Below are 112,956 nucleotides of genomic sequence, written 5' to 3'. Positions count from 1 at the left end.
CGGAACAGTTCGACTATCGCACGATCAATCCCCCCGTGGCATAACATCTTCGACGCCCGCAGATAGCGAATGCACATCCCCGCCACCCACCGCTGAATTCAGCGAACCTCAGCCGCACACCACTGATCACCCAAGTGGCCCATTCCACCCAGCCGCAAGTCCCCCAGCAAAGACGAGCCCACACAGCGCACTAGAACAAGCGCCGCCAAGCACAAGAAACCAGGCCCCAAGGACCCAAGACCCAAGGACCTCTCAGGCAGAGCCCACCCAGGAAGCAGGGAAGCAGGCCCACCCCCGCCGCCAAGCGAAGCAAGCCCTAGACAACGCCAAACGCAGCAACCCCAAGCACCGGCGAGCGAAGCGAAGCCCTCCCTCGGCAATGGCGAGCGCCAGCAAGCCGAGCCCCCACAGGCGAGCGAAGCAAAGCCGCCCCTCGGCAATGGCGAGCGCAGCGAGCCGAGCCGCCAGTCGGGGCGACGGCGAAGCCGAGCCCCGACGGGGGGTGCAGGGGGGCGAAGCCCGCCCTGCCTTGGGGTCTGGGGCGAGAGCCCCAGTGTGAAACGCCGAGACCCCCAGGTCTGCTGCGAAGCACAGACATGGGGGTCCCAGGGTCGAGCCGCCTGTCGGAATCGAACCGACGACCTGCTCATTACGAGTGAGCTGCTCTGGCCGACTGAGCTAAGGCGGCGTGGTGCGTGACCACTATAGCGGGCGGGGTGGGGTGGGTGCGCTGGGGTTGGGGGGCGGGTGGGGTGATGGGGGTCTCATCCGGGCGGGTTCGCTCGTTCGCGGTAACAGCGGGGGCGTTACCTGCGGTTACGTGTGTCGTTAGGTCCTACGTGATGCCGGTCTCAGGGGCCGGGGCATGAGGAGGGTGCTGCTGATGCGAGGTCGACCGCCGCTCGCCTTGGCTTTGCCGGCTGCTGTCGCCTTGCTGGCGGTGGGTGCTGGCCCGGCGTTTGGGGTGCCGACGACGACGCCGGTGCCGGGTCCGGTGGATCCGGGCCAGCCGCCGGCGTCGGCGGCGAACGGGCCGCAGCCGCTGGGGCACGCGGTGGGGGATGCGGGTGGGGGCTTGGCGGTGGTTCGGCTGTTGCCGAATTCGACGCCGACGACTTCGATCTTGCCGGGGTTGCAGGACGAGTTGCCGAAGCAGCCGGCGGCGGAGGCGGGGTTTGGCCTGTCGAGCGCGCAGGCGAACTCGGAGGCGTATCTGTCGTATGAGCGGGCGATCGCGCAGGCGTCGCCGTTGGGGTTCGCGGTCGGGGGCAACGCCCCGCAGACGCCGGGGTCGTTGGCGCAGACGGCGTTGCCGGACAATCCGCAGCCGTCGACGGGTGGTTTGACGCCGCCGGCGACGCCGTTGGATTCGCTGTTGAAGGTGGGTCTGCTCAACGGCAGCGTGCATGCCCGCTGGAGCGAGACGACGGGCCCGTGTGTGGACACGATCGCGGACGCGCAGACGTCGTTGGCGGATCTGTCGGTGTTGAACGCGATTCCGAATCTGCCGAACGTGACGGACCTGACGGGCTTGATCAATCCGAGCGGCCAGCTGGATCAGGCCACGGCGAACCAGGTCGTGGATTCGCTGAAGACGATGACGGCTCCGTTGAGCCAGCTGGGCGGCTTGTTGTCGGGCAAGGCGACCTCGGACGGCCTGGGGTCGTTGGTGAGCCTGCCGAACACGTTGAGCTCTCGTTCCGTGGTGAAGCTGGTGGACATCCCGGGCTCGCCGAACAAGGCCGTGCAGTCGACGTCGACGATGCAGGTGGCCAGCGTGCGGATTCTCGCGGGCACGCCGATGGAGTTGGACGTCAACGTGGTGAGCCAGCCGACGTTGCAGGTGACGTCGACGGGGGACGCGAAGACCTCGACGGTGGCCTACACGGCCCCGGTGTTGCAGGTGGTGCAGGGCGGCAGGTCGCTGGGCACGCTGGACGCGGCGAATCCGAAGCTGGATGTGCCGGTGGGGGTGCCGCTGCCGGGCGCGGACCAGTTGGGCAAGCTGCCGATCATCGGTGATCTGCTGCCGAACGGCAGTGCGCTGCCGGCGGGCCTGAAGAAGATCGACATCGGCGTGCTGCGGTTGCAGATCGCCGAGTTGGACCAGAAGACGCAGGAGATCAAGGGCCAGCCGTTCGACGGTTTCCAGCTGGGCGCGACGGCTCGGCTGCTGGATCTTCAGGTGCTGCCCACGGACGCGCTGGGCCTGCCGAACCTGCCGTCGGCGTTGGCGCAGGTGACGTTGGGCGAGCAGGTGGCTCGGGCGGTGGCGCCGACCGGCGGCGTGGTGTGCGGGTCGACGACGCCGGGCGCGCCGACGACGAACCCGGCCCCGCAGGGCTCGCCGCCGCTGGCTTACACGAACGCGGCGTACGCGGCGATCCCGTTGTTCTGGACGGGCACGGCGTTGCTGCTGACCGGGGTGGTGGTGGTCGCGGCGCTGCCGTATCGCCGGCAGCGCCGCAACCACAACGGCTGACTCAGATGTCGAGGGCGAGCTTGATCCGGTCGGGTCGCAGGACCCGCAGGATCGCCTCCATCAGGTAGTAGTCGGCGTACGGGAGCCCGATCTCGATGCCGTCCTCGGCCGGCCGGTTCCGGGTGCCGCGGGCCAGGATGGCGTCGGCCCGCGTGGACTTGGTGGTCAGGCTCGACCGGCCGAGCGCGTCGAGGAACCGCAGCGCGGCGGCCTCGTAGCGCGGGTTGCCGGTCAGCTTGGCCAGGTCGAGCAGGCCCGCCGCGTTGACGGTGGCGGCCGACGAGTCCTTGATGTCGTTGGGCGCCAACGGCGACCGGTAGTCCCACACCGGGATGTAGTCGTCGGTGATGTGCTGGATGGTCCAGTCGGCCAGCCGCCGGGACACGTCGAGGAAGGCCCGGTCGCCGGTGCGGTGGTACATCCGCGCGAAGCCGTACACGCCCCACGACTGGCCGCGCGACCAGCACGAGGTGGCGCTGTAGCCCTGCACGGTGTTCTGCCCGATGGGCACGCCGGTGTCGGGGTCGAAGTCGAACACGTGGCACGTGGTGTTGTCCGGCCGCACCATGTGCTTGGCCGCGGTCTTGGCGTGCGCGACGGCGATGTCCTGGTATTTGCTGTCCCCGGTGACCTTGGTGGCCCAGCACAGCAGGTCCAGGTTCATCATGGTGTCGATGATCATCCGGCCGGCGTTGTCGGGCGTGCCCAGCGCGCCCCAGGCCCGGATGAACTGGCCCTTGTCGTTGAACCGCTTGATCAGTTCGCCCGCCGCGACCAGCGCGCCGTCCCGCCAGGACGTGTCGCCGGTGAGGTGGAAAGCGGTTACCCACGACGGCTGGAACAGGAAGCCGAGGTCGTGGTCGGTGTTCTTGGTCTGGCGCGGGGCCAGCTTCAGCGCCCACGACTCGGCCAGCTGCCGGAAGAAGTCGTCGTTGGTGTCGAGGTAGGCCATCCACAGCTGGCCGGGCCAGAAGCCTCCGACCCAGCTGCCGTCGGCGGCGGTCGTGTACTTCTCGAACCTGGTTCCGGTCGGGAAGGCCGTCACCGTGGGCGCGACCGCGCGCAGCTTGGCGACGGCGTAGTCCATGGTGCGGCGCAGGTTGCCGATGCCGGCGGTGTCGGCGGTGGCGACGGCGGGTGTGGCGACCAAGGCTCCTCCAGCGGCGACAGCAGCTCCGGCGATCAGGGATCTACGCGACAGAGACATCAGGGCACCATCCATCCGAGCACGGGGGTGGACTGCAGGTAGACGAGCACGCACAGGACCAGCAGGAGGCCGATGCTCCAGCCGAAGACGCGACGGAACAGCTCGCCTTCCTTGCCGACAAGGCCGACCGCGGCGGTGCCGATGGCGAGGTTCTGCGGCGAGATCATCTTGGCCATCACGCCGCCGGAGCTGTTGGCCGCGCCGAACAGGATCGGGGAGGCGCCCAGCTGGTGCGCGGCGGCGAACTGGGAGCCGCCGAGCAGGGTGTTGGAGCCGACGTCGGTGCCGGTGATGGTGACGCCGAACCAGCCGACGACCGGCGAGAGGAAGGCGAAGAAGGCGCCGGCGCCGGCCAGCCAGAAGCCGAGCGTGGTGATCTGCCCGGACAGGTTCATCACGTACGACAGCGCGAACACGGCGAGGATGGCCAGGATCGCCCAGCCGAACTGCCGCACGGTCCGGCCGTAGATGCGGACCGCGTCCCCGATGCCGACCTTGAGCACGATCAGCGAGAGCAGGCCGGAGACGAGCAGCAGGGTGCCGGTGGCGCCGAAGAAGTTGAGGGTGTAGTTGGTGTCGACCTTCTTGCCGGCGGCGTTCTGGATGCTCAGGCCGGGCCAGGCGAACTTCCAGACGATGGTGTTGAGGGCGGCCTTGATCGGCGCGATCTGGGCCAGCGAGAAGACCACCACGATGATCGCGTACGGGCTGAACGCCTTGATCACGTCGGCCCGGCTGTCGCGCACCTCGTCGCCGCCGGTCACGGTGGCCACGCCACCGCCGCCTCCCCCGCCGCCGCCGGCGGTCACCGACGCGGTGGCCGGCTGCCAGACCCGCACCAGCAGCAACAGGGCGCCGGCCGAGACGACCGCGGCCAGGATGTCGCACAGCTGGTAGGACAGGTAGCTGGAGACCAGGAACTGGGTGATGCCGAAGCTCAGGCCGGCGACCAGCGCGGCCGGCCAGCACTCGCGCACGCCCTTGCGGCCGTCGGCGATGTAGAGCAGCACGAACGGCACGATCGCGGCCAGGAAGCACACCTGCCGGCCGGCCATGGCGCCGAACTGGTCCACCGGCAGGCCGCTGATCGGGCCGAGAGCGGTGATGGGGTTGCCCAGGCCGCCGAACGCGACCGGCGCGGTGTCGGCGACCAGGGTCAGCGCGGCCGCCTTGAGCGGGTTGACGCCCAGCGCGATCAGCATGACCGAGCAGATCGCGACCGGGCTGCCGCCGCCGGCCAGGGCCTCCAGCAGCGCGCCGAACGAGAACGCGATCACGATGGCCTGCACCCGCGAGTCCTCGCTGACCGAGCTGAAGGCCCGGCGCAGCACCTCGAAGTGCCCGCTGTGCACGGTCAGGTTGTAGACCCAGATCGCGTTGAACGTGATCCACAGGACCAGCAGCACGCTGTTGGCCATGCCGAACAGGCCCGCGTCCAGGGTCTGTCCGATCGGCATGCCGAAGCCGGCCACGGCGATCACGATGGAGATGGCCAATGCCGCGATGCCGGCCCAGTGGGCCTTCCACTTCAGCCCGCCGAGCAGCACGAGCACCGCGAACAGGGGGATCAGCGCCAACAACGCGGACAGCGTGAGCGAGCCGGCCGGGTCGAGGGTCTGTCTGAACACTTCTCACCGCCTTTTTCCCAGGTTGGAGCCCGAATGGAGACCGGACCCCGTAACCGGCGGCGGTGGCCACGGGGGCTCTTGTTCCGTGGGACGGAACGTAGTTCCATAAGTGGCGACATCGTGTCATCTGCTCGCAACATCCGCCAGGGGTCAACCGCCGCTGCCCCCGCTAGCCCAGCAGGAGCACCACATGGAGGTCAGGCACCACACCAACCCTTCCCAGCTGCGTGGTTTCGACACCACCCAGCTGCGGGAGAACTACCTGGTGGAGGACCTGTTCCGGACCGGAGAGGTGCGCACGGTCCTCACCCACGCGGACCGGGTCGTGCTCGGCGGCGCGGCGCCGGCGCCCGGCCAGCCGCTGACGCTGCCCAATCCGGAGCAGCTGCGGTCGACGTCGTTCCTGGAGCGCCGCGAGATGGCCGTGGTCGTGGTCAGCGGCGCCGGCAGCGTCGTGGTCGACGGCGACAAGCACGAACTGGGCCACCGCGACTGCCTCTACATCGGCCGGGGCGCGGTGGACGTGCAGTTCCACGCCGGCGACTCCGAGACCCACTTCTACCTGTTCTCGGCCACCTCGCACGCCAGCTACCCGACCGCGGTGGCCCGGTTCGACGAGGTGGAGTTCGCCCAGCTCGGCGAGCAGTCCACGGCCAACGTCCGCGAGCTGCGCAAGTACATCCACGCCGACGGCATCCGCTCCAGCCAGATCGTGGTGGGTGTGACCAAGCTGGCCGACGGCAGCGTGTGGAACACCATGCCGCCGCACACCCACGACCGCCGCACCGAGTGCTACCTGTACTTCGACCTGCCGGAGAACGACCGCATCGTGCACCTGTGCGGCGAGCCGCAGGAGACGCGCAACATCATCGTGGCCAACGAGCAGGCCGTGGTGTCGCCGAGCTGGTCCATCCACAGCGGCGCCGGCACGCACTCGTACGCCTTCGTGTGGGCCATGGCCGGCGAGAACCAGGCGTTCACCGACATGGACCAGGTCGCCGTGACGGAGCTGCGCTGATGTTCTCGCTCAAGGGAAAGACCGCCCTGGTCACCGGGGCCCGGACCGGCATCGGCAAGGCGATCGCGGTCGGCCTGGCCCAGGCCGGGGCCGACCTGGTGCTGCTCGGGCACAGCCCGGACTTCGCCGAGGTCACGGCCGAGGCGCGGGCCGCCGGCGCCGGCGTGGAGACGATGGTCGTCGACCTGGCCGAGCCGGACGCGGTGGAGCCGGCGCTGGCCGAGCTGCTGGCCCGGCGGGAGGTGGACGTGCTGGTCAACAACGCCGGCATCATCCACCGGCAGCCGGCCGCCGACGTGTCGCTGGCCGACTGGCGGCGGGTGCAGGCGGTGAACCTGGACTCGGTGTTCGCGCTGAGCCAGGCCGTCGGCCGGCAGATGATCGCCCGTGGCTCCGGCAAGATCGTCACGATCGCCTCGCTGCTGAGCTTCCAGGGCGGCATCAACGTCAGCGGCTACACCACCAGCAAGCACGCCGTAGCCGGCCTGACCAAGGCGCTGGCCAACGAGTGGGCCCCGCACGGCGTGCAGGTCAACGCCATCGCGCCCGGCTACATCGAGACCAACAACACCGAGGCGCTGCGGGCCGACCCGGGCCGTGAGCCGGCGATCCGCGGCCGCATCCCGGCCGGTCGCTGGGGCCGGCCCGAGGACCTGGTGGGCGCGGCGGTGTTCCTGGCCTCGCCGGCCTCGGACTACGTCAACGGTCACGTGCTGGTCGTCGACGGCGGGTGGATGTCGCGTTGACCGAGGGCGCGGTCGAGAAGGCCCTGGCCGTGCTGGCGGCGCTCGCCCAGCACTCGCGGATCAGCGAGCTGACCCGGGTCACCGGCTTTCCCAAGTCGACCGTGCACCGGGTGCTGCGCACGCTGGTCGACACCGGTTTCGCGGTGGCCACCGCCGACGGCGACTACCGGATCGGCCCGAAGGTGCTGGTGCTGGCCGGAAATGTGCTGCAACCGGTGGATTCCGTCGAGCGGGCGCGCCCGGTGCTGGAGGCGTTGCAGGCCAGCACCGGGTGCGCCGTGCACTTCGCCATGCTGCTGGGCGACGAGCTCGTCTACGTGGACAAGGTCGAGGGCGGCAAGCCGTATCGGATGGCTTCGCGCATCGGCGGCCGGTTGTTGTTGCACTGCACGGCGATCGGCAAGGCAGTTCTGTCCACAAGGGACATGAACGGGCTGGAGCTGACCGCCCGCACGCCGGGCACGATCACCGACCCGCTGCGGTTGCGCGCGCAGCTGAACCGGGTCCGCAGCTGCGGTTTCGCCTTGGACGAGCAGGAGAACGAGCCGGGGGTGCGCTGTGTGGGGGCGGCCGTGCGCAACCACAACGGGACCGTGGTCGGCGGCTTGAGCGTGTCCACGCTGGCGCTGGAGCACACGCTGCCGGAGCTGATCGCGCTGGGGCCGCGCGTCGTGGCCGCTGCCCGTGATGTCTCCCGCGCGCTGGGGCACACGCATTAGCCTCGACCGATGGCGGTCCACGAGCTGTCCAGAACCGACGCGCGGCGCATCGCCGTGCGGGCTCAACTGCTGGGCAAGTCCCGGCCGGCCGATCTGCACGACGTGGTGCGCGGCCTGACGCTCTTGCAGGTCGACAACACCGCCGCCGTCGCGCCCAGCGCCGACCTGGTGGCCTGGAGCCGGCTCGGCTCCGGCTATTCACCGTCCGAGCTGGCCGGGGCGCTGGCCTCGCGGTCCCTTGTGGACCTGCGGCTGATGATCCGGCCGGCCGAGGACATCGCCCTGTACCGGGCCGAGATGGCCGCCTGGCCCGGCGATGGCCCCGGTTGGCGTCAGCAACAGCACAAGTGGTTGCGGGCCAACGAGATCTGCCGGCAGAACATCCTCAGCCGGCTCGACGTGGAAGGGCCGCTCCCGGCCCGCGCGTTCGAGGACACCTGCGTGGTGCCGTGGAAGTCCAGCGGCTGGACCAACAACCGCAACGTCACGCAGATGCTGGAGTTCATGGTCCTGGCCGGCGATGTCGCCGTGTCTGGCAGCGATGGCGGCCGCCTGTGGGATCTCGCCGAACGCGTCTACCCCGATCAACCCGCCGTGCCGCTGGCCGAGTCGCTGCGCCTGCGCGCCGAGAAACGCCTGCGCTCCCTGGGCATAGCCCGCGCCAAGGGCCCCGAGTGCCCCGTCGAGCCCAACGACGTCGGCGAGGTCGGCGAACCGGCGGTGATCGAGGGCGTGCGCGGGCAATGGCGGGTCGACCCCGCCCAGCTCGGGCAGCCCTTCTCCGGCCGCACCGCCCTCCTGTCGCCGCTCGACCGCCTGGTCTACGACCGCAAGCGCATGACCGAGCTCTTCCAGTTCGACTACCAGCTGGAGATGTACAAACCGGCCGCCAAGCGCCGCTGGGGCTACTACGCCCTGCCGATCCTGTGGGGCGACGAGCTCATCGGCAAGGTCGACGCCGCCGCCGACCGCAAGGCCGGCGTGCTGCGGATCAACGCCGTCCACGAGGACGAGCCCTTCACCAAGGCCATGACCGCCGCCGTGCAGCGGGAGATCAAGGACCTGGCCAAGTGGCTGCAGCTGGAGCTGGCCTGACCTGCCCGAAACCCGCATTCGGTATGTCCCAGAGCTCGCGGAGGTACAGCACTGCCAGCAATCCCCACTACTCTGGGATATCGGGGGTGCCCGAAAACGGCTGGGAGCAAAGCAGCTGGTCAGGGCAGTAGGTCAGCCAGTTCGTCGAGCAATTGCATCACCCGTTCGGCCCGGTCGGGACCGACGGCCTCGGCGATGGTGGCGTCGGCGGGACGGCCGGCTCGGCGCATGATGGCCTGGTTGGCGATCTCGGCCAGGGTGAGGCGGGTGCGGCGGCGGTCCTGGGGGTCAGGGGTGGCGACGATGAGGCCGCGCTCGCGCAGCCGGGCGACCGAGGCGGACACGTGGCTCTGGGCGAAGCCGGTGCGGGCCTGGATCTCGGTGACGGCGCTGCCGGGGTGTTTGAGCACGTCCTCCAGCACGGCGACCTCGCCGGGGGTGAGTTCGGTGTCGCCGGCGTCGGTGGTGACCTGCCGGGCCAGGTCGATGAGTCGTTTGCCCAGCCGGTGCAGCCGCACGCCGTCCATGCCGGCACCTTACATCGTTGGCGATTCATCGGTAGCGATGTAATCTCCACGGCCATGGACGAGGTGAGCACGACGGCGCTGGGCATGGCCCGGGTGCGGGCGGCCGAGAGCGAGCGGCCGGACGGCCTGTTCGACGACCCCTGGGCGGCGAGGTTCTGCGCGGCGGCCCCGGATCAGGTGCCCGGCGGCGAGCGGACGCCGCTGTCGATGTCGTTCGCGTTCCACGCGATCATCCGCACCCGGTTCTACGACGACTACCTGCTCACGGCCGGCTGCCGGCAGGTGGTGCTGCTGGCCGCCGGCCTGGACAGCCGGGCCTACCGACTGGACTGGCCGGCCGGCGTGAGCCTGTACGAACTGGATCTGCCGAAGGTGTTGGCGTTCAAGGAATCCGTGCTGGCCGACGCCGAACCCCGTTGCACGCGAGCGGTGGTGCCGGCGGATTTCCGCACGGACTGGGCGAAGGCACTACAGGACAACGGTTTCCGGCCGCAGGAGCCGACGGCCTGGCTGGCCGAGGGGCTGCTGATCTACCTCACGCCGCAGGACGCCGACCGCCTCCTCACGACCGTCACGACCCTGTCGGCCCAGAGCAGCCGGATCGCGTTCGAACGCGGCGACCGGTCCTACCAGGACCAGGCCACGAATTCCCCGTCCATGCAACGGTATTCGGCGCTCTGGAAGGGCGGCCTTGACCGGCCGGCGAGCCAGTGGCTGACCGACCACGGCTGGCGGCCGACCGAACACGACCTCGGCCCGGTGGCCGCGAGCTACGGGCGACCACTGCGCAAGGAGGCCAGCAGCGGCTTCGTGACCGCTAGCCGCGGTGCATCGAGGTGATCATCGCCTCGACCGCGAACCGCGGCTTCACGTTCTGCTGCAACGCGTCCCGGCAGGCCAGCACCGCCTCCAGCCGGCGCAGCGCCGACTCCGAGGTCCACATCGACGCGGCGTTGGCGATGTCGTTGGCCCGGTCGGGATGGTTCAGCGGCACCTCGGCCCGCGCCTTGGTCACCAGCACGTCCCGGTAGAAGCCCATCAGGTCGACCAGGGCCAGGTCCAGCGAGTCGCGCTGGGTCCGGGTGGCTCGGGACTTCTGCCGCTTCTCCAGCTCCTTCAACGCGCCCGCCGCGCCGCGGGTGGCCGACGCGGTGCCCTTGCCGGTGCCGCCGGCCCCCATCGCGGTCTTCAACGCCTCGGTCTCAGCGGCGTTGCGGTCCTCGTTGGCCGCGACGGCGTCGGCCTCGGCCGCCTTCACGAGGGCGTCGGCGCAGGTGAAGATGTCGCCGAACCGCCGCAGCCCCAACGGAATCGCCAGCACCGACTCGCGTCGTTGCCGCGCCTGCGGGTCGGTGGCCAGCCGGCGGGCCCGGCCGATGTGGCCGCCGCAGACCGACGCTGCCCACTGCGCCGTGGCCGGCTCGATGCCGTCACGCTGCTCCAGCACCTCGGCGATGGCCGCGGTGGCCGGCGTGCGCAGGCCGATCGCACGGCACCGGGACCGGATCGTCACCGAGATGTCGTCCGGGTGGTCGGACGGCGCGCAGAGCAGGAACACGGTCCGGTCCGGCGGCTCCTCCACCGCCTTGAGCAGCGCGTTGGCCGCGCCCTCGGTCAACCGGTCGGCGTCCTCGATGATCACGACCTGCCAGCGCCCGGTGGTCGGCCGCTTGGCCGAGACCTGGACCAGCGCCCGCATCTCGGCCACCGAGATCGACAGCCCCTCCGGCACCACCAGCCGCACGTCGGCGTGGGTGCCGTGCATGGTCGTACGGCAGGCCTGGCACTGACCGCAGCCGCGCGGGCCACCCGGGGCCTCGCACTGCAAGGCGGCGGCGAACGCTCGGGCGGCGGTGGACCGGCCAGAGCCGGGCGGGCCGGTGAACAGCCACGCGTGGGTCATCGCGCCCGGCGTGGTCGGGCGGCCCGCGACCAGATCGGCCGCGGCCTCGGCGGCGGTGCTGAGCACCTCGACCGCGTGGGGCTGGCCGACGACTTCGGCCCACACCGTCATGCCTGCACCTGCTCGGTCACCCTGACATGATGCCGCGCGGCCAACTGCCGGTGCGCGAAGGCCCCGGCCACCGCGGCCACCGCGGCCGCGACCAGCAGCGCCGACCGCACGCCGACCACGTCCACCAGCACCGGCGCCGTGGTCGTCGCGGCGAACAGCACCACCTTGACCAGGGCCTGCACGAAGGCGTTGACCCGGCCGCGGACCTCGTCCGGCACCTGCGCGCCGATCATCGTCAGCCCGGTCACGAAGGCGACCCCCGCGCACGTGCCGACCAGAGCGACGGCCACCAGCGCGAACCACAGGTGCGGGGCGACCGCCACGGCCACCAGCAGCGCGCCGGCGGCGACGATCGCCGCCCCGAACGGCAGCCGCAGCCGGGAGGTGCCGACCACGCCGATCACCAGGCCGATGAACATGGCGATCACCAGCGTGCCGAACGCCGCCTCGCCGCCGTGCAGCTCGGTGGCGTACGGGCGGGCGATGGCGATCACCGTGCCGCCGGCGGTCAGCGCCCCGACGATGCCGATCACCAGACCCCGCACCAGCCGGCTGCCGCGCACGTAGCGCAGGCCGTCGCGGGCCATGCCCGGCTCGCCGGTCGGCGGCGCGGTCCACCGGCCGGAGGCCTCGGGCAGCCGGGTGGCGATCACCAGGGCCGAGCTCAGGTAGAGCAGACCGTTGATCACCACGATGACGTGCACGTCCGACTGCGGCGCGATCGCCGTGATCACCGAGTAGAGGCCGGCGCCGGTCAGTAAGGCCAGCCCGTAGGTGGTGACGAGGGTCAGCTGGCTGGCCGTCTGCACCTGCTCGGGACGGCGCAGCAGGGTCGGCAGGGCCGAGTCCTTGGCCGGGATCCACAGCATCGAGCAGCAGCCGACCAGGAAGTTGGCCGCCAAGAGCCACCAGGTCGTGCCGATGACGGCGATGGACAGGAACAGGGCACAGCGGGCCAGGTCGGTGGCGATCATGACCTTGCGGCGGTCGAACCGGTCGGCCAGGTGCCCGGCCAGCGGGGCCAGCAGCAGCCCCGGCAGCAGCTGGGTGGCGACGACCCCGCTCAGCGCGAACTCACTTGATCCGGTGAGGGTCGCCAGCAGCGAGGACAGGCCCAGCAGCGACAGCCAGTCGCCGACGCAGCACAGGTACGCGGACGTCCAGAGCCGGCGGAACGCCGGGATGCCCATCACCTCGGCGATACGCCTCACGGCTGCGAGCCCACCGCGACGACCACGACCACCAGCACGATGAACACGAACACCAGCACCACCGCGCAGCCGATGCAGCCGGCCGCGGCGTTCTTGCGCTGGGTCTGCTGCACCGCGGACGGGGCGGGCGGCAGGCCACCGGCCGCTTGCAACCCGATCGTCGGCGCCGACCTCGTGTACGGGAGGCCGGCCGCGGGCGGCAGCGGCGTCGGCTGATACGGCGGCGGGGCGGGGCGGCGGGCCCGATCCCGCGCCAGCTCACGCTGGGCAGCGGCGCGCACCTGCTGCTGGTTGGTCGGCACCAGCGGAACCGGCGGCGGCACCACGGTGTCCGGCACCTCGTCGAAGGACGCCGACCACGTCGCGGGGTCGGTGAAGGACGCTGCCGCGAGCCCGCTCAGCGCGTCCGGATACACCGGCAGCGGCGGCAACGCCTGGGTGCCGTCCGGCCCGAACTCGCCTGCCATGACACCAGCGTAAACCGACAACGCCGGCCACCAGTGCCACATGCGCGCTCTTCGCGTGGCCCGAGATGCCACATGCGCTTCCTATGTGGCATTGGACGCCATACAGGAAGCGCATGTGGCAATCGGGGCGGCTAGCTAGCCCTTGGTCTTGGCCGGGGCCTTCTTGGCGGCGGGCTTCTTGGCCGCGGTGGCCTTGGTGGCCGTCTTCTTCTCGGCGGCCGGCTTCTTCTCCGCCGCCGGCTTGCGGGTGGTGGTCCGCTTCGGGGCCGGGCCCTTGGCCCGCTTCTCCGCCAGCAGCTCGGCCGCCCGTTCGTCGGTCAGCTCCTCCACGCTGTCGCTCTTGCGCAGCGAGGCGTTGTACTCGCCGTCGGTGACGTACGGGCCGAACCGGCCGTCCTTGACCACCATCGGCTTGCCGGAGACCGGGTCGTTGCCCATCTCCTTGAGCGGCGGCGCCGACGCGGCCGACTGGCGGCCGCGCTTCTTGGGCTCCGAGTAGATCTTCAGCGCCTCGTCCAGCGTGACCGTGAACAGCTGGTCCTCGGTGGCCAGCGACCGGGAGTCCGTGCCCTTCTTCAGGTACGGGCCGTAGCGGCCGTTCTGCGCGGTGATCTCCGCCCCGGACTCGGGGTCCTTGCCCACGATCCGCGGCAGCGACAGCAGCTTGAGCGCGTCCTCCAGGGTCACCGTGTCCAGCGACATGGCCTTGAACAGCGAGCCGGTCCGCGGCTTGGGGGCGGTGGCCTTCTTGCCGTTGGCGGCCGCGGCCGGCTCCGGCAGGATCTCGGTGACGTACGGGCCGAAGCGGCCGTCCTTGGCCACGATCTCGTGCCCGGTCACCGGGTCGGTGCCCAGCGTGCGGCCCTCGATCGGGGTGGCGAACAGCTTCTCGGCCACCTCGGGCGTCAGCTCGTCCGGCGGCATGCCCTCGGGCAGGTTGGCCCGCTGCGACTCCCCGTCGACCTCGCGCTCCAGGTACGGCCCGAACCGGCCGACCCGGACGACCACGGTGTGCCCGTTGTCGTCGGTGAACATCGGGATCGAGTTGATCTGGCGCGGGTCGATGCCCTCGACGCTGGCGTCGATCAGCTTCTTCAGGCCGCCGCCGCGGCCGACCGAGCCGTCCGGCCCGATGTCGCCGCCGAAGTAGAAGCCGTTGAGCCAGTTGGTGCGCTGCTGGTCGCCGGCGGCGATCCGCTCCAGCTCGTCCTCCATGGCGGCGGTGAAGTCGTAGTCCACCAGCCGCTCGAAGTGCTGCTCGAGCAGGCCGATCACGGCGAACGCGACCCAGGACGGGATCAGCGCCGAGCCGCGCTTCCACACGTAGCCGCGGTCCTGGATGGTCTTGATGATCGTCGCGTAGGTCGACGGCCGGCCGATGCCCAGCTCTTCCATGGTCTTGATCAGGCTGGCGTCGGTGTAGCGCGGCGGCGGGCTGGTGGTGTGCCCGTCGGCGGTCAGCTCGACCGCGGTCACCGCCTGGTCCTTGACCAGCTGCGGCAGCCGGCGCTCGGCGTCGTCGGCCTCGCCGCCGGCCTCGGAGTCGATCGACTCGACGTAGGCCTTGAGGAAGCCGGCGAAGGTGATGGTGCGGCCGGAGGCGGCGAAGGTGCACACCTCGCCGGTGGTCGAGGTGCCGGCGATGCGCACGCTCATGGTGGTGCCGCGGGCGTCGTTCATCTGCGACGCGATGGTCCGCTGCCAGATCAGCTCGTAGAGGCGGAACTCGTCGGCGGCCAGCTCGTTGGCGACCTCGCCGGGGGTGCGGAACACCTCGCCGGCGGGGCGGATCGCCTCGTGCGCCTCCTGGGCGTTCTTGACCTTGCGGGTGTACTGGCGCGGCTTGTCCGAGACGTACTGGGCCCCGTAGAGCTGGGTGGCCTGGGCCCGGGCGGCCGCGACCGCCGACTCCGACAGCGTGGTCGAGTCGGTACGCATGTAGGTGATGTAGCCGTTTTCGTACAGCCGCTGCGCGGTGCTCATCGTGCGGTCCGCGGAGAAGCGCAGCTTGCGGCTGGCCTCCTGCTGCAACGTGGACGTCATGAACGGTGCGTAGGGTCGCCGCGTGTACGGCTTCTCCTCGACCGAGGTGACCTTGAGGGTGGCGTTGGCCAGCCCGCCGGCCAGGGCACGGGCCTCGGTCTCGGTCAGCACCCGGACGTCGCCGGAGCCCTTGAGCTTGCCGTCGGCGCCGAAGTCACGGCCGGTGGCCAGCCGCACGCCGTCCACCTGCACCATGCGGGCGGCGAACTGGCGGGGGTCGGCGTCCGCGCCGGCGTCCAGCTGCGCGCCGATGTCCCAGTAGGAGGCCGTGACGAAGCGCATCCGCTCGCGCTCGCGCTGGACCACGATGCGGGTCGCCACCGACTGCACCCGGCCCGCCGAGAGCTTCGGCATGACCTTCTTCCACAGCACGGGTGAGACCTCGTAGCCGTAGAGACGGTCCAGGATGCGGCGGGTCTCGTAGGCCTCGACCAGGTCGGTGTCCAGGTCGCGGGGGTTGGCCGCGGCGGCCAGGATGGCCGGCTCGGTGATCTCGTGGAAGACCATCCGGCGCACCGGCACCTTGGGCTTGAGCGTCTCCAGCAGGTGCCAGGCGATGGCCTCGCCCTCGCGGTCGCCGTCTGTCGCCAGGTAGAGCTCGTCGACGTCCTTGAGCTTCTCCTTGAGCTCGGTGACCGTCGACTTCTTGTCCGGCGTGACGATGTAGACCGGCTCGAAGCCGTGCTCGATGTCCACGGCGAGGTTGGCCCAGGGCTCGCCCTTGTACTTGGCCGGGATCTCCGCCGCCTTGCGCGGCAGGTCCCGGATGTGGCCCTTCGACGACTCGACGACGAAGTTGCGGCCCAGGTAGGAGGCGATCTTGCGGGCCTTGGCGGGCGACTCGACGATCACCAACCTGCGGTGGCCGGACCCGTTCTCCCCGGCACCGCTCTTGTTCGCCTTTGTCGATCCAGCCACGCCGTCCCGCTCTCTTGTCTACCTGTGTCCCCAGCCCGCCACTATGCACCGTCGGGGCCCGATGGCACGCAATGCCGTGACCGACAGAGTGACATAACACAGCGCCGGCACCCATCGGGAGTAGTCCCCGACACCTTGTTGGAGGACAAACCCTGCCGAAACGGCCCGTTCCGGAGGATACCCTCCGAAACGGGCCGTGCCAGTTCAGTAAATCAGCCCACGCCGTTGCTCACGGCCTCGGCCGGGGCGTCCGCGATCGTCGTGCTGCGACGCTTGGACACCACCACCGCGGCCACGATGACGATGACCGCGACCACCGCGATGGAGATGCGGATGGCCGGCGACTGGTCGGCCGCGCTCAGGGCCACGATGGCCGGCGCGATCAGCACCGAGACCAGGTTCATGACCTTCATCAGCGGGTTGATGGCCGGGCCCGCGGTGTCCTTGAACGGGTCGCCCACGGTGTCGCCGATGACCGTCGCGGCGTGCGCGTCGGACCCCTTGCCGCCGTGGTTGCCGTCCTCGACCAGCTTCTTGGCGTTGTCCCAGGCGCCACCGGAGTTGGCCAGGAACACCGCCATCAGCGTGCCGGTGGCGATGGCGCCGGCCAGGTAGCCGGCCAGCGGGCCGACACCGAGGCCGAAGCCGACCGCGATCGGGGCCAGGATGGCCAGCAGACCCGGGGTGGCCAGCTCACGCAGCGAGTCGCGGGTGCAGATGTCCACGACCTTGCCGTACTCCGGACGCACGGTGCCGTCCATGATGCCCGGGTTGTCCTTGAACTGGCGGCGCACCTCGAACACGATCGCGCCGGCCGCCCGGGTCACCGCGTTGACGGCGAGGCCGGAGAACATGAACACCACGGCCGCGCCGACGATCAGGCCGACCAGGGTGCTCGGCGTGAACACCGCGAACGCCGCGCTCACGTTCTGCGAGACGACGTCCAGGCCGGCGCCGTTGACGTAGGAGCCGAACAGGGCGGTCGCCGCCAGCACGGCGGTCGCGATCGCGATGCCCTTGGTGATCGCCTTGGTGGTGTTGCCGACCGCGTCCAGCTCGGTGAGCAGCTTCGCGCCGTCCTCGCTGATCTCGCCGGACATCTCGGCGATGCCCTGCGCGTTGTCGGAGACCGGGCCGAAGGTGTCCATGGCGACGATGACGCCGACCGTGGTGAGCAGGCCGGTGCCGGCCAGGGCCACCGCGAACAGGGCGACCGCGACGCTGCCGGACAGCAGGAACGCGCCGTACACGGCCGCGCCGATGACCAGCGCGGTGTAGACGGCGGACTCGAAGCCGACCGAGATGCCGGACAGGATGACCGTGGCCGCGCCGGTCAGCGAGGTCTCGCCGACCGTCTTGACCGGCTTGTACTCGGTGCCGGTGAAGTAGCCGGTCAGCCACAGGATGATCGCCGCCAGCACGATGCCGATGATCACCGCGACCGCCGCGATCAGCGCCGGGTTGCCGCCGTCGGAGATGCCGTGGTTGAGCTTGGCGAAGGTGCTGGGCAGGTAGGCGAAGGCCGCGATGGTGCACAGCACCGCGGAGATCACCGCGGAGATGTAGAACGAGCGGTTGATGGCCGCCAGGCCGTTCTCGCCCGGGCGGGCCTTGGTGATGTAGACGCCGATCACCGCGGTGAGCACGCCGATGGCCGGCACGATCAGCGGGAACAGCAGGCCCTGCGAGCCGAACGCGACCGAGCCCAGGATCAGCGCGGCGACCAGGGTCACCGAGTAGGACTCGAACAGGTCGGCCGCCATGCCGGCGCAGTCACCCACGTTGTCGCCGACGTTGTCGGCGATGGTGGCGGCGTTGCGGGGGTCGTCCTCGGGGATGTTCTGCTCGACCTTGCCGACCAGGTCGGCGCCCACGTCCGCGGCCTTGGTGAAGATGCCGCCGCCGACACGCATGAACATCGCGAGCAGGGCGGCGCCGAAGCCGAAGCCTTCCAGCACCTTGGGGGCCTGGCCGGCGAAGGCCAGCACGACCAGGGACGCGCCCAGCAGGCCGAGCCCAACCGTGCTCATGCCGACCACACCGCCGGTGCGGAAAGCTACCCGCATCGCCTTCTCGCGACCGCCTTCGGACTCGTTCGCGGCCGCGGCCACGCGCAGGTTCGCGCGGGTCGACAGCCACATGCCGAGGTAACCGATCGCGGCCGAGAAGACGGCGCCGATGATGAAGAAGACAGAGCGGCCGATCCGTTCGGCAATGCTGTCCGCGGGAAGGAAGAACAGCAGCACGAAGACGATGACCACGAAGATGGCCAACGTGCGGAACTGCCGGTTGAGATAGGCCGCGGCGCCCTCTTGAACCGCCTTCGCGATGTCCTGCATCTTCGGAGTGCCCTGGCCGGCGGCCAGCACCTCCTTGCGCAGCACGAACGCGATGACGAGGGCGACGATGGCGACCACGGCGACCACACCGACGATGGTGTAGTCACCCCCGGACAGCGTGACAGCGCTGTCCGCGAGTACTTGCCGGGACATCCGTCCTCCTGGTGACGTCATGCGTGTTACAGCCGTCAGCGCCAGGAGCCGGTGTCGTGCGTCGGCTCCGACGCAGCGTGTGCACCCTCACACAAGGGTGCGATGCCGGCGGAGTCTATTGGTCGGTCAAGTCGGCCAGACGATCAGTCCCGATCCGTTCACAGTCCGTTATGTTCGACAGATGGTGTGAATCGATACAGAAGGCGTCTGCGCCGCCTGTCGCGATGCGCCGTCAGACACCGAACGTGAACGCCCGCTCGGCCGGTCGAGTGGTGTCGCACCTGTGTGCGAAGCTCGGGGCTGTGGGCGGAACCGAGCGTGGTCGTGAACTGCTGCGACGGGTGCTGGCCGGCGTGCCGGCGGGCGAGTCGCCGCTGACGCACGTCACCGACCAGCCCGAGCGGCCCGGCCGCCGGGTGGACTGGCCGGCCTGGGTTGATCACCAGCTGGTCAGCGCCCTGGGCGAGGCCGGCGTCGAGCGGCCCTGGGCGCACCAGGCCCGGGCCGCCGAACTCGCCTGGTCGGGCAAACATGTGGTGCTCGCCACAGGAACGGCGTCCGGGAAGTCGCTCGGGTACCAGCTGCCGGTGCTGAGCCGTCTGGCTGAAGATTCGCGGGCGACCGCCCTGTACCTGTCGCCGACCAAGGCGCTGGGGGCCGATCAGCTCCGGTCCGTCGTGGCGCTCGGGGTCGACGGCGCGCGCCCGGCGTCGTTCGACGGCGACACCCCCATGGTCGAGCGGGACTGGGTCCGCGCCCACTCCCGCTGGGTGTTCACCAACCCCGACATGCTGCACCGGGGCGTGCTGCCCAACCACGCCCGCTGGTCGTCGTTCTTCCGCCGACTCGCCTACGTCGTCGTCGACGAGTGCCACACCTACCGCGGCGTTTTCGGCTCCCACGTGGCGCTGCTGATGCGGCGGCTGCGGCGGGTCGCCGCCAAGTACGGGGCCTCGCCGGTGTTCGTGCTGGCCTCGGCCACCGTCGCCGACCCGGCCGGCTTCGCCGAGCGGCTGTGCGGTCTCACCTTCGAGGCCGTCGACGAGGACGCTTCGCCGCGGGGCGAGCGGACCGTCGCCCTGTGGGAGCCGCCGCTGCTGGAGGAGCTCGCCGGCGAGAACGGCGCCCCCATCCGCCGGGCCGCCGGCAGCGAGGCCGCCCGGATCCTGGCCGACCTCGTCATCGAGAAGGCCCGGACCCTGGCCTTCGTCCGGTCCCGACGCGGCGCCGAGCTGACCGCTCTGGCCGCTCGCCGGCTGCTGGCCGAGGTCGACGACGACCTTGTGGGCCGGGTCGCCGCCTACCGCGCCGGTTTTCTGCCCGAGGAACGCCGGGCGCTGGAACGCTCCCTGGCCGACGGCCGGCTGCTCGGCGTCGCCACCACCAACGCCCTCGAACTCGGCGTGGACATCGCCGGCCTCGACGCCGTCGTCGTCGCCGGCTATCCCGGCACCCTGGCCTCGTTCTGGCAGCAGGCCGGCCGTGCCGGCCGCACCGGCGACGGGTCGCTGGTCGTGTTCGTGGCCCGGGACGATCCGCTCGACACCTACCTCGTGCACCATCCCGCCGCCGTGCTCGACAAGCCGGTCGAAGCCACCGTGCTCGATCCCGTGAACCCGTACGTGCTGGCCCCGCAGCTGGCCTGCGCCGCCGCCGAGCTGCCGCTCACCCCCGACTGCCTGGAGACCTTCGGCGGCGCCAGCCGGGAGATCGTCGACGACCTCGTTCGCGACGGCCTGCTGCGCAAGCGCCCCACCGGCTGGTACTGGACCTCGCGCGAGCGGCCCCACGCCGGCGTCGACATCCGTGGCTCCGGCGGCGAGCAGATCGCCGTCGTCGAGGGCGATTCCGGCCGCATGCTCGGCACCGTCGACCCCGGCTCCGCCACCTGGCAGGTCCATCCCGGGGCCCTCTACCTGCACCAGGGCACCTCGTACGTGGTCGACGAGCTCGCCATCGAGGACGGCCTGGCCCTCGTGCACGCCGAGGACCCGGAGTGGACCACCCAGCCCCGCAACGTCGTCGACATCTCCGTCGTGCACACCGCCAAGCGGGAGTCCTTCGCCGGCGTCACCGTGTGCCTGGGCGAGGTCGACGTGACCTCGCAGGTCGTCGGCTACCTGCGCAAACTCCCCTCCGGCCGGGTCATCGACCAGGTCCCCCTCGACCTGCCCGAGCAGACCCTGCGCACCCGGGCCGTCTGGTACACCGTCAGCGAGGATCTGGTGGCGGCCGCCGGCATCGACCCACCCCGCGTCCCCGGCTCCCTGCACGCCGCCGAGCACGCCGCCATCGGCCTGCTCCCCTTGTTCGCCACCTGCGACCGCTGGGACATCGGCGGCGTCTCCACCGCCCTGCACGCCGACACCGGCTTCCCCACCGTGTTCGTGCACGACGGCCACCCCGGCGGCGCCGGCTTCGCCGACCGCGGCCACGCCGCCCTCATCCCCTGGCTCACTGCCACCCGCGAAGCCATCGCCTCCTGCGAGTGCCTGATGGGCTGCCCCTCCTGCGTCCAGTCCCCCAAGTGCGGCAACGGCAACGAGCCCCTGGACAAGGAAGGCGCGGTGGCGGTCCTGACCGCGGTCCTGACCGCCATCGAGGCGAAGTAACCGCCCCGGACATGATGGGGCGCCAGGGGGCACCTTGTGGTGCGCGCCCCTGGCGCTCTCCATCTTCCGCCGAACACCTGGCCATCGCCTCTACCGCGTTGTGTGAGCGACCGTCGAGGGTGGCGTCTCGACCGCGGGGCGCTCGCGGACACCAGGGAGGCGGTGGGTCCGGCGCGGCGGTCGCCCTCGGGGAGCCGGGTGGTTCCGGCCCCGTCCCGGTCGCTACCGGGAGGCGATTGTCGGTGCGGGTGTTCGGCTGTGCACCTGTCCCGTGTCCGCGTCGCCCACGAGCGGGAACGGCGAGCGGACGGACGGGCAGGGTTGGTGCGGTGGCTGCGTCGGGTCCCCGCGCTCGGGGTTGTCGCGGGAGGACGTCGCGGGGCCCGGCGCAGCCGGCAGGGCGATCAGAAGGAGTCGGCCGCCACGAGGCGCTGGGCGGAGGTACCCAGCAGCTCGCCAACGTGATCCGGTCGGGTGGCCTCGACGAGGGCCTCCTGCACGACCTGGGAATCCGGCAGCGACCAACCGCAGACTTCGGGCTTCACCCGCCAGTGCACGACACCGTGCTGGAAGGGGGTGGGGGGCAAGGGGATCCAGCTGTTCACGCCGTGCAGCACGACGTCGCCGCGTCCGGCGAGTTCGGCCGTCAGCTCCTGACCGGAGTTGACCAGGAACATCCACTTGCCGGCAGGGGTGGCGGCGATCGGCACCGGCACGCCGGTCGTGCGCAGCACACCGGCCACGCGACGGCCCAGCTCGGCGTCCACCTCGATGGCGTCCACCACGTATCCGGTGGCCACCAGCAGGCTGTACCGACGCCCGGTCCACCAGGCGGCGACCTGCTCCGGCTTGGTGCCGATCCGCTCGGCCCAGTCACGGTGCACCGGCACCGGGCCGGTCTGGTCGACGCCGTCCCTGCCCGCCCACTGCGAGCCCGTCGGATAGGTGCCCGGCAGGACCGGCCATCCGCGCCACGCGAGGCCCATAGCCTCTGCCCGCAGCTCGATGCGGAACGCGCCGCGCCAGCTATCCGACCAATCCATCTTCTGTCGCCTCCTTGACTGTCAGGCGCCGTGTCGGCGCCCACAACACACTCAACGGCATGGGACGCCGGCTTCGTAACCCCGCGTCGACCACTGGTAGCTGACGCACGGCGAGTGATGTGTCGAACAGCGATGGGCTGAACGGTGGACGGCAGCCCGTCCCGCGACGACGAACCACACCGAAGAGTGACGACACGCGGCCAACCGGGTGTGACACCACTCACCGCTGCTGAGCGACCGCTCGTCGTGTCATTGCCGGTCAACCGTCGCCCACCACTTCAGCCGGACCTGCACGGGCATGTGCATTGGCCGTGCCGGACAACGCCGCCCAGCCCGGTGGTCGGGCGGTCACCTCCACGTAGGCCTCCCACTCGACGATGCGACAAGCGGTCAGCGTGGCCCCCATCCCCTCGACCACCCACCTCGCCCGCTGGCAGGCGAGGTCCACCCCCGCCACCACCTGCCCCGCCGCCGCCAGCGCCGCCAAGTCGGCCGCCGCCGCCACCCGATGCCTAGTCACCATCGCCCCGCCGACCTGAAGCCCCAGCACGACCAGCACCATCAGCGCTGCCGCCACGCCGGCCATCACCACGGTCGCCGAGCCCCGGTCATCCCCACCCCGCGAGCCCCACCCATCCCTCGGCCGCCCAGCGGCCTTGGCCGGTGTGTCCGCCAGCGGTCGGTCATCGTGGCGTCGGGCCAGCCCTGCCTCAGGACATGGGCGGTCCGGAGGTCCCGGCGCGGGGTTGGGGTGGTCGGCGGTCGACCGGCCATCACCACATCCACGAGGGTGGCCGCTGACCGGCGTCGGGTTCATTCGGTCAGGGCTCCGGGTTCCAGGACGGCGTAGGCGGTGCCGGCAGGCCGGAGGCCGAGCAGCAGAGGGAGGGGTGGGGCGGTGACGGTCGTGGTGACCTCGTCACCGTCGATCTTGATCGACACTTCGGCGCCGTGAGGGGCGAGTTGTGTGGCAGCTTCGTCGGCCCGGGCCCGGTCACCGCGGGCGGCGAGGCGGGCGGCGGCCGCGGCGGCGTCGGTCGCCTGCATGGTGGCGATGACGGCGCCGATCGCGGACAGGCACAGCGCGAGCATGAAGACCACACCGCTGAGCGCGATGGCCATCTCGACGGTGACCGAACCGCGGTCACTGCCGAAACGAGAGGGCACGGTTGATCAGGCCGGTGATCGCGTCGTTCACCGACTGACCGGAGACGACTGCCCAGAGCACGAGCCCGAAGGCCGCGGCCCCGACCGCGACCATGGCGTACTCGACGGTGGCCGACCCGTCGTCGGCACATAGCCGAACCCAGATCCGGTGCATCAGCGTGCGCATTTCTTCTCCTTGTCCTCGGGTCACCAGGTGATGAGCAGTCGTCCGGCCAGTCCGACCACCACGGGCACCACGCCCAGGCAGATGAAGGCCGGCAGGAAACACAGTCCGAGCGGGCCGGTGATCAGCACCGCCGACCGCTGGGCACGCGCCTCGGCCGTGTCGACGGCCGCGGCCCTGATGTGTCGAGCCAGGCCGTCGGCGACCTCGGCCAGCGCGGTGCCGGACTGGGCGCTGCGGCGGGCGCCACGCGCCAACGCCTCGGTCTGCGGGTCGGCCAGGGCCGGGGCCCAAGCCCGCATCGGGTCCGCCCCCAGCGACAGCAGGTCCGCGGTGCGCCGTAACACCTCGGCGCAGCCCGGCGGCGCATCCGCCGCCACGGCCCTGATCGCGATGGGCACCGGCAGCCCCGCTCGCAGGCAGGCGGCGAGCAGATCCCAGGTTGCCGCCAGCCGCAGCGGATCCGGCGGCGGTGGCCCGCGATGGGTGGCTCGCCGGCACCAGACGAACACTGCGACGGCCACCACCAGCGCCGGAACCCAGCCGAACACCATCCCCGCCAGCACCGCACTGAACGCCGCCGTCAGCACCGACTGCCATTCAGGTGGCAGTCGGGGGCCGGGCCGACCGGCGGCTGCCGGCGGCCCGAACACCATCGCCAGGCGAACGCGAGCAGTGATCGGTCCGGGCAGCACCAGCAGGGCCAGAGAAAGAAGGAAGGCGGACACGGCGTATCCGGTCATCGACCCGACCGCCAACCGACCCTCACTCGGATCGTCGCCAGCACGTATACGGGATCCGCGAATACTGCATGCACCACGGCCCAGGCGCGGGACAGGCGATCGGCCATCACGGCAACCGCTACGACAGCGGCGCAGGCAAGTCGGAGGCTCACGGCATCACCGCGTGGTCGGTCAGCTTGGCGCTCCACAGCACGCCGCCGCAGATCAGGAAAGCCCCGATGGCGAGCAGGATCTGGCCGATGACCGTGTCGGCGAGGACGTGCAGCGGCCGGGCGTCGATCGCCTCGCCGAGCAGGACCCCGAGCTCCGGCAACGCGGCCAGCACCGCCGCGCTGGCCCGCGGACCGGCCATGCGGGCGTGGACCTGCCGGCTGAACTGGAGCCGCTGGTCGAGATCCCGCCGAACCGAGTCGAGCACGTCCGCGAGCGGCACTCCGTGCCGGGCCGCGAGCCGCCATGCTCGGCCGACCTGGCCGAGAACACCGGCCAGCGACGGCTCGACCGAGGCACTGCGCACCAACGCCCGGTCGACGTCGCCGCCGAGGCGGGCGGTGTGGGCCACCGTGCTCATCGCCTTGGCCGCCAACGGTTCGGCGTCAACCGCCGCCCGCTCGGCCGCGGTCGCGGGATGGGCGCCCACGCGAAGCTCCGACACGAGTGACCCGAGCGCACCCACCATGCCCTCGGCGATCTGCGTGCGCCGGCGCTGACTGCGTCGAGCGTGCCAGCGATGCCAACAAGTCATACACAGCACCGCATTGGCCATCGCACCACCCGGGCCCAGCACCGACCAGCCCACACAGGCCCCCACCGCCGCGAGCACCGCACTCGTCGGCCGCGGCAAACGCCTGCGCCGTCTGGCCTGCCGTTCCACCGGCACCAGCGCCCGCAGCCGATGCGACGCGTGCCGCACCGGCCAGACAAGAACGGCAACGGCAATCAGAGCGACGGACACGCTCAGCATGAAGTCCCCCATCCCGTCCGCGCGGAAAGCCCCCGCAACGCCAGATCAGCCACCAGGCAACGGAACCTTCGCGGCGAGGTGAAGGAATGGAGGGATGGTCGCGCCGATGGCGGCGGCGGTGACGCCAGCGGCGGCGGTGATGCCGAAGCCGGTGACAGGGAGGCCGGCAGACGCGGGGAGGGCAGTGGCAGTGGCGGCGGGGCGAGCGTGGTCAGCATGGGAAACCTCGTTCTGCCAACAGGGCGGTGAGCTGGGGCCAGGCGGGGCCGGGATGGCCGGACTGCCAGGCGGGGCGGACGACGATGTCGTCGCCGGTGCGGGTGAGCAGGCCGATCTCCACCAGGCGGCGGATGCCGTCGGGGCAGCGTTTGAGGTGGAGGACGACGCGGATGGCGGCGGCCAGCTGGCTGTGCAGGGCGGAGCGGGAGACGCCGCCGAGGGCGGCGAGGGCCTCCATGCGGGCGGGGACCTCGGAAGGGGAATTGGCATGCACGGTCCCGGCTCCGCCCTCATGACCGGTGTTGAGGGCGGCGAGGAGCTCACAGACCTCGGCGCCGCGGACCTCGCCGACGACGATGCGGTCGGGGCGCATGCGCAGGGCCTGGCGGACGAGCTCCCGGGTGGTGACCTCGCCGGCGCCCTCGACGTTGGGCGGGCGGGAAACCAGGCGAACCACCTGGGGATGGTCGGGGTGGAGCTCGCCGGCGTCCTCGATGCAGACGATGCGTTCGGCGGCGGGAACCTGGGCCAGGAGGGCGGCCAGCAGGGTGGTCTTGCCGGAGCCGGTGGCGCCGACGACGAGGAAGGCGAGGCGGGCTCGCACGATGCGGATGAGGAGCTGCTCGGTGTCGGCGTCGAACGAGCCGAGCTCCCGCAGCGCGGTCAGGTCATGGCCGGCGGGGCGGATCACCCGCAGGGACAAGGAGGTTCCGTCGGCGGCGATGGGCGGGAGCATGGCGTGCAGGCGCATGCCGTCGGGCAGCCAGGCGTCGACGAAGGGCTGGGCGTCGTCGAGTCGGCGGCCGGCCGCCAGCGCCAGGCGCTGGGCCAGGCGGCGCACGGAATCGTCGTCACGGAAGGAGACGGGGGTGCGGCGAAGGCCGTCGGGACCGTCGATCCAGACCCGCTCCGGGCCGGTGACCAGGACGTCGGTCACCTCGGGGTCGCGCAGCAGCGGGGCGAGCGGACCGGTGCCGGAGAACTCCTGACGCAGTTCGCGCACGGCCCCCAGGGTGTCCAGATCGCTGGCCACGCCGCCGGTTTCGGCCCGGAACGCGTCGGCGACGACGGCGTCGGTGACGTCGCTGCCGAGCGCGGCCAGCCGTTCCCGGACCCGTTCGACCAGGTCACGCCGCATCGGGCACCCCGCACAGGACCTCGACGGCCAGGTCGGCGGCCTCGGCCAGCGGACCGCGGGGCCGGGCCGGCGGCCGGCCGGCTTCCAGCGCCATCGCCAGGCCGGGCTCGGCGAGCATGCCGGTCAGCAGGTTCAGGCCGACGGTGCTGGCCACCTCCTCGGCCCGCAGCCCGCCGGGCGCGGGGCCGCGCACCACGAGCTGGGCCTCACGGCCCTCGTCGATGAACCGCTCGACCAGCCGGCGCGCGGCGGCACAGGCCCGCAGCTCGGCCGGGACGACCACGACGATCAGGTCGGCCCGGTCCAGCACCACCCGCGCGGGCTCGGTCGAATGTCGGGGCAGGTCGCAGATGACCAGTTCGCCGCCGCGCTTGGCCGAGCCGACCACGGTGGCCACGGCCTGGGGATCGAGCTCGGAGTTGGCCCGGTCGCAGGACAGGATGGTCAGCCGGGACTGGCCGCGTTCGTTGCCGGGCAGGGCGGAGTGCAGCGAGGAGGCGGCGACCCGGCCGGCGCTGAGCTTGAGCTCCGGCCAGCGCAGCCCGTCCAGCCGCTCGGCCCCGAGCACCAGGTCGAGCCCGCCGGCCATCGGGTCGCAGTCGACGAGCAGCACCCGGCGACCGCGTCTGAGCGCCGCATAGCCGGCCGCCGCGGCGAACACGGACGCGCCGGCGCCACCCCGGCCGCCGATCACCGCCATCACCCGGCCGGTGTCCTTGGCCGGCCCCTCGACCGCGTCCGCGATCGCGCCGGCCAGCCATGATTCCGCGTCCGGCAGGCCGAGCACACGTTCCGCGCCGACGGCGACCCCGTGCTCGAACAGCACCGGCGGCGGCGACCCGGAGGCGAGCAGCACCACGCCCGGCCGGCGGGGCAGCCCGGTCTCGGCGCAGCGTCGAGCGGCGTCCTCGTCGAGCACCACCATCGGCGCGTGGGCCCAGCCGGCGCGCACGGCGGCCAGGTCGGCCGCGCGTTCCACGTCGAAGCCGGCCGCCGCGGCGACTTTGAGCAGGTCGTCGAGCAGGTCGTCGTTGTCGACCATGGCCAGCGGCCGCGCTCGGTCCACGTTCTCCCCCGTCCTCGTCCGGCGGCGCGGAGGTGCGCCGCGGGACCAGACTCGCCCGGGCGGCCCGCGGCCGGACCCGGTCGGAGATCAACATGTGGACAACTCGGAGGCTGTGGACAACTCGGCCGTTGATGATCTCTGGGCCCGAAATTGTCGGACCTGGTCGCCATACTTGAGCCGGGCGATACCCGGGCGCCGACCGATAGATAGCCGACCGATAGATAGAGGACGACCCCCGTCAGGGGGGAGGGACGGGGGTCGCCTGAGGTTCAGTCCCGGGGGGTTGGACTGAACACGTCCGGATCTGTGGCCGGACCTCCCTACTGTATCCCCCCGAGGGCCTCTCGCGCTCCCCGTTCCCGCAACAGACACGCCATATTTTCGTGACGACACCTATGCTGGCGCCGTGGATCCCAGCACCGGCGCTCGTGTGGCGGCCTTCTTCGACCTGGACAAGACGGTCATCGCGAAGTCGAGTCTGCTGGCCTTCAGCCGGCCCTTCTTCCAGGAGGGTCTGATCAACCGGCGAGCAGTGCTCAAGAGCGCATACGCCCAGTTCGTGTTCATGCAGTCGGGCGCGGACGCCGACCAGATCGAGCGGATGCGCCAGCACATCACCGCGCTGTGCGCGGGCTGGGACGTGGGCCAGGTGCGGGCCATCGTCGAGGAGACCCTGCACGACATCGTGGACCCGTTGGTCTACAAGGAAGCCACCCAGCTGATCGCCGATCACCGTGCCGCGGGTCACGACGTGGTGGTGGTCTCAGCCTCCGGCCAGGAGATCGTCGGCCCGATCGCCGACATGCTCGGCGCCACCCAGAGCCTGGCCACCCGCATGGTGGTGGCCGACGGCCGCTACACCGGCGAGGTCGACTTCTACTGCTACGCCGAGAACAAGGCGGTGGCGATCAAGCAGCTGGCCGCGGCCAACGGCTACGACCTGGCCGACTGCCACGCCTACTCGGACTCCGCGACCGACGAGCCGATGCTGGCCGTGGTCGGGCATCCCACCGCCGTCAACCCGGACCGGGCGCTGCGCAAGGTCGCCGCGCAGCAGGGCTGGCCGGTGCTGACCTTCTCCGATCCGGTGTCGCTGCGGGCCCGTATCCCGACCCCGTCGGGCACCGCCGTCGCGGTCACCGCGGTGGGTCTGGGCGCCGTCGCCGCGGCCGGCGTGGCCTGGTACGGCATCCGCCGCCGACGCCGCGGCTGAACACCACTCGAAAAGGGCATCGGCGCAGGTCATGATCTGTGCGGGCCTGGCCGCCGGTCACACTGCGCCACTTGACCGGTGCACCCGACCGTGCCCTTGCTGTGGCGGCCGTCACCCACTACAAAGGAGATGCGGACATCGAGTCGGCCAGGGACGGAGCGGAGGAGAAGCCCCGTCCACCCCGGAAGATCTCCGTGCGCGAACGTCGGGCACCCACGCGCAGCACGCCGCGGGAGGCATGTCGTCTTGGGGGCTGCGTACCGGGACGCCGGACGCCGAGCACCCCACCTACACGACACTAGTTGCACGCTTGGTAACCCGATTTGTTCGCGCTGAGACTAGCGACTCCCCGGCCTCGTCGAGGCCGGGGAGTCGCTGTCTTGCGCGGGCACTGGTCCAATCCAGTTAGCACCGTTGACCGTCGACTGTGACGTCAGTAACTTGCCGGTTGATCTGCATAGTCGGTGAGAAGATTTCCAGTCACGGGAGGACGCCGTGCGCAGGACACTCGTCGCCCTACTGGCCGGGTTGGCCGCGATGGCCACCACCGTTCCCGGCGCCGCCGACGCCCAACCCGACCAGGTCGGCTCGCTGATGCGCGGCATGAGCCTGGCGGAGAAGGTCGGCCAGCTGTTCATGACCTACGGCTACGGCCCGAGCGCCGACACCGTGGACCCGCGCAACCAGACCGAGTTCGGCGTGGACACGCCGGCCCAGCTGGTGCAGAAGTACCACCTCGGCGGCGTCATCTACTTCGCGTGGTCGGACAACGTGCAGAACCCGACGCAGATCGCCGGCCTGTCCAACGGGTTGCAGAAGGCGGCGATCGGCTCCGGCGCGCACATCCCACTGCTGATCTCCACCGACCAGGAGGAGGGCCTGGTCACGCGGATCGGCGCGCCCGCCACCACCTTCCCCGGCAGCATGGCCCTGGGCGCGACCCGCAGCGCCGCCGACGCCCAGCAGGCGGCCGCCATCACCGGCCGCGAGCTGCGGGCGATGGGCGTGAACATGAACAACGCGCCGGACGCCGACGTGAACGTGAACCCGGCCAACCCGGTGATCGGCGTGCGCTCCTTCGGCGCCGACCCGACCCTGGTCTCCACCATGGTGTCCGCGCAGGTCAAGGGCTACCAGCAGAGCGTGGTCACGACGGCCAAGCACTTCCCCGGCCATGGCGACGCCGCCACCGACAGCCACACCGGCCTGCCGGTCATCGACCATGACAAGGCCACCTGGGAGAAGATCGACGCGCCGCCGTTCCGGGCCGCCATCACCGGCGGCGTGGACGTGATCATGAGCGCGCACATCGTGTTCCCCAAGATCGACCCGTCCGGCGACCCGTCCACGCTGTCGCCGACCGTGCTCACCGGCATGCTGCGCGACGAGCTGGGCTACCGCGGCGTGGTGATCACCGACTCGCTGCAGATGGCCGGCGTCCGGCAGAAGTACACCGACGCCGAGATCCCGGTGAAGGCGTTGCAGGCCGGCGCAGACATGCTGCTGATGCCGCAGAACGTGGGCACGGCCGTGACCGCGGTGATCGACGCCGTGCGGAGCGGGCAGCTCTCGGAGCGCCGCATCGACCAGAGCGTGGCGCGGATCCTGGCCGTGAAGCTGCGGCGGGGCGTCCTGTTCACCCCGTTCGTCGACGTCGACGCCGTGGCCAAGAAGGTCGGCACGGCGCAGAGTCTGGCCACCGCGCAGGCCATCACCGACAAGTCGATCACCGTGCTGAGCAACGACGGCACGCTGCCGTTGAAGGCGAAGTCCGTGCTGGTCACCGGCTGGGGCGTGACGACGACCCAGAACCTGGCCAATGCCCTGACCGCGCAAGGCATTCCGGCCAGCAAGACGGCCACCGACTACGACGCGATCGTGGTGACGACCAATGGCGCCGCGACGGATCCCGACCAGCAGCAACGGGTTCGTGACCTCGTCGCCACCGGCAAGCCGGTGATCGCGGTCGGCGTCGGCAATCCCTACGACCCAGGCGTGATACCGCAGGCCCACACCTGGATCGACACCTACTCCTACACCGCGGTGTCCATGCGGTCGCTGGCCAAGGTGATCGCCGGCGCGGTCGGCCCGAGCGGCAAGCTGCCGGTCGACATCCCGAACTCGTACCCGTTCGGCACGGGAATCACCTGGTGAGCCTGTCCCGCAGAGGTTTCCTCGCCGCGTCGGCGCTGACCGCGGCGGCACCGGCGCAGGCCGTGTCGGCGCAGCCGCAGTCACAGCGGCGCATGAACGGCGTGGATGTGTTGGCTGCTCAGGGATATCGCACGCTGCGGGGCCGCAAGGTCGGCGTGCTGACCAATCCGACCGGCGTGCTGGCCAACCTGACGCACCTGGTCGACGACATGATGTCGCACGATCTCCGTCCGACCGCTGTGTTCGGCCCCGAACACGGCTTTCGCGGCACCGCGCAGGCCGGCGGATCCGAGGGCGACTACACGGATCCCCGCACCGGGATCCCGGTGTACGACGCCTACAACGTCACCGTGGACGCGCTGGCGGCGATGTATCGCAAGGCCGGCGTGGACACCGTGGTGTTCGACATCGCCAACGTGGGCGCGCGGTTCTACACGTACACGTGGACGATGTTCATCGCCATGGAGGCGGCCGCCGCCACCGGGGCGTCGTTCGTGGTGCTGGACCGGCCGAACCCGATCGGCGGCCAGGCCCACGGTCCGCAGCTGGATCCGAAGTTCGCCACGCTCGTCGGGCTGAAGCCGGTCGTGCAGCAGCCGGGCATGACCGTCGGCGAGCTGGCTCGGCTGTTCGACGCCGAGTTCCTGACCAAACGCCTGTCCAGCCTGGAGATCGTCCAGTGCACGGGCTGGCGTCGCGACGACCTGTTCACCGGGCAGTGGGTGCCGCCCAGCCCGAACATGCCCACTCCCGACACGGCGCTGCTCTACCCCGGCACGTGCCTGTTCGAGGGCACGCTACTGTCCGAGGGCCGCGGCACCTGCCGTCCGTTCGAGACGATCGGCGCGCCGACCATGGACTGGCACTGGGCGGAGCGGCTGAACACGTTGGGGCTGCCCGGAGTCGAGTTCCGCGAGGCCTATTTCGTGCCGACGTTCAACAAGTTCGTCAACCAGACGTGCGGCGGCGTGCAGGTGCACCTGACCGACCGGTCGCGGGTCGACGCCATCCGGACCGCCGTCGCGATGATCGTGACGGCCCGGCAGCTCTACCCCAAGGTGTTCGGCTGGCGGCCGGACAACTGGGTCGACAACCTCAGCGGCTCGGCCCGCCTGCGCGGCATGGTGGACGCGGGCGCGGGCGTCGACGACATCGTGGGCGCGTGGGCGGCCGAGCTGGCCGCCTTCCGCCGTGACCGCATCCGGTATCTGCTGTACAGATGAGGTGGACATGCGGATTCGTGCCCTCGCCCTGCCGGCCGTGCTGGTGTTGGCTCTCGCGGTGACCAGCAGCGCGGACGCGGGGCCGAACTCGGCCCGTTTCGACCGGCCCTACCAGGGGTTCGCACCGGCCGGCACGGTGCTGCACGCCGGCTCGCCGGCCGCGGCCGGCCTGAATCCGGCGCCGATCGACGCGTTCAACGCCCAGCTCGCCGCCTGGGTCCCGTCGATCTATCCCGGGGCGACGGTGTTGTTGGCGCACAACGGGGTTGTCGTCGACCGGACCGCCACCGGCAAGGCCGTCAAATACCAGGACCTGACCACCCAGCTGCCGGCCGACCAGCAGGTGCCGGCCCGCACCGACACCATCTACGACCTGGCGTCGCTGTCCAAGCTGTTCACCTCGCTCGTGGCCGTGCAGCAGCTGGAGGCCGGCCGGATCGATCTGGACACGCCGGTCGCGCACTACCTGCCGGAGTTCGCCACCAACGGCAAGGGCACGATCACCATCGAGCAACTGCTCACCCACACCTCCGGCCTGCTGCCCGATCCGATTCCCTCGCTGTGGGCCGGATATTCGGACATCCCGTCGCGGGTGAAGGCGATCCTGGACACGACGCCGCAGGCCACCCCGGGCACCCGGTACGTGTACTCCGACCTGAACATGCTGACCATGCAGCTGGTGTTGCAGCAGGTCACCGGCAAGCCGCTGGACCAGCTGGTGCGCGAGGGCATCACCGACCCGCTGCGCATGGTCGACACCGGCTACAACCCGCCGGCGTCGAAGCTGAGCCGGATCGCCGCGACCGAGTACGAGACCGCGCCGCCGCGAGGCATGGTGCGTGGTTCCGTGCACGACGAGAACGCGTGGGCGATGGGCGGCGTGGCCGGGCATGCCGGCGTCTTCTCCACTGTTGACGACCTCGCCGTGCTGTCGCAGGCAATTCTCAACGGCGGCGTCTACAAGGGGCGCCGAATCCTCAGCGAGCACGGCGTGAAGCTGCTGGAGGAGAACTTCAACCAGAAGTTCCCGGACGACTCGCACGGGCTCGGTTTCGAGCTGGACCAGATCTGGTACATGGGCGGGCTGTCCGGCCCGAACACGTTGGGGCACACCGGGTTCACCGGGACGTCGCTGGTGATCGACCCGAGCTCGCGGTCGTTCGCGATCCTGCTGACCAACCGTGTGCACCCGACCCGGACCACGCCCTCGACCAACGGGGCGCGGCGCGCGGCGGCGCAGGCGTTGGCGCAGGCCATGAGCGTGCAGGCGCCCGGCGGCGGCCGGTCGTGGTTCTCGGGGCAGGGCGGCGGCTCGACCAGCACGCTGACCACGGGAACGCTGCACGGCACGGTGCGCGTCTCGTTCGACGCGTTCGTCAACACCGAGCCGACCGACCTGCTGACCCTGGAGTCCAGCACCGACGGCGGGACGACGTGGACCACCGTGCCGCTCACCGTGCGTGATCAGCAGCTGACTTCGTTGTCCGGGCAGGCCACCCGTTCCTGGCAGCGAGTTCGGGCCCAGGTGACCGGCGGATCGGACGGGGTCGTGCTGCGATGGCGTTACACAACCGACCCGGTTTACGAAGGACGTGGGGTGGACGTGGCCGACATCGCGCTCAGCTGCGGCCGCACCACGTTCACACCGCTCGGCTGGTCGCTGACGTAACCGCAGGTCAGGGGCCGTCATGTTGACCGAAACAGTTACTGTTAGTAAGTTTCCCACGTGGCACCCGCCAAGTCAGCCAATGAGATCAGCGAGGCGAGCCCGCTGGTCCGGATCCGTTCGCTGCTGCCCGGCCTGGCCCGCGCGGAGCAGCGCGTGGCCAAGGTCGTGCTGGACAACCCCCAGGTCGTCGCCCACCGCAGCATCACCGAGGTCGCGGAGGCGGCCGGCACCAGCGAGACCACGGTGACCCGGTTCTGCAAGGCGATCGGCGTGGGGGGCTATCCGGAACTGCGGATCGCCCTCGCCGCCGACACCGCGCGCACCGCCGCCCGGATCGACCGCGACCTGGGCAGCGACATCGCGCCCACCGACGACCTGTCGCAGGTCGTCGGCAAGGTCGCGTTCGCCGACGCGCGGGCCGTGGAGGAGACCGCCGACCAGCTCGACATCGCCACCCTGAGCGCGGTGGTGGATGCCGTCGCCGGCGCCGGGAGGGTCGACGTCTACGGGGTCGGCGCAAGCGCTTTCGTCGCCGCCGACCTGCAACAGAAGCTGCACCGCATAGGGCGCGTCAGCTTCGCGTGGAGCGACACCCACATCATGCTGACCTCCGCCGCCGTGCTCACCGGGGGCGACGTCGCCTTCGGCATCTCGCACACCGGCGCGACCGCGGACACCGTGGAGGCGCTGCGGGTGGCCCGGGAGCGCGGCGCGACGACCGTCGCGCTGACGAACTTCCCGCGCTCGCCCATCTCCGAGGTCGCCGACCACGTGCTGACCACTGCGGCGCGGGAGACAACGTTCCGGTCCGGCGCGATGGCCAGCCGGATCGCCCAGCTCACCGTCATCGACTGCTTGTTCATCGGCGTAGCGCAGAAGCACCTGGACAGTGCGCGTAACGCGCTGGAGTCCACCTACGAGGCCGTGGGTGGACACCGGCTCGGTCCGCGTCCCGACGGCCGCCGGAAGGCACGGGAGACTGGTAAATGACGTTGCCGCAGCCACGCGAGTCGATCGTGCGCGTCGATTCCCCCACCGAGCAGCGCAATCCCAGAACCGAGGGTATTGACCGACTGCCGACGGTGGACGTGCTGCGGATGATCAACGACGAGGACCGGCTGGTGCCCGCCGCCGTCGGCACCGTGCTGCCCGAGGTGGCGCGGGCCGTCGACATGGCCGTCGCCACCCTGCGGGCCGGCGGGCGGATCCACTACGCCGGCGCCGGCACCTCCGGGCGGCTGGCCACGCTGGACGCCGCCGAGCTCGTGCCGACGTTCAACACCCCCGCCGACTGGTTCGTCACCCACCACGCCGGCGGCGCCACCGCGCTGCGCAAGGCCGTCGAGAACGCCGAGGACGACTGGGAGGCCGGCGCCGCCGAGATCCGGGCCGAGGCGCATCCCGGCGACGTCGTCTTCGGGCTCACCGCGTCCGGGCGTACCCCGTACGTCATGGGCGCACTGGCCGCCGGCAACGAGATCGGCGCGCGGACCGTGCTCCTGTCGGCCAACCCCGCCGCCGCCCCGAGCGTGCCGGTCGACGTGCTCATCGCCGTCGACACCGGGCCCGAGGTGATCGCCGGCTCCACCCGGATGAAGGCCGGCACCGCCCAGAAGCTCGTGCTCAACGCCTTCTCCACAGCCGTGATGATCAAGCTGGGGCGGACCTACTCGAACTTGATGATCAGCATGCGGGCCACCAACGCCAAGCTCCGCGGCCGGACCCTGCGGATCCTGCGCGAGGCCACCGGTCTCGACGAGGCCGAGTGCACCGCCGCGCTGCTGGAGTCCGACGGGGACCTGAAGGTGGCACTGGTGCGACTGCTGGCCGGGATCGACTCCGCGCAGGCGGCGGAGGCTCTCACCGCGACCGGCGGCCACGTCAGAAATGCGCTGGCGGCACTCGGCGCCGCAGCCAGCTAAGACAACCCCCACCCATCCCGGGGGGCACCCCGAGGCCAGTCTACCAGCGAAAACGTGGAACGATCTTGGCGTGGGGATTGCTGTGGACAGCCGCGAAGTTGTCCACAGCAGCCGGATTCAGCCTTGACCGACGGCGTCGGCGATGCTGGCGGCTTCGCGGGCGCCGGCTTCCAGCGTGGAGCAGCTGAACTTCACCCACGCCCCGACGCCGTCGGGGGTGCCGGCGGAGAAGCCCTCGACCGCTGACCGGTACTCCGAGGCGCGGCGAAGACAGGCGACCTCGGGCACGGCCAGGCCCTTGGTGTCGAGGCCGGTGCCGATCATGGTGAGCCGGGCGGCGGCGCGGGCGATGACGCCGCTGACGGAGCCGAAGGGGGCCAGGGACAGGAGCTCGCCATGGACGACGGCGACGAGGACGGGGGCGGGGGCCTTGGTGCCGCCGGCGACGAGGGACGCCAGCAGTTCCAGGCGGGAGCCGCCGGCGGAGGGGCGGCCCAGGTCGTCAGAACCGAGCAGGTCAGCGGCGGCGAGGACGTGGAGGCGGGCGAGGGCCTGGAGGGGGGCCTTCTGCCAGGTGCCGAGCAGGGGCCCGATGGCCTCGGCGACTCGAAGGGAGCCGGCGAGCACGGGGTCGGTGACGGACCCAGATGGGGGAATTTCCACGGCCCCGCCGTCGAGGGCGGCGGAGGCCCGGGCGGCGCGGACGGAGGCCTCGGCGGCGGTGGTGGGCCAGCCACGGCGGTTGGCGGGGTGCCGGTGCACCTCGGCGACGGCGTCGCGAGCAGCCTCGACGGCCTCGGCGACACCGGGCAGCTCCAGCAGCGGCGCCAGCGGGTCGGTCACTGACCTTCCTCGCTGACGCTCGGCACACGAAGGTCCGCGACCGAAGTCGCAGTGCCGGATGGTTCCCTCGCAAGCTCGGTCACGATCGGCGACCCTACCCGCCGATATGGTCTAGACCTTACGGCACTGGTACGCGAAAGCCCGTAGCACTAGGTTCAGCAGCACACCGCAGGCGAGATCCAGGAGGCCAGGCACCATGACAGAGTCGTCCGCGTTGGACAACCTGCTCACCGAAAGCAGGTCGTTCCCGCCCAGCGAGGAGTTCGCCGCTCAGGCCAACGCGACCGCGGCGCTGCAGCAGGAGGCGGACGCCGACCGCGAGGCCTTCTGGGCCAAGCAGGCCGAGCGCCTGACCTGGGCGACCAAGTGGGACCAGGTGCTGGACTGGTCGGGCGCCCCGTTCGCCAAGTGGTTCGTGGGCGGCAAGCTCAACGTCGCCTACAACTGCGTGGACCGGCACGTCGAGTCGGGCCACGGCGAGCAGGTGGCGATCCACTGGGTCGGCGAGCCCGGCGACACCCGCACGATCACCTACAACGACCTCAAGCGCGAGGTCTCCAAGACGGCCAACGCGCTGCTGTCGTTGGGCCTGACCACGGGCGACCGGGTGGCCATCTACATGCCGATGGTGCCCGAGGCCGTCTTCTCCATGCTGGCCTGCGCCCGCCTGGGCCTGGTGCACAGCGTGGTCTTCGGCGGCTTCTCGGCGGAGGCGCTGCGTTCCCGCATCGACGACGCGCAGGCCAAGCTGGTGATCACCACCGACGGCCAGTACCGCCGCGGCACCCCGGTCTCGCTCAAGGCGGCGGTGGACGAGGCGGTGGCCAAGACCCCGACCATCACCAACGTCCTGGTGGTGCGCCGCACCGGCGGCGAGGTCGAGTGGACCGACGGCCGCGACCTGTGGTGGCACGACGTGGTGGACGGCCAGTCCGAGGAGCACACGCCGGAGGCGTTCGACTCCGAGCACCCGCTGTTCATCCTCTACACCTCGGGGACCACGGGTAAGCCCAAGGGCATCCTGCACACCTCGGGCGGCTACCTCACCCAGGCGTCCTACACCCACTACAACGTCTTCGACCTCAAGCCCGACACCGACGTCTACTGGTGCACGGCCGACATCGGCTGGGTCACCGGGCACAGCTACATCGTGTACGGCCCGCTGTCCAACCGCGTCACCCAGATCGTCTACGAGGGCACGCCGAACACCCCGCACGAGGGCCGGCACTGGGAGGTCGTGCAGCAGTACAAGGTCTCCATCTACTACACCGCCCCCACGCTGATCCGCACGTTCATGAAGTGGGGCGAGGACATCCCGGCCCGCTACGACCTGTCCTCGCTGCGGGTGCTGGGCAGCGTCGGCGAGCCGATCAACCCCGAGGCCTGGATCTGGTACCGCAAGCACATCGGCGCGGACAAGACGCCGGTGGTGGACACCTGGTGGCAGACCGAGACCGGCGCGATCATGGTCGCCCCGCTGCCCGGCGTCACGGTGGCCAAGCCGGGTTCGGCGATGGGCCCGCTGCCGGGCATCGGCGCGAAGGTCGTCGACGACGCCGGCAAGGAGGTCGGCCACGGTGGCGGCGGCTACCTGGTGCTGGACAAGCCGTGGCCCTCGATGCTGCGCGGCGTCTGGGGCGACGAGCAGCGCTACCGCGAGACCTACTGGGCCCGCTTCGCCGACCAGGGCTACTACTTCGCCGGTGACGGCGCGAAGTACGACGAGGACGGCGCGATCTGGCTGCTGGGCCGGGTCGACGACGTGATGCTGGTGTCGGGCCACAACATCTCCACCACCGAGGTGGAGTCGGCGCTGGTGTCGCACCCGCGGGTGGCCGAGGCGGCGGTGGTCGGCGCGACCGACCCGACCACGACCCAGGCGGTGGTGGCGTTCGTGATCCTGCGGGGCGTCAAGGAGGACGAGGACGCCAAGGCGCTGATCGCCGAGCTGCGCGAGCACGTGTCCAAGGAGATCGGCGCGATCGCCAAGCCGCGGCAGATCCTGGTCGTGCAGGAGCTGCCCAAGACCCGCTCGGGCAAGATCATGCGCCGGCTGCTGCGGGACGTGGCCGAGAACCGGCAGATCGGCGACGTGACAACGCTGGCCGACTCGACGGTGATGGACCTGATCTCCAGCGGCCTGCAGTCGGGCAAGTCGGAGGACTGAGCACCACTCACGCGACGGCCCGCGCGACGCGTTCGCGCGGGCCGCTTCGCTGTTGATCAGTTAACATAATGTGCGGGTGAGCCGGGAAGTCTGGTCGGCACGTGAACAGTCGACCGCTGGAGCCGCCCGTGACCCGATACCTGCGCACCGAGACTCGTTTCCTGCGCGCCGAGACTCGTTTCCTGCGCGCCGAGACCACGGGTGGCCTCATCCTGTTGATCGCCACCGCGATCGCCCTGCTGTGGGCCAATTCCCCGCTCGCCGAGAGCTATCACGCGCTGCGCGAGCTCCACCTGGGCCCGCTGACCGTGGACGAGTGGGCCAAGGACGGCCTGCTGGCGCTGTTCTTCTACGTCGCCGGCCTGGAGCTCAAGCGCGAGCTGGTCGTCGGCGAGCTGGCCGACCGCAAGGCGGCGGTGCTGCCGATCGCCGCGGCGGTCGGCGGCATGGTGGTGCCGGCGCTGCTCGCGCTGGCCATCAGCGGTGACGGCCAGGCGTGGGCGATCCCGGTGGCCACCGACATCGCGTTCGCGCTGGCGGTGCTGGCGATCACCGGCTCGGGGCTGCCGGCGACGGCGCGGATCTTCCTGCTCAGCCTGGCCGTGGTCGACGACCTCGGCGCCATCGCGGTGATCGCGATCGTCTTCAGCACGACGTTCGACCTGCTGGCCCTGGCCGCCGCGATCGCGCTGCTGGCCCTCTACTGGTTCCTCCAGCACAAGCGGATCCGCGCCTGGTGGCTGTACGTGCCGATCGCCGTGGCGACCTGGTTCGCCGTGCACGAAGCCGGTGTGCACGCCACGATCGCCGGCGTCGCCCTCGGCCTGCTCACGCGCGTGAAGGCCGATCCGGGCGAGGCGGAATCCCCGGCGGTCCGGTTGGAGCACCGGTTGCAGCCGTGGTCGGCCGGCGTCGCGGTGCCGGTGTTCGCCCTGTTCGCGGCGGGCGTGCCGATCGGCGCGGACGCGTTCCGGGCCCTGGTCACGGACGCGATCCCGATCGCCGTGGTGGTCGGGCTGATCCTCGGCAAGCTGGTCGGCATCCTGGGCGCGTCGGCGCTGGCGGTGACCACCGGGCTGGCGGCCAAGCCCCGCGGCCTGGGCTGGCGGGACATGGCGGCGGTGGCGATGCTCGGCGGCGTCGGCTTCACGGTCAGCCTGCTGATCTCCGAGTTGGCCCTGGCCGGAGAGGCCGCCGACCAGGCCAAGGCGGCGGTGTTGCTGGCCTCGGCGGCCGCGTCGCTGCTGGGCGCGGCGCTGGTTCTTCGGCGGAGTCGGGTGCACCGCACAGCGAACCCCCGAGGGTGCATGGCACGATGACCACCGTGACAGGCCCAGGACAGAACCCGAACGGCCACGGCGCTGGGCTGCCCCCGGTGCCCTCGATCCCGTTGACCGACGAGACTGCCCGCGACGTCGCCGGCGAGCAGTCGGTGGGCGGCCTGATCAAGGACGTGATGACCCAGGTCTCGGTCCTGCTGCGGGCCGAGATCGAGCTGGCCAAGCTCGAGGTCGGGGCGGAGGTCAAGAAGGCGCTGCGGGGCAGCGTGTTCTTCATCGGCGCGCTGACCATCGTGATGTTCAGCCTGTTCTTCCTGTTCTTCGCGATCGCCGAGCTGCTGGCCGACCTCGGCCTGTACCGGTCGGCCGCGTTCGGCATCGTCTGGTTCGCCATGCTGCTGGTCGCGGGCCTGCTGGGCTTCCTCGGCTACCGCAAGGTCAGGCGGCTGCGGGCGCCGGAACGCACCATCGAGACGATCAAGGACACGGCCGCGGCGCTGAGTCGCCCCGGCGAGCGCCCGTAGACCTGCGCCACCGGACCGTCTCGGCCAACGGCATTCGACTGCACGTCGCCGAGGCCGGCCGCGGTCCGCTCACGCTGATGCTGCACGGGTTCCCCGAGTTCTGGTGGACCTGGCGGCACCAGCTGCCCGCGCTCGCCGCGCACGGCCGCCACGCGGTCGCAGTCGATCTGCGCGGCTACGGCCAGTCGGACAAGACGCCCCGTGGCTACGACGGCTGGACGCTCGCCGGTGACGTCGCCGGGCTGATCAAGGCCCTGGGCGCTCGCCGCGCCCACCTGGTCGGCCACGGCTGGGGCGGGGTGCTGGCCTGGACGACGGCGGCGCTGCATCCGCGCCTGGTCGAGTCCGTCATGACGATCTCCGCGCCCCATCCGCTGGAGATCCCGCTGCGACCGCTGCTGCCGGCCCAGCCGCCGTTCTGGCCGGAGCGCCGCCTCGTCGCCGAGGACGCTGCCGTGGTCGAGCGCCTGCTGCGGACATGGACCGGCCCGAGTTGGACGCCCGATTCCGAGCTGCTGCGCCGGACCCGCGAGGCGATGCTGATCCGGGGCGTCCCGCATTGCAGCATGGAGTACTTCCGCTGGGCGTTCCGATCCCGGCTGCGAGGCGACGGCCGCGAGTTCGCCCGGGCGGTCAGCCGCCCGCTGGAGGCACCGGTGTTGCGGCTGCGCGGCGAGCACGACCTCCGGACGTCGCCGATCACCCGGCACGAGCCGTATCGCGTGATCGACGGCGCCGGGCACTTCCCGCAGTGGGAGGACCCGGACGCCGTGACCGCGCTGCTACTCGGCGCAGGAGCCGGTTGACACCGGCCGCACCAGCGACGGCGCCTGCTGCACCACCCGGCTGACCTCGGCCGTGGTCAGCGCGAAGCCGGTCTCCGGGTCGTCCACCGCCGCCCCGAACACGACCCCGATGACCTGGCCGTTCGGGTTGATCAGCGGGCCGCCGGAGTTGCCGCTCTTGACCGTGGACCGGATTGTGTAGACGTCCCGGGTGACCTTCTGGGTGCCGTAGATGTCCGGCCCGTTGAGCTGGATGCGCTGCCGTACCCGGGCCGCCCGCGCCGTGTACGGGCCGTCGAGCGGGTAGCCGAGCACGATCGCGTCCTGGCCCGAGGTGTAGTCCTGCTGGCTGAACGGCAGGACCCTGGCGTCGAGGCCGGGCACCGACAGCACCGCGACGTCGGCCTCCGGGTCGTAGTAGACGACGTGCGCGGTGAGCTGGCCGCCGCCGATCTCCACCGACTCGTCGTCGGTGCCGGCGACCACGTGCGCATTGGTCATCACCCGCTGCGGGGCGATCACGAAGCCGCTGCCCTCCAGCGCCCGCGAGCAGGACGGGGCCCGGCCCCGCACCTTGACCACGCTGGACTGCACGGCCTGCACGACCTGGCTGTTCTGCAGGGCCGTGTCCGGGGGGTCGACGTCGGTGATGGGGGTGCGGGTGAACGGCCCGGTCGCGGTGAGCAGGCCGGCGCTGAGCAGCCGGCTCACGTCGTTGGGCAGCTGCTCGGCCTCGGCCGGCATCAGGTTGTTGACGGTGCCCAGCACCACCGAGCCGCGGATGGCCGCGGCCAGCCCGGGCACCGGCACCGAGGTCAGTGGCAGGGCGAACACCCAGGCCACCACAAAAACCACGGCGCACTGCACCAGCGCGCCCAGCGTGTGGTCGACGCCGGTGAACGGGCCGAGCCGCACGTGCTGGCGGATGGACCGGCCCAGCCACACGCCTAACGTCTCGCCCAGGGCGACCAGCAGCACCAGCGCGCCCATCCAGACCGCGATCCGGGTGACGTTGCTGGCGAAGTTGGACATGATCAGCGGCGTCACGATGAGGCCGATCACGGTGCCGCCGAGCACGCCCACGGTGGCCGGCAGCGTGGTGATCAGGCCGTGCCGGGCCCCGGAGACCGCGGCGATCACCGCCAGCAGCACCACGACCAGGTCGACCCAGTTCACGCCTGCACCTCCGCGTTCGCCGCCCGCAGCGACTCGTCCAGATCACGCACGTCCGCCTGGTTCCACGGGCGTTCCCAGCCGGCCAGCCGCAGCAGCCCGGCCAGCAGGCCGGCGGTGAAGCCCCACACCAGCATGCCCGGCGCGGAGAAGGCCGGGCCGGTGAAACCGGAGGGATGCCGCACCCGGAACCGGTTGGCCGGATCGGTCAGGTGGGCGATCGGCACCCGGGCCACCGCCGCCGTCTCGGCCGGGTCGACCACGCGGACCGGCGACGGCCGCTCCCAGAGGGCCAGCACCGGCGTCACCATGAAGCCGGAGACCGGCACGAACAGCTCCGGCATCAGCGCGACCGCCCGCACCCCGTCGGCCCGCACGCCGGCCTCCTCCTCGGCCTCGCGCAGCGCCGTGGCGACCGGGCCGTCGTCGCCGTCGTCGGCGCTGCCGCCGGGGAAGGCGACCTGGCCGGGGTGGGAGTTGAGCGTGTCGGCGCGGCGGGTGAGCAGCACGTCCGGGCCGTCGACGCCGTCACCGAGCAGCATCAGCACCGCGGCCGGCCTGGTCGGCAGCCCGCCCGGCGGGCGCACCCTGGTCAGCTCGCCGGCGTCCAGGCCGGCGGTGGCCGCGACCAGGCCGGACAGCCACTCCGGCACGTCCGCCGGGTCCACCAGGGGGCCAGGACTCATCCGGTGACACTCCCGTCCGCATACTGCCGCACCGCCTGTTCCACCTGGTCCGCCGACTCGAACGGGGGCGAGGTGAGCTGCTTCGCCGTGCCGTCCGCTGCAACTACGTAGGTGACAGGAAAGACGTTCGGCTTGCCCAGCGCGTTGGCCACGGATGCGTTCGGATCCCAGACCGAGGGCAGCTTGACCTTCAGCGAGCCGAGCAGGTCCAGGCCGCTCTTCTCGTCACTCTGGGCCGGGATCTCGACAAGCAGCACCGGTATCGCCCCAGGTCGGGCCGCATATTCCTGGAGCGCGGGCAGCTCGGTGCGGCACGGCACGCACCAGGGCTCCCAGAAGTTGACCAGCAGCGGGCCGCCGCCGAGGGTGAGCTCCGAGCCGTCGGCCATGCAGGTGACCTTGATGCCGGCCAGCACGCCCTTGCCCGTCTGCTGGGGGCACGCCGGCAAGGCCGCGGTCCGCCGCAGCGCGCTGACGTCCGGCGTGGCCACGGCCGGGTCGGTCTGGGTCGAGGCCTGGCCCCGCGGCCAGACGGCGATCGCCGTGGCCACCGCGAGCACCGCCACGACCAGCGCCCAGCGCCACCGTGCGGTCATGTGGCGGCGCCAGCCTTCTTCGGGCTCTTCTTCTTGCCCCGGATCTGCTCGGCCAACGCCAGCAAGTGCGGGGCCTCCTCGCCCTTGACCAGCTTCTCCGCCACCGCCGGGTCGGTCGGGCCCTCGCCGAATGAGGGGCAGTCCGGGGCCAGGAAGCAGGCCCCGCAGGCCGGCTTGCGGGCGTGGCAGACGCGCCGGCCGTGGAAGATCGTCCAGTGCGAGAGCATCGTCCAGTCCTTGCGCGGGACGAGCTCGCCGATCGCGTGCTCGACCTTGACCGGGTCGGTCTCCTCGGTCCAGCCCCAGCGCCGGACCAGCCGGCCGAAGTGCGTGTCGACGGTGATGCCGGGGACGTCGAAGGCCTCGCCGAGCACCACGTTGGCGGTCTTGCGGCCGATGCCGGGCAGCCGGACCAGCTCCTCCAGGGTGCCGGGCACCTCGCCGCCGTGCTTCTCGACCAGCGCCGAGCCCAGGCCCATGATCGAGGTGGCCTTGTTCCGGTAGAAGCCGGTCGGCCGGATCATCTCCTCCAGCTCGACCCGGTTCGCGCCGGCGTAGTCGGCGGCGGTGCGGTACCGGGCGAACAGCGCCGGCGTGACCTCGTTGACCCGCTTGTCGGTGCACTGGGCCGACAGGATGACGGCCACCGTGAGGTCCAGCGCGGTGCCGAAGTCGAGTTCGCAGTGCGCGTCCGGGTACCCCTGCTGGAGCGCACGGGTCATCCGCCGCACTCGGCGGACCAGAGCCAGGTTGTTCACGGCGGCGGTCGGTGGCACTCGCCCAGCGTACGGACACCCACCGACATCGCCGACACGCCGGGGTGACCCCCGATGCGCGGGCCCGGACGACCATGGGAGAGGATGGAGTCATCATGACTGCCTGGTTGGTGCTCGTAGTACCGCTTCTGATCATGTTCTTCGCGCTGTTCATGGAGCGCGTGGAAGCTCGCCTGCGCCACGTTGCCGTGCAGGAGAACGAGGTCGAGGAGTTCCTGGAGCAGGCCCGGCCCGACGAGGTCAGGGCGCTCTACGGACACGGCATCGGCCGGGCGCTGGAGCTGTTCCGCCTGCGCAGGCTCGGCGGACGCGCCGCACGGCTGCGTCCCCGGCGGACCAGGGGCAACGGGTCCTAAGATGGCACGCTAGTGATCGGCGGCACCGGCCGCCGCGTCTCGAAGGAGGGACGAGGTGGACGAGACCCTGGCCCGCGCGGGCATCTTCCAGGGTGTGGACCAGTCGGCAGCCGAGGCGTTGCTCGTCACGCTGGAGGCGATCGACTTCCCGCGTGGGCACGTGATCTTCGCGGAGGGTGAGCCGGGCGACCGGCTGTACATCATCCACAGCGGCAAGGTGAAGATCGGCCGCAAGTCGCCGGACGGGCGCGAGAACCTGCTCAACATCATGGGCCCGTCGGACATGTTCGGCGAGCTCTCGATCTTCGATCCGGGGCCGCGCACCTCGACCGCGACCACCGTGACCGAGGTCCGGGCGCTGTCCATGGGCCGCCCCGAGCTGCGGGAATGGATCAGCAAGCGGCCCGACATCGCCGAGCAGCTGCTGCGGGTGCTGGCCCGTAGGCTGCGCCGGACGAACAACATGCTGGCCGACCTGATCTTCACCGACGTGCCCGGCCGCGTGGCCAAGGCGCTGCTCCAGTTCGCCCGCCAGTTCGGCAGCCAGGAGGCCGGCCTGCTGAGGGTCACTCACGACCTCACGCAGGAGGAGATCGCCCAGTACGTCGGCGCCTCCCGCGAGACCGTGAACAAGGCCCTGGCCGACTTCGCGCACCGCGGCTGGCTGCGCCTGGAGGGCAAGAGCGTGCTCATCCTGGACCCGGAGCGCCTAGCCCGACGCGCGCGGTAGTTCAGACAAAACACCGAACGACCCCTGTCCCCATCCTGGGACGGGGGTCGTTCCGCTGTCTGGCCAGGCACGATTCACGCATCGAACGGCCACACTTCAAGATCGGCAATCGGGCTTGGGGTCCGGGGCGAAGCCCCGGCGTGGGGGCGTGGGGGCCGGGCCCCCACAAGACACCCTGGAGCGATCAGGCCCGCGCTTTCCGCGGGCACGAAGTGCCCAGTCGCGAAAGGCCGGCCCGGGCCCCCGACGCCCTGACCGGCCTTTCGTGTTGCGCGGGCCATCCCCCGACGGGCCGCGCACCCCGTCCCCCCGGTCTCCGGCCCCGAACCGTCGACCGAGGAGGTCGTGCCCGGTCACTGTGACATGGATGGCCCCGTCACGGACAACCGGATTCACTCTCAAGGACTCCGAATTGGGTCTTTACGTTGCCGTCGTTCACCCACTCATCGCAACGCCGTGACTACATCGTGACGTAGGACTCCACTCTGGCACGGTCGTACCAAAGTTTGGCATACTGGTACACATGTCCCACTCCGCGACCCTCTCCGACTACCGCACGGCCCTGACCACCCCCGGCGCCCGGCTGCCGGTGCTCGCTTCCGCGCTGGCCAGGCTGCCGGTCGCGATGATCGGCCTGGCCCTGCTGCTGTACGTGCAGCGCGCCACCGGCTCCTTCGCGACCGCGGGCCTCACCTCGGCCGCGGCGCTGATCGGCGTGTCGGTCGGGTCGGTGCTCCAGGGTCGGGTCATGGACCGCATGGGCCCGACCCGCCCGCTGTGCGCGATGGCCGGTCTGACCCTGCTGTTCGTGGCCAGCGAGGTGTGGGCGATCGAGACCCACCAGCCCGAGTGGCTGGTCATTACCCTGGCCTTTGGCATCGGCCTGACCGAGATGACGGTCGGCTCGGCGTCGCGGTCGCTGTGGGTGCGGCTGGTGCCGCCCGGCCCGGTTCGCCAGGCGGCCTACGCCTACGAGGCGATCAGCATGGAGGTCTTCTTCATCCTGGGCCCGGGCCTGGCCGGCCTGATGACGGCGCTGCCGTGGCCCGGCACCGGCCTGGTCGCCGGCAGCCTGGCCATGGTCGTCGGCGGCCTGGCCTTCGCCCTGACACCGACGGTCCGCGCCTGGCGGCCCAGCCGGGACGAGCTGCGTCCGACCAGCCTGCTCGGCGCGCTGTCCAGCCCGGGCATGCGCACGGTGGCGCTGGCGGCGCTGGGCTTCGGCGTGACGATCGGCTTCGTCGAGGTCGCGGTGCCGGCGTTCGCCACCGAGGCCGGCGCGCCCACGATGGGCGGCCTGATGCTGAGCCTGTGGTCGATCAGCTCGGTGATCTTCGGCGTGCTCTACGGCGTGCGGCCCTGGCCGCGGGCCATGCACCTGCGGCTGCCGGTGCTGCTGGGCGGCTTCGCGCTGCTGATCCTGCTGCTGGCGCTGCCGTCGACGCTGTTCGGCCTGGCCATGGCCCTGCTGGCGGTGGGCATCCTGATCACGCCGCAGTCGACCGCCCACTCGGCGGCCATCGAACTGGTCGCGCCGGCCGGCACGACCACCGAGGCCTTCGGCTGGGTGATCACCTCGGTGACGCTGGGCCTGGCCATCGGCCAGTCGACCAGCGGTCAGCTGGTGCAGAACTTCGGCACCAGCTGGTCCTTCCTGGCCGCGGCCGGCGCCGGCCTGGTGATCGCCGCGCTGGTGTGGGCGCTGCGGGGCACCGTGAAGCAGTCCACGCTGACCACGGCGGCCCTGGTCAAGGTCGAAGAAAAACTGGGTTAGTCAGCGCGACCATCTGCTCGCCCCGCCGCACTTCGACGCGGATCCAATCGGAGTCGGCGGGACTGGTCGTGTGATCGACCGATCCCTCGCCGGCGTGCACCAGCCCGGTCTGGTCCAGGACCCGGGTCTGCGTGCCCGGCACGCCGTCCACCTCGACGTGGACGGTCACCGGACGGCCCGTGCGCAGCGTCTCCCCGATGCCGGCGCTGCGCCGGCCGTCCGTCACCGTGAGCGAGAGCTGGACCTGCGCCGACTCGGCGATCCAGTTGTGCCCGGCCTTCAGCCCCGCGAACAGGAACGGCCCAAACAGGTCCTCGGCCAGCACCACGTTGTGCGGCAGGCCCACCACCTGCGGCTCGGCGTGGGCATCGCTGTCGCCGACCGCCGGGATCCAGCGGCCCTCGCGCAGCATCGCGTCCCAGGCCTTGAGCGTCTTCTCGTCGTCGTCCGTCCACGGGCCGTTCCACACCTCGATCGCGTCCACGAGGTCGTAGCGGAACTCGAAGGAGCAGCCGATGCACGGCGCGTACGGATGCGCCGCCACCACCAGTCCGCCGACCGAGTGCACCTCGTCGACGAAGCGCCGGAAGTCCTCGGGCTGGGTGTCCCGGTAGCGCCAGTCGATCCAGCGGCCCACCGGCAAGTTCCACGCCGGCCAGTGCCCGGAACGGGTGGTGACCTCCTCGCCGTTGAGGATCAGCAGGTCCTCGGTGGCGTGCCGGCCCCACTGAAGCGAGGCGCTGGGCGAGTTGTGCTCGGTGGAGACGATGAAGTCCAGGCCGGCCGCGCGGGCCGCCGCCACCAGCTCGTCCGGGGTGCGCTTGCCGTCGGAGTAGACGGTGTGCAGGTGGCCGTCGCCGCGGTACCAGTCCCGGCCTCGACGGCGGGCCGGCGCGAACGACGGGGCCGGCTTCACCTCGAACGGCTGGCCGGACGGGCCGAACCGCAGGGTGATGTCCACGCGGTAGTTCAGGCCCTGCTCGGCCACGGTGTACGGGCCGAGGATGACGTGCCAGGTGCCGCGGTCGATCGGTCCCGGCAAGTAGCCCGGGGTCGCGTCGGAGGCGCTGATCGTGAACCGGTCGCGGGCGCCCCCGGACCAGCCCCGGAAGCCGTGGTGGTTGCCCAGCTCGTGGCCGGCCGGGCCGAACACGCCGAAGTCCAGGGCGTTGCCGAGCTGGCCGGGCGGCGCCTGCGGACGGTCGTAGCTGTAGACCACGGACAGCTCGGCGACGCCGTGCGGCACCTCGACCGGCAGGTAGTGCCAGTCCGGGGCGCCCGGCTCGAACCGGCCGGTGACGGTGATCGTCTGCTCGCTGCCGTCGACGCCGTCCGCGAACGCGACGCCCGGCAACATCTGCCCGGCCGCCAACGCGCCGCCCGCGATGAGCAGCGCCCTCCGGTTGATGCTCATGCGAGCGACGCTATGCGTCGGAACGTGACCCCGACACCACCACCAGATGAACTGACGGCCGGAATTGTCAGGGGTCGGTCGTAGCGTCGTCGCCATGGACCTCACCGCCACGACGTCGCAGCTGGCCAGCACGCTGGCCGACACGGTCCGGCTGCTGCCGGCCAAGATGTACGACCCGGTGCTGGCCGGCGTCCTGATCACCGCGGACCGGGACGGGGTGCTGGTCCGCGGCACCGACCGGGAGCGGGGCGTGCGGCTGCGGTGCGCCGCGACCGTGCATGCCGACGGTCAGGTTCTGGTGCCGGCCAAGCCGTTGGCGGAGACGCTGCGCGCGTTGGACGCCCCGCAGGTTCGGCTGGTCGTCGAGGGCGCACGGCTGGCCGTACGGGTGCCCGGCGCCCGCTTCGCCTTGCCGCTGCTGGAGGCCGATCTGCATCCCGGCGTGGCCGAGCCGCCGGCGCGGGCGGGCGAGGTCGACGGGCCGGAGTTCGCTTCCCTGCTGTCAGTCGTGGCCTCGGTGGCGTCTCGTGACGACGCGCTGCCGATGCTGACCGGCGTGCGGCTGCGCGGCGGGCCCAACCGGCCGCTCTCCATGGTCGCGACCGACCGCTACCGGCTGGCCATCGCCTCGCTGCCGTGGACCGGCGAGTCCGAAGTGGACGCCATGGTGCCGGCTTCGCTGCTGGTGGAGGCGGCCAAGCAGGCGGCATCGGCCGAGCGTGTCGCCCTGCACGTCGACGGCGACCGGGCCGGCCTGGTGTGGGGCGACTCGGGCATCGTCACCTCGCTGCTCGCCTCCACGCTGCCCGACGAGCGCAAGCTGCTGCCCACCACCGTCGACGCCACCGTGACCGTCGACGCCGACGCCTTGGCCGGCGCCGTCCGCCGGGTCGGCCTGTTCAGCGAGGGCCACCAGGTCGTGCAGCTCGACCTGGGCGACGGCGACATCCGCGTGCACGGCGGCGGCCAGCAGGTCGGCGAGGCCGAGGAGCACGTCAAGGCCGAGATCACCGGCGGCCGGCCCAGCCCCGCCTACCAGGTCCGCTACCTCTCCGACGCCCTCAAGGCCTTCGCCGGCCAGCAGGTGACGATGGCCGTCCAGCCCGGCCACCGCGGCACCATGTTCACCTCCGACGGCCGGCTCCAGTACCTGGTGGTGCCGATCCGGGCCCAGGCCTAGAGCGAGCGGAGGTACTCCAGCTGCGTGCGCACTGACCACTCGGCGGCGAACCAGAGGGAGCGGTCGACGTCGGCGTAGACGAGCTCGACCACCTGGCGGGGTGTGGCGTCGGGGCCGAGCTTGTCGAGGGCGGCGCGGACCTGGTTGAGGCGCTGCTCGCGGTGGGCCAGGTAGCCGCGGGCGGCGGTGCCGGCGTCGGCGAGGTCGGGGCCGTGGCCGGGCAGCACGAAGGTGCCGGGCGGCAACTCGGCGAGCCGGCGCAGGGAGTCGAGATACGGCCCGAGGTCGTTGGTGACGGTGGTGCCCCGGCCGAGCACGGTGTCGCCGGTGAGGATGGCCGGCGGGGCGTCGTGCTCCAGCCAGAAGCACAGCGAGTCGGCGGTGTGCCCGGGCGTGGCGAGCACCCGGATCTCCAGGCCGGCCTCGGCCAGCACGTCCCCGTCGGACAGGCCCTCAGAACCCAGCCGCAGCGCCGGATCCAGCGCGTACACGGGGGCGTTGACCATCTCGGCGAAGCGCCGAGCGCCCTCGGAGTGATCGGGGTGGCCGTGCGTGAGCAGGATGGTGCTGACCGGGCCGTGGGCGGCGACGAGGCCGAGGTGCCGTTCGTCGTCCGGACCGGGGTCGACGATCACACAGGCCTCGGAGTCGGGGGCGCGCAGCACCCAGGTGTTGGTGCCGTCCAACGTCATTTCGGACGGGTTGTCGGCCAGCAGCACACCAGCAGTGGGCGTGACCGGCCGCAGGACGCCGTAAGCCGGGTGCTCGGCGCGCTCCCCGACAGCAGGACGATCGCTCACTGCAGCACCTCGCTAGCGCTCGGTGTCCGCGTTCGCGGACGCTCTGCGTTGAATGGCTCGCTCGCAAGCTCGCTCACTGCAACACCTCGCCAGCGCTCGTTCGCAAACGCCCTGTGCAGAATGACTCGCTCACCGGCCGGCCACCTCGTCCTCCGGGCCCGGCTCGATGCCGAGCGAGGCGGTGGCGTAGGCCGGGTCGTCGGGCAGCACCGCGTGCAGCTTGCTCCCGCGCCGCACCACCTTGGGGATGATCTTGTCGGTGGTCGGCCGGTCGATGGCCATCGCGGCCGCCACGGTGCCGGCCTCCCGCAGCTCGGCCAGGGTCATCCAGGTCGGCGGCAGCAGCCCGACCCGGCCGGCCTTCCAGTCGTCGATGGCGTCCTGCGGGCGCTGCCACGCGGCGTGGTCGGCCTCGCTGGTCTGCCCGTCGGCCTGCTGCCCCTCGGGCAGCACGGCCAGGAAGAACCGGGTGTCGTAGCGCCGCGGCTCCTCGGCCGGCGTCACCCAGTTGGCCCACGGGCGCAGCAGGTCGGCCCGCAGCACCAGGCCGGCGTCGGCCAGGAACTGGGCCAGCGACACCTCCCGGTTGACCAGGGCCTGCCGCACGTCGGCGTACTTGGCGGTGTCGGCCACCACCGAGACGTCGTCCTTGCCGGCCAGCAGCACACCCGACTCCTCGAACGTCTCCCGCACGGCCGCGCACACCAGGGCCCGGGCCGTGCTCGGGTCGCAACTGAACTTGCGGCCCCACCAGGCCGGCTCGGGGCCGACCCAGGCGACGGAGGTGTCGGCGTCGCGGCGGTCCACGCCGCCGCCGGGGAACACCGTCATGCCGCCGGCGAAGGCCATGCCGGTGACCCGGCGCAGCAGGAAGACCTCCAGGCCGGCGTGGCCCTCGCGGACCAGGGCGACGGTCGCCGCGTCCTTGGGCGTCACGGGCGGGTTCGGCGGGGTGGCCGGCACCATCGCCTCGGGCAGCGTCAGTTCCTCGGGCAGCTGTGGCACGTCCACGAGCCTAAGGGCGAACCGCCGTCTGCTCCCGTGGAGAATCATCACGTGGACGACCAACTGCGCGTGGGACTCATCGGCGCCGGCCCCTGGGCCACCACCGTGCACGCACCGGGCCTCGCCGATCATCCCGGCACCCGGCTGGCCTCCGTGTGGGCCCGCCGCCGGGACGCCGCGGCCGAGCTGGCCGGCCGCTACGGCGCCGAGGTCGCCGACGACCTGGACCGGCTGATCGACCAGGTCGACGTGGTCGCGGTGGCCGCGCCACCGTCCGTGCAGGCGGAGCTCGCGCTGCGGGCTGCCCAGGCCGGCAAGCACCTGCTGCTGGAGAAGCCGATGGCCGGCACGGTCGAGGAGGCCCGCCGGCTGGCCGGGGCCGTCGCCGACCACGACCTGGCCTCGCTGCTGATGCTGACCCTGCGGTTCTCGCCCGAAGTCGTCGACTGGCTGGCCGAGCTGGGCAAGCTCGGCGGCTGGACCGGCGGCAGCGTGCAGTGGCTGTCCGGGGCGCTGCTGGGCGGCAAGTACGCCGGCTCGCTGTGGCGGCAGGACCAAGGCGCGCTGATGGACGTCGGCCCGCACGCCTTCGACCTGCTCGACGCCGCGCTCGGGCCGATCACCGAGGTGTTGGCCGCGCACCGGGCCGACAACGACCTCTGGCACCTGATCCTCGGCCACGGCGACGGCGCCACCAGCACGGCCACGCTGTCCATGCGACTGCCGACCCAGCCCACCGTCGTCGAGTTCTCGGTCTACGGCTCGCACGGCCACCGCGCCCTCGCCGCCCGCCAGACCCCGGCCCAGCAGGCGTACACCGCGATGCTGGACGACTTCGTCGCCATGGTGCACAGCGGCCGGCACAGCCACCCCTGCGACGCCCAACGCGGCCTGCACCTCCAGCAAATCCTCGACCAGGCCCTCCGCAAGCTCCCCTAACGCTTGGAAGGGGGCTTTCCTCCACTCCGAGTGGAGGAAAGCCCCCTTCCAAGCGTCAAAACCGGGGGGGGTTATTGCTCGCGTTGGGCTAGTTCCTCGTGGAGTTGGCGGAGGAGGTCGCGCTCCACGTCGCTGAGCTTGTCCTCGGCGATCGGCTTGTAGTCGACCAGGCCGAGGGCCGACGGGTCGGCGGAGGGCTCCAGCACCGGCGGCTGGGGGGCGGACTTCTCCACCGCCACCGGCTCGACGGCCTCGGCCGGTTCGACGACCGGGGGCGCCGGCTCGGCCTTGGCCTGGGCGTGCGCGACCGGCTTGATCGGCACCACCGACGCGCTGCCCTTGGCCCGACGGCCGCCGCTGGTGCTCGGCGTGGCCACGTGCTGGCCCGATAAGTTGATCGGCTTCGCGTCCGAGGCGGCCAGCTGGTGGTAGTCGCTGCGGTCGGCGCCGGACTTGAGCACCTCGACCACGGCCCGGATGCCGGCGACCTCCAGGGCCTGGCCGATCCGGTACGCGGTCGCCGGCGCGAAGCCGTCCGGACCGATCTCGACCAGCACCACCCGCTGCGGCACCGCGCCCGGCGTCGCGCCGGCCGGGGTCACCCGCCACACCGCGGAGACCGACTGCACGCCGATCAGGAAGTCCACCACCGGGGCCAGCGCCGCGCCGACACCGGCGCCCGCGTCCGGCTCGTAGGTGAACCGGTGCGGCGGGGCGTACCAGGTGTCGCGGACCTTGAGCCGGTCGGCCAGCGAGGGATCGGACCGGGACTGGTCCAGCAGCGCCCGCAGCTGGCCGTTCTCAGCCGGGGTCACCGGCACGCCGCCGGCGATCAGGCAGCCGATCAGCAGCTCCACCGCCCGGTCCGACTCGGCGATGGCCACCAGCTCGCGGGCCGAGGTCAGCGCGTCGTCATCGACGCGGCCGGCCATCCGCAGCAGGATGTCGTGCAGCCGATCGGGCAGTCCGTCCCCAGTCGCGACGTCCGACACGACGGGTCTCCTTTCACGCGTGGGCGAGATCAGCCGCGCCGAAGCACAGCAGTTCGGACACGTCGAGCGCGAGGCGGTGGTAGGGCGTCAGGTCGTAGTCCGGCGCCAGCACCTCGACGCACGGCTCGTGCTCGCCCAGCGCCCGCAGCATGCGCTGGAGCTCGCCGGCCAGCCGGTGCTGGTCGGCGACCGCCGTCACCAGCACGACGCGGTGCGTCCGCCCGTCGCGGGCGTGCCGCCAGGCGCAGCGCACCTCGCCCAAGCCCTCGCGGCCGCGCAGCGTCGCGCCGAGCACCACGCCCACCTGGTCGCCGCCGGCGGCCTCGTGGGCGGGCTCGGCGGTGAAGGTGTAGTCCGGGTCGGGGGCCGCGCCGATGCCGAGCACGGAGCTGGTGAGCGCGGGATCGGCGCCGATCCCGCGCAGCAGCAGGTGCTCGTCGGCGGTCAGGCCGACCCGGTCGTGCAGCAGCGCCCGGGGCAGCGCCCGGCCGAGGACCGGCATGGCCCCGCTGGCCAGCCAGTCCCGGAACCGCCACAGCTGGTCGTCGGACAACCGTCCGGCCAGTCTCAGCAGCAGTTCATGCGCGTTCAGCTCGGCGTTGTCCGGCACGCCCACCGCCCCTTCCCGTGGCGAAGGTGACTCTCGCGGTCTAGCAGACCAGCAGACGACACCATAGCGCCACCCGAACGGGGGACAGAATTAGCCGATTTCGACGATCAACTCGACCTCGACGGGTGCGCCAAGTGGCAGCTCGGCCACCCCTACGGCGGAACGGGCGTGCTGCCCGGCCTCGCCGAAGACCTCGCCGAGGAACTCCGACGCCCCGTTGATCACCGCGGGCTGGCCGGTGAAGCCCTCGGCCGAGGCCACGAAGCCCACGACCTTGACGATCCGGGTGATCGAGTCCAGGCCGACCAGCGCGTCCACCGCCGCCAGGGCGTTCAGCGCGCAGGTGCGGGCGTAGTCCTTGGCCTCGTCCGCGCCGATCTGGCCGCCGACCTTGCCGGTCGCCGGCAGCGCGCCCGCGACGAACGGCAGCTGACCGGAGGTGTAGACCAGCGAACCGGTGCGCGCGGCCGGCACGTAGGCCGCGACCGGCGCGGCCACCGCGGGCAGCTCGATGCCCAGCTCCTTGAGCCTCGCCGACCAACTCACGCCGTCTTCTCCCGCTTCAGGTAGGCGACGTGCTGCTCGCCGCTCGGGTTGGTCAGCACCGTCACCAGCTCCCAGCCGTCCTCGCCCCACTGGTCGAGGATCTGCTTGGTCGCGTGGATCAACAGCGGGACGGTGGCGTACTCCCACTTAGTCATGCCGGGAGCCTAACCGGCACGCTATTTTCGATCACGTGGAGACGTGGCGGATCATCGCGACCTGCCTGGCCGCGTTCGGCGGGATCATCATGATCCTGCTGATGACCGGCAAGACCCGCGACCGGCGGGACAGCACCGCGGGCGACATCGCCCGGGTCGCGGCGTGGTCCTCGCTGTTCTTCGCGGGGCTGTGCCTGCTGATCGCCCTGGTGCTGCCGGCTACCGTGGTCTGGGGCATCGTCGCCGCCCAGTACATGATCCTGGTCCTGATACATCACATTGGGTAACGCTCACTGTGACATGGCCCCGCCTCCGGCAGGGCAGCGAGGCCGCTCGTGACCGGCCTCGCGATCGTGGTCGATACCTCAGCCCATCTGCAGCCGAGTGCCGGGGCGGCCGCCTAGGCTGGGCGTTGTGACCACACCCATCGTCGGCTGGACCGAGGAGCTCACCCGCGCCCGGTTGCACGTGGTCACCGGCAAGGGCGGCACCGGCAAGACCACCGTGGCCGCGGCGCTGGCCATCGCGCTGGCCACCGGTGGCCGTCGGGTGCTGCTGGTCGAGGTCGAGGAGCGGCAGGGCATCGCCCAGCTGTTCGACCGCGCGCCGCTGCCCTACTCCGAGGAGCGCATCGCGTCCGCCCCCGGCGGCGGCGAGATCCGCGCGCTCGCGGTGGACGCCGACGCGGCGTTCATGGAGTACCTGGCCATGTTCTACAACCTTGGCTTCGCCGGCCGGACGCTGCGCCGGATGGGCGCGATCGAGTTTGTCACCACGCTGGCCCCCGGCCTGCGGGACGTGCTCCAGACCGGCAAGGTCAAGGAGTGCGTTGGCCGCACCGACGAGGCCGGCCGGCACATGTACGACCACGTGGTGCTGGACGCCCCGCCGACCGGCCGGGTGGTGAAGTTCCTCGACGTCACCAAGGCCGTGCAGGACGTGGCCAAGGTCGGGCCGATCAAGGGCCAGAGCGAGGGCGTGGTGCGGCTGATGCACTCCGGCGACACCGCCGTGCACCTGGTGACGCTGCTGGAGGAGATGCCGGTCCGGGAGACCCTGGACGCGGTGGCCGAGCTGGACGGGGCCGACCTGCGGCCGGGCGCGGTGTTCGTGAACCGGGTGCGGCCGGCGCGGCTGGCCAACCGCTCGGTGCCGGCGGCGGCCGGCGGGCGGGTTGACGCCGACCGGCTGCGGGCCGGGCTGGCCGCCGCCGGCCTCAAGCTGCCCGAGGACGAGGTGACCGGGCTGGTCGAGGAGACCGTGGAGCACGCCGTGCGGGTGCAGGCCGAGCAGCGGGCCCGCGAGCTGCTGGCCGAGGCCGACCTGCCCGCCGTCGAGCTGCCCGAGCTGGTCGACGGCGTGGACGTCGGCGCGCTGTACGAGCTGGCCGAGACGCTGGTCGACCAGGGGGTTCGCTGATGCCGGCCAAGCTGCACGTGGACAAGCTGCTGGACGACCCGGCGACCAAGGTGATCGTCTGCTGCGGCTCCGGCGGCGTCGGCAAGACCACCACCGCCGCGGCGCTGGCCGCGCGGGCCGCCGAGCGCGGGCGGCGCACCGTGGTGCTGACCATCGACCCGGCCCGCCGGCTGGCCCAGTCGCTGGGCCTGCGGGAGCTGGACAACACGCCCCGTCAGGTGGCGGTCGACGGCTTCGACACCGAGGACCGGCTGCACGCGATGATGCTGGACATGCGCCGCACGTTCGACGACATGGTGCTGGCGCACGCGGGGCCGGACCGGGCCGAGCAGATCCTGTCCAACCCCTTCTACCAGACCATTTCCTCGTCCTTCTCGGGCACGCAGGAGTACATGGCCATGGAGAAGCTGGGGCAGCTGGCCGCCGACGGGTCGTGGGACCTGATCGTGGTGGACACCCCGCCCAGCCGGTCGGCGCTGGACTTCCTGGACGCCCCGCAACGGCTGTCCACCGTGCTGGACGGACGCATCATCCGCCTGCTCTCGGCCCCGGCGAGGGCCGGCGGCCGGGGCCTGCTCAAGCTGGTCGGCGCCGGGTTCGGGCTGTTCACCAAAGCCATCTCGACGATCATCGGCGGGCAGCTGCTTGCCGACGCGTCGGCGTTCGTGCAGGCCTTCGACAGCATGTTCGGCGGCTTCCGGGAGCGGGCCCAGAAGACCTACCAGCTGCTGCGCTCGCCGGGCACCGCGTTCCTGGTGGTGGCCGCGCCGGAGCCGGACGCGCTGCGGGAGGCGTCCTACTTCGTGGAGCGGCTGGCCGCCGAGTCGATGCCGCTGGCCGGGCTGGTGGTCAACCGGACCCATCCGGTGCTGGCCAAGCTGCCGGCCGGCAAGGCGCTGGCCGCGGCCGAGGAGCTGGACCGGGGCAACGAGGCGCCGCTGGCCGCCGCCGTGCTGCGGCTGCACGCCGACCGGGTGGCCGTGGCGACCCGGGAGCAGCGGCTGCTGGCCCGGTTCACCAAGGCTCACCCGTCGGTGGCCGTCACCGCGGTGCCGGCGCTGGCCGAGGACGTGCACGATCTGGCCGGCCTGCGGGAAATCGGCCGCCGGCTGGCCGGTGAGTGAAAGCGCACGCGCTTGTTTCGCCGGTGGCGGCGAGATAACCGCCACCGGCAAATCACGCGTCGATCATCGAATTATATTGAGCCCGCAACAAAGGGCAAAGATCAACTGACCTTGTACTCGTCAAGATCGGCATGTTCGCGCCGCGCCGACTCCAGCAACTCGAACCACGAGTCCACATCCGGTCGACGACGGAGCAGAGCCCTGCGCTCACGCTCGGTCATTCCGCCCCACACGCCGAACTCGATGCGATTGTCGAGCGCCTCGGACAGGCACTCGGTGCGCACCGGACAGCTCAAGCAGATGACCTTGGCTTTGCGCTGCTCAGCCCCTCGAACGAACAGCTGCTCCGGATCCTCGTCCCGACACGAGGCGCTGACACGCCAATCCCCCTGAACGAACTGCATGACCCCCGCTCCCCTACGTCTCGTCCAAAAACCGATACCCCCCGGTACCGGGTGCCGTAGGCTGACCGCGGGTGCGGACTGTCCTCCGGCGTTGTCATGAGACGTTGACGGACTGTAGAGCCATCTGGTTCCCCTGCCAACACCGGGTTACCCGAATGTGAGCTTCACCCACCCGAAGTGGTGAATGAACGTCGCGGTGAGCGCTCACACCGGAGCACCACGTGATGACGCGTACTGTGGCTGGCGTGCGTGTGGGCAACGGTCTTGTGAAGCTGGTCGGTCTGTGCCTTTTGGCCGGTGTGCTGGTCGCGGGCATGCTGTTCCCGACCGTGGGGGCGCTGGGGGTGGTGTCCAACCGCGCCAGCGACACGGTCGACGCCACATCCGCGGACCTGGTCACCACCGACCCGCCGCTGATGTCCGTGGTCGAGGACCGCAACGGCGCGCCGATCGCGTACCTGTACCAGCAGTACCGCGTCAACACGCCGGCCGACCAGATCGCCCCGGTGATGAAGGCCGCCATCGTCGCCATCGAGGACCGGCGCTTCTACCAGCACTCCGGCGTCGACTGGCAGGGCACCTTCCGCGCGCTGCTGACCAACCAGGTCAACGGCGGCGTGACCCAGGGCGCGTCCACCATCACGCAGCAGTACGTGAAGAACTACCAGGTGCTGGTGGCCGGCCGGGGTGACAAGACCGCCCAGGAGCAGGCCCAGGCCCAGACCGTGGCCCGCAAGCTCAAGGAGGCCCGGGTCGCGCTCCAGCTGGAGAAGAAGCTGTCCAAGGACGAGATCCTGACCCGGTACCTCAACCTGGTCACCTTCCTCGGCCAGGTGGACGGCGTCGGCACCGCCTCCCAGGTGTTCTTCAACACCACCCCGGACAAGCTCACCCTGCCCCAGGCCGCGCTGCTGGCCGGCGTGGTGAACAACCCCGTCAGCTACGACCCGTGGCAGCACCCCAAGGCCGCCACCGACCGCCGCAACGCCGTCATCGACGCCATGGCCTCGACCGGCAAGATCACCACCGACATCGCCGCCGCCGCCAAGAAGACCGACCTGGGTATCGGCCCCGAGCCCCAGCTGCCGGCCAGCGGCTGCGTCGGCACCGCCCCCGAGGTCGGCTTCTACTGCGACTACGTGCAGGGCTACCTCCAGGAGGCCGGTTTCACCCCGGACCAGCTCAAGACCGGCGGCTACGTCATCAAGACCAATCTCGACCCGGACATCTCCAAGATCGCCAAGGCCCAGGTCGAGCACAACGTGCCCAAGACGGCCAACGGCATCGCCAACACCATGGCGATCATCAAGCCGGGCTCCCAGTCCCACGACGTGGTGGCCCTGGTGGCCAACCGCGACCTGGGCGTGGACGCCGCCGCCGGCCAGACCCTGACCAACCTGCCGGCCGACGTCAGCGACAACTTCGGCGCCGGCTCGATCTACAAGGTCTTCACCGCCGCAGCCGGGATGGAGAAGGGGCAGGTCGGCCTCAACACGATCATCCCCAACCCCCAGAGCACCTGTTTCCAGCTGCCGATACGTGATCAGAACACCAAGTGTTACCCGGTGAAGAACGACGACGCGGTCAACGTCGACCCGATCAGCCTGCACCAAGCGCTGGCCATCTCGCCCAACACCTCGTTCACCAAGGTCGAGCTGGACGCCGGCATGCCGGCAGTGCTGGACATGGCCTCCCGGCTGGGCATGCGCAAGACCATGCAGACCAACCAGGCCGGCAAGACGCCCGACCCCAGCCAGCAGAGCGAGCTCTACAACCAGCCGCAGAGCCAGTCATTTCTCAACAGCCCGTCATTCACTCTCGGCGTGAGCCCGCTCAGCCCGATGGAGCTGGCCAACGCCGGCGCCACTCTGGCCAGCGGTGGCATCTGGTGCCCAGCCAACCCGATCGCAAGTGTCGTCGACCACACCGGCAAGCCGGTGCCGATCAACGCCCCCGCGTGCGAGCAGGTCGTCAACAAGGCCCTGGCCGACTCGCTGCTCAACGGCATGAAGGACGACACCACCGCCGGCACCTCGACCCAGGCCGCCCGCAACGCGCACTGGACCCGACCCATCGCGGCCAAGACCGGCACCACCGACTCCAGCGAGTCCGTCGGCTTCCTCGGCATCATGGCCAACTACGCGGCCTCGTCCCTGGTGTTCAACGACGGCTCCAGGCCCGAGCCGATCTGTGGCACGCTGCCCATCCGCACCAGTCCCAGCTGCGGCGGCAACCTCGGCGCCTTCGGTGGTGTCATCGCCGCGCCGCCGTTCTTCAACGCCTTCAACCAGATCCTCGGCAACTCCCCGCCGCTGCCGGTGCCCAACGCCGACCCGGCCTACCTGGACAAGAACAACCACGGGCCGGCCATCCCCTACGTCGTCGGCAAGAACGTCGGCGACGCCACCAACGCCCTCAAGGCCGCCGGCTACGGGGCCGTGCAGACCGCCGACTTCAACTCCATCGCCCCCAAGGGCACCGTCGTCGGCCAGACCCCGATCGGCTCCGCCCCGCGCAGCACGGGCATCACCCTCTACGTGAGCACCGGCTTCGTGCCCCAGGCCCAGGGCGCGACATCACCCGCGCCACCGTCAGCCACCACAACACCAGGCGGTTGATGACATCCTCAGTAAAGGGGTGCCAACGCTACGAGCGCTGACACCCCTTTACTAGTACCAAATATTTCGATCAGCAGGCATGCAACAAAACTTGCATTGCATAATCAACAGGCGTCCAGTTGACGGCCCGAGAAATCGCCCCCAAAACTCATGAAATGATCGATCAAACGGCCGGGTCAGCAATCGTCACAACTATTCTTTGCGTCCACCCCAACCTCCGCCACGCTTCACCCTCTCGAAGGCGAGGTAACATATAACGACACACAAGGCCATGGCGACTACTGCCGCAACGCCAGACGTGCGCCCACCCGCCAATGCGACCAGAACAGAACCTATTAGCGCAAGAACTAAGCCGGACAATATGAGAGCGTTAGCCATTTACACACCTCAACAGCTTGCTATCGTCGAGATTCCAGTTCCAACTAGACCAACACCCACGCCCGCAATTCCAAGCGATGGCCAAAAGCTCAACCCTCCCGTCACCAAAGCCGAGCCGATGCCACCAATCAAAGAAAGGGCGCCGCCAACGACTTGCAGTATACCCCCAAAGCACGCCATATGTGAACCAACCCAGCTAATGGCACCACTCACCGCGCCGCCCACCGCGTGGGCAGCATTGTGAAGACCGCAAGCCGTGTCACAGGAAGGCGTGAAACACGCTTGCGTGACGCAGGTGCCAGGCGGCATGTCCTGCTGTCCATACACGGGCATGCAAGTCGATCCAACGAACTGACACTTCGACACGGGCGGACATACCCAAAGCCCATTGCCGGCAGCCTTGCAGTTACTTGCCCCGCTCTGAACAACCTGCGCCTGAGTTAGGGTTTCACAACGACCTGTCGGGTCGGCTCCATTGAACGGATTGTCGTTCGTATACGCGTACGGACTACGGGTTGAATCGACAGCAGGGTCGACGGTCAGAAACTCGGCCGTGCCGGGATCGTAGTAGCGGGCACGGAGGTAGAGCAGGCCGGACTCCGAGTCGGAGTACTGGCCCGTGTACTGCAGCGGCGTCGGAACAGTGCCACTTGAAGTCGCCTGCCCATAAGGCGTGTAGGTGTACGACTGAACTATATTGGACAGGCTGTTGAGCAGTGCCAGGGTGGAGCCGATCTGGTCGTGCACGAACCAGAAGGAGCCAACGCCGTTGATCTGCTCGATGGGCAGCCCGCCGGGACCGTAGAGGAAGGTGTTTGCACCGTCGGTCAGGACATTCGGCGTGGAAGCGGCGTCCCATGTGAAGTTGCTCGTGGCGCTGCCAACGGTCTTCGAGGTACGGAGGCCGTCGCCGTTGTAGGCGTAGGTTGCCGAGATGGGGCCGTTGCCGAATGAGGTGAGACGACTGGCCTGGTCGTAGGAATAGGTGGTGGCGCCAGCCTTCTTACGTTCGCCGAGGGCGTCGAACGTGTAAGTGGTGGCACCAGTCGGAGCGGTGCCGCAGGTGGGGTTGGAAACCGTGCCGGTCGGCAAGGTCCAGCAGAGCTGCCCAGCAGAGTCGAAGGTCTGCGTAGCGGTGCCGACAGTAGTCGGGTTGCTGGCAGCGTCGTAGGCGAAATTTGACGTGCCGGCGGACTTCAGCTGCTCACGAGCGGTATAGCTGATGGTCTGCGACACCGGCCCAATGACCTGGGAGCCTAATTGTCCCATAGGGTCCCGCCCATAGTTGGCGGACAGTAGCGCCCTACTGCCGGCGGCGGCGTTCGTGGACGTCAGCTGATCACTGTCGTTGAAGCCGTTGGTGACCGTGGTGCCGTTCGGATACTGGGCGGTCTTCACCTGTCCGTCGTTGTCGTAGCCGAAGACGGTCTGGTTGGTGTTCCAGTCGGTGACGGTCTTCAGCCGCTCGGCGTCGTCGAATGTCTGGATCACCGAGGTGGTCTGGCCCGGATAGGTGATCGAGGTCTGATTGCCGGCGCTGTCATACCCGTAGCTGACGGCGACTCCGGAGCCTTGGGTTTGTTTCGTGACGTCACCGAAGGTGTCGTACGTCCAGGTGGACGTGCCGGTGCCGTCGGTCATCGACTGCCGTTTCCCGTCAGGGAAATAGGAGTAGCCGACAGTCGGCGTCGTGCCGTCGGAGTAGGTGACGGTCTTGAGCTGCCCGGCGGCGTCGTAGCCCATGGTGGTTACCCGGCCGGCGGAGTCAGTGGTGGTGAGGGCCAGACCAGCGGCGTCGAGATGCGTGGCGGTGGTTCGATTGTCGGGATCGGTCCGACCGGTCTTGCGGCCCTGGCCGTCGTAACCGTAGGAGGTCTTGGCGCCGAGCCCGTCGATGGTGTCGGCGACGGTCCCGTCGGGGTTGTAGTCGGTGATCTGCGTGGTGTTGTCGGCCTGAGTGACCTTGGTGGCCTGATCCACGGGGTCGAACTTGGTGACCACGGTGTGATTGTTGGCATCCGTGGTCGAAACCTTGTTGCCGTCGGCGTCGTAGGCCGCGGTCGAGGTGTGGTTGAGCGGATCGGTGGTGCGGTTGACGTTGCCGTAGGCGTCGTGGCCGTAGGTGGTGCAACCCTTTGCCGGCGGTGTGCACGACGGCGTCACGCCCGCGGCGGTGCCATTGGGATCGACAACGGCGGTAAGCCAACCGGTCTGGGTGTTGTACCCGTACTGGGTCTTGTCGCCGACGGCGTCGGTGACCGTCGCCTTGTCGCCGAAGGTGTCGTAGGACGTCGTGGTGGTCTTGCCGTTGGGGTCGGTGACGCGGGTCTGGTCGGCGGGGTGGGCAGCATCGTCGTAGTGGTAGGCCGTGGTGCGCGTCGGGGCTGGCCCGAAGTTGCCGTCCACCGACTCGACCACGTTGTTGGCCTGGGTGACCGTGGTCGAGGTTGGCACCAGGGTGTTCGGGTCGTAGGTGGTGACCGTCGCCACGCCGTTCGCGTCGATGCTCTCGATCAGGTCATCGTTGCTGTCGTAGGCATAGTTCTTGGTGAAGCCGAGGCCGTCAGACTCCGAGATCTTGTTGCCATGGTCGTCGTAGCTGAAGGTTTCGACGTTGCCGTCGGGGTCGGTCTGGCCGGACACCCCGAGCGTCACCGGGTCATAGGTGTAACTGGTGGTGCCGGCGTCGGAGGTGCCGTACCCCTTGGTCTCCGACGTGAGCAGGCCGTTCTGGTACGAGTCCAGCGTCTTGTGCCCGGACGGATCAGTGACCAGTGTCTGCCCGGCGGCCAAGCCGCCGTCGGGGCTGTAGGTGAAGGTGGTGGTGTGACCGTTGGCGTCGGTCTGCGTCTTCACGCGTTCGGCGCTGTCGTAGGTCATCGAGGTGACGGCCGAGGCCGCGCCGCCATAGTTCTTCGGCGACCGCATCGAGGTCATCAGGTGACCGGTGTAGGTGTACTGGGTGTGGTCGTCGTCCTTGAGTGTCGGCGTCCTGGTGGTGCCGACCCCGTAGACGTCGGTCAGGTTGTCGTTGCCGTCATAGCCATACGTGACGGTACGGCCTGCGGAGTCGGACAAGCCGGTGATGTGGTTGCCGGTCCAGGTCAGCGTGTAGGCCCGGTTGGCCGGATCGGTGATCGTGTGCAGATGGCCGCTGCCGTCGTAGGCCAGGCTGGTCTTGTACGGGGTGCTGGCCTTGCTGCCGGCGAGATCGGATTCCGCGGTGAGATGGCCGCTCGTCGCGTCGAAGGTGTAGATCTCCTTGGCCCGTCTGGTGAACACGTAGTTCGAACCACTCTTGATCAGGGTGGCGTCGTATCGCGGCGCCGAGGGCGCGTAACTGCCCGACGAGTTGACGAACGTGACCTGTGAGCCGTCCTCCTGATGCACGGTCACGTTGCCGGTGGTGCCGTCGGTGGTCGTCGACAGGTTGTAGCTGTAGGTCCAGCCCCAGCCGAACGGGCCGTCGACGGCTTGAGAACCGTTGGGGCCGCTGGGATCGGCGACCGCCTCGGCATAGCTGCGCCCGAAGTTCAGGGCCATGCCTCGGCCGGGCGTCGACAGGTCGGTGAAGTCGTCGCCGAAGAAGCCGGTGGCCGTGTTGACCGGGTCGCCGGCAGTGCGGGAGACGCAACCGCACTGCACCCAGGCAGGGTTGGATCCCTTCGGCGCGTCCTGGATTCCCGGAGGGCCGCCGATCGGCTTGCCTGGTGTTCCGCCTTGCGGCACGAAGGCGATGGCGTCGAAGGCCACGTCGAAATCGGAGTTGGCGAAGCCACCACGGTCGATCGAACTGCCGTTGTTGGTCAGGACGACGTTGCCGCCGTTCTCCATGGCGAAAGTGCCGATGGTCACCCACTGCTCGGAGTCCCAGGCCTGGTTGACCCGGATCTTCCACGGTGACACGCCGCCGCCGGGATTGATCGTGTAGACGACGTTGGTCGCGTCCGCACCCAGACCGGGAATATGCAGCTTGATCTTGTAGTACTGCAGCGACGGCAGGTTCGGCGTCCAGGTGCCGGTGTTGATCAGGCTCGGGTTCGAGCCGTCCTCGGTGTGGGTGAAGATGATGTGCCCGCCGAGGCCGGTGCCGAGCTGGTGGGAGTCGATCTCACCGATCGGGTCGCCGGCCGAGTTGGTGCCGTAGCTGTAGTTGAACGTGCCGCCCTGGGACCAGTTCGGCGCGCCGCAGCCCTGCAGGTTGGTCGGCGAGGGCAGGTCGTCGACGATGATCGAGTTCGCCGGCACCTTCGAGTGGTCCACGCTGCAGGTCGGCGGGTCCTGGCTCGGGTTGGCCGGCTCACTCGATCCCGCGCTCGCGGTGTACGGGCTGGTCGCGCAACTGGTCGCGCAGTTGAGCCAGGTGACCGGTTGGTGCCACCAGCATTCGAAGTCGTTGAGCATGCAGTGCGACGCACCCGGGTTGGTCGGGTTGGTGGCGTTCGGGTCGCAGTGGCTGGCGGCGTTGCAGAACGAGGCGAACGGCGCGGCCTGGGTCCAGGAGGCGCCGTGGTAGATCGGCGTCGCGTACGCCTTGCTGCTGTAGCGCAGCAGCGGATTGGACATCCATCCCAACACCCGCTCCTGATACGGCCACGACGCAGGGTGCCTCGCATCGTCATAAGTGTCCCTCAGGAATGGGTCACGGTTCGGCGGGTAGTCCAGGTTGTCAGGGTTGTTGGTCCAGCCCAGGCCCCACGTGCCGTCCGGCCCGGTGCACGACGGTCCCGGTGTGCAGCCGGTCGGGTTGTAGGCGGCGGTGGGCTGGATGCCGGAGTTGTAGGCCCATGCGGCGAAGTACCAGTTCTCCAGGTACTGCGGGTCGCCGTTGTTGGCGATGATGCCGTCGTCGTACAAGGAGTTCCAGGTCGACTCCAGGATCTGCAACGCGGCCGCGATGTTCTCCTGGTAGTCGACGGCGATCTTGATCTGGCCGTGCGCCGAATAGATGCCGTCGCCGACGTGCATGCCGGTGGTGACCTGGCCAAGGCCGTAGCCGCAGTCCGAGCCGGCGTAGTTGATCGACACGATGTCGCCCTGCGCGCCGTAGTAGTCGGCGATCAGCGGATTGCCGGCCGAGCCAGCGGGGGCGTGCCAGGTGGCCTGCGACCAGTTCGACTCCTGAGCCATGATCGCTTCCATCACCGATCGCGGCACGGTGCTGCTGGCCCCGGCCGGATGCTCCAGGGGAATGAGTGGGAAGTCGTCGCTGGGGGCGTAGGCGGCGAGGCCGAGGTTGTCGAAGCCGGCGGGACGGGTGTACCCGTTGGCAGCGGTCAACTGGCCTTGCTCGGCCAACTGAACGGCCCAGTTGACCTGCGCCGCGTTGGGCTGCATGACCTGCTTGTTGGGATCCATCCGAGGCACGGCGCACAGCGGCGACTGCGCGTTCGGCGCCGCCGCCTTGGCCGCCGGCGCGGCATCCTTGCGCGGCTGCGGCGAGCCGATCTGCTTCGGTCCCGTGGTGACGGTCGCGGCCACGTAGGATGGCATGGCCTGGTTCACCGTGGCCGTGCTGGTCGCTGACGTGCGGGAAAGCTTCTTGTGCACGGCGGTCGCGAGCACAGAGGTGCCATCGACGCCGAGCAATGCGTCCCCGTCGAGCGAGGCCGCCGCCGGTGCGTGGTCGAAGCCTGTGTCGGCGACACTGCGCAGATTCGGAGCCGTGATCGGCTTGTCGGTGCCGGAGACGATGGCCGTGCCGGCGCGACCACCGAACAGCTGCACGCGGGTGAGCGGGCCGGAGCCCAACTTCGTCACCTTGCCACCGACCTCGTGCTGGACCGAGGCGGCCGTGGAGCCCTTGGTGGTGTCCAGGAAGGTCACGCCGCCATCGGCCGTCGGACGCAGGTCGTACAGCGAGCCGCCGACCGTGACCGAGGTCTTCCCGCCGACCGTGACCAGGCTCCCGCCCTGCACGGCCATGATGCCGTCGGTCGTGGGGACCGCCGAGGTCAGCTGACCCGATGCCGTGGTCGACGCGGTCACCTTGCCGGCAGCGAGATCGGCCGTCAGCAGCTGGGTGTTCTCGTCGTTGGCACCGGTCTGGAGTGTGAACACGGCGGTGTCGGCCGCGCCGCAACCGGGCGAGTAGTACTTCAGCCCGACTCCGGCCGCGAGCGGCGACACCTTGCCCGTGGCCAACTCCACCGAATACGCGAATGCACCGTGATCACGGGCAGCCTGCTGATTGACCACCGACGTTGGCAATATCGCGACCGCCGCGTACTTGCCGTCCCCCGACAAGCACTGGTAGCCGGTCCAGGACGGCGCGTCCATACCGGCCGGCTCCACCAGCGCGACTTCATGCCAGGCGAAGCCTGACGATTCGCGGCCCACCTCGACGTGATATCCGGTCGAGTCGCCCCACCCGTTGATCGCCACATCGGCGGACTTCGCCGCGTCCGGACCGAAGTCCGCCGCCTTCGGCGGAGCCGCCTGTTTCGGCGAAGCCGGCATGGGCGTCGCCGCCGAGGCGGGCGGCACCGCGTTGGCCAAGCCCACGACCAGCGTGGCACTCAGTATCGCTGTTCCTAATCGTCTGATCGTCGCGAACGTTGTCCGCATCGCCAACCTTCCACTGAAATGAACGGAGCATAAAAAGGTCCACTCATTCCGAAGAACGAGTGGACCATCCCTCAGGGCTTCAACGATCAGACGTCACCAGCAGTCGCTACTCGTCCCGTCAATGATGCTGACCTGCGAGTCGTCGCTCGACCCGGGCGGATAGACCCACAACTCCGCGTGCGCACACCAAGGCGGCAGCGGATTGTACAGAGTGAGACTTCCGGTCTGACCGACAGAGATGTTCTGAATCTCACTGCAGTAGGCGCCGGGATCGTTGTTGTCGTGCGAGCAGACACGGAGTCGCACCGTCGTGCCTGCATGCTTGCTATAGCGGACGAATACATAGTTGGGCGCCGAGCTGACCAGCCGGATGCACAGATCACCATTTCCGATGTTGTCACACACCCCGAGCGAGCTGGCCGGCGCGGCCGTGGCGACACCGGAAAGCGCCGTCATGCCTGCAAGCACGGCAAGGCCGACAGCAAGAATCTTCTTAGGCAAACGAATTCAACCCCAAACCACCGAAGATGAAAGAGAAATCAGTGGGACATGACTTCGCAATGAACGCTCGCATGAATCGACGGTCCGCCACAGACGGCAAACACGAACATCGAGACCTCCACCCCTACGAACCCTCGGCGGATTCGTCCCGACAGAAACGTAGCAGTGGATGCAGTCACGCGACGATAGGCCAGTTCGGTGAGCGACAAATGCATCAAAAAAGGACAAGCCCGACCGTGGTGATGACTCACAGTGAGCTTGTCTCGACAATGTCCGACGGATGACCACCGTGGACGCACCGTGCGTGGTGTTCGGCCCAGGCGAAGCCCAGGTGCCAGTCGTTCGACTCGGGATTAGCGCCGAACAGGGTTCGGCGCTGGATGGGCCGGCAGACGGCGACGAAGACGTCGCCGTCGGCCAGCTCGATGCCGTACTCGAAGAGGCTGGACGAGGGGGAACGGGCGGCCTCCATGGCCAGCCGGTAGGGACCGGCCGGCAGGCGGGCAGCGACGGCCCGATGACTGTTCAAAGTAGACAGTGAGAGCCGGATGCCGTTGCCGGACAAGGAAACTGCCGTCGAGTTGAACGAACCGGAGCGGGTGCTGTCCGGGGCCGTCACCGCGCCCAGCACGATGCCGGCGTGGCCCCGCAGGCGCCGAACCCGGCGGCGGACCACCCAAGGCAGTTTCAGCTCGGACAGCTCCCACACCGAGAACGGCGCCGCGGGCACGTCAGCCCGTCACGATTCGACCCGGCTCGATTCGGCCCGGCCAGGCTCGGTTCGAATCAGCCCAGCAGCTTGGAGCGCACGGCGGCGGCGACCCGGCCGCCCTCGGCCCGGCCCGCGACCTTCGCGTTGGCGGCCTTCATGACCTGGCCCATCTGCTTCTGCCCCGGCTGCTCGCCCGACTGGGCGGCGACCTCGGCGACGGCCTGCGCCACCAGATCGGCCAGCTCCTCATCGGACAGCTGCGCCGGCAGGTACGCCTTGAGCACCTCGGCCTCGGCCAGCTCGGCGTCGGCCTGCTCGGCCCGACCCGCCCCGGCGAACGCCTCGGCGGCCTCGTTGCGCTTCTTCACCTCGCGGGACAGCACCTTGAGGACTTCCTCGTCGGACAGCTCCCGCGCGACCTTGCCGGCCACCTCCTCGGTGGTCACGGCCGCCAACGCCATCCGCAGGGTCGCGACCACCGTGGTCTGCCGGCCCTTCATCGCCGCGGTCAGATCGCTCCGCAGCTTCTCCTTCAACTCCGCCATGAGCGCAAACGCTACTCCGCAGGGCAGCCCGACCCCGATCGAGTAAACGGCCGTACCCTGGACACGTGAAGACGTTCGGTCGGATAGTCCTGGGCACGGCCGCCCTCGGAGCAGCCACGGTCGGCTACGCCGCCGCCATCGAGCGGACCCGGTGGACCCTGCGCGAAGCCACCGTCCCGGTGCTCGCCGAAGGCGCGCCGCCGCTGCGTGTGCTGCACATCTCCGACCTGCACATGATGCCCGGCCAACGCTCCAAGCAGCGCTGGGTCGCCGAGCTGGCCAAGCTCGAGCCCGACCTCGTGGTCAACACCGGCGACAACCTCGCCCACCGGCACGCGGTGCCCGGCGTCGTGCGGGCCCTGGGCCCCCTGCTCGACCTGCCCGGCGTTTTCGTCTTCGGCAGCAACGACTACTACGCGCCCAAACCCAAGAACCCCGTGCGCTACCTGCTGCCCAAGGCCCGCAAGAAGCGCATCCACGGCATCCCCCTGCCCTGGCGCGACCTGCGCGCCGCCTTCGTCGAACACGGCTGGATCGACCTCACCCACAGCCGCCAGACCTTCACCGTCGCCGACCAGACCATCGTCGCCGCCGGCCTCGACGACCCCCACCTCAAGCGCGACCGCTACGAGGACATCGCCGGCCAACCCGACCCCACCGCGGCGCTGCGGCTCGGCGTCACCCACTCCCCCGAACCGCGCGTCCTCGACCTGTTCGCGGCCGACGGCTACGACCTCGTCATGGCCGGCCACACCCACGGCGGCCAACTCCGCGTCCCCGGCTACGGCGCCCTCGTCACAAACTGTGAGCTGGATCGCACCCGCGCCCGCGGCGTCTCCCGCTGGGGCGCCCACACCTGGCTCCACGTCTCCGCCGGCCTCGGGACCAGCCCCTACGCGCCCGTCCGCTTCGCCTGCCCGCCCGAAGCCAGCCTGCTCACCCTCGTACCCCGCAGCAACGGCGCAGGTCAGGATGGGTCCGGCCGGCAAAGCAGGACCCGATTCGGAGCTGGCGCGGACATCCGCTAGACTTCCCTTCGTTCGATCAACCGGGGTGTGGCGCAGTTTGGTAGCGCGCTTCGTTCGGGACGAAGAGGTCGCAGGTTCAAATCCTGTCACCCCGACGCGAGATCGGGAGAGCCCTGCTCTGGTAATGCCAGAGCAGGGCTCTCGCGTTTTTACACTGGGGCTCCCGCCCCAGACCCCGAGGCAGGGCGGGCTTCGCCCCCCTGCACCCCCGGCGGGGCTCGGCTTCGCCGTTGCCCCGCCTTGGCTCGGCTTCGCCATTGCCTTTGGCAGCTTGGCTTCGTCGTTGCCTGACTGGCGGCTTGGCTTCGCCGTTGTCTTTGGGCTCTGTCTTGGGGTCTTACGTGACAGGATCGGGGGGTGACGACTCATCCTGTTGCGCGTGTGCCGGAGAGGCTGTTTGAGGACCCCGAGGCGGAGGGGCGGTGGAGGGCGCGGTTCGAGGCCCGGAGGGTCTCGCTGCCGGATTGGGCCGACGAGGCGCCGGAGCGGTCGTTGTATGTCTCCAACGCCAGCGGGGTGTGGGAGGTCTATGCGTGGGACCGCGAGGCGGACACACACCGGCAGGTGACGAACAGGCCCAACGGGACCATGCACGCGACGTTGAGCCCTGACGGGGAACAGATCTGGTGGTTCAACGACACCGACGGCGACGAGTTCGGTAGCTGGGTGGTGGAGCCGTACAACGGCGGCGAACGGTTGCCAGCCCTCGAAGGGGTGCACGACGGGTATCCGGCGGGGCTTGAGGTGGGGCGGAGCACGGTTGCGGTCGGGGCGTCCACGGATGACGGGACGACTATCTGGGTTACCCGGGGCGGCCGGCCTGAAGTGATCTACGTGAATGAGAACGATGGCGGGGTGGCCAGCCTGTCGCGGGATGAGCGGCTGCTGGCGATCTCGCACTCGGAGCACGGGGACAGCCGGCACCCGGCGTTGCGGGTGGTGAAGGCGGCGGACGGGGCGGTCGTCGCGGAGAAGTGGGACGGGAAGGGGAAAGGGCTGGACGGGATCTCGTTCAGCCCGGTGGAGGGGGACCCCCGGCTGCTGGTGCTGCACGAGCGGCGGGGAAAGGAAGAGCTCCTGATCTGGGACGTCGAGGCGGATACCGAGCAGGAGATTCGCCTTGATCTGCCGGGGGAGTTGGCGGCGGACTGGTATCGGGATGGCAAGGCGCTGCTGATTGTGCATTCGTACCAGTCGCGGACGTCATTGCACCGGTACGACATCGAGAGCGGGGAGTTGTCCACTTTGGACACTCCTAAGGGGACGATCGGTGGGGCGGGAGCGCGGCCGGACGGGGCGGTGGAGTACTCGTGGTCGTCGGCGGAGCAGCCGTCGGCGGTGCGGACGTTGGGGGCGGACGGGGATCGGGTGCTGCTGCAGCCGCCGGGAGACCGGGCGCCGTCGTCGCAGCCGCTGGAAGACGCGTTCGTGGGCGACGTGCACGCGTTGGTGGCGCGGCCGGCGAACGCCGGAGATGGGCCGCTGCCAACGGTTTTCGCCATCCACGGCGGACCGCACGCCAACGATGAGGACCGGTTCTCGGCGTACCGGGCGGTGTGGCTGGACGCGGGATTCGCGGTGGTGCACGTGAACTACCGCGGCTCGACGGGCTACGGGTCGGCGTGGCGGGACGCGATCGAAGGGCGTCCGGGGCTGACCGAGCTGGAGGACATCGCGGCGGTGCACGAGTGGGCGGTGTCGTCGGGGCTGGCCGACCCGGCCAAGTGCGTGATCAACGGGGCGTCGTGGGGCGGGTACCTGACGCTGTTGGCGTTGGGGGTGCAGCCGAAGCGCTGGGCGGTGGGCGTCGCGGGCGTGCCGGTGGCGGACTACGTCGCGGCCTACGAGGACGAGATGGAGCCGCTGCGGGCCTTCGACCGGGCGCTGTTCGGCGGGTCGCCGGAGGAGCTGCCGGACCTGTACCGGGAGTGCTCGCCGCTGACGTACGTCGACGAGGTGGCGGCGCCGGTGATCGTGCTGGCCGGCGAGAACGATCCCCGGTGCCCGATCAGGCAGATCGACAACTACCTGGACCGGCTGGCCGAGCGGAAGGCACCGTACGAGGTCTACCGGTACGAGGCCGGCCACGGGTCGCTGGTGGTGGCCGAGACGATCAAGCAGACGGCCATCGAGGTGGACTTCACCCGGCGCGCGCTGGGCATGTGAGCGAAAAGGGCCCGGCCGCGAGGCCGGGCCCTGGTGCTCAGACGGTCGCGTTGACCGTGACCTCGATGTTGCCGCGGGTGGCGTTGGAGTACGGGCACACCTGGTGGGCGGCGGCGACCAGCTGGTCGGCCGCGCCCTGCTCGAAGCCGGGCACGTGCGCGGACAGCTCCACGGCCAGGGTGAAGGCCCCGCCGTCCAGCGGGAGCAGGCTCACCTTGGCGGTGATGGAGGTCTCCGGCAGCGTGATCTTCTGCGTGCGGGCCACCGCCTGCAACGCGCTGTGGAAGCAGGCCGCGTAGCCGGCGGCGAACAGCTGCTCCGGGTTGGTCTTGTCACCGCCGGGGCCGCCGAGCTCCTTCGGGATCGACAGCACCTCGTCGATCACGCCGTCGGAGGAGCGGACCTCCCCGTTGCGGCCCTCGCCGATCGCGATCGCCTCGGCGGTGTACAGCGCTGCCATCGTCTTCTCCTCAACGTCGAAGTTACTGATGGGTACAACGCTTCGACCCGCCTCAATGAAGCCGGTGGTGACCGACCTCACCGAGGGCGAACTCGGCGACCTGCCGGCCGACCAGCCGCAGCGACTCGGCCGCCCGCTCGTCGGAGCAGGAGCCGTCGGCCTCGAAGCGCACCTCCGCAGTATTCAGCGGCACACCCAGCGGCGTGGGCCAGCCCCGCAAGGCGTGCACGATCGAACGAAGCGCGGTCAGCGTGCTCACGGCCGCCTGCCAGCCCATGGCGCTGGTCACGCAGCCGACCGCCCGGCCGTCCAGGTACGGGTGCTCGTCGTTGCTGAGATCCTGCACGTAGTCGAGGGCGTTCTTGACCAGGCCGGACAGCGAGCCGTGGTAGCCGGGCGAGACCAGCACGACGCCGTCGGCCTCGCGCAGGAGGTCGATCAGGCGCTGCGCGGCCTCGGGACGCTCGGGCACAGCGGGGTCGTAGAACGGCAGCACAAGGTCGGTGCCGGTGATCGCGATCGTCTTCGCGCCCGCCTCTTCCGCGCCCGACAGAGCCACGTGCAGCGCCCGCTCGGACTGCGAGTCGGCCCGCAACGAGCCCCCGATCCCCACCACCGTCACCGTCATGGGTCCACCGTACGAGCTACAGCGCGCTGGAGGTCAAGATCCCTCGCATTGGTTCCTACCCGCCGGTAGTGTCCTCAGCCATGGCGAGCCTCGCGCAGTCCGTTCCGCTCCACTGGCAGGCCAAGATGCTGCGGGCGCTGTTCGCCCTGCCCACGCCGGTGCGGCGGCTGCTGGCCGGCACTCCCGTCCGGCTCGACGGGCAACTCCTGGACGTGGACGCGCAGCTGCTGCTGAAGATGCAGAAGATGACCGGAACGGAGCTGCACGGCACGAGCGTGCGGCAGGCCCGGGCCTCGATCCGCGGCGGCCGCGAGCTGGTCGGCGGGCCGACGATCGAGCCGGTCACGACCAAGGACCTGCTGCTGCCCAACGACATCCCGGCCCGCCTGTACCGGCCGGGCGAGCTGCCCGACGGCTCGCCGCTGCTGGTCTTCTTCCACGGCGGCGGTTTTGTCATCGGCGACATCGACAGCCACGACCAGCTGTGCCGGTTCCTCGCGCGCAACGCCGGCGTCCGGGTGCTGTCGGTCGGCTACCGCCTCGCCCCGGAGGACCCGTTCCCGGCAGCGGTCGAGGACTGCCTGACCGCGTTCAAGTGGGCGGCGGCCGAGGCCACCGCGCTGGGCGCGGACCCCAAGCTCATCGCGCTGGGCGGCGACAGCGCGGGCGGCAACCTGGCCGTCGTGACGGCGTTGCAGGTGGCCTCGGGCAGCGCGCGGCCGGTGTTCCTGCTGCTGCTCTACCCGACCGTGGACGCGACGACCCGTCGGCGCTCGCGGGAGCTGTTCGCCGAGGGCTTCTTCCTCACCGACGCCGGCATGGACTGGTTCATGGAGCGCTACGTGCCGGACCCGGACGTCCGGCCGGACCCGCGGGTGTCGCCGCTGCTGGCCGAGGACCTCAGCGGCCTGCCGCCGACCTACCTCGCGACGGCCGGCTTCGACCCGCTGCGGGACGAGGGCGAGCTGTTCGCCCGCCGGGTCGCCGAGGCCGGCGTGCCGGTGGTGCTGCGCCGGCACGAGGGCCTGATCCACGGCTTCGCGAGCATGACCGGGCTGGGGCACGGCTTCAAGGAGGCGACCCTGGAGGCGGCCAGCGCGCTGCGGACCGGGCTGGCCATCGGCCGCAACGGCCGGCCGCGGCGCAAGGCGGTCAACGCCGAGGAGCTGAACGGCTACCCGGTCGGCAGCTGGCTGGCCTGAGCGGCCTTGCAGTCCGGGCAGTAGCCCCAGAACACCACCTCGGCCTCGACCAGCGCGAAGCCCATAGAGTCGGACGGCTCAAGGCACGGGGCCGGGCCGACCACGCAGTCCACGTCCTCGGTGCGGCCGCAGCCGCGGCAGACCAGGTGGTGATGGTTGTCACCGGTGCGGGTCTCGAACCGGGCCGGCGAACCGGCGGGCTCGATCCGGCGCACCAGGTCGGCCCGCACGCAGGCGTTGAGCACGTCGTACACGGCCTGGGTGGAGACCGAGCCGATCTGGTCGCGCACGCCGGTGGCGACCTGGTCGGCGGTGGTGTGCGGGTGGCCGGCCAGCCACTCCAGCACGGCCAGCCGGGGCGCGGTCACCCGTAACCCCGCGGTACGCAACTGGCGCCGCAGGGTGTCCACGCTCGATGCGTCGGTGTCCATGTCCAGACCAGCTCACCACGCTTTCTGGAATCAGACAAGAATTCGGTTGCGCCGAGGACTGTGCACCTAGTGACATCGCTGTGTGGTCCTGACGTCCTACGGCCGGGTGACGGCCCTCCCCGGTGTGCGCATCCTGTTCGTGGTCACCGGGTTGGCCCGCATCCCCATCTCGGCCGCCGGCGTGACCATCACCCTGCACGTGGTGCTCGGTCTGGGCCGGGGCTACGGCGAGGCCGGCGCGGTCGCGGCGGCCACCACCATCGGCATCGCGCTGGGCGGCCCGCTGATCGGGCGGTTGCTGGACCGGAAGGGCCTGCGGCGGGTGGTGTTGCTCACCACCGTGGCCACCGGGGTGTTCTGGGCGTCCGCGCCGTGGCTGTCCTACTGGGGGCTGGTCGCGCTGTCGTTCCTGGCCGGCATGCTGTCGCTGCCGGTGATGTCCATCGCCCGGCAGGCGATGGTCGCGCTGCTGCCCGAGGACGACAGCTACCGCCGGCCGGCGTTCTCGCTGGACTCGGTGCTCACCGAGATCTCGTACATGGTCGGCCCGGCCGCCGGCGTGTTCCTGACCACGGCGCTGTCCTCGACGGCGGCGATGCTGATCGTCGGCTCGACCATGGTGGCCGCCGGCGTCTGGCTCTACGTCTTCGATCCGCCGGTGAAGGCCGGCGAGGACGAGCACGGCGACCACGTGCCGCTGCTGTCGTGGCTGCGCGGGCCGATGATCGCGGTGCTGGTCATCGCCCTGACGATGGTGCTGATCATGGCCGGGGCCGAGGTGGCGATCGTCGCCGCGCTGCGGACGACCGGGCAGGTCGGCTGGTCCGGGCTGGTGATCGCGGTGTGGTGCCTGGCCTCGGTGGTCGGCGGCATCGTGCACGGGGCGATGCGGCGGCCGCTGCCGCTGATCGTGCTGATGACCCTGGTCGGCGCGACGATGGTGCCGGTGGGCCTGCTGTCCGGGCAGTGGTGGGTGCTGGCGCTGGCCCTGGTGCCCAACGGCCTGCTCTGCGCGCCCACGTTCTCCTCGACCTCGGACGCGGTGACCCGGCTGGCCCCGGAATCGGTCCGCGGCACGGTGATGGGCGTCTACAGCTCGGCGTACACCACCGGGGCGGCCATCGGCGCGCCGCTGATCGGCTTCGTGATGGACAGCTCCACGCCGACCTGGGGGTTCGTCGCGGCCGGTGGGATGGGCCTGCTGGGCACGGCGATCAGCGCGGTGCTGGGCGGCCGCCGGCTCAGCCGGCCTCAGCCGTCCAGCTCCCTGAGCGCCTCGTAGATCCGTTCCAGCGCCGGGCGGTTGCGGGCCATCCGGCGGCTGGCGAACTCCTCCGGCACGACCGTGTCGACCGGCGTCACCAGGTCGGCGGCCGCGTCGAGGGAGGGCAGCTCGCCAAGGGCCCGCCAGCCCAGCAGGGCCGCGCCGACTCCGGAGCCCTCGTTACCGTCCACAAAGGACAGCTCGTGGCCGAAGGCGGCCGAGATGGCCGACTTCCACAGCGGGCCACGGAAAGCGCCGCCGGTGGCCCGGATCTCGTGCACGCCGGCGCCGGCGTCCCGCACCGCGTCCAGCACCAGGGCCAACTGCTGGGCGACGCCCTCGATCATGGCCCGGGTGATCACGGCCCTGCCGTGTTCCCGGCGCAGCCCGACCAGCACGGCCCTGGGGTCGGGATCCCACCAGGGCGCCCGTTCTCCCAGCAGGTAAGGCAAAGCAAGCAGGCCGGCCGCGCCCGGCGGCTCCGCCTCGGCCTCGGCCAACAGCTCCGCGACCGGCACCCCGAACACCTCGGACGCCCACTGCGCCACCACGCCGCCGTTGCTGACCGAACCGCCCAACACCCACAGGCCGTCGGCCAGGGCGTAGCAGAACACCCGGCCCCGATCGTCGACGCCGGGCCGGTCCCGGACCACGCGGAGCGCGCCGCTGGTGCCCAGCGACAACGCCGCCATGCCCGGCCGCACCGCGCCGACGCCCAGATTGGCCAGCGGGCCGTCGCCGCCGCCGGCGATCACCGGCAGGCCGCTGGGCAGGCCGGCGATGCCGTCGGCCAGGGCCAGCGCCTTGGTCGGCTCGACCAGCGTGGGCAGTTGGTCGGCGTGCACGCCGGCGATGGCCAGGGCGGGGCCGTGCCAGCTCAGGCCGTGCATGTCGAACATGCCGGTGCCGGAGGCGTTGGAGTGCTCGGTGACCAGCCGGCCGGTCCACCGCGCCAGCACGAAGTCCTTCAGCCCGGCCCATTTCACCGCGCGCCGGCACAGCTCTGGCTCGTGCTCGGCGAACCAGGCCAGCTTGGCCAGCGGGAACGAGGGGTGCACCGGCGCGCCGGTCGCGGCGTGCAGGTCCAGGGCCAGCTCCTGGTCGGCCCGCAACCGCTTGGCGATGTCGGCGGCCCGGTGGTCGGCCCAGCTCAGCGCCGGGGTGATCGGCTCGCCCTCGCCGTCGAGGGCGAGCAGCGTGTGCATGGCCGAGCTGAACGAGAGCGCACGAATGTCGCCTTCGGTGCGCTCCACGCACTCGGCCAGCGCCTTCGTGGCCGCCGCCAGCACCGCCTGCGGATCCTGCACGGCCTCGCCGTGCTCGCCGGTCCGGAGCTCGTAGCCCTGCTCGGCGGTGGCGACCACCCGGCCGTCGGGCCGGGTGGCCACCACCTTCGTCGCCGTGGTGCCGAGGTCGACACCCAACACGACCTCGGTCATGTCCGTCTGCCTCAGGTGAACTCGGGCGCCAGGGTCTCGGCGATCTCGTACGTGTTCAGCGCGGCCCCCTTGCGGAGGTTGTCGCCGCACACGAAGAAGTCCAGCGTGTTGGGGAAGTCCAGCGCCTGGCGCACCCGGCCGACGTAGGTCGGGTCCTCGCCGACCACGTCCGCCGGCGTCGGGAACTTCTTCGCCTCGGGCTCGTCCACCAGCACGATCGTCGGCTGCGCGGCGAACACCTTGTGCGCCTGCTCCACCGTCACCTCGCGCTCGAAGGTCGCGTGCACGGCCAGCGAGTGCGTGGTGATCACCGGGACCCGCACGCAGGTGGCCGAGACCTTCAGGTCGGGGATGCCGAGGATCTTGCGGGACTCGTTGCGGACCTTGAGCTCCTCGGAGGTCCAGCCGTCGCCCTTGTAGGAACCGGCCCAGGGCACCACGTTCAGCGCCAGCGGCGCGGGGAACGGCGAGTCCTCGAAGCCGAGACCGGCGGCCAGCAGGGCCTCGCGCACGTCGCCCGCCTTGACGCCGAGCTTCTTGCCGGCCACCACCGACAGCTCCTCGTACAGGCGGTCGATGCCGGGCGCGCCGGCGCCGGAAACCGCCTGGTACGAGGCGACAACCAGCTCCTTGAGGCCGAACTCGCGGTGCAGGGCGCCCAACGCCGCCATCATCGACAGCGTGGTGCAGTTGGGGTTGGCGATGATGCCGCGCGGCCGCTCGGCGGCCTGGTGCGCGTTCACCTCGGGCACCACCAGCGGCACGTCGTCGTCCATGCGGAACGCGCCGGAGTTGTCCACCGCGATCGCGCCGCGCTCGGCCGCGATCGGGGCCCACTGCGCCGAGATCTCGTCCGGCACGTCGAACATCGCGATGTCCACGCCGTCGAACACCTCGGGCGCCAGGGCCCGCACGGTGATCTCCTCGCCGCGCACGGTCAGCTTGCGGCCGGCCGACCGAGGCGAGGCGATCAGCCGGATCTCGCCCCACGGCACGGTTTCCCGGGCATTGATGATCTCGATCATCACGCCGCCGACGGCGCCGGTCGCTCCGACCAGCGCGAGAACAGGACTGCCAGAACTCCTGGTGGTGCTCATCGACCGCTCCCCGCGTAGACGACGGCCTCTTCCTCGCCGCCGAGTTCGAAGGCATCGTGCAGCGCGCGGACCGCGTCATCCAACTGAGTATCGCGGCAGATGACCGAGATCCGGATCTCCGAGGTGGAGATGATCTCGATGTTCACGCCGGCCCGGGACAGCGCCTCGCAGAAGGTGGCGGTGACGCCCGGGTGCGAGCGCATGCCCGCGCCGATCAGCGAGACCTTGCCCACGTGGTCGTCGTAGAGGACCTGGGCGTGGCCGATCTCCGGCTTGGCCTTCTCCAGCGCGGCCACCGCCTTCGGGCCGTCGGCCTTGGGCAGGGTGAAGGTGATGTCGGTGCGGCCGGTCGCCACCTGGGAGACGTTCTGCACCACCATGTCGATGTCGACCTCGGCGTCGGCGATCACGCGGAAGATGCGTGCCGCGATGCCCGGGTGGTCGGGCACCGCCGTCACGGTGACCTTGGCCTCCGACCGGTCGTGCGCGACGCCGGTGATGATCGCCTGCTCCACGGGAAGGTCCTCCATCGACCCGGTCACCAGCGTGCCCGGCTTGTTGTTGAACGAGGAACGCACGCGCAGCGGCACGCCGTACCGGCGGGCGTACTCGACCGAGCGCAGGTGCAGCACCTTCGCGCCGGCCGCCGCCATCTCCAGCATCTCCTCGTAGGTGATCTGCGGCAGGTGCTTGGCGTCGCGCACGATCCGCGGGTCGGCGCTGAACACGCCGTCCACGTCGGTGTAGATCTCGCACACGTCGGCCTTGAGCGCCGCGGCCAGCGCGACCGCGGTGGTGTCGGTGCCGCCGCGGCCGATGGTGGTGATCTCCTTGCTGTCCTGGCTCACGCCCTGGAACCCGGCGACGATCGCCACCGCTCCGTCGGCCAGCGCGTCCTGGATCCGGCCCGGCGTCACGTCGATGATGCGGGCGTTGCCGTGCACCGACGTGGTGATCACCCCGGCCTGCGAGCCGGTGTACGAGCGGGCCTCGAATCCCAAGGCGTGGATGGCCATCGCCACCAGCGACATCGAGATCCGCTCGCCCGCGGTGAGCAGCATGTCCAGCTCGCGGGCCGGCGGCACCGGGGCCACCTGCGAGGCCAGGTCGAGCAGCTCGTCGGTGGAGTCGCCCATCGCCGACACCGCCACGACCACGTCGTTGCCGGCCTTGCGGGTGGCGGCGATCCGCTCCGCCACGCGTTTGATCCGCTCGGCACTTTCCAGTGAGGAGCCGCCGTACTTCTGCACGACCAGTGCCACTGATCGAACCTCCTCGCAGACCGGGCCAGAGCGTGTCCGGACGCAGCGTACCCTCGGCGAGGCGAGCACCAGGCCAGACGAAGGGGTACGGGTGTCAGCCATCACGACGGCCCGGCCCGAGGCCAGTCCCGCCCTGTACCGGCAGGTCGCGTACCTGACCGCGCCCGCGTTGGTGTTCCTGGGCGTGCGCGCGGTGGGCCTGGCCGTGCTGGCCTGGATGGCCGCCCGCAACGGCCGTTCCATCACCACTGCTCTCACATCGTGGGACGGGCACTGGTATCTCGGGCTGGCCCAGGGTGGCTACAGCGGCGCCGGCAGCGATCTCGTGGACGCCCACTTCCAACACGACCAGAGCAACCTGCTGGCCTTCTTCCCCGGCTATCCCGCGCTGACCAGCCTGCTCGCGCACCTGCCCGGGGCCACGCTGGTCGACGCCGCCTTCGCCGTCACCGTGCTGTCCGGGCTGGCCTGCTCGTACGGCCTGGTCCGGCTCGGCGCCCTGCTGCCCGGCGGCTCCCGGCGGCTCGGGCTGGTGCTGGCCGCGCTGTTCGCCGCCTCGCCGATGGCCGTCGTGCTGTCCATGACCTACTCCGAGGCGCTGTTCTGCGCCTGCGCCGTCTGGTCGCTCGCGTTCCTGCTGGAGCGTCAGTGGCTCTGGGCCGGCGTCTGCTGCGCCCTGTCGGGGCTGGTCCGGCCCACCGCCGCCGCCGTGATCGCCGCCGTCGGCCTCGCCGCCGTGATCGCCATCACTCGACGCGAGGACGGCTGGCGGCCCTGGGTCGGCGCCCTGCTCGCGCCCGTCGGCCTGGTCGGCTACCTGGCGTGGGTCGGCGTTCGCACCGGGCGCTGGGACGGCTGGTTCGTCGTGCAGCAGCGGGGCTGGAACTCCCAGTTCGACGGTGGGGCCGCCACCTTCAAGTTCGCCCTCGACGCGTTGGCCTCCGGGCGGTCCGTGCTCGAGGTCCTCACCGTCGGCCTCTGCGTCGCCGCCCTCGCCCTGGTGATCCTGTGCATCGGGCAGCGCGTGCCGTGGCCCCTGATCGCCTACGGCATCGCCGTGCTGGTCATGGACCTCGGCTCCAACGGGCTGATGAACTCCAAGGCCCGGCTCATGCTGCCCGCCTTCGTGCTGCTCATTCCGCTGGCCATGGCCCTGGTCAAGCGCCGGCCCAGCACCGTGTGGCTCACCCTGGCCGCCGTCGCCGTCATGAGCGCGTGGTTCGGGGCTTACTCCATCACCGCGTGGCCCTACGCTATTTGAGGTGCATCCCCTCATCAGCGATCGGTGGAGCCCCCGGGCCCTCGACCCCGCCGCCGACATCACCGACGCCCAGCTCGAGTCCCTGTTCGAGGCCGCCCGCTGGGCCGCCTCCAGCGGCAACACCCAGCCCGGCCGCTGGCTCGTCGGCCGCCGCGGCTCCCAGGCATTCACCCAGATCTTCGACGCGCTGCGCCCCGGCAACCAGTCCTGGGCCGGCGCCGCCTCCGCCCTGATCGTCGGCTGTGTCGTCACCGAGGACGAGACCGGCCGCTCCCTGCCCATGCCCGACTACGCCCTGGGCCTGTCCGCCCAGAACCTCGTGCTCCAGGCCGTCGCCGAGGGACTCGTCGCCCACCAGATGGGCGGCTTCTCCCGCGAGGACATCGCCTCCTCGTTCGGCCTGCCCCCCACCGCCCAGGCCGTCATCGCCATCGCCGTCGGCGTCCTCGGCCCACCCTCCCTGCTCCCCGACGACCTCGCCGCCCGCGAAGTCGCCGAACGCGTCCGCAAGCCGTTGTCGGAGCTGGTCTTCACCGACAAGTGGGGCAACGCCGCCTTCTAGCCGAGCCGGGGATCCGACAAGGTCCGCTCGTCGATCATGCGCACAATTCCCACCGGCCGGCGGGGCCCCGCCACCGGCACCTGCGCGGCGCGGGAACCACAGGGAGCCGCCGGACGCTACGCCGGTGAAGGAGCAACGCCGGACCCTGAACCCCGGACTGTGCACGCCGGATCGAGAACCGCATACCCCTGGGACGCTGAACGCGGACCTTGCCGGACCCCTGACCCAACCCCGCAGGCCCAACTACCCCGCAGGCCCACTCAACCCCCGAGGCCCACCCAATCCGCAGGCCCACCCAACCCAGGGGGCTTCCCCCGCTGCCATTCTACCTGCGCAAACGCCCGGTTGATCTTGGAAACGGGGTCGCTGTGGACAACTCCGCGCCTGTGGACAACTCAGCCGAGGCGACGGACCAATCGCACGACGATGCTGGTGACGATGAGCCAGAAGATCGCGGCCAGGCCGTAGTTGGCCAGGACGCGGAGCTTGGCGTCGGCGGGCGTGAACAGGTCCCGGAAGGCCAGCGCGAGCGGGTCGGCCCAGGAGCGGACGAACTCGGTGATGGGGTTGTCCGGGTTCGCGCCGAACACCGTGAGCAGCACGTGCGCGACAAGGATGACGGCGATGATGGTGCCGATCCAGCGCAGGACGGCAGCGACGACGCCGACCACCTTGCCGCGTGCGTGCGTCTCGGTCTGTTCCGCCATACGGGGCAGTCTGCCACGCCCGCCGGGCGGCGTCGATCAGCCGGCGCGGTAGAGCACCCGGGCGATCAGACCGGTCACGACCAGCCAGAACACCGCGGCCAGACCGAAGTTCAAGATCACGTTCAGTGCCTCGCTGCCGGTGGCGAACAGGTTGCCGAACCACAGCGCCAGCGCGCCCGCCCACTGCGCCACCCATACCACCAGGGGGTTGTCCGCATTGGCCCCGAGCAGCACGAACAGGATGTGCGCGACCAGGATGACCGCGATGACCGTGCCGATGACGCGGACCACCGTCCCGGCCGTCGCCCGCCCGCCGCGAACGTAGGTAGCCATGACCGACCTCACCTCGCTCGATACGTTTGCCACCCGATCGGGTGGCATCGAGCGGTGAATACCCACGCCCGGTGATCGCTACACCGTCACCGCAGCACCCGGGCCAGAATGCGGGTCACCAGCAGCCAGAACACCGCCGCCAGCGCGTACGTGACGATCACGCTGGCCGGCGCGCCGGCCGGTTTGATGATGTTGCCCCACCACAGGACCAGCAGGTCAGACCAGGTTTTGACCACCGAGAACAGCACATTGTCGGCAGTCGAGCCGCTCAGCTGCAGCAGCATGCGGATGATCATGACCAGGGCGGTGAGCACGCCGAACAGGTTGATCACGGTGGACAGCACGCCCGTCTTCTTGCGCCCTGACGCCATGCCACCACCTAACCACAGCCCGCACCCACCCGATCGTGCCCAGAATGTGGATGCCGGGTTTCACGATCCGGCGATAGCGGTTACGCTCCGCCCGTGCGTTTCGTCCTCCTGCTTCGCTGCCGTGGCGGGGTCTGATCCAGACCGGCCCCCCGTCGCGGAGTTCAGCGCTGCCGCCGGTCGAGTGATCCCGGCCAGCAGGAGTTCCCCGTCATGAGCGAGTCAAGCAAGATCCGCACGCCGTCCCGCCCCGCCCCGGCCGACCAGCCGGCGTGGAACCCGCAGCGCGGCAGCTCGATGCCGGTGCACCGGTACCGCCCCTTCCACGAGCTGGTCGAAGAGGTCTCGGTACCCGATCGCACGTGGCCCGACAAACGAATCACCTCCGCCCCGCTGTGGTGCGCGGTCGACCTGCGCGACGGCAACCAGGCGCTGATCGACCCGATGTCCCCGGCCCGCAAGCGCAAGATGTTCGACCTGCTGGTCCGAATGGGCTTCAAGGAGATCGAAGTCGGCTTCCCGGCGGCCAGCCAGACCGACTTCGACTTCGTGCGCGAGATCATCAGCGACGGCGCGATCCCGGACGACGTGACCATCCAGGTGCTGTCGCAGTGCCGGCCCGAGCTGCTGGAACGCACCTTCGAGGCGCTGCGCGGGGCCCGCAAGGCGATCGTGCACATCTACAACTCGACCTCGATCCTGCAACGCCGCGTGGTCTTCCGCGAGGAGCGCGAGGGCATCAAGAAGATCGCCACCGCGGCCGCCGAGTACGTGGTCGAGCTGGCGGCCAAGCAGCCCGACACCGACTTCCGCTTCGAGTACTCGCCCGAGTCCTACACCGGCACCGAGCTCTCCTACGCCGTCGAGGTGTGCAACGCGGTCACCGAGATCCTGGGCGCGACCCCGGAGCGCCCAGTGATCATCAACCTGCCGGCCACCGTCGAGATGGCCACGCCCAACGTGTACGCCGACTCCATCGAGTGGATGAGCCGCCACCTGGAGCGCCGCGACTCGGTGATCCTGTCCCTGCACCCGCACAACGACCGCGGCACCGGCGTGGCCGCCGCCGAGCTGGGCTACCAGGCCGGCGCTGACCGCATCGAGGGCTGCCTGTTCGGCAACGGCGAGCGCACCGGCAACGTCTGCCTGGTCACGCTGGCGATGAACCTGTTCAGCCAGGGCGTCGACCCGCAGCTGGACCTGTCCGACATCGACGAGATCCGGCGCACCGTCGAGTACTGCAACCAGCTGCCGGTGCCCGAGCGCCACCCCTACGGCGGCGACCTGGTGTTCACCGCCTTCTCCGGCAGCCACCAGGACGCCATCAACAAGGGCCTGGACGCGCTGAAGTCGCAGGCCGACCGGGCCGGCGTGCCGGTCGAGGACTTCCCGTGGGAGGTCCCGTACCTGCCCATCGACCCCAAGGACGTCGGCCGCACCTACGAGGCCGTGATCCGGGTCAACTCGCAGTCCGGCAAGGGCGGCGTGGCCTACGTGATGAAGACCGAGCACCAGCTCGACCTGCCGCGGCGGCTGCAGATCGAGTTCTCCAAGGTCATCCAGGGCGTCACCGACGAGCACGGCGGCGAGGTGACCCCGGGCCAGATGTGGGAGGCCTTCGCCGGCGAGTACCTGGACCGGGTGACGCCGCTGGAGCTGGTCCGGCACCGGGTCGAGGACGACGACGCCGGCCACTACCGGATCACCGCCCAGGTCCGGGTCGAGGGCGACCAGCACGAGATCACCGGCGTCGGCAACGGCCCGCTCGCCGCGTTCGTCGACGCCCTGAGCACCGTCGGCTACGACGTGCGGGTCATGGACTACGTCGAGCACGCTCTCACCGCCGGTGACGACGCCCGGGCCGCCTCCTACGTGGAGACCGCGGTCGGCGACGCCGTGCTCTGGGGTGTGGCGGTGGACAGCTCCATCGTCGCCGCCTCGCTGCGGGCCGTCGTCTCCGCCGTCAACCGCACCGCCCGCTGATGCGATGAAGGGGGCCTTCCTACACTCCGAGTGCAGGAAAGCCCCCTTCCCAGCGTCAGGTCAGCGCAGCTCGGACTGCTCCTCGGTGGCCGACACCGGCGCCATCGCCTTGCCGGCGCGGTTCTTGATGATCAGCGAGATGACCACGCCGGCGACCAGGGCCACGGCCAGGCCGACCCAGGCGAAGCCGCTGAGCCAGCGCTCGGCCACCTCGCCGAGGTAGTGGATCAGCGCCACGGTGCCGGTGGCCCAGGTGATGCCGCCCAGCGCGTTGGCGATCAGGAACCGCCCGTAGGGCATCTTCAGCGCGCCGGCCAGCGGACCGGCGAAGATGCGCAGCAGGGCGATGAAGCGGCCGAAGAACACCGTCCACATGCCCCACTTGCCGAACGCCCGCTCGGCGGTGGCCACGTGACTGGGCCCGAAGTGCTTGGGGAACTTGCGGCCGAGCCAGTCGAACAGCGGCTTGCCGCCCTTGCGGCCGATGGAGTAGCCGATCGAGTCGCCGATGATGGCGCCGGCCGTGGCCGCGACCGCGATGAACTCCCACTGCACCGCCGAGCTCGGGTGCAGGGTCAGCAAAGTGGCGCTGACCAGGGCGATCTCGCCCGGGATGGGGACGCCGAGGCTCTCGATCATCACGATCAGGCCAATGGTGATGTACACCGCTAGCGGTGGAATGGCCGCTATCCACTGGTCGATGTGCAAGGCTCGGTCCCTTCCCCAGACTGTCCGTTGCGTCCAGTGTGCCCGAGAAAACGGCGGCTGTCGGGCCGCTGTCGACTTCCTGAGGAGTCCATGTGATCGGGCATCACGCGGGTCCCGAGCATGTTGACTGTGGTCATGAGCGTTCCGGACAGTGTGGCAGCGGCGTTGGGACTGGTGTTCCTCGTCGGCTTCGTGCCGCTGCTGCCCACCGAGCCGGTGCTCATCTCCTGCGGCGTGCTGGCCGCGTCCGGCAAGCTCCCGCTGCAATGGGTGGTGATCACCGCCATCGTCTCGTGCGTGCTGGCCGACCTGGTCAACTACTCCATCGGCCGGCGGATCGGCCAACCGGCCATCGCCAGGTTCGCCCAGCGCCGCACCCCGGCCGTGGTCCTCGCGTGGATCAAGGATCGGCTGGCCAGCAACGCCGAACCGATCCTGGTCGCCGGACGGTGGATGCCGGCCGGCGGCACCATCGGGGCCGTGCTGTGCGGCTCGCTGCGCTTCCCACTGCGCCGGTTCGCGGCGGCGTCGATGATCGGCTGCACCCTGTGGTGCCTGTACGCCACGTTGCTTGGCTACATCGGCGGGCAGCTCGCCGACGACAACATCCCCTTGGCTCTAGGGGTTTCCCTAGGCATCGCCGCCGTGCTCAGCCTGCCGGCCAGCATGTTCCTACGCCTACAGCGGCGGCAGCAGGCCGCCGCCCCCGTCGACGACTCCGAGCTGGAGCCCGTCGCCGGCTGACTGGCCGTAGCCGACGAAGTTGCGGGTCGCCTCGGCCATCTGCTGTTCGGTGAGCAGCCGCGGGGCCACACCGGAGCCGACGACCTTGATCGCCACCTCGCAGACCCATTCCAGGAAACCGGCCCGCTGATAGGCCTGCGCCAGGTCATCGCCGGTGGTCACGGCCCCGTGGTTGCCAAGCAGGCAGGCCGATCGGTCCCCGAGCGCTTCGATGAGCACGACCGCCAGCTCGGGTGAGCCGAAGGGGCGATAAGGGGCGACCAGCACCCGTCCGCCGAGCAGCGCGAGGTAGTAGTGCACGGGCGGCACTTCGTCGACGAGGACCGACAGCGCGGCGGCCGCGATCGAGTGAGTGTGCACGACCGCCCGGGCGTCGGTGTCGGCGTACACCGCGAGGTGCATCGGCAGTTCGCTGGTCGGCTTCAGCGGCGCCTCGACGGCGGCGCCGTCGAGTTCGTGCACGCCGACCAGCTCCGGCGTCAGCTCGGCGTAGTCCAGGCCGCTGGGTGTGACGGCGACGAGGTCGCCCACGCGAACGCTGACGTTGCCGGCAGTGCCGATGACCAGCCGGTCCTCGACCGCGCGCCGGCACGTCTCGACGACTTGGCGTCGGGCGTCCGCGAGCAGCATCACGGGGCCGTGAGCACGATCGGGTCGCCCTCGGTGATGGCGACCGTGTGCTCGAAGTGCGCCGCCCGGCTGCCGTCCTCGGTCAGCAGCGTCCAGCCGTCGTGGCCGGTCCAGTAGGTGTCCTCGCCACCGAGGGTGAACATCGGCTCGATGGCGATCACCAGGCCCGGGTGCAGGCGGATGCCCTTGCCCGGCTGGCCCTCGTTGGGCACGTGCGGCAGCTCGTGCATGGCGTGGCCGACGCCGTGGCCGCCGTGGTCGGCGAGGATGCCGTAGCCGGCGTCCCGGGCGACCGGGCCGATGGCGTGGCCGATGTCGCCGAGCGTGTTGCCCGGGCGGCAGACCGCGATCGCCGCGTTCAGGGCCCTTTCGGTGGCCGCCACCAGGGCGGCGTCCTCCTCGGCCGCCTCGCCGATCACGACGGTGATCGCCGCGTCGCCGTGCCAGCCGTCGACCTCGGCGCCGAAGTCGATACTCAGCACGTCGCCGTCGCGGAGGCGGTAGTCGTTGGGGATGCCGTGCACCACTGCATCATTGACGCTCGTGCACAGCACCGCAGGGTAAGGACTCGGCGCGAAGCGCGGGTGGTAGTCCAGGAAGGAGGAGGTGGCGCCCCGCTCGGCCAGCACCTCGGCCGCGACCCGGTCCAGCTCCTTGAGGCTGACGCCGATCTCGGCGCGTTCCCGCACGGCCGCGAGCCCCGCCGCCACCACCGAGCCGGCCACCCGCATGGCCCTGATCTCGGCGTTTGTCTTCAGCTCGATCACACCAATAACTATACCGGTATTACTATGACGGCCGTGGTCCGAGTCCCCCTGACCGAATCCGAACGAGCCCGCGGCGAGCGGCTCGGCCGGCTGCTGCGCACCGCCCGGGGCCGGCGCAGCATGGTCGACGTCGCCGCGCACGCCCGGATCTCGGTGGAGACCCTGCGCAAGATCGAGACCGGCCGGGTCCCGACGCCCGCGTTCTTCACCGTAGCGGCCGTGGCCGGGGCCGTGGGGCTGTCACTGGACGAGCTCGTCGATGCGACGGTCGAGCAGCTTCGCTGAGTCCTCCACCGGCAGCGCCGCCTCGGCCAGCCGGCGGAACGCCAGCCGGTAGGCGTCCACCTCGTCCGGCGCGTCCGCGTAGGAGACCGCGGTCAGACCCTCCGTGTAGACCGTGGTGAACGCCGGCACCGCCATCGTGATCATCGTGAACGGCAGACCGAGCGCCGCGTGCTCGCCGTGCTCGATCAGGATCACCCGGAACGTCACGTTCGGCCGCTCGATCAGGCTCCGCAGGTGCTCCAGCTGCCGGCGCAGGACCAGGCGGCCGCCCACCGGCCGCAGCAGCGCCGGCTCCCCCACGACGATGCGCAGCTCCGGCGGGTTCGCCGAGGTCAACGGCCGCTGCGCCTCCACCCGCTCGCGCGCCTCCCGGCCGACGTCCGACGGGGCCGTGCGCAGCGACGTGCCCAGCAACGCGTTCGCGTAGTCCACGGTCTGGGTCAGATCCGGCAGCAGCTGGTCCGCGTACGTGCTGATCTCCGAGGCCTCGGCCACGTAGGCCCGGAACGCGCTCTCGCTGGCCGTCACCCGGGACGGCCGCTCGCGGGCCTTCTCCCCGAAGAACCGGATCTTCTCCGCCTCGCCCGCCGGCACCCCGAACAGCGCCAGCATGCGCTCCAGCTCGTCGGCGGGAACCTTGATGGCGCCGGCCTCCAGCCGGGCGATCTTGACGCTGCTGTACCAGTTCAGCAGCTTCGTGGCCTGGGTGGGCGACATGCCGGCCTTCTCCCGGCAGCTCCGGAGGACCGCACCCAGCAACTCGCGGTACGCCGCCACCGCGGCAGACCCCATCAGCCACACACCTCTCCGCCGAACCGATCCGCGGCCACCCATCCTGCCCCGCGCCAAGCCCCCGACACCCAACCCCACCCGATCGAGGGACACATCACCGGTAGCCTACCAACAACCCTTCCCACTAGATTGACCCACATGCCCACCATCCCCACCCTCCGCACCCGCCTCCAAGACGCGGCCTGCGACTACGCGCACCTGGCCGGCTGGCAGATCGTCCCCGGCTCGGTGTGGACCGGAACCGAGTACACCCGCGGCCACACCGACCGCATCGCCGGCGAGTTCGAACCCGTCTTCCCCCGGCCCACCCGTGACGTCCGGCGCGTGCACTCCCTGTGGAAGATCGCGCCCTACTCCGTGCTCGGCATCGCCGGCCAGGCCTTCGACGTCATCTCCGTGCCCCTCGTGCTCGGCGTCGCCGCCACCCGCACCGCGCCCTTCCGGCGCTCCATCGCCCCCACGTCCCTCTCCCCCGACCGCATCCGCTTCCTCGTCCGCCCCGGCCTCCCCCTCGCCCCCGACCTCCCCGGCGCCGAACTCTGCTCCTCCGGCGAATGCGTCCCCCTGCCGCCCACCCCCGTCCGCGGCGGCGCCCTCACCTGGTGGATCTCCCCCGTCACCACCGACTGGCACCCCGGCGACCCCCTCGCCGTCCAGGCCGCCCTCCGCCAAGCCGCCGCCGACCTCCGCCAGCCATGCTCGCGCTGACCCTCGCCGCCCTCCCCGTCCTCGCCCTGGCCTTCGTCCTGCTCCGCCCCCACCTCTTCGGCCCCAAACCCCAACACTCCGGCGCCCGCCGCGGCGCCGCCCTCACCGTCGCCGACCTCCGCATTCGTCTCGCCTACGAAGCCGGCCAACGCTCCGTCCAGACCGCCCGCCACACCCTCGTCACCCACCGCCTCTGATCAGCGGCAGGCGTTGGGCTCACTTCTGTTCCGGAGCCGGCCAGTACTGCTTTCGAACCTCTCGCAGATTCTCCACCTCGCTCTTGGGAATCTCGCCGTCGGCAACAAAGCGTTCAACAACGTTCATACCAAGCTCACGCGCCCGCGTCTCACTGTCGCCAACGTAGGAGACAAAAAGCATTCCACCATCTTCACCGTTGACAACAAAAGGCTCCCCACGATACTCACACCGCCATTCGACGAGCGAAAGTGAATCCAACTCATCCAGACGGACGGATTTCTTGTAGGAACCGGCCGGCGACCTCACAAAGCCCGAATCCGGAACCCCGGGGCCCGTCCACCGCAAGTTGACAACAGCCGGATCCTGGGTACGCGTCGCCCTGTAGGCACGCCCACCCACGATGGCCTCATAGTACGACTTGGTGATCATTTCACTCCCGGCTCGCGAATCCAAACCCCGTCATCCAGCGTAGCCACCAGCTGCTCGCCACCGTTGCGATCGACCCGGAAGATCTGGTCACCGTCAGCAAGCGGACCCGGGGAACGCTCCCACTCAGGCACCAGATGCGCATTCGATCCAGTGAACCCGTTACCCGTGAACGGGTCTCCCCAATCCTTTGTTCCCTCAATATTCGAACGACCCACATCGGTCGGACCACCAAAGGGCACCGTATAGCTGTCAGGCACGTCAACCCTCGTCCGCAAGACGTGAACCGAATCCAGGCCGGCCGGAAATGTGTGGTCATCATAGTCCAGACGCAGACCTTCACGGTACTCCATTGGGGTTTTCATGCTTTGTGCGTCAGACACGCGCGCAAAGCAGCCCTGCGCCCGATCGGCCTGAAACCCGTCCTTGACGTGCACGTTGTTCAGATAACTGTCGGCAGCGGCGGGGCTGAGCACCTTCTGCACTGGCATGCCAGCATCGAGCGGAATCGCCTCTCGAATACCGCGCCACCTCATGGCTTCGTCATGGGTGACGTTCGCAGTACCGCCTGGCTGGTTCATACGGTGACGCATGGAGTCGAATTCCTCCCGCGTAACATTATGACGCTTGAGCAGTTCAGGTAGATGCGCCTCAGCAGAGTCAGGATGAGGAAGCCGCCCCTGGAGTCGAGCAGGTTCACCACCAGCACCGGGGACGATGGGAGCCTGGTCGTCCTTGCCACCGGTTCCAGACCCGACCTTCTTCGGACCACCGGGGCCGCCGGCCGGGACGGACTTGGCTTTCTTGCCGGAGCCGGAACCGCCGGTGCCAACCGCGGAGCCTGACCGAGAGGAGCCGCCGGGTACAGCCTTGCCCCTGTTGGCGGGGTGGTGTTTGCGGAGGTTGGCGGCGGCGGTGGTGTCGGCCTCTTCGTAGAGGTCGGCGGTCTTGCCGAGGCGATCGCCGGCGGAGCCGGCCACGCGGCCGCCCTGTTTGAAGACGGTGCCGGTGACCTCGACGCCACGGCCCATGGCCTTGGCGACAACGGAGCCGATGCCGGAACGGTCGCCGGAGGCGTGGGAAACCAGGCTCTGACCGGTCTGCTCCAACTTCTCGCCGGCCTGCTGGACGGCGCCGCCGAGCTTCTTGAGGTTGCCGCCCGATTTTCGCAGGTGCTCCGGGTGGATCTTGGCCTTGCTCACGTCGCCCCCAGGTGACGATCGGCGCGTCTCAAACCCATCGGGCAGGGTACGGCAGGCGGAGAGACGGTTCAGGGTGGACACACAAATGGGTCAGCCGGCATCGCCCCAGGTCAGGCCGGCGAGGATCTGGCTGTAGGTGAGCCGGCCCAGCAGGTAGCAGCAGGCCTGATGCTCGGAAGCGAAGGTCTCCAGGTCGTTCTTGTAGTAGCGCTGCTTGTACGGATCGGTCACCGACTACTGCCCGGCCTCGGTTTCGTCCTCGAACTGAAACCGGCCGCGAGTGATCTGGAGCAGCGTCATGCGACCCAGCATCGTGTAGCAGGCGTCGGACTCGTGGTCGAAAACGGATTCGTCGAAGTTGCCGCCGCGTTCACGGTAGAACACACTCCACTTGCCATCCTCTCGCTGCAGGATGCACCAGCGGTTGTCGGCGTTCTCACCGATGGAGACGTCGTCGTCGTCGATTCCGATCGTCTCAAGAAAATCGGGAAGGCTGTTCAGTGAGATGATCACGAGTGCTCCTGGCTAGATTTCCTTGAGATGGCCGGAAATGATCAGGTCGGCGACGGTGCTCGGGGAGAGGTACTGGACGCCGCCGCCGGGCTGCCCCATCGCTGGCGCGATCTTGCCGGCCCACACCGGGATGTCCTTCAGCACCTGGTACTGGTGATAGCCGTCATCGAGATTCTGCGGCGGCAGTCCACGCTGCTCGTACGGAGTGCCGGTGGGCGAAAGGAATCGGCCGTCGGCCTTGCCGAACCGGTCGATGACGCTGCCCGACTCAATGACGGCCGGATGGCGTTCCTCGGGACTGTCGAACCCGTTGGGCTGAGTGTCGGGGTCCGGCCAGCGATAGTCCTTGGGCTTTCCGGTGGCCGGATCGACCTTGGTGACGTAGTCGTGCTGCCACTTCTGCTCGGCCTGAGGATCGTCCGCGTGGTAGGGACGCCACTGGGTGCCGGCGTAGGTGGTGGTGAGCTTCTGCACCTCGGGATCCGACGCCGGACGCCCCGGCCGGTCGACAATGCCCTGGCGGCCCGGATCGAGCTGGGCCTTCTCGATGGCGGCGGAATCGACCAGGTCGGCTTTCGGGTGCTTCAGCTGCCAACTGGGGATCGCCTTGCCGTCGGGATCGCGCTGCTGAAGGCCGGTCTCGTCGAGAAATCTGACCTTGGTCCCGGAGGGGGCCGGATCCCGCAGATCGCCCCTGGCCGACGGGTGGGCATCCGTCCCCGAAGCCAGCTGCTTGGGCGAGCGAATGCCCTTGCCACGGCTGACGGTGAGCTTCCGCGCGGGTTTGGCGCCGCCTCCCGCGACGGGCTGGGTCTTCTTGCCGGAGCCGGAGCCGGAGCCGCCGGAGGAGCCGGAGCGGGACGAGCCGCCGGGGACGGACTTGCCCTTCTTGCCGTCGTGGATGGCGCGAAGGCCCTTGGTGGCGGTGGTGTCGGCCTCCTCGAACAGGTCGGCGGTGGTGCCGAGGCGGCCGCCGGCGGAGCCGGCCACGCGGCCGCCTTCCTTGAACACCTTGCCGGTGACCTCGACGCCACGGCCCATGGCCTTGGCGACAACGGAGCCGATGCCGGAGCGGTCGCCGGAGGCGTGGGAGACGAGGTTCTGGCCGGCCTGCTCGAGTTTGGAGCCGGCCTGCTCAATCTTGCCGCCGAAGTCCTTGAGCTTGCCGCCGGACTTGCGCAGGTGGTCGGGGTGGAGGTTGACCTTGCTCAAGAGGGGATGCCCTGGTTGGTGGCCACGGACTCAGCGGTGCCGAGGGGATCGTTGGCGACGGAGTCGGCCATGCCCTCGACCTGGGAGACGGAGTCGCTGACGCCCTGGGAGAAGCCGTCGGCGCCGGCCCCGGCCACAGCGCCGAGGTCGAGGCCCTGGTGGGTGCCGAGGGCGTCGCCGACGAGCTGCTCGGCGAGCTCGGTGCCGGCGCTCTCCAGGGCGGCGAAGATGGGCCCCTCGACGACGGACAGCAGCTGCTGCTCGACGGTCTGCACGGCCTGCTCGATGGCCTGCTTGACGATCTGCTCGGTGAACTCGGTCTGGGCCACGGCCAGGGCCTCGGAGGCGCCGAGGGTCTCGATGGCGGCGGCCTGGTCGGCGATGAGCTCGGCGGCCAGGATGACCAGCTGGACGATGGCGGCCAGCTTCATGGCGACGATGACGACGGCGGCCACGTCCAGGCCGGTGGCGAGCAGGTCCATGCCCTCGCCCAGCTGCTGGAGGTGCCCGTCGGCCAGCTTCTTCCAGAGGGCCTCGAAGATCTGGAGCGACTCGGCGGAGTTGACGCCGAGCATCTCCTCGATGTCGGACTTGGCGTCGCCGTTGTTGCTGGAGAGCTCGCCGCCGAGCTCACGCAGCTGGTCGGCGGCGGCGCGCAGCTCGTCCTCGTCGATGTTGGGCCACTCGACGCCGATGAGGTCGAGCACCCAGGTGACTTCCGAGGGAAGGGTGACCCCCACGCTCACCACGACCCTTCGCTGAGCACGGAGCCGCCGTCCTCATCGTCGTCGTCACGGCGAGAGGGGCGCGACTGTGGCTGCGGCGGCTGGGCGGGAGCGGGGCGGGCGGCCGGCGGCGGGCTGTAGGAGGGCTGGGCGGGCGGGGTGTAGGCCGGGGGCGGCGGGGCCTGACGCCACTGGTCGGCCTGCTCGCCGGGGTCGGTGGCGGTCCGCGGCACGGCCGGGGTGCTGAGCTGCCCGGCGTCGAGCCCGACGGCGCTGCCGGCGGCGGCGAGCACGTTGGCGCTCTGGGTCCGCACGGGCGCCAGGGTCTCGGACACCTTGGCCCGCGCCTTGGCGGCGGCGGCCTGGATGGTGGCCACGACGGTCTGCGCCAGCTTGTCCGGCGTGCTGCGCTCGAAGGCGGTGGGCGCGAACTTCAGCGAGGTCACGACCCCGGTGGCGTCCACGGCGGCCTGGACGCTGCCGTCCTTGGAGGTCGCCTCCCCGGTGCTCGACAGCGCCTGCTGCTGGGCCTGCTTCACCGCGGCCATCTGCGCCCGCAGCCCGGCGAGCGCCCCATCGGCCTGTTGCCGCAGCTCGGCGACCTTCGCCAACCGCTGCTCTGGACTCAAGTCCGGCTCAGTCATCACCAACACCCCTCACGTCAGGCACTACGACGCCGACCGCCTCCGACCGGTTCCGCCCGGGCCACATCTTCGGTCCCGGCCGCCCGCCGGACCATTCGGGGGGTGTGACCAGCGCGGGCCGCCGATTCACCGGACACGGTCCGGTGCCCGCTTGTCGCAATAGGGCGGGAACCGGCCGGCCGAGGGCCCGAGTGCGTGCACAATCTGTACTGGCAGCGTTCGCCGACGACGAAGGGGTGCGAACAGGTTGGCCGTGGAGTTTCGGATCCTCGGGCCGCTGGAGGTCGTCGTGGACGGCCAGGTGGCGCCAATCGGCGCTGCCAAACACCGCACTCTGCTCGCCTGCCTGCTGCTGCGAGCCAACCGGGTGGTCTCGGTCGAGGAACTGGTCGACCGCATCTGGGACGGCGACACGCCGCACCGCTCGAAGGCCACGCTCCAGACGTATGTGATGCGCCTGCGCCAGGTGCTGGGCGACCCGTCGGTGATCCGCACGGCGGCGGACGGCTACCTGATCGTGGCGGATGCCGCGCATCTGGACCTGCTGCGGTTCACCGAGCTGGCGGCCACAGCGCAGTCCACGCTGGCCAGCGGGGACCTGCCGACGGCGGCCGAGCTGTACGGCCAGGCGCTGGGCTTGTGGCGGGGCCAGCCGCTGGTGGACGTGCCCTCGGACGTGCTGCACCGGGAGGAGATCCAGCGCCTGGTCGAGCAGCGGCTGGACGTGCTGGAGCGCCGGATCGAGGTGGAGCTGAGCCTGGGCCGGCACACGGACCTGATCCCGATGCTGCGCGCGGTGACCGGCGAGCACCCGTTCCAGGAGCAGTTCTGGGGCCAGCTGATGCTGGCGCTGCACCGCTCGGGCCGGCAGGTGGAGGCGCTGGAGGCGTTTCGCCAGGTCAGCCGGCTGCTGGCCGAGGAGCTGGGAGTCGGTCCGGGCGAGCGGCTGCGGGCGTTGCACCAGGCGGTGCTGCGGGACGACCCGGGCCTGGCGCCGCCGGAGCGCGCGCCGCGCCCGTCGACCCGGACGGTGCCCTCGGAGCTGCCGGCCGACCTGGTGGACTTCGTCGGACGACGTGACGTGGCGGATCGGATCGCGCAGCGGCTGCTGGCCGGCGACACGAACACCGCGGTGCCGCTGGTGACGCTGTCAGGCCCGCCCGGCGTCGGCAAGACGGCCCTGGCCATCCACGTGGCGCACGAGGTGAGCCGCGACTTCCCCGGCGGCCAGCTGTATGTGAACCTGCGCGGCTACGCCCCGGGCCCGCCGATGAGCACGGTCGACGCGCTGACCCGGTTCCTGCGGGCGCTCGGGGTGCCGCAGTCGCAGATCCCGTTGGACGTCGAGGAGCAGATCACGCTGTACCGGTCCTGCATGGCGGGCCGGCATGTGCTGGTGGTGCTGGACAACGCGGCGGCGGCCGAGCAGGTGCGCCCGCTGCTGCCGGGCAGCCCGGGCTGCGCGGTCCTCGTGACGAGCCGGGACACGCTGCTGGGGTTGACGGCGTTGCAGGGTGCGAGGCCGGTCGGTCTGGACGCCCTCACGCCGGACGAGGCGGTCACGCTGCTCACGGAGATGCTGGGCGAGCAGGCGGTCGAGGCCGAGAAGGACGCCGTCACCGAGCTGGCCCAGCTGTGCGCGAACCTGCCGCTGGCCCTACGGATCGCCGCGGCGAACCTGGCCAACCGGCCGGGTGTCGCCAACTACGTGGAGCAGCTGCGGCAGGGCAACCGGCTGGCCGCACTGGTGGTGGACGGCGACGACGAGGCGGCCGTGCACGCGGCGTTCGACCTCTCCTATCACGGCCTGAAGCCGGCGGCACGGCAGCTGTTCCGGCTGTTGGGCCTGATCCCGGGCCCGGACTTCACGGTCGAGGCGGCCGCGGCGGTGGCCTCGCTGCGCCTGGACGAGTCGCAGCGGCTGCTGGATCGGCTGGCGGCGGCGAACCTCGTGCAGCAGCACTCGCCGGGCCGCTACCAGCTGCACGACCTGCTCCGCCTGTACGCCGAGCAGCGCACCGACGTGGAGGAGAACCCCGGCTCGAAGGTGATCGCCCGGTCCAACCTGGCCGCCTACTACCACCATGCCTCGGCGGCGGCGTCGAACACGTTGTCCCCGGGCAGTGTGCGGCTGCCGGTGCCGGGCGCCGGCTTCGTGGTGACGACGCCCCGGTTCGCCGACCACGTGGAGGCGCTGACCTGGCTGGACGCGGAGCGGGCGAACCTGATCGCGGCGGTGGCGCAGGCCGAGGAGACCGGCCCGCTGCCGGCGGCGTGGGGCCTCGCCGACGCGCTGCACCGGTACTTCCGCGGCCACCGGCTGGGCAACGAGGGCCTGGCGACCGCCCGCATCGGGCTCACGGCGGCGCTGCGTTCCGGCGATCGGCGGGCGGAAGCCGTTATGCGCCAAGCGCTTGGCGCGCTGGCGTGGGACCTGAGCGACTACGACGAGGCCGTCGACCAGCTGACCCTGGCCCTGGCCTACTACCGCGAGATGGGCCCGGACGACGCCGTCATCGAGGCGCTGACCGACCTCGGCGGCGTCTACGGCGAACGAGGCGAGATGGAGCGGGCAGCGGCCTGCTTCGAGCAGGCGCTGGACGTGACCAAGGCCGTCGACTCGCCGGCCGGCCATGCCACCACGCTGTTCAAGCTGGGCACGCTCCGCCTGGAGCTGGGCGATGTCGGCGCGGCGATCCCGTTGCTGGAGCAGGCTTTGGCCGGGCATCGGGCGCTGGGCCGCCGCTACGACGAGGCGTCGTGCCTGAACAACCTCGGGTTGGCCCATCGCGAGCTGGGCCGGTTCGATCAGGCGCTGGACTGCCTGCACTCGGGGCTGGACCTGCGCAACGAGCTGGGCTCATGGGACGGCCGCGGCAGCCTGCTGGACACGATTTCCACCGTATATCTCGACATTGACGACGTCGTCCGGGCCGGCGAGTACGCCACGACGGCGATCGCGCAGGCCCGCGAGGCCGGGGCGCGCCGGGACGAGGCCAGCGCGTTGAACACGCTGGCCCGGGTGGAATCCCGCCGCGGCGACCACGAACTGGCCGTGCACCACCATGAGCAGGCGCTGCACCTGGCCCAGGAGATCGACAACCGGTACCTGGAGGCGGAGTCGCTGATCGGCCTGGCCGACGCCCATCGTGCCCTCGGCGATCGGGCGCAGGCGGCGGAGTTGGCCCAGCGGGCGCTGGTGGTCTACCGGTCCGAGCAGCACCCGCGGGCGTTGGCCCGGGCGCGCAAGGCGCTGGAGCTAGCGCTGAACGACTAGGTCGGCCCGGTCCCGCGTGCCGTCCACTTGGAACCAACCAAGCTCAAATTCCTTCCACCGCACCAGATCGGCCCGGCTGGCCTCGCCGTCACGGGCGACCGCCCGCTCCAGCGCGTCCTCGGCCTCGACCCAGATCAACTGGGACAGCCACGGCGTCGCCGCCCGACGGCCGGCGGAAAACCCTTCCACGACAAGGACTTCTGTCGGCTCGACGACGACCTCCGCGCCGAGCACGGGCACGCCGCTGCCCCAGTCCATGCGCCGATACCGGCCGCATGTGCCACGCAGCAACGGCTTGATGACGCCGTCGACCAGCCGCGGCCACCACGCCACCGGGTCGTCCCAGGTGGCGAAGTGGTCGGTCGGCACGATCGGCCGGCCGAGCGACGCGGCGTAGGTGGACTTGCCGGCGCCGGACGGCCCGTCGACCGCGATGATCCTCAAACGGTGCGTCGCCCCGACAGGGCCCGGCCGAGCGTGAGCTCGTCGGCGAACTCCAGGTCCCCGCCCATCGGCAGGCCCGAGGCCAGCCGGGTGACGGTGAGCCCGGGGAAGTCGCGCAGCATCCGGATCAGGTAGGTCGCGGTGGCCTCGCCCTCGGTGTTGGGGTCGGTGGCGAGGATGATCTCCTTGATGTCGTCCGCGCCCATCCGGGCCAGCAGCTCACGGATGCGCAGCTGGTCGGGGCCGACGCCGGACAACGGGTCCAGGGCGCCGCCGAGCACGTGGTAGCGGCCCTTGAACTCGCGGGTCTTCTCCACCGCGACGACGTCCTTGGGCTCCTCGACCACGCACACCACGGTCGGGTCGCGCCGCGGGTCCTTGCAGATGCGGCAGGTCTGCTCCTCGGAGACGTTGCCGCAGATCTGGCAGAACTGCACGCCCTCGCGCACCTTCTGTAGGGCGTCCTGCAACCGCCCGATGTCCACCGGGTCGGCGGCCAGCAGGTGGAAGGCGATGCGCTGCGCGCTCTTGGGACCGACGCCGGGCAGCCGCCCGAGCTCGTCGATCAGATCCTGTACCGGGCCCTCGTACACCGTCAGAACCCGGGCAGGCTCAGGCCGCCGAGGTCGAACCCGCCGCTTCCGAGGCCGCCGGCCAGCGGACCCATCTTCTGCGCGGCCAGCTCCTGGGCGTTGTTGTTGGCGTCGCGGACCGCGGCCACCACCAGGTCGGCCAGGGTCTCCACGTCGTCGGGGTCGACCACCTTGGGGTCGATGTCCAGGCTCTTGAGCTCGCCCGCGCCGGTCACGGTCGCGGTCACCAGGCCGCCGCCCGCGGTGCCGGTGACCTCGGCCGCCGCCAGCTCCTGCTGGGCGTTGACCAACTGCTGCTGCATCTGCTGGGCCTGCTGCAGGATCTGTTGCATGTTGGGCTGGCCGGGCTGCACCGCGGCTCCTCTCGTCGGTTTGACCTCATCCAGCGTAGTCGCCGGGTGTGACAGGGTGGATCCATGGGGCTGGACGTGAGGCGACTACTGGAACTGCACACCTGGCGGGCGTTCGACGTCGACGACGAGGGGCGGGTGCTGGCCGGCTCGGACGAGACGGGCCGGGTGCAGCTCGTCGAGCTGGCGCCGGACGGCACGCCGACGCCGCTGCCGCACCTGACCGGCGTGAGCGCCGCGAGGTACGTGAAGGGCGAACGCGCCGTGGTCGTGGAACACGACAGCGGCGGCAACGAGCGCGGACAGCTGTCGCTGCTGCGTGTCGGGGACTCCGATTACGCGCCGGTCGTGCACGACGACCGCTACGTCCACCGGCTGGTCAGCATGCGGCCCGGCCGGGTCGTGTACGCCACGAACCGGCGCAACAAGGTCGACTTCGACGTCGTGGTGCGCAACCTGTTCAGCGGCGCGGAGGAGGTCGTCTACGACCGCGGCGGCTACTCGGCCGACGCCAAGCTCTCCCCGGACAGCCGGTTCCTGGCCACCACCATCGGTTCCGACCAGGCCAATTCCACGCAGCTGCTGCTGGTCGACACCATGCCGGCGACCGAGGCCGACCGCGTGGCCGAGCTGACCGGCGGCGACGAGCCGACCAACATCGGGCACATCGGCTGGCTGCCCGACAGCTCCGGCCTGATCGCCACCAGCAACCGGGACCGCGAGTTCAAGGCCGTCGTCCGCTACGACCTGGCCAGCGCGCAGTGGACCTGGCTGGTCGCCGCCGAGCAGCACGACGTGACCGGCTGGCTGTCCCCGGACGGGCAGAAGCTGCTGGTGCTGACCAATGTCGACGGCGTGGCCCGGCTGACCGTGCACGACGGCGCGACCGGCCGCCAGCTCGACGAGATCCAGTTGCCGGCCGACGGCTGGCTCTCCTATCCGCTGCCGGACCCGGTGTTCTCGCCGAACTCACGGTATGTGGCACTGACCTTCAGCTCGCCGACGATCCCGGCCGACGTGCTGCTGGTCGACCTGGACTCGGCCAAGGTCACGTCGCTGACCGACACCGGCTCGCAGCTGGCCGGCATGGTGGAGCCGACGCACGTGCGGGCCAACGGCCAGATCCCGTGCTTCGTCTACGGCGCCGGCGCCAGCGCGGTGCTGTTCCTGCACGGCGGCCCGGAGGGGCAGTCGCAGCGCCGGTTCGATCCGCTCGTGCAGGGCCTGGTCGCCGCCGGGCACGTGGTCGTGGTGCCGAACATCCGAGGATCCGTCGGCTACGGCAAGACCTACTACGCGGCCGACGACCGGCGTAAGCGGCTGGATTCGGTCCAGGACCTGGCGGTGCTGCACGACTGGCTGCCGTCGATCGGGGTCGACCCGGCCAAGGTCGCGCTGTGGGGCCGGTCCTACGGCGGCTATCTGGTGCTGGCCGGGCTGGCGTTCCTGCCCGAGCGCTGGGCGGCCGGCGTGGACATCGTCGGCATCTCCTCGCTCGTGACGTTCCTGGAGAACACCTCGCCCTATCGGCGACGGGTCCGGGAGCGCGAGTACGGGTGGCTGGACTCCGACCGGGACTTCCTGGAGGAGGCCTCGCCGATGAACAAGGTGGACCAGATCCGGGCGCCGCTGTTCGTGGTGCACGGGGCCAACGACCCGCGGGTGCCGCTGAGCGAGGCCGAGCAGCTGGCGGCGGCGGTGCGCGCCAACGGCGTCGAGTGCGAGTTGGTCGTGCACGCGAACGAGGGGCACCAGATGGCCAACCTGGACAACAAGCTGGCCACCTATCCTCGGGCGATCGCGTTCGTCAGCCGCCAGCTGGCTTAGCCTTCTTCTCGATCGGGACCGCGCCGAGCTCCTCGTTCAGCATCTCCAGCAGCACGTCGTGCGGGTCGCGGCGGTCGAGGACCTCGCCCGGCTCGGGCACCCGGGCCGCCTCGGCCATCATCGACTCTTCGCTCTCCGGCTCCGGCGCGGGCTCCGGTTCGACGGGCTCGTCCGGCTCCGGGGGCAGCGGGATGTCGTCGACGGCCGGGGCCGCCGGCGGCGGGGCGACCGGCGTCGGCCGGACCTCGGGCTGCGGGCGGGCCGCCTGGCTGGGGCGGGTCGGGGCGGCCGGGCGCTGCCGCGGCGGGGCCGCCGCCGGGGCGGCCATGGCCCCCGGGCCGCCGCCCGCCTCGCCGTGCACGACCTTGACCTGCCATTCGCCGCCGACGACCTTGCCCACGGCGGCGGCGATGGCGTCCTGGTTCTGGGCCGCCGCGAGCCGGCGGGCCAGCGGGGCCGAGGTGTGCGCGATGGTGACGACGTTGCCGTCGACCGACTGCACGGCGGCGTTCATCAGCATGGCCTGCGTGGACTTGCTGGCGATCGCCGCCAGCAGCTGCGACCACAGGCGGCGCAGCGTCGCCACGTCCACGGCGCCGTCGCTCGCCGGCGCGGCGGCCGGGACCGGCTCGGGCTCCGGCTGGACCTGGGGCGGCGGAACCTGGACCTGCGGCTGGGGTTCCGGCTGCCGGGGCGCGGGGGCCTGCGCCTGCGGCTGTGCCTGTTGAGGCTGCGTTGATTGTGGCTGCGTTGGTTGGGGTTGGGGGGCAGCGGCCGGCTCGGGTTCGGCGGTCCGCTGCGACGGCCGCTGGAACTTGCCGGCCGCCGGGGCCGCGGCCGCTTCACCGACTCCGACCGCGCCGACCGGACGGTGTTCCAGCTGCTCGATCCGTTGCAGCAGCGCGGCATCCGTGGCGCTGGCCGCCGGCAGCATCATCCGCGAGCACAGCAGTTCCAGCACCAGCCGGGGCGCGGTCGCGCCGCGCATCTCGATCAGGCCGGCGTGCACGATCTCGGCGTACCGGGTGAGCGTGGCCGGGCCGAGGCCGGTGACCTGCTCCCGCATCTGCGCCAGCTCGTCCTCCGGCGCGTTGATCAGCCCGCGCTGGCCGGCGTCCGGCACCGCCGACAGCAGCACCAGGTCACGCAGCCGTTCCAGCAGGTCGGCCGCAAACCGCCGGGGGTCGTGGCCGGCCTCGACGACCCGGTCCAGCGTGCCGTAGACGGCCGAGCCGTCGTTGGCCGACAGGCCGCGCACCATGTCGTCGATCAGGGCCACGTCGGTCACGCCGAGCAGCGAGATCGCCCGCTCGTAGGTGACGCCTTCCTCGCCCGCGCCGGCCAGCAGCTGGTCCATCACCGACAGCGTGTCTCGGGCCGAGCCGCCGCCCGCGCGCAGCACCAGCGGATACACCGCCGGCTCCACCTTCACGCCCTCGTCGCCGCAGATGTTCTCCAGCAGGCCGCGCAGCGTGCCCGGCGGGATCAGCCGGAAGGGGTAGTGGTGGGTGCGGGACCGGATGGTCGGCAGCACCTTCTCCGGCTCGGTGGTGGCGAACACGAAGATGAGGTGCTCCGGCGGCTCCTCCACGATCTTCAGCAGGGCGTTGAAGCCCTGCGTGGTGACCATGTGCGCCTCGTCGATGATGAAGACCCGGTAGCGGGCCTCCGCCGGCGCGTAGAAGGCGCGGTCACGCAGCTCGCGAGCGTCGTCCACGCCACCGTGGCTGGCCGCGTCCAGCTCCACCACGTCCACCGTGCCCGAGCCGCCCGGGGCCAGGCCCACGCAGGAGTTGCACACCCCGCACGGGTTCGGCGTCGGGCCCTGCACGCAGTTCAGCGAGCGGGCCAGGATGCGGGCGCTGGACGTCTTGCCGCACCCTCGCGGCCCCGAGAACAGGTAGGCGTGGTTCACCCGCCCCGCGGCCAGTGCGGCCCGCAGCGGCTCGGTGACGTGATCCTGGCCGACGACCTCGGCGAAGGTCGCGGGCCGGTACTTGCGGTAGAGGGCGAGCGCCACGGGTACGACCCTACTGCCCGCCCCCGACAATCCCAGCCCGGGTGGCGAGCGAAGCGAAGCCCGGGGGTGTGGGGGCGCAGCCCCCGCTTCGGGGGTCTGGGGGTCGCCCCCCAGAAACAAAACCGGAACGCCCCTGTCCGCGCTTTTTGCGGACAGGGGCGTTCCGAAGTGAAGGGGACCTCGCGCACCTGTCAGAGCCCGCTTATCCTTGCTGCCTTCCGGCCCTGGGGAGGTTCACAGGATGGACACCGCACGAGGTCCGCGTTCAGTGTAGCGGGTCGCCCGATCCGGTGCTTCGGGAGGCGGGGTCTTCGGATGCGGAGCAGTATCCCGGCCCATGGCGGAGGACACACGGCTTGAGATCGACATCGAGCTGTTCGGCGGTCCCGAGGACGGTCGGACGATCAAGGTCCCGGCGCAGCGGGACGGGGTCCCGACGCTGCCGCGCTGGGAGTTCCCGCAGCTGCCCAAGGAGCGCAACCGCGAGAAGCTGAAGGCGGCGCTGGCCGCGTCGCCGGTCATCGTCTACGAGCGCCCGGCCGAGCCCACCCGCGGCCGCTGGAAGTACGTCTACGCCGGGACTCGGGCCCGCAGCTGAGGAAGCAGCAGAGGCCCCGCCTGCCGGCGGGGCCTCTGCTCTGCGGAGGATACGGGATTTGAACCCGTGAGGGGTTTAATCCCCAACACGATTTCCAGTCGTGCGCCCTAGGCCACTAGGCGAATCCTCCGCGTGGGAGCTTACCGGAGCGGGTGATGACCAGCCAAAACGGCTGGTCAGCTGCGTTTGTCAGACCCACGTGCCAGGCTGGTGGGGTGACGGATCCGCTCAGCGTGCTCCTGGAGGGGACGGCGGCCCACGCCCGGCAACGGTTCGATCAGCGCAACGGGCGGCTGGGCAGTTCGACGACGGTGCACGCGGTGCATTTACAGCGCTGGCTGGGGGACATGCTGATCCCGGCGCCGAGCTGTCACGTGGGCACGGGGACCTGGGACTTCACCCGGTTCGAGCCGACCAACGACCCGGTGACGTGTGGCCGCTGCCTGCGTTCGCCGCAGGTCAGGCAGGCAGCGGCCGATCATGTCTCACCGCAGCTGGAGCTGGAGCTGGTCAGCCCCGAAGGCAGCCGCTGACCCATTGCTCGATGCCGTCGGCGGTGATGGGCAGGGCGCTGGACAGCACGTCGGCGCCGGTGTCGGTGACGACGAGGTCGTCCTCGATGCGCACGCCGATGCCCCGCAGCTCCGGCGGCACGGTGAGGTCGTTGGGGTGGAAGTACAGCCCTGGTTCGACGGTCAGCGCCATGCCGGCGGCCAGCGTGCCCTCGTGGTATGTCTCGGCCCGGGCGCGGGCGCAGTCGTGCACGTCGAGCCCGAGGTAGTGGCCGACGCCGCAGACGATGTAGCGGCGATGGTGCTGGCCGTCGGGGTCCAGCGCCTCGTCCACCGAGACCGGCAGCAGGCCCCAGTCGTGCAGTCCCTCGGCCAGCACCCGCATGGCGGTGTGGTGGAACGCCCGGTACTCGACGCCGGGCCGCACGTCGGCCATGGCGGCCAGGTGGGCCTTGAGCACGAGCTCGTACACCTGGCGCTGCGGGTCGCTGAACTTGCCGCTGACCGGGAAGGTCCTGGTCACGTCGGCGGTGTAGTAGGTGTTGACCTCGACGCCGGCGTCCATGAGCAGCAGCCCGTCGGCCGGCACGTCGCCGTCGCAGCGAACCCAGTGCAGCACCGGGGCGTGCGGGCCGGCGGCCAGGATCGAGGCGTAGCCGGGGGCGTTGCCGCTGGTGCGGGCCCGGCGGTCGAAGGTGCCCTGGAGCCAGCGCTCGCCGCCGCCCTTGATCGCCATCGGCAGCTCGGCGGCGACCTCGGCGAAGCCGAGCACTGTGGCGTCGACGGCCGCCTGGAGCTGGCTGATCTCCCACGCGTCCTTGAACCGGCGCAGCTCGGCCAGAGTGGTGCGCAGGCCGGCGCTGTTGCCGTAGCCGAGGGCGTCCAGCATGGGCTCGACGCCGCCGGTGGCGTTGACTGCCGGGTGCTGGCCGCGCAGCAGGCCGGGCAGGTCCTCGATGCGCCGGCAGGTCAGCCCCAGCGCCTCGCCCCATTCGGCCAGGCCGGGCACCGGCCCGATCCACAGCTCGCCGTCGCGGGCGCTGCCGAAGAACTCCGGGTCGCCCGGGCGCGCGGGTTCCCGCAGCAGCAGGACGGACTCGTGCCCGCCGGCGACCGGCAGCATCAGCAGCACCGCGCCCTCGGCGTTGCAGCCGGTCAGCCATGAGAAGTCGCTGTCCGGGCGGAAGTCGTAGTCGGTGTCGTTGGCGCGGACCGGGGCCCGCCCGGACGCCACGGCGATGCGCTGGCCGGGGAAATCGGCGGACAGTTTGGCCCGGTGCGCGGCGGCGGCCTCGGCCGCGCCCGGGGTCAGCCGGACCTCGCGGGCCGCGTCGCCCCAGCCGGTTCCGACCGAGGACCGGAATCCGGTCGCCTCGACCAGCCTGGACGGGTCTCGCCTCGCCGGCCGATCAGTCATGTCGAGCACTCCTCACAGCGTGAACCCGTTCGGGAACGGGTCGGTTGGGTCCAGCAAGTACTGTGCCATGCCGGTCAGCCAGGCGCGGCCTTCGATCGTCGGGGTCACGCCCTGTGCGCTCTCGGCCACAAGCCGTCCGGTGAATCGGGTGCCCAGCAGCGACTCGTTCACGAAGTCGGTGTGCAGAGCCAATTCGCCTCGGGCGTGCAGCTGGGCCATGCGCGCGCTGGTGCCGGTCCCGCACGGCGAGCGGTCGAACCAGCCGGGGTGGATCACCATCGCGTTGCGCGCGTCACTGCCGTCTCGGCCTTCGGCGACCAGCTGCACGTGCTTGCAGCCGGCGATGCCGGGGTTGTCGCGGTGCACCGGCCGGTTCCGCGCGTTGATGACGTCCATGATGGACAGACCGGCGGCCAGCATCCGGTCCTTCTCCTTGACGTCAAAGGGAATGCCCAGCGATTCGATCGGCAGGATGGCATAGAAGTTGCCGCCGTAGGCCATGTCGTACCGCACCTCGCCCAGGCCCGGCACCTGTACTACGGCGTTCAGTTCGTGGGCGTACGCCGGCACGTTCTGGAACCGCACCGACTCGGCCCGGCCGTCCCGCACTGTGACCTCGGCAACGACCAGCCCGGCCGGGGTGTCCAGCCGCACGGTCGTGACCGGCTCGGTCACCTCGACCATCCCGGTCTCCACCAGCACGGTCGCCACGCCGATGGTGCCGTGCCCGCACATCGGCAGGCAGCCGGAGACCTCGATGTAGAGCACGCCCCAGTCGGCGTCGGACCGGGTCGGCGGCTGGAGGATCGCGCCGCTCATGGCGGCGTGCCCGCGCGGCTCGTTCACCAGGAACTGCCGGATGTGGTCCATGTTCTTGACGAAGTGCTCGCGCCGCTCGGCCATGGTCGCGCCGGGGATCGGCCCGACGCCGCCGGTGATCACGCGTGTCGGCATGCCCTCGGTGTGCGAGTCGACGGCGGTCAGGCACCTGCTGGCCCGCATGTCAGACCACCCGCGCGAGGTCGGCGTCCAGTTGCCGCTGATGCGCCTCGGTCAGCGGGCCGCGCGGGGGCCGGCAGGGGCCGCCGTAGCGGCCGATCTTGTCCATCACGTACTTGATGGCCTGCACGAACTCGGTGCGCGAGTCCCAGCGGAACACCGCGACCAGCCGCTCGTACAGCTTGCGGGCCTCCTCCAGACGGCCCGCCTTGGCCAGGGTGAACAGCTCGACCGACTCGGCCGGGTAGGCGTTGGGGAAGCCGGCGAACCAGCCGGTCGCGCCCATCAGCACCGCTTCCAGCAGCACGTCGTCGGCGCCGGCGACGACCGCGAGTTCGGGCGCCTGCTCGCGGATCTCCAGCACCCGGCGGACATCGCCGGAGAACTCCTTGACCGCGACGACATTGTCGATCTGGGCGATCTCACGCAGCAGCGCCGGGGTGAGATCGACCTTGGTGTCGAAGGGATTGTTGTAGACCATCACCGGCAGGCCGACTTCGGCCACCGCGGCGAAGTGGTTGATCACCTCGGAGTCGTTGGCCCGGTACATGGTCGGCGGCAGGCAGAGCAGGCCGTCCGCGCCGTCCTCGGCGGCGAGCTCGGCCCAGCGCCGGGCCTGGTGCGAGCCCGGGGCGTGCACGCCGACGACCACGATGCCGTCGTCGGCGACGGTCTCGATCGCGGTTGTCGCCACCTTGCGGCGTTCCTCGTCGGTGAGGGACGAGTACTCGCCCAGCGAGCCGTTCGGGCCGACGCCGTGGCAGCCGTTGTCGATCAGCCAGCGGCAGTGCTCGGCGTAGCGGTCGTAGTCGACGCTCAGGTCGTCGTGGTACGGCAGCGCCGTCGCGACGACCACTCCATCGAAGATCACTGTTCCTCCACGGGATTGGCGGCGAGCTCGCCGAGCGGGATAGGGATGGCGATCGGCCGGCGGGCGAAGGTGGCGGGATCGAGATCGAGCAGATCGGCGACGGTCGCGCCGCACATGCGGCCTTGGCACACGCCGAGACCGGCGCGGCTGGCCAGCTTCACCGCCCTGGTCGCGATGAGGCCTTGCGTCGCCGTGCGGAGCTTGCGGTGGGTGACTTTCTCGCAGCGGCAGATGACCGTGTCGTCATCGAGCCAGCCCCGCCAGCCCGTTTTGACGGGATAAACCCTGGTCAGGGCCTCGGCGAAGCGCCGGTCGACCGGGGCTCCCGGTCCCCCGCCGGCGATGATCCCTTCGTGGGCGGCCTGTTCCGCGCCGCCGATGCCGGTGATCTCGCCGGCCGCGAAGACCCAGGGCACCGAGGTGCGCTGGTCGGCGTCGACCTCGACAAAGCCGTTGCTGATGCGGCAGCCGGCGGCGATGGCCAGTTCCAGCTGGGGCACGAAGCCGTAGCCGACGCAGACCGCGTCCGCCGGTATTCGCTTGACCCGCAAGGGATTCCAGTCCCGGTCGAGCCTGGCCACGGTGACCTCGCGGACTCGGTCGTCGCCGTGCGCGGCGATCACCGCCGTGCGTTCGCGGTAGTACGGCGCGACCTTGGCGTACCCGGCGAGTTCCGTCAGCTTGCTTCGGCCGGCGATCAGCGCTTTCGGTTCCCTGAGCCAGTTTCGCGACGCAGAGTTGGCCTCGAACACCCGCACCTTGGCCCCGACGTCCAGCAGCGACGCGGCCACGGGCAGCAGGAACGGCCCGGTTCCGGCGACGATCACGTTGCGGCCCAAGGCAATATGCTGCCCCTTGGCCATCGCCTGGGCCGCGCCGGCGGTGTAGACGCCGGGCAGGTCCCAGCCGGGGAACGGCAGCGTGCGGTCGTACGCGCCGGTGGCCAGGATCAGCTTCTCGGCCGTGACCACTCGGGATCCGGTCAGGTGCAGGCGATTGCCCTCGATCGCCCAGACCGTCGTGTCCAGCAGATGCCGCACGCCCTTTGCGCGAATTTCCTTGGCCCGGAAGGATTGTCGGTGGTACTGGCCGCCGATTCGCGGCGCGGAGTCGATCAACAGCACTTCGCGGCCCGCCTTCGCCGCCGTCACGGCCGCGTTGACGCCGGCCGGGCCCGCGCCGACCACCACCACGGTCATCGGGTCGTCACCTCGTCACCCTCACGCAGAACCCGTTGGCACGCACGGACATCCGGCACCCCGTTGACCGTGACCAGGCAGCCGTGGCAGACGCCGATGGCGCAGAAGACGCCGATGTCCGGCACCACCGCGGCAATCGTCCGGCCCGGTTCTACCGTCGTCGGCCGGCCGTTGACCAGGACGTTCATGCCGCCAGCCCCGGCCGGTCGACCCGGAACGGCGTCGGGTCGATGTGCGGCTGCCGGCCGGTCATCAGCTCCGCCAGCAGACGCCCGGTCGCCACCGCGAGGCCGATGCCGGCGCCCTCGTGGCCGGCGGCGTGCCAGAGGTTCGGCAAACGCGGATCGGCCCCGATGACCGGCAGATGATCGGGCGTGTACGGCCGGAAGCCGCCGTAGGCGCGCATGACGTTGATGTTCTTCAGCTTGGGAAAGAGCCGGATCGCCTTGCGGGCCAGCTCCCTGAGGACGTCGACCTGGATGGTGTCGTCGAAGCCGACGCGCTGGCGGCTGGAGCCGATCAGCACCGTGCCGGCCGGCGTGGACTCCACCACCGTGGAGGTCTGGAGATCGGCGTCGCCACTGGCGACCGCGCCCACGTAGTCGGCGTCGTACACCTTGTGGCGCACCAGGTCTTCGACCGGCGTGGTCACCAGGATCAGGCCTCGGCGGGGCAGCACCGGGATCGGGGCGCCGGCGGTGGCCGCGAACTCCCCGGCCCAGGGGCCGCAGGCGTTGACGATGTGATCGCACGGAATGGCGCCACCGTCCGTTATCAAGGCGGACTTGGTGGCGCCGATCGCGGTCACTCCGGAGAGGAGCCGGCCGCCACGCTGCCGCACGGCGGAAAGCAGCGTGGTGGCCAGCAGCACCGGTTGCACCTGGCCGTCCTCGGGATAGTGGACGGCCGCGGTGATCTCGCGAGTCAGGTTCGGTTCCAGCTCGAACGCTTCCTCGGCGCCGATCTCGTGCGCCTGGACGCCGGCTTCTCGTTGCCGGGCGGCGAAATCGTGCAGCGGCCGGGGATCGGTGGTCGCGACGACCAGGCCGCCCTTGGGCTGCCACTCCACATCGGCGTGCCCGAGTTCGTCGGCCAGCTTGGCCAGCAGCTCCGGGAGCTGCCGGCGGGAGGCCTGGGCCAGGGCGAGCTCCGGGCCTGGTTCCTTGTCGGAGACCAGAACGTTGCCCTCGCCGGCCCCGGTCGTGCCGGCGGCCGGGCCGCTGCGGTCGACCACGGTGACCGTGACGCCGGCCGCGCTGAGCGCCTCGGCGCAGGCCGCGCCGATCACCCCCGCCCCGACGACCACCACGTGCACGGCCACCTCCGTTCGTTAAAATGAACGCTACGGCTCGGAGGCGGCGCAGGTCAAGGCCGGCGGCCCGGCGTCGGCCGGGTACTGGAGCAACAGCACCGACAACACCGGCCCGTCGACCGCGCGGTAGATGTGCGGCCGGTCGGCCGGGAAGCTCACGTAGTCGCCGGGACCCAGCTCGTAGGGGTCCTCCGGCGGGCCGATCAGCAGCCGGCCGGTGACCACGGTGACGTGCTCGATACCGGCGTGGCCGTCGGAATACTGCTGCTGGCCGGGGCGGACCCGCTGGTCGTACACCTCGAACACCGTCTCGGTGACGTCCAGCCGGCGCAGCATCCGCAGGTCCACCGCGTTGCTGCTGAGCACGTCCAGGTCGGCCGAGCGCACCAGCACCACGTCCGGGTCGCTGCGCAGGGTCAGCAGGCTCGACACCGGCACACTCAAGGCGTTCGACAAACTGAACACCGTCTCGATGGTCGGATTGCCGGCCCCGGACTCCAGCTGCGACAGCGTGCCCTTGGCGATGCCCGACCGGCGGGCCAGTTCGGACAGCGACAGGCCGCTGCGCTCGCGCAGCACCTTCAGGTTCGCCGCCAACACCTGGCCGGCCCTCGGCTGAGTCACGTCCCCACAATGACATGAAGGGCCCCTTCCTGACGTTCAACGTCAGGAAGGGCCCCTTCACAGCGGTGCTACTTGGCCGGCGGCGCGAAGCAGTGCGCCAGGTCGAGCAGCTGGTCCAGCAGCTCGTTGCCGGTGCTCGGCCGGAACCGGACCACCTGCGGGTCGTGGTCGCTGGCCTGGTCGGCGAACTCGGCGTTGACGTGCACGACGTCGTACTCCACGCCCCGCGGCGCGGTGCTGACCAGCAGGTGGTCGAGCACCTCGGAGTTGCCCTGGTAGACGTAGCTGTAGCGCTGGTCGGCCGGCAGCTCGTTCACCAGGTCACGCAGCGTGCCGCCGGCGGTGAGGGTGGCCACCGTCGGCGAGAACTGCATGTCGTTGAAGTCGCCCGGGATCACGATGTTGGCCTTCTTGTTCACGGCCAGGATCTGGTCGACGAACGCCCGCAGCGCCGCGGTCTGCTGCGCCCGCTGCACCTCCGAGCTGCGGCTCGGCGGCTGGTTGCGGCCCACGTCCGGCTGGTCGCCGAGCTTGGACACCAGGTGGTTGCCGATCACGATGACCTCGCGGCCCTGGAAGCGGAACTCGGCCGCCAGCGGCTTGCGGCTGGCGTTCCAGGCCGGGTTGGTCGGGTCGACGCGGCCCGGCGAGACCGAGAGCTCGGCCTGCCCGTGGTTGTCGACGATCGTCGTCGCGGTCGTCGCGTCGCCGCCCGGCCGGGACACCAGCGACACCCGCTTGGCGTTGTAGAAGAAGGCGATCCGGATGTTGCCACCCGGCTGGCCGCCGTCGGCGTCGTTGGTCGGGTCGATCTCCGTCCACTTGTACTGCGGGCCGCCCGCGGCCACCACGGCGTCGGCGAACTTCTGCAGCGTCTGGTCGGCCGCGACCACGCCGTTGTCGGTGGCGCCGGAGTTGTCCTGGATCTCCTCCAGCGACACGATGTCCGGCGCGGCCAGGTTGTGCACCAGGTTGCCGGCCAGCCGGTCGAACTTGGCCTGCGGGTCGGTCGGGGCCAGGTTCTCCACGTTGTAGGTGGCCACCGCCAGCTCGTCCACGGTCTGCTTGGCCGTGGTCTCCGGCGTGATGCCGCCGGAGACGAGGCCGCCCAGCTGGGTCGCCTGGATCACGTAGCCGCCGAACTGGGTGTAGTCCAGCGGACCCGCGGTCGCGCCGGTGAGCTTGTCGCCCACGTTGGCCTTGGGGAAGGGCGTCTGGGCGAACGGGATCAGCGACTGCACCTCGAGCCGGCCCGAATTGTTGTCGTCGTAGCCCAGGTAGACCGTGCCGCCGCGGACGCTCGGGTTCTGCGCCGGCTTCGTCGTCACGTACAGCTCGTTGTACTTGTCGGTCGGGCCGACCACGCGGGCGTCGTCTACCTCGACCCGCATGCCCTCACGGGACTCGAAGAAGTCCAGCGCGTACGAGTCCGGCTGCAGCTGGAGGTTCTCGATGTTGCCGCCGGTCGGGGCGAAGGCCGTGGGCACCGTGTCCGGGTGCAGGACCTCGGCCGGCGGCAGCGGGTTGCCGCTGGACACCACCGTGACCGTCGCCGAGCCCAGCTCGGTGTTGGACTGGTACAGCGAGCTCGCGCCGGACTCGTCCGGGTAGAACTCCGAGACCTTGCCCGAGACCTTGATCGAGTCGCCCGGCTGGACGGTGATCTTGGCCGAGCCGGTGTAGACGAAGATGCCCTCGCTGGTGCG

107 protein-coding genes, 3 tRNA genes and 1 other RNA gene (1 of these 111 cut by a window edge) are annotated in these 112,956 nt (G+C 70.6%); 43 read left to right on the top strand and 68 right to left on the bottom strand.

The window, feature by feature from the left end:
* Window positions 1–614 precede the first annotated feature (614 nt).
* Window positions 615–688, bottom strand: a tRNA-Thr gene (locus tag ACIG5F_RS08415).
* A gap of 195 nt (window positions 689–883) precedes the next feature.
* Here ACIG5F_RS08415 and ACIG5F_RS08410 point away from each other — a divergent pair.
* Window positions 884–2,482, top strand: a complete 1,599-nt coding sequence (locus tag ACIG5F_RS08410; RefSeq protein WP_396516766.1) for a hypothetical protein — start codon at window positions 884–886, stop codon at window positions 2,480–2,482.
* A 1-nt stretch (window position 2,483) separates the two neighbouring features.
* On the opposite strand, the gene ACIG5F_RS08405 is transcribed toward ACIG5F_RS08410, so the two are convergent.
* Both ACIG5F_RS08405 and ACIG5F_RS08400 read right to left on the bottom strand, forming a co-directional pair.
* Window positions 2,484–3,632, bottom strand: a complete 1,149-nt coding sequence (locus ACIG5F_RS08405; RefSeq protein WP_396516765.1) for a glycoside hydrolase family 88 protein — start codon at window positions 3,630–3,632, stop codon at window positions 2,484–2,486.
* A gap of 56 nt (window positions 3,633–3,688) precedes the next feature.
* Window positions 3,689–5,317, bottom strand: coding sequence for an L-lactate permease (locus ACIG5F_RS08400; RefSeq protein WP_396516764.1), 1,629 nt, complete (start codon window positions 5,315–5,317; stop codon window positions 3,689–3,691).
* 190 nt (window positions 5,318–5,507) lie between these two features.
* Between ACIG5F_RS08400 and kduI the strand changes: the two genes are divergently transcribed.
* From kduI to ACIG5F_RS08380, 4 genes are read left to right on the top strand one after another with little or no spacing between them, the layout of a single operon-like run.
* Window positions 5,508–6,335 carry a 5-dehydro-4-deoxy-D-glucuronate isomerase gene (gene kduI, locus ACIG5F_RS08395; protein WP_396516763.1) on the top strand — a complete coding sequence of 276 codons (828 nt, stop codon included), beginning with the start codon at window positions 5,508–5,510 and terminating at the stop codon, window positions 6,333–6,335.
* On the top strand, window positions 6,335–7,081 hold the full coding sequence (kduD, locus tag ACIG5F_RS08390; RefSeq protein ID WP_396516762.1) for a 2-dehydro-3-deoxy-D-gluconate 5-dehydrogenase KduD: 747 nt from the start codon (window positions 6,335–6,337) through the stop codon (window positions 7,079–7,081). Before kduI ends, kduD begins: the two co-directional genes overlap by 1 nt.
* Window positions 7,078–7,800, top strand: coding sequence for an IclR family transcriptional regulator (locus tag ACIG5F_RS08385; RefSeq protein ID WP_396516761.1), 723 nt, complete (start codon window positions 7,078–7,080; stop codon window positions 7,798–7,800). Before kduD ends, ACIG5F_RS08385 begins: the two co-directional genes overlap by 4 nt.
* A gap of 9 nt (window positions 7,801–7,809) precedes the next feature.
* Window positions 7,810–8,895: a DNA glycosylase AlkZ-like family protein gene (locus ACIG5F_RS08380; RefSeq protein ID WP_396516760.1), complete on the top strand. Its 1,086-nt coding sequence runs from the start codon at window positions 7,810–7,812 to the stop codon at window positions 8,893–8,895.
* Between the two features lie 119 nt (window positions 8,896–9,014).
* Here the strand turns inward: ACIG5F_RS08380 and ACIG5F_RS08375 are convergent, their stop codons facing one another.
* Window positions 9,015–9,422: a MarR family winged helix-turn-helix transcriptional regulator gene (locus ACIG5F_RS08375; RefSeq protein WP_396516759.1), complete on the bottom strand. Its 408-nt coding sequence runs from the start codon at window positions 9,420–9,422 to the stop codon at window positions 9,015–9,017.
* Window positions 9,423–9,476: 54 nt separating this feature from the next.
* Between ACIG5F_RS08375 and ACIG5F_RS08370 the strand changes: the two genes are divergently transcribed.
* The gene (locus tag ACIG5F_RS08370) at window positions 9,477–10,262 is read left to right on the top strand and encodes an SAM-dependent methyltransferase (RefSeq protein ID WP_396516758.1); all 786 of its coding nucleotides are present in this window, start codon (window positions 9,477–9,479) and stop codon (window positions 10,260–10,262) included.
* Here ACIG5F_RS08370 and ACIG5F_RS08365 read toward each other — a convergent pair.
* The 5 genes from ACIG5F_RS08365 to ACIG5F_RS08345 form a co-directional block, all read right to left on the bottom strand.
* Window positions 10,240–11,436 (bottom strand): DNA polymerase III subunit delta', encoded by a 1,197-nt coding sequence (locus ACIG5F_RS08365; RefSeq protein WP_396516757.1) that lies wholly within the window; start codon window positions 11,434–11,436, stop codon window positions 10,240–10,242. The two genes, ACIG5F_RS08370 and ACIG5F_RS08365, sit on opposite strands and share 23 nt — an antisense overlap.
* Window positions 11,433–12,647: an MFS transporter gene (locus tag ACIG5F_RS08360; protein WP_396516756.1), complete on the bottom strand. Its 1,215-nt coding sequence runs from the start codon at window positions 12,645–12,647 to the stop codon at window positions 11,433–11,435. Before ACIG5F_RS08360 ends, ACIG5F_RS08365 begins: the two co-directional genes overlap by 4 nt.
* Window positions 12,644–13,114, bottom strand: coding sequence for a hypothetical protein (locus ACIG5F_RS08355; protein WP_396516755.1), 471 nt, complete (start codon window positions 13,112–13,114; stop codon window positions 12,644–12,646). Before ACIG5F_RS08355 ends, ACIG5F_RS08360 begins: the two co-directional genes overlap by 4 nt.
* A gap of 135 nt (window positions 13,115–13,249) precedes the next feature.
* On the bottom strand, window positions 13,250–16,075 hold the full coding sequence (gene topA / locus ACIG5F_RS08350) for a type I DNA topoisomerase (protein ID WP_396516754.1): 2,826 nt from the start codon (window positions 16,073–16,075) through the stop codon (window positions 13,250–13,252).
* A gap of 212 nt (window positions 16,076–16,287) precedes the next feature.
* Window positions 16,288–18,567, bottom strand: coding sequence for a sodium-translocating pyrophosphatase (locus ACIG5F_RS08345; protein ID WP_396516753.1), 2,280 nt, complete (start codon window positions 18,565–18,567; stop codon window positions 16,288–16,290).
* A gap of 302 nt (window positions 18,568–18,869) precedes the next feature.
* On the opposite strand from ACIG5F_RS08345, the gene ACIG5F_RS08340 reads away from it, so the two are divergent.
* Window positions 18,870–21,179: a DEAD/DEAH box helicase gene (locus ACIG5F_RS08340; protein WP_396516752.1), complete on the top strand. Its 2,310-nt coding sequence runs from the start codon at window positions 18,870–18,872 to the stop codon at window positions 21,177–21,179.
* A 404-nt stretch (window positions 21,180–21,583) separates the two neighbouring features.
* Here the strand turns inward: ACIG5F_RS08340 and ACIG5F_RS08335 are convergent, their stop codons facing one another.
* The 8 genes from ACIG5F_RS08335 to ssd form a co-directional block, all read right to left on the bottom strand.
* On the bottom strand, window positions 21,584–22,222 hold the full coding sequence (locus ACIG5F_RS08335) for a bifunctional DNA primase/polymerase (RefSeq protein ID WP_396516751.1): 639 nt from the start codon (window positions 22,220–22,222) through the stop codon (window positions 21,584–21,586).
* Between the two features lie 259 nt (window positions 22,223–22,481).
* Window positions 22,482–23,039 carry an Rv3654c family TadE-like protein gene (locus tag ACIG5F_RS08330; protein WP_396516750.1) on the bottom strand — a complete coding sequence of 186 codons (558 nt, stop codon included), beginning with the start codon at window positions 23,037–23,039 and terminating at the stop codon, window positions 22,482–22,484.
* A complete protein-coding gene (locus ACIG5F_RS08325; protein ID WP_396516749.1) occupies window positions 23,036–23,344 on the bottom strand; it encodes a TadE family type IV pilus minor pilin in 309 nt (102 codons plus the stop codon). The genes ACIG5F_RS08330 and ACIG5F_RS08325 overlap by 4 nt, the downstream gene beginning before the upstream one ends.
* A 22-nt stretch (window positions 23,345–23,366) precedes the next feature.
* Window positions 23,367–23,555 carry a DUF4244 domain-containing protein gene (locus tag ACIG5F_RS08320; RefSeq protein ID WP_396516748.1) on the bottom strand — a complete coding sequence of 63 codons (189 nt, stop codon included), beginning with the start codon at window positions 23,553–23,555 and terminating at the stop codon, window positions 23,367–23,369.
* Window positions 23,556–23,575: 20 nt separating this feature from the next.
* Window positions 23,576–24,295, bottom strand: coding sequence for a type II secretion system F family protein (locus tag ACIG5F_RS08315; protein WP_396516747.1), 720 nt, complete (start codon window positions 24,293–24,295; stop codon window positions 23,576–23,578).
* Window positions 24,296–24,443: 148 nt separating this feature from the next.
* Window positions 24,444–25,250, bottom strand: a complete 807-nt coding sequence (locus ACIG5F_RS08310; RefSeq protein WP_396516745.1) for a type II secretion system F family protein — start codon at window positions 25,248–25,250, stop codon at window positions 24,444–24,446.
* A 220-nt stretch (window positions 25,251–25,470) separates the two neighbouring features.
* Window positions 25,471–26,616: a TadA family conjugal transfer-associated ATPase gene (locus tag ACIG5F_RS08305; protein WP_396516744.1), complete on the bottom strand. Its 1,146-nt coding sequence runs from the start codon at window positions 26,614–26,616 to the stop codon at window positions 25,471–25,473.
* The gene (ssd, locus tag ACIG5F_RS08300; RefSeq protein WP_396516743.1) at window positions 26,606–27,682 is read right to left on the bottom strand and encodes a septum site-determining protein Ssd; all 1,077 of its coding nucleotides are present in this window, start codon (window positions 27,680–27,682) and stop codon (window positions 26,606–26,608) included. The genes ACIG5F_RS08305 and ssd overlap by 11 nt, the downstream gene beginning before the upstream one ends.
* Before the next feature lie 406 nt (window positions 27,683–28,088).
* Between ssd and ACIG5F_RS08295 the strand changes: the two genes are divergently transcribed.
* From ACIG5F_RS08295 to murQ, 6 genes are all read left to right on the top strand, one after another.
* Window positions 28,089–28,895, top strand: coding sequence for an HAD family hydrolase (locus ACIG5F_RS08295; protein ID WP_396516742.1), 807 nt, complete (start codon window positions 28,089–28,091; stop codon window positions 28,893–28,895).
* Between the two features lie 537 nt (window positions 28,896–29,432).
* Entirely contained in the window at window positions 29,433–31,049 is a 1,617-nt protein-coding gene (locus ACIG5F_RS08290) for a glycoside hydrolase family 3 N-terminal domain-containing protein (RefSeq protein WP_396516894.1), read from the top strand.
* Complete coding sequence (locus ACIG5F_RS08285; RefSeq protein ID WP_396516741.1) at window positions 31,046–32,272, top strand: exo-beta-N-acetylmuramidase NamZ domain-containing protein; 1,227 nt, start codon at window positions 31,046–31,048, stop codon at window positions 32,270–32,272. Before ACIG5F_RS08290 ends, ACIG5F_RS08285 begins: the two co-directional genes overlap by 4 nt.
* Window positions 32,273–32,279: 7 nt before the next feature.
* Window positions 32,280–33,941, top strand: coding sequence for a serine hydrolase (locus tag ACIG5F_RS08280; RefSeq protein ID WP_396516740.1), 1,662 nt, complete (start codon window positions 32,280–32,282; stop codon window positions 33,939–33,941).
* 57 nt (window positions 33,942–33,998) lie between these two features.
* On the top strand, window positions 33,999–34,931 hold the full coding sequence (locus ACIG5F_RS08275) for a MurR/RpiR family transcriptional regulator (RefSeq protein WP_396516739.1): 933 nt from the start codon (window positions 33,999–34,001) through the stop codon (window positions 34,929–34,931).
* Window positions 34,928–35,863: an N-acetylmuramic acid 6-phosphate etherase gene (gene murQ / locus ACIG5F_RS08270; protein WP_396516738.1), complete on the top strand. Its 936-nt coding sequence runs from the start codon at window positions 34,928–34,930 to the stop codon at window positions 35,861–35,863. Before ACIG5F_RS08275 ends, murQ begins: the two co-directional genes overlap by 4 nt.
* Before the next feature lie 117 nt (window positions 35,864–35,980).
* Here murQ and ACIG5F_RS08265 read toward each other — a convergent pair whose 3' ends face one another.
* Complete coding sequence (locus ACIG5F_RS08265; protein WP_396516737.1) at window positions 35,981–36,706, bottom strand: oxidoreductase; 726 nt, start codon at window positions 36,704–36,706, stop codon at window positions 35,981–35,983.
* A gap of 196 nt (window positions 36,707–36,902) precedes the next feature.
* Here ACIG5F_RS08265 and acs point away from each other — a divergent pair, with 196 nt between their 5' ends.
* The 4 genes from acs (at window position 36,903) to ACIG5F_RS08245 (ending at window position 41,483) form a co-directional block, all read left to right on the top strand.
* Window positions 36,903–38,873, top strand: coding sequence for an acetate--CoA ligase (gene acs, locus ACIG5F_RS08260; RefSeq protein WP_396516736.1), 1,971 nt, complete (start codon window positions 36,903–36,905; stop codon window positions 38,871–38,873).
* 140 nt (window positions 38,874–39,013) lie between these two features.
* On the top strand, window positions 39,014–40,192 hold the full coding sequence (gene nhaA / locus ACIG5F_RS08255; RefSeq protein WP_396516893.1) for a Na+/H+ antiporter NhaA: 1,179 nt from the start codon (window positions 39,014–39,016) through the stop codon (window positions 40,190–40,192).
* Window positions 40,189–40,677 carry a phage holin family protein gene (locus ACIG5F_RS08250; protein ID WP_396516735.1) on the top strand — a complete coding sequence of 163 codons (489 nt, stop codon included), beginning with the start codon at window positions 40,189–40,191 and terminating at the stop codon, window positions 40,675–40,677. Before nhaA ends, ACIG5F_RS08250 begins: the two co-directional genes overlap by 4 nt.
* 77 nt (window positions 40,678–40,754) lie before the next feature.
* Entirely contained in the window at window positions 40,755–41,483 is a 729-nt protein-coding gene (locus ACIG5F_RS08245) for an alpha/beta fold hydrolase (RefSeq protein WP_396516734.1), read from the top strand.
* Here ACIG5F_RS08245 and ACIG5F_RS08240 read toward each other — a convergent pair.
* Genes ACIG5F_RS08240 through nth form a run of 4 tightly spaced genes read right to left on the bottom strand, consistent with a single transcriptional unit; the run spans window position 41,460 to window position 44,639 of the window.
* On the bottom strand, window positions 41,460–42,638 hold the full coding sequence (locus tag ACIG5F_RS08240) for a MarP family serine protease (RefSeq protein ID WP_396516733.1): 1,179 nt from the start codon (window positions 42,636–42,638) through the stop codon (window positions 41,460–41,462). The two genes, ACIG5F_RS08245 and ACIG5F_RS08240, sit on opposite strands and share 24 nt — an antisense overlap.
* Entirely contained in the window at window positions 42,635–43,321 is a 687-nt protein-coding gene (locus ACIG5F_RS08235; RefSeq protein WP_396516732.1) for an NUDIX hydrolase, read from the bottom strand. Before ACIG5F_RS08235 ends, ACIG5F_RS08240 begins: the two co-directional genes overlap by 4 nt.
* Window positions 43,318–43,917, bottom strand: coding sequence for a TlpA family protein disulfide reductase (locus ACIG5F_RS08230; RefSeq protein ID WP_396516731.1), 600 nt, complete (start codon window positions 43,915–43,917; stop codon window positions 43,318–43,320). The genes ACIG5F_RS08235 and ACIG5F_RS08230 overlap by 4 nt, the downstream gene beginning before the upstream one ends.
* Complete coding sequence (gene nth / locus ACIG5F_RS08225) at window positions 43,914–44,639, bottom strand: endonuclease III (RefSeq protein ID WP_396516891.1); 726 nt, start codon at window positions 44,637–44,639, stop codon at window positions 43,914–43,916. Before nth ends, ACIG5F_RS08230 begins: the two co-directional genes overlap by 4 nt.
* A gap of 149 nt (window positions 44,640–44,788) precedes the next feature.
* Here nth and ACIG5F_RS08220 point away from each other — a divergent pair, with 149 nt between their 5' ends.
* From ACIG5F_RS08220 to ACIG5F_RS08210, 3 genes are all read left to right on the top strand, one after another.
* Complete coding sequence (locus ACIG5F_RS08220; RefSeq protein WP_043730536.1) at window positions 44,789–45,049, top strand: hypothetical protein; 261 nt, start codon at window positions 44,789–44,791, stop codon at window positions 45,047–45,049.
* A 55-nt stretch (window positions 45,050–45,104) separates the two neighbouring features.
* Window positions 45,105–45,779, top strand: coding sequence for a Crp/Fnr family transcriptional regulator (locus ACIG5F_RS08215; RefSeq protein ID WP_396516729.1), 675 nt, complete (start codon window positions 45,105–45,107; stop codon window positions 45,777–45,779).
* Between the two features lie 523 nt (window positions 45,780–46,302).
* Window positions 46,303–47,553, top strand: a complete 1,251-nt coding sequence (locus ACIG5F_RS08210) for an MFS transporter (protein ID WP_396516728.1) — start codon at window positions 46,303–46,305, stop codon at window positions 47,551–47,553.
* Here ACIG5F_RS08210 and ACIG5F_RS08205 read toward each other — a convergent pair.
* On the bottom strand, window positions 47,528–48,967 hold the full coding sequence (locus tag ACIG5F_RS08205) for a CehA/McbA family metallohydrolase (protein ID WP_396516727.1): 1,440 nt from the start codon (window positions 48,965–48,967) through the stop codon (window positions 47,528–47,530). The genes ACIG5F_RS08210 and ACIG5F_RS08205 overlap by 26 nt on opposite strands.
* A gap of 94 nt (window positions 48,968–49,061) precedes the next feature.
* Between ACIG5F_RS08205 and dnaN the strand changes: the two genes are divergently transcribed.
* Complete coding sequence (dnaN, locus tag ACIG5F_RS08200; protein ID WP_396516726.1) at window positions 49,062–50,147, top strand: DNA polymerase III subunit beta; 1,086 nt, start codon at window positions 49,062–49,064, stop codon at window positions 50,145–50,147.
* On the opposite strand, the gene ACIG5F_RS08195 is transcribed toward dnaN, so the two are convergent.
* Together ACIG5F_RS08195 and ACIG5F_RS08190 are read right to left on the bottom strand one after the other, a co-directional pair.
* Complete coding sequence (locus ACIG5F_RS08195) at window positions 50,144–50,947, bottom strand: MBL fold metallo-hydrolase (protein ID WP_396516725.1); 804 nt, start codon at window positions 50,945–50,947, stop codon at window positions 50,144–50,146. The two genes, dnaN and ACIG5F_RS08195, sit on opposite strands and share 4 nt — an antisense overlap.
* 129 nt (window positions 50,948–51,076) lie before the next feature.
* On the bottom strand, window positions 51,077–51,913 hold the full coding sequence (locus tag ACIG5F_RS08190) for an NUDIX hydrolase (RefSeq protein ID WP_396516890.1): 837 nt from the start codon (window positions 51,911–51,913) through the stop codon (window positions 51,077–51,079).
* Between the two features lie 90 nt (window positions 51,914–52,003).
* Between ACIG5F_RS08190 and ACIG5F_RS08185 the strand changes: the two genes are divergently transcribed.
* Complete coding sequence (locus ACIG5F_RS08185; RefSeq protein WP_396516724.1) at window positions 52,004–52,891, top strand: Gfo/Idh/MocA family protein; 888 nt, start codon at window positions 52,004–52,006, stop codon at window positions 52,889–52,891.
* Window positions 52,892–52,962: 71 nt separating this feature from the next.
* On the opposite strand, the gene ACIG5F_RS08180 is transcribed toward ACIG5F_RS08185, so the two are convergent.
* The 4 genes from ACIG5F_RS08180 to ACIG5F_RS08165 all read right to left on the bottom strand — a co-directional run bounded on the left by ACIG5F_RS08180 (window position 52,963) and on the right by ACIG5F_RS08165 (window position 55,194).
* Window positions 52,963–53,883 carry a hypothetical protein gene (locus ACIG5F_RS08180; protein ID WP_396516723.1) on the bottom strand — a complete coding sequence of 307 codons (921 nt, stop codon included), beginning with the start codon at window positions 53,881–53,883 and terminating at the stop codon, window positions 52,963–52,965.
* A 13-nt stretch (window positions 53,884–53,896) separates the two neighbouring features.
* Complete coding sequence (locus tag ACIG5F_RS08175) at window positions 53,897–54,493, bottom strand: hypothetical protein (protein ID WP_396516888.1); 597 nt, start codon at window positions 54,491–54,493, stop codon at window positions 53,897–53,899.
* A gap of 90 nt (window positions 54,494–54,583) precedes the next feature.
* Entirely contained in the window at window positions 54,584–55,039 is a 456-nt protein-coding gene (locus ACIG5F_RS08170) for a RidA family protein (RefSeq protein WP_396516722.1), read from the bottom strand.
* A complete protein-coding gene (locus tag ACIG5F_RS08165) occupies window positions 55,036–55,194 on the bottom strand; it encodes a hypothetical protein (protein WP_396516721.1) in 159 nt (52 codons plus the stop codon). The genes ACIG5F_RS08170 and ACIG5F_RS08165 overlap by 4 nt, the downstream gene beginning before the upstream one ends.
* 35 nt (window positions 55,195–55,229) lie before the next feature.
* Between ACIG5F_RS08165 and ACIG5F_RS08160 the strand changes: the two genes are divergently transcribed.
* The 3 genes from ACIG5F_RS08160 (at window position 55,230) to ACIG5F_RS08150 (ending at window position 57,737) form a co-directional block, all read left to right on the top strand.
* Window positions 55,230–55,481, top strand: coding sequence for a hypothetical protein (locus ACIG5F_RS08160; RefSeq protein WP_396516720.1), 252 nt, complete (start codon window positions 55,230–55,232; stop codon window positions 55,479–55,481).
* Between the two features lie 127 nt (window positions 55,482–55,608).
* Entirely contained in the window at window positions 55,609–56,613 is a 1,005-nt protein-coding gene (locus ACIG5F_RS08155) for an ArsA-related P-loop ATPase (protein ID WP_396516719.1), read from the top strand.
* The gene (locus ACIG5F_RS08150) at window positions 56,613–57,737 is read left to right on the top strand and encodes an ArsA family ATPase (RefSeq protein WP_396516718.1); all 1,125 of its coding nucleotides are present in this window, start codon (window positions 56,613–56,615) and stop codon (window positions 57,735–57,737) included. The genes ACIG5F_RS08155 and ACIG5F_RS08150 overlap by 1 nt, the downstream gene beginning before the upstream one ends.
* Window positions 57,738–57,838: 101 nt before the next feature.
* Here the strand turns inward: ACIG5F_RS08150 and ACIG5F_RS08145 are convergent, their stop codons facing one another.
* Window positions 57,839–58,141, bottom strand: a complete 303-nt coding sequence (locus tag ACIG5F_RS08145; RefSeq protein ID WP_396516717.1) for a WhiB family transcriptional regulator — start codon at window positions 58,139–58,141, stop codon at window positions 57,839–57,841.
* A 245-nt stretch (window positions 58,142–58,386) separates the two neighbouring features.
* Between ACIG5F_RS08145 and ACIG5F_RS08140 the strand changes: the two genes are divergently transcribed.
* The gene (locus ACIG5F_RS08140) at window positions 58,387–60,759 is read left to right on the top strand and encodes a transglycosylase domain-containing protein (protein WP_396516716.1); all 2,373 of its coding nucleotides are present in this window, start codon (window positions 58,387–58,389) and stop codon (window positions 60,757–60,759) included.
* 387 nt (window positions 60,760–61,146) lie between these two features.
* On the opposite strand, the gene ACIG5F_RS08135 is transcribed toward ACIG5F_RS08140, so the two are convergent.
* Entirely contained in the window at window positions 61,147–67,521 is a 6,375-nt protein-coding gene (locus ACIG5F_RS08135) for an RHS repeat-associated core domain-containing protein (protein WP_396516715.1), read from the bottom strand.
* Here ACIG5F_RS08135 and ACIG5F_RS08130 point away from each other — a divergent pair.
* Window positions 67,511–67,726: a hypothetical protein gene (locus ACIG5F_RS08130; RefSeq protein WP_396516714.1), complete on the top strand. Its 216-nt coding sequence runs from the start codon at window positions 67,511–67,513 to the stop codon at window positions 67,724–67,726. The genes ACIG5F_RS08135 and ACIG5F_RS08130 overlap by 11 nt on opposite strands.
* A gap of 71 nt (window positions 67,727–67,797) precedes the next feature.
* On the opposite strand, the gene ACIG5F_RS08125 is transcribed toward ACIG5F_RS08130, so the two are convergent.
* The 3 genes from ACIG5F_RS08125 to ACIG5F_RS08115 form a co-directional block, all read right to left on the bottom strand.
* Window positions 67,798–68,205 carry a hypothetical protein gene (locus ACIG5F_RS08125; RefSeq protein ID WP_396516713.1) on the bottom strand — a complete coding sequence of 136 codons (408 nt, stop codon included), beginning with the start codon at window positions 68,203–68,205 and terminating at the stop codon, window positions 67,798–67,800.
* Between the two features lie 247 nt (window positions 68,206–68,452).
* A complete protein-coding gene (locus ACIG5F_RS08120) occupies window positions 68,453–68,935 on the bottom strand; it encodes a hypothetical protein (RefSeq protein ID WP_396516712.1) in 483 nt (160 codons plus the stop codon).
* 56 nt (window positions 68,936–68,991) lie between these two features.
* The gene (locus tag ACIG5F_RS08115; protein ID WP_396516711.1) at window positions 68,992–69,462 is read right to left on the bottom strand and encodes a GatB/YqeY domain-containing protein; all 471 of its coding nucleotides are present in this window, start codon (window positions 69,460–69,462) and stop codon (window positions 68,992–68,994) included.
* A 65-nt stretch (window positions 69,463–69,527) separates the two neighbouring features.
* Here ACIG5F_RS08115 and ACIG5F_RS08110 point away from each other — a divergent pair, with 65 nt between their 5' ends.
* The 3 genes from ACIG5F_RS08110 to ACIG5F_RS08100 all read left to right on the top strand — a co-directional run bounded on the left by ACIG5F_RS08110 (window position 69,528) and on the right by ACIG5F_RS08100 (window position 72,656).
* Window positions 69,528–70,490: a metallophosphoesterase gene (locus ACIG5F_RS08110; RefSeq protein WP_396516710.1), complete on the top strand. Its 963-nt coding sequence runs from the start codon at window positions 69,528–69,530 to the stop codon at window positions 70,488–70,490.
* Window positions 70,491–70,511: 21 nt separating this feature from the next.
* Window positions 70,512–70,585 (top strand) — tRNA-Pro (locus ACIG5F_RS08105).
* A 262-nt stretch (window positions 70,586–70,847) separates the two neighbouring features.
* The gene (locus tag ACIG5F_RS08100; RefSeq protein ID WP_396516709.1) at window positions 70,848–72,656 is read left to right on the top strand and encodes a prolyl oligopeptidase family serine peptidase; all 1,809 of its coding nucleotides are present in this window, start codon (window positions 70,848–70,850) and stop codon (window positions 72,654–72,656) included.
* Window positions 72,657–72,693: 37 nt separating this feature from the next.
* Here ACIG5F_RS08100 and ACIG5F_RS08095 read toward each other — a convergent pair whose 3' ends face one another.
* Complete coding sequence (locus tag ACIG5F_RS08095; RefSeq protein ID WP_396516708.1) at window positions 72,694–73,116, bottom strand: organic hydroperoxide resistance protein; 423 nt, start codon at window positions 73,114–73,116, stop codon at window positions 72,694–72,696.
* Between the two features lie 52 nt (window positions 73,117–73,168).
* The gene (locus ACIG5F_RS08090; protein ID WP_396516707.1) at window positions 73,169–73,744 is read right to left on the bottom strand and encodes an NADPH-dependent FMN reductase; all 576 of its coding nucleotides are present in this window, start codon (window positions 73,742–73,744) and stop codon (window positions 73,169–73,171) included.
* An 80-nt stretch (window positions 73,745–73,824) separates the two neighbouring features.
* Between ACIG5F_RS08090 and ACIG5F_RS08085 the strand changes: the two genes are divergently transcribed.
* The gene (locus ACIG5F_RS08085) at window positions 73,825–74,946 is read left to right on the top strand and encodes an alpha/beta hydrolase (protein WP_396516706.1); all 1,122 of its coding nucleotides are present in this window, start codon (window positions 73,825–73,827) and stop codon (window positions 74,944–74,946) included.
* Here the strand turns inward: ACIG5F_RS08085 and ACIG5F_RS08080 are convergent.
* Window positions 74,919–75,377, bottom strand: coding sequence for a Fur family transcriptional regulator (locus tag ACIG5F_RS08080; protein WP_396516705.1), 459 nt, complete (start codon window positions 75,375–75,377; stop codon window positions 74,919–74,921). The two genes, ACIG5F_RS08085 and ACIG5F_RS08080, sit on opposite strands and share 28 nt — an antisense overlap.
* 82 nt (window positions 75,378–75,459) lie before the next feature.
* On the opposite strand from ACIG5F_RS08080, the gene ACIG5F_RS08075 reads away from it, so the two are divergent.
* On the top strand, window positions 75,460–76,659 hold the full coding sequence (locus tag ACIG5F_RS08075) for an MFS transporter (RefSeq protein WP_396516704.1): 1,200 nt from the start codon (window positions 75,460–75,462) through the stop codon (window positions 76,657–76,659).
* On the opposite strand, the gene ACIG5F_RS08070 is transcribed toward ACIG5F_RS08075, so the two are convergent.
* The 3 genes from ACIG5F_RS08070 to ACIG5F_RS08060 are packed head-to-tail and all read right to left on the bottom strand — an operon-like array spanning window position 76,629 to window position 80,439.
* The gene (locus ACIG5F_RS08070; protein ID WP_396516703.1) at window positions 76,629–78,080 is read right to left on the bottom strand and encodes a gluconokinase; all 1,452 of its coding nucleotides are present in this window, start codon (window positions 78,078–78,080) and stop codon (window positions 76,629–76,631) included. The genes ACIG5F_RS08075 and ACIG5F_RS08070 overlap by 31 nt on opposite strands.
* Before the next feature lie 11 nt (window positions 78,081–78,091).
* Window positions 78,092–79,177: an aspartate-semialdehyde dehydrogenase gene (locus tag ACIG5F_RS08065; protein ID WP_396516702.1), complete on the bottom strand. Its 1,086-nt coding sequence runs from the start codon at window positions 79,175–79,177 to the stop codon at window positions 78,092–78,094.
* A complete protein-coding gene (locus ACIG5F_RS08060) occupies window positions 79,174–80,439 on the bottom strand; it encodes an aspartate kinase (protein ID WP_396516701.1) in 1,266 nt (421 codons plus the stop codon). Before ACIG5F_RS08060 ends, ACIG5F_RS08065 begins: the two co-directional genes overlap by 4 nt.
* A 91-nt stretch (window positions 80,440–80,530) precedes the next feature.
* On the opposite strand from ACIG5F_RS08060, the gene ACIG5F_RS08055 reads away from it, so the two are divergent.
* Together ACIG5F_RS08055 and ACIG5F_RS08050 are read left to right on the top strand one after the other, a co-directional pair.
* Window positions 80,531–81,700 (top strand): hypothetical protein, encoded by a 1,170-nt coding sequence (locus ACIG5F_RS08055; RefSeq protein ID WP_396516700.1) that lies wholly within the window; start codon window positions 80,531–80,533, stop codon window positions 81,698–81,700.
* Between the two features lies 1 nt (window position 81,701).
* The gene (locus tag ACIG5F_RS08050) at window positions 81,702–82,262 is read left to right on the top strand and encodes a nitroreductase family protein (protein WP_396516699.1); all 561 of its coding nucleotides are present in this window, start codon (window positions 81,702–81,704) and stop codon (window positions 82,260–82,262) included.
* Window positions 82,263–82,657: 395 nt separating this feature from the next.
* Here ACIG5F_RS08050 and ACIG5F_RS08045 read toward each other — a convergent pair whose 3' ends face one another.
* From ACIG5F_RS08045 to ACIG5F_RS08035, 3 genes are all read right to left on the bottom strand, one after another.
* Window positions 82,658–82,969 carry a hypothetical protein gene (locus tag ACIG5F_RS08045; RefSeq protein WP_396516698.1) on the bottom strand — a complete coding sequence of 104 codons (312 nt, stop codon included), beginning with the start codon at window positions 82,967–82,969 and terminating at the stop codon, window positions 82,658–82,660.
* A gap of 36 nt (window positions 82,970–83,005) precedes the next feature.
* Window positions 83,006–83,302: a hypothetical protein gene (locus ACIG5F_RS08040; protein ID WP_396516697.1), complete on the bottom strand. Its 297-nt coding sequence runs from the start codon at window positions 83,300–83,302 to the stop codon at window positions 83,006–83,008.
* An 86-nt stretch (window positions 83,303–83,388) separates the two neighbouring features.
* On the bottom strand, window positions 83,389–83,673 hold the full coding sequence (locus ACIG5F_RS08035; protein WP_396516696.1) for a hypothetical protein: 285 nt from the start codon (window positions 83,671–83,673) through the stop codon (window positions 83,389–83,391).
* Between the two features lie 210 nt (window positions 83,674–83,883).
* On the opposite strand from ACIG5F_RS08035, the gene leuA reads away from it, so the two are divergent.
* Window positions 83,884–85,653, top strand: a complete 1,770-nt coding sequence (gene leuA / locus ACIG5F_RS08030) for a 2-isopropylmalate synthase (RefSeq protein ID WP_396516695.1) — start codon at window positions 83,884–83,886, stop codon at window positions 85,651–85,653.
* Window positions 85,654–85,713: 60 nt separating this feature from the next.
* Here leuA and ACIG5F_RS08025 read toward each other — a convergent pair whose 3' ends face one another.
* Window positions 85,714–86,361: a DedA family protein gene (locus tag ACIG5F_RS08025; protein WP_396516694.1), complete on the bottom strand. Its 648-nt coding sequence runs from the start codon at window positions 86,359–86,361 to the stop codon at window positions 85,714–85,716.
* Between the two features lie 135 nt (window positions 86,362–86,496).
* Between ACIG5F_RS08025 and ACIG5F_RS08020 the strand changes: the two genes are divergently transcribed.
* On the top strand, window positions 86,497–87,105 hold the full coding sequence (locus ACIG5F_RS08020; protein WP_396516693.1) for a DedA family protein: 609 nt from the start codon (window positions 86,497–86,499) through the stop codon (window positions 87,103–87,105).
* On the opposite strand, the gene ACIG5F_RS08015 is transcribed toward ACIG5F_RS08020, so the two are convergent.
* Together ACIG5F_RS08015 and map are read right to left on the bottom strand one after the other, a co-directional pair.
* Complete coding sequence (locus ACIG5F_RS08015; RefSeq protein WP_396516692.1) at window positions 87,040–87,735, bottom strand: class II aldolase/adducin family protein; 696 nt, start codon at window positions 87,733–87,735, stop codon at window positions 87,040–87,042. The genes ACIG5F_RS08020 and ACIG5F_RS08015 overlap by 66 nt on opposite strands.
* The gene (gene map, locus ACIG5F_RS08010) at window positions 87,735–88,502 is read right to left on the bottom strand and encodes a type I methionyl aminopeptidase (protein WP_396516691.1); all 768 of its coding nucleotides are present in this window, start codon (window positions 88,500–88,502) and stop codon (window positions 87,735–87,737) included. The genes ACIG5F_RS08015 and map overlap by 1 nt, the downstream gene beginning before the upstream one ends.
* Before the next feature lie 33 nt (window positions 88,503–88,535).
* On the opposite strand from map, the gene ACIG5F_RS08005 reads away from it, so the two are divergent.
* Complete coding sequence (locus ACIG5F_RS08005) at window positions 88,536–88,787, top strand: helix-turn-helix domain-containing protein (protein WP_396516690.1); 252 nt, start codon at window positions 88,536–88,538, stop codon at window positions 88,785–88,787.
* On the opposite strand, the gene ACIG5F_RS08000 is transcribed toward ACIG5F_RS08005, so the two are convergent.
* Window positions 88,743–89,579: a helix-turn-helix domain-containing protein gene (locus ACIG5F_RS08000; protein ID WP_396516689.1), complete on the bottom strand. Its 837-nt coding sequence runs from the start codon at window positions 89,577–89,579 to the stop codon at window positions 88,743–88,745. The genes ACIG5F_RS08005 and ACIG5F_RS08000 overlap by 45 nt on opposite strands.
* A 138-nt stretch (window positions 89,580–89,717) precedes the next feature.
* Between ACIG5F_RS08000 and ACIG5F_RS07995 the strand changes: the two genes are divergently transcribed.
* Together ACIG5F_RS07995 and ACIG5F_RS07990 are read left to right on the top strand one after the other, a co-directional pair.
* Window positions 89,718–90,287: a hypothetical protein gene (locus ACIG5F_RS07995; protein WP_396516688.1), complete on the top strand. Its 570-nt coding sequence runs from the start codon at window positions 89,718–89,720 to the stop codon at window positions 90,285–90,287.
* Window positions 90,275–90,484, top strand: coding sequence for a hypothetical protein (locus ACIG5F_RS07990; protein WP_396516687.1), 210 nt, complete (start codon window positions 90,275–90,277; stop codon window positions 90,482–90,484). The genes ACIG5F_RS07995 and ACIG5F_RS07990 overlap by 13 nt, the downstream gene beginning before the upstream one ends.
* Window positions 90,485–90,503: 19 nt before the next feature.
* Here the strand turns inward: ACIG5F_RS07990 and ACIG5F_RS07985 are convergent, their stop codons facing one another.
* From ACIG5F_RS07985 to ACIG5F_RS07955, 7 genes are all read right to left on the bottom strand, one after another.
* Window positions 90,504–90,914: a hypothetical protein gene (locus tag ACIG5F_RS07985; protein ID WP_396516686.1), complete on the bottom strand. Its 411-nt coding sequence runs from the start codon at window positions 90,912–90,914 to the stop codon at window positions 90,504–90,506.
* Window positions 90,911–92,113 (bottom strand): hypothetical protein, encoded by a 1,203-nt coding sequence (locus ACIG5F_RS07980; protein ID WP_396516685.1) that lies wholly within the window; start codon window positions 92,111–92,113, stop codon window positions 90,911–90,913. Before ACIG5F_RS07980 ends, ACIG5F_RS07985 begins: the two co-directional genes overlap by 4 nt.
* 90 nt (window positions 92,114–92,203) lie before the next feature.
* Window positions 92,204–92,344 (bottom strand): hypothetical protein, encoded by a 141-nt coding sequence (locus ACIG5F_RS07975; protein WP_396516684.1) that lies wholly within the window; start codon window positions 92,342–92,344, stop codon window positions 92,204–92,206.
* Window positions 92,345–92,347: 3 nt separating this feature from the next.
* Window positions 92,348–92,626 carry a hypothetical protein gene (locus ACIG5F_RS07970; RefSeq protein ID WP_396516683.1) on the bottom strand — a complete coding sequence of 93 codons (279 nt, stop codon included), beginning with the start codon at window positions 92,624–92,626 and terminating at the stop codon, window positions 92,348–92,350.
* Window positions 92,627–92,638: 12 nt separating this feature from the next.
* Window positions 92,639–93,838, bottom strand: a complete 1,200-nt coding sequence (locus ACIG5F_RS07965; RefSeq protein WP_396516682.1) for a TNT domain-containing protein — start codon at window positions 93,836–93,838, stop codon at window positions 92,639–92,641.
* On the bottom strand, window positions 93,835–94,578 hold the full coding sequence (locus tag ACIG5F_RS07960; protein WP_396516681.1) for a hypothetical protein: 744 nt from the start codon (window positions 94,576–94,578) through the stop codon (window positions 93,835–93,837). Before ACIG5F_RS07960 ends, ACIG5F_RS07965 begins: the two co-directional genes overlap by 4 nt.
* 2 nt (window positions 94,579–94,580) lie before the next feature.
* A complete protein-coding gene (locus ACIG5F_RS07955) occupies window positions 94,581–95,207 on the bottom strand; it encodes a YbaB/EbfC family nucleoid-associated protein (protein WP_396516680.1) in 627 nt (208 codons plus the stop codon).
* Between the two features lie 253 nt (window positions 95,208–95,460).
* Here ACIG5F_RS07955 and ACIG5F_RS07950 point away from each other — a divergent pair, with 253 nt between their 5' ends.
* Window positions 95,461–98,484, top strand: a complete 3,024-nt coding sequence (locus tag ACIG5F_RS07950) for a BTAD domain-containing putative transcriptional regulator (RefSeq protein ID WP_396516678.1) — start codon at window positions 95,461–95,463, stop codon at window positions 98,482–98,484.
* Here ACIG5F_RS07950 and ACIG5F_RS07945 read toward each other — a convergent pair.
* Genes ACIG5F_RS07945 through ACIG5F_RS07935 form a run of 3 tightly spaced genes read right to left on the bottom strand, consistent with a single transcriptional unit; the run spans window position 98,467 to window position 99,853 of the window.
* Entirely contained in the window at window positions 98,467–98,928 is a 462-nt protein-coding gene (locus ACIG5F_RS07945) for a uridine kinase (protein ID WP_396516677.1), read from the bottom strand. The two genes, ACIG5F_RS07950 and ACIG5F_RS07945, sit on opposite strands and share 18 nt — an antisense overlap.
* Window positions 98,925–99,521: a recombination mediator RecR gene (gene recR / locus ACIG5F_RS07940; RefSeq protein WP_396516676.1), complete on the bottom strand. Its 597-nt coding sequence runs from the start codon at window positions 99,519–99,521 to the stop codon at window positions 98,925–98,927. Before recR ends, ACIG5F_RS07945 begins: the two co-directional genes overlap by 4 nt.
* A gap of 2 nt (window positions 99,522–99,523) precedes the next feature.
* Window positions 99,524–99,853 (bottom strand): YbaB/EbfC family nucleoid-associated protein, encoded by a 330-nt coding sequence (locus ACIG5F_RS07935; RefSeq protein WP_396516886.1) that lies wholly within the window; start codon window positions 99,851–99,853, stop codon window positions 99,524–99,526.
* Window positions 99,854–99,937: 84 nt separating this feature from the next.
* On the opposite strand from ACIG5F_RS07935, the gene ACIG5F_RS07930 reads away from it, so the two are divergent.
* The gene (locus tag ACIG5F_RS07930) at window positions 99,938–101,698 is read left to right on the top strand and encodes an alpha/beta fold hydrolase (RefSeq protein ID WP_396516675.1); all 1,761 of its coding nucleotides are present in this window, start codon (window positions 99,938–99,940) and stop codon (window positions 101,696–101,698) included.
* Here ACIG5F_RS07930 and ACIG5F_RS07925 read toward each other — a convergent pair.
* Window positions 101,679–103,718 carry a DNA polymerase III subunit gamma and tau gene (locus tag ACIG5F_RS07925; RefSeq protein WP_396516674.1) on the bottom strand — a complete coding sequence of 680 codons (2,040 nt, stop codon included), beginning with the start codon at window positions 103,716–103,718 and terminating at the stop codon, window positions 101,679–101,681. The two genes, ACIG5F_RS07930 and ACIG5F_RS07925, sit on opposite strands and share 20 nt — an antisense overlap.
* Window positions 103,719–103,887: 169 nt before the next feature.
* Window positions 103,888–103,982: signal recognition particle sRNA small type (ffs, locus tag ACIG5F_RS07920), an RNA gene on the bottom strand.
* A 73-nt stretch (window positions 103,983–104,055) separates the two neighbouring features.
* Between ffs and ACIG5F_RS07915 the strand changes: the two genes are divergently transcribed.
* Entirely contained in the window at window positions 104,056–104,316 is a 261-nt protein-coding gene (locus ACIG5F_RS07915; RefSeq protein ID WP_396516673.1) for a hypothetical protein, read from the top strand.
* 43 nt (window positions 104,317–104,359) lie between these two features.
* Here the strand turns inward: ACIG5F_RS07915 and ACIG5F_RS07910 are convergent.
* Window positions 104,360–104,446 (bottom strand) — tRNA-Ser (locus tag ACIG5F_RS07910).
* 85 nt (window positions 104,447–104,531) lie between these two features.
* On the opposite strand from ACIG5F_RS07910, the gene ACIG5F_RS07905 reads away from it, so the two are divergent.
* Window positions 104,532–104,849 carry a hypothetical protein gene (locus tag ACIG5F_RS07905; RefSeq protein WP_396516672.1) on the top strand — a complete coding sequence of 106 codons (318 nt, stop codon included), beginning with the start codon at window positions 104,532–104,534 and terminating at the stop codon, window positions 104,847–104,849.
* Here ACIG5F_RS07905 and ACIG5F_RS07900 read toward each other — a convergent pair.
* From ACIG5F_RS07900 to ACIG5F_RS07865, 8 genes are all read right to left on the bottom strand, one after another.
* Window positions 104,827–106,245: an aminopeptidase P family protein gene (locus ACIG5F_RS07900; RefSeq protein WP_396516671.1), complete on the bottom strand. Its 1,419-nt coding sequence runs from the start codon at window positions 106,243–106,245 to the stop codon at window positions 104,827–104,829. The two genes, ACIG5F_RS07905 and ACIG5F_RS07900, sit on opposite strands and share 23 nt — an antisense overlap.
* Before the next feature lie 12 nt (window positions 106,246–106,257).
* Window positions 106,258–107,247 (bottom strand): proline racemase family protein, encoded by a 990-nt coding sequence (locus tag ACIG5F_RS07895; RefSeq protein ID WP_396516670.1) that lies wholly within the window; start codon window positions 107,245–107,247, stop codon window positions 106,258–106,260.
* 1 nt (window position 107,248) lies between these two features.
* A complete protein-coding gene (locus tag ACIG5F_RS07890) occupies window positions 107,249–108,115 on the bottom strand; it encodes a dihydrodipicolinate synthase family protein (protein ID WP_396516669.1) in 867 nt (288 codons plus the stop codon).
* Window positions 108,112–109,314: an FAD-dependent oxidoreductase gene (locus tag ACIG5F_RS07885; protein ID WP_396516668.1), complete on the bottom strand. Its 1,203-nt coding sequence runs from the start codon at window positions 109,312–109,314 to the stop codon at window positions 108,112–108,114. Before ACIG5F_RS07885 ends, ACIG5F_RS07890 begins: the two co-directional genes overlap by 4 nt.
* Window positions 109,311–109,502, bottom strand: a complete 192-nt coding sequence (locus tag ACIG5F_RS07880) for a 2Fe-2S iron-sulfur cluster-binding protein (RefSeq protein ID WP_396516667.1) — start codon at window positions 109,500–109,502, stop codon at window positions 109,311–109,313. Before ACIG5F_RS07880 ends, ACIG5F_RS07885 begins: the two co-directional genes overlap by 4 nt.
* Window positions 109,499–110,620: an NAD(P)/FAD-dependent oxidoreductase gene (locus ACIG5F_RS07875; protein ID WP_396516885.1), complete on the bottom strand. Its 1,122-nt coding sequence runs from the start codon at window positions 110,618–110,620 to the stop codon at window positions 109,499–109,501. The genes ACIG5F_RS07880 and ACIG5F_RS07875 overlap by 4 nt, the downstream gene beginning before the upstream one ends.
* Window positions 110,621–110,656: 36 nt before the next feature.
* The gene (locus ACIG5F_RS07870) at window positions 110,657–111,250 is read right to left on the bottom strand and encodes a helix-turn-helix domain-containing protein (RefSeq protein WP_396516666.1); all 594 of its coding nucleotides are present in this window, start codon (window positions 111,248–111,250) and stop codon (window positions 110,657–110,659) included.
* A 68-nt stretch (window positions 111,251–111,318) separates the two neighbouring features.
* On the bottom strand, window positions 111,319–112,956 hold the 3' portion of the coding sequence (locus ACIG5F_RS07865; RefSeq protein ID WP_396516665.1) for a lamin tail domain-containing protein. Its footprint extends 828 nt past the window's final position; 1,638 of the gene's 2,466 nt are visible here — the last part of the coding sequence; the start codon falls outside the window, past its right edge — the gene reads right to left on this strand; the stop codon is at window positions 111,319–111,321.

The sequence above is a fragment of the Kutzneria sp. NPDC052558 genome (genome assembly GCF_044547355.1).
Lineage (GTDB): Bacteria > Actinomycetota > Actinomycetes > Mycobacteriales > Pseudonocardiaceae > Kutzneria.
This window is presented reverse-complemented; position numbering and strand designations above follow the sequence as displayed.

Excerpts from the sequence above, each read along its gene's own strand:
- ACIG5F_RS08305 (WP_396516744.1), bottom strand. The coding sequence starts at position 26,616 with ATGCGGCGTGACCTGGTCGAACGGGTCCGGGAACGGCTGGCCGCGCTC.
- ACIG5F_RS08210 (WP_396516728.1), top strand. The coding sequence starts at position 46,303 with ATGTCCCACTCCGCGACCCTCTCCGACTACCGCACGGCCCTGACCACC.
- ACIG5F_RS08070 (WP_396516703.1), bottom strand. The coding sequence starts at position 78,080 with ATGACCGAGGTCGTGTTGGGTGTCGACCTCGGCACCACGGCGACGAAG.
- murQ (WP_396516738.1), top strand. The coding sequence starts at position 34,928 with ATGACGTTGCCGCAGCCACGCGAGTCGATCGTGCGCGTCGATTCCCCC.
- ACIG5F_RS08150 (WP_396516718.1), top strand. The coding sequence starts at position 56,613 with ATGCCGGCCAAGCTGCACGTGGACAAGCTGCTGGACGACCCGGCGACC.
- ACIG5F_RS07990 (WP_396516687.1), top strand. The coding sequence starts at position 90,275 with ATGCTCGCGCTGACCCTCGCCGCCCTCCCCGTCCTCGCCCTGGCCTTC.
- ACIG5F_RS07915 (WP_396516673.1), top strand. The coding sequence starts at position 104,056 with ATGGCGGAGGACACACGGCTTGAGATCGACATCGAGCTGTTCGGCGGT.
- ACIG5F_RS08325 (WP_396516749.1), bottom strand. The coding sequence starts at position 23,344 with ATGGCCATCGCGCTCAGCGGTGTGGTCTTCATGCTCGCGCTGTGCCTG.
- ACIG5F_RS08315 (WP_396516747.1), bottom strand. The coding sequence starts at position 24,295 with ATGACCGGATACGCCGTGTCCGCCTTCCTTCTTTCTCTGGCCCTGCTG.
- kduD (WP_396516762.1), top strand. The coding sequence starts at position 6,335 with ATGTTCTCGCTCAAGGGAAAGACCGCCCTGGTCACCGGGGCCCGGACC.
- ACIG5F_RS08380 (WP_396516760.1), top strand. The coding sequence starts at position 7,810 with ATGGCGGTCCACGAGCTGTCCAGAACCGACGCGCGGCGCATCGCCGTG.
- ACIG5F_RS08330 (WP_396516750.1), bottom strand. The coding sequence starts at position 23,039 with ATGAACCCGACGCCGGTCAGCGGCCACCCTCGTGGATGTGGTGATGGC.
- ACIG5F_RS08245 (WP_396516734.1), top strand. The coding sequence starts at position 40,755 with ATGCTGCACGGGTTCCCCGAGTTCTGGTGGACCTGGCGGCACCAGCTG.
- nth (WP_396516891.1), bottom strand. The coding sequence starts at position 44,639 with ATGACCCGTGCGCTCCAGCAGGGGTACCCGGACGCGCACTGCGAACTC.
- ACIG5F_RS08065 (WP_396516702.1), bottom strand. The coding sequence starts at position 79,177 with ATGAGCACCACCAGGAGTTCTGGCAGTCCTGTTCTCGCGCTGGTCGGA.
- kduI (WP_396516763.1), top strand. The coding sequence starts at position 5,508 with ATGGAGGTCAGGCACCACACCAACCCTTCCCAGCTGCGTGGTTTCGAC.
- ACIG5F_RS08235 (WP_396516732.1), bottom strand. The coding sequence starts at position 43,321 with ATGAGTCCTGGCCCCCTGGTGGACCCGGCGGACGTGCCGGAGTGGCTG.
- ACIG5F_RS08410 (WP_396516766.1), top strand. The coding sequence starts at position 884 with ATGCGAGGTCGACCGCCGCTCGCCTTGGCTTTGCCGGCTGCTGTCGCC.
- ACIG5F_RS08165 (WP_396516721.1), bottom strand. The coding sequence starts at position 55,194 with ATGACTAAGTGGGAGTACGCCACCGTCCCGCTGTTGATCCACGCGACC.
- ACIG5F_RS08035 (WP_396516696.1), bottom strand. The coding sequence starts at position 83,673 with ATGGCGTCAGGGCGCAAGAAGACGGGCGTGCTGTCCACCGTGATCAAC.
- ACIG5F_RS08280 (WP_396516740.1), top strand. The coding sequence starts at position 32,280 with ATGCGGATTCGTGCCCTCGCCCTGCCGGCCGTGCTGGTGTTGGCTCTC.
- ACIG5F_RS07930 (WP_396516675.1), top strand. The coding sequence starts at position 99,938 with ATGGGGCTGGACGTGAGGCGACTACTGGAACTGCACACCTGGCGGGCG.
- ACIG5F_RS08230 (WP_396516731.1), bottom strand. The coding sequence starts at position 43,917 with ATGACCGCACGGTGGCGCTGGGCGCTGGTCGTGGCGGTGCTCGCGGTG.
- ACIG5F_RS08355 (WP_396516755.1), bottom strand. The coding sequence starts at position 13,114 with ATGGCAGGCGAGTTCGGGCCGGACGGCACCCAGGCGTTGCCGCCGCTG.
- ACIG5F_RS07885 (WP_396516668.1), bottom strand. The coding sequence starts at position 109,314 with ATGACCGTGGTGGTGGTCGGCGCGGGCCCGGCCGGCGTCAACGCGGCC.
- ACIG5F_RS08335 (WP_396516751.1), bottom strand. The coding sequence starts at position 22,222 with ATGGATTGGTCGGATAGCTGGCGCGGCGCGTTCCGCATCGAGCTGCGG.
- ACIG5F_RS08220 (WP_043730536.1), top strand. The coding sequence starts at position 44,789 with ATGACTGCCTGGTTGGTGCTCGTAGTACCGCTTCTGATCATGTTCTTC.
- ACIG5F_RS07935 (WP_396516886.1), bottom strand. The coding sequence starts at position 99,853 with ATGCAACAGATCCTGCAGCAGGCCCAGCAGATGCAGCAGCAGTTGGTC.
- ACIG5F_RS08000 (WP_396516689.1), bottom strand. The coding sequence starts at position 89,579 with ATGGGGTCTGCCGCGGTGGCGGCGTACCGCGAGTTGCTGGGTGCGGTC.
- dnaN (WP_396516726.1), top strand. The coding sequence starts at position 49,062 with ATGGACCTCACCGCCACGACGTCGCAGCTGGCCAGCACGCTGGCCGAC.
- ACIG5F_RS08290 (WP_396516894.1), top strand. The coding sequence starts at position 29,433 with ATGGCCACCACCGTTCCCGGCGCCGCCGACGCCCAACCCGACCAGGTC.
- ACIG5F_RS08115 (WP_396516711.1), bottom strand. The coding sequence starts at position 69,462 with ATGGCGGAGTTGAAGGAGAAGCTGCGGAGCGATCTGACCGCGGCGATG.
- ACIG5F_RS08090 (WP_396516707.1), bottom strand. The coding sequence starts at position 73,744 with ATGACGGTGACGGTGGTGGGGATCGGGGGCTCGTTGCGGGCCGACTCG.
- ACIG5F_RS07985 (WP_396516686.1), bottom strand. The coding sequence starts at position 90,914 with ATGATCACCAAGTCGTACTATGAGGCCATCGTGGGTGGGCGTGCCTAC.
- ACIG5F_RS08095 (WP_396516708.1), bottom strand. The coding sequence starts at position 73,116 with ATGGCAGCGCTGTACACCGCCGAGGCGATCGCGATCGGCGAGGGCCGC.
- leuA (WP_396516695.1), top strand. The coding sequence starts at position 83,884 with ATGAGCGAGTCAAGCAAGATCCGCACGCCGTCCCGCCCCGCCCCGGCC.
- ACIG5F_RS08145 (WP_396516717.1), bottom strand. The coding sequence starts at position 58,141 with ATGCAGTTCGTTCAGGGGGATTGGCGTGTCAGCGCCTCGTGTCGGGAC.
- ACIG5F_RS08015 (WP_396516692.1), bottom strand. The coding sequence starts at position 87,735 with ATGCTGCTCGCGGACGCCCGACGCCAAGTCGTCGAGACGTGCCGGCGC.
- ACIG5F_RS07955 (WP_396516680.1), bottom strand. The coding sequence starts at position 95,207 with ATGACTGAGCCGGACTTGAGTCCAGAGCAGCGGTTGGCGAAGGTCGCC.
- ACIG5F_RS08080 (WP_396516705.1), bottom strand. The coding sequence starts at position 75,377 with ATGGACACCGACGCATCGAGCGTGGACACCCTGCGGCGCCAGTTGCGT.
- ACIG5F_RS08320 (WP_396516748.1), bottom strand. The coding sequence starts at position 23,555 with ATGCGCACGCTGATGCACCGGATCTGGGTTCGGCTATGTGCCGACGAC.
- ACIG5F_RS08045 (WP_396516698.1), bottom strand. The coding sequence starts at position 82,969 with ATGGCGGAACAGACCGAGACGCACGCACGCGGCAAGGTGGTCGGCGTC.
- acs (WP_396516736.1), top strand. The coding sequence starts at position 36,903 with ATGACAGAGTCGTCCGCGTTGGACAACCTGCTCACCGAAAGCAGGTCG.
- ACIG5F_RS07900 (WP_396516671.1), bottom strand. The coding sequence starts at position 106,245 with ATGACTGATCGGCCGGCGAGGCGAGACCCGTCCAGGCTGGTCGAGGCG.
- ACIG5F_RS08040 (WP_396516697.1), bottom strand. The coding sequence starts at position 83,302 with ATGGCTACCTACGTTCGCGGCGGGCGGGCGACGGCCGGGACGGTGGTC.
- ACIG5F_RS08345 (WP_396516753.1), bottom strand. The coding sequence starts at position 18,567 with ATGTCCCGGCAAGTACTCGCGGACAGCGCTGTCACGCTGTCCGGGGGT.
- ACIG5F_RS07895 (WP_396516670.1), bottom strand. The coding sequence starts at position 107,247 with ATGCGGGCCAGCAGGTGCCTGACCGCCGTCGACTCGCACACCGAGGGC.
- ACIG5F_RS08365 (WP_396516757.1), bottom strand. The coding sequence starts at position 11,436 with ATGACGGTGTGGGCCGAAGTCGTCGGCCAGCCCCACGCGGTCGAGGTG.
- ACIG5F_RS08190 (WP_396516890.1), bottom strand. The coding sequence starts at position 51,913 with ATGGTGCCGGCCACCCCGCCGAACCCGCCCGTGACGCCCAAGGACGCG.
- ACIG5F_RS08375 (WP_396516759.1), bottom strand. The coding sequence starts at position 9,422 with ATGGACGGCGTGCGGCTGCACCGGCTGGGCAAACGACTCATCGACCTG.
- ACIG5F_RS08020 (WP_396516693.1), top strand. The coding sequence starts at position 86,497 with ATGAGCGTTCCGGACAGTGTGGCAGCGGCGTTGGGACTGGTGTTCCTC.
- ACIG5F_RS08085 (WP_396516706.1), top strand. The coding sequence starts at position 73,825 with ATGGCGAGCCTCGCGCAGTCCGTTCCGCTCCACTGGCAGGCCAAGATG.
- ACIG5F_RS07995 (WP_396516688.1), top strand. The coding sequence starts at position 89,718 with ATGCCCACCATCCCCACCCTCCGCACCCGCCTCCAAGACGCGGCCTGC.
- ACIG5F_RS07880 (WP_396516667.1), bottom strand. The coding sequence starts at position 109,502 with ATGAACGTCCTGGTCAACGGCCGGCCGACGACGGTAGAACCGGGCCGG.
- ACIG5F_RS08250 (WP_396516735.1), top strand. The coding sequence starts at position 40,189 with ATGACCACCGTGACAGGCCCAGGACAGAACCCGAACGGCCACGGCGCT.
- ACIG5F_RS08205 (WP_396516727.1), bottom strand. The coding sequence starts at position 48,967 with ATGAGCATCAACCGGAGGGCGCTGCTCATCGCGGGCGGCGCGTTGGCG.
- ACIG5F_RS08370 (WP_396516758.1), top strand. The coding sequence starts at position 9,477 with ATGGACGAGGTGAGCACGACGGCGCTGGGCATGGCCCGGGTGCGGGCG.